114 protein-coding genes, 3 tRNA genes and 1 riboswitch (2 of these 118 cut by a window edge) are annotated in these 109,853 nt (G+C 62.1%); of the genes, 47 read left to right on the forward strand and 70 right to left on the reverse strand.

Annotated elements, in window-relative coordinates:
• The 13 genes from ACZ5RT_RS08735 to flgB form a co-directional block, all read right to left on the reverse strand.
• Positions 1-165, reverse strand: the start of a protein-coding gene (locus ACZ5RT_RS08735; RefSeq protein ID WP_464452199.1) for a flagellar protein FlaG. The gene continues 204 nt to the left of window position 1, outside the view; 165 of the gene's 369 nt are visible here — the first part of the coding sequence; its start codon is at positions 163-165; its stop codon lies off the left edge, out of view.
• Between the two features lie 195 nt (positions 166-360).
• On the reverse strand, positions 361-1,779 hold the full coding sequence (fliD, locus tag ACZ5RT_RS08740; RefSeq protein WP_464452200.1) for a flagellar filament capping protein FliD: 1,419 nt from the start codon (positions 1,777-1,779) through the stop codon (positions 361-363).
• Positions 1,780-1,867: 88 nt separating this feature from the next.
• Positions 1,868-2,782, reverse strand: a complete 915-nt coding sequence (gene flgL / locus ACZ5RT_RS08745; RefSeq protein ID WP_464452201.1) for a flagellar hook-associated protein FlgL — start codon at positions 2,780-2,782, stop codon at positions 1,868-1,870.
• A gap of 11 nt (positions 2,783-2,793) precedes the next feature.
• Positions 2,794-5,298, reverse strand: a complete 2,505-nt coding sequence (gene flgK, locus ACZ5RT_RS08750) for a flagellar hook-associated protein FlgK (RefSeq protein ID WP_464452202.1) — start codon at positions 5,296-5,298, stop codon at positions 2,794-2,796.
• Positions 5,295-5,774: a rod-binding protein gene (locus tag ACZ5RT_RS08755; protein ID WP_464452203.1), complete on the reverse strand. Its 480-nt coding sequence runs from the start codon at positions 5,772-5,774 to the stop codon at positions 5,295-5,297. Before ACZ5RT_RS08755 ends, flgK begins: the two co-directional genes overlap by 4 nt.
• An 11-nt stretch (positions 5,775-5,785) precedes the next feature.
• Entirely contained in the window at positions 5,786-6,910 is a 1,125-nt protein-coding gene (locus tag ACZ5RT_RS08760) for a flagellar basal body P-ring protein FlgI (protein WP_291924109.1), read from the reverse strand.
• Positions 6,911-6,933: 23 nt separating this feature from the next.
• A complete protein-coding gene (locus ACZ5RT_RS08765; RefSeq protein ID WP_464452204.1) occupies positions 6,934-7,674 on the reverse strand; it encodes a flagellar basal body L-ring protein FlgH in 741 nt (246 codons plus the stop codon).
• 10 nt (positions 7,675-7,684) lie between these two features.
• On the reverse strand, positions 7,685-8,470 hold the full coding sequence (gene flgG, locus ACZ5RT_RS08770; RefSeq protein WP_464452205.1) for a flagellar basal-body rod protein FlgG: 786 nt from the start codon (positions 8,468-8,470) through the stop codon (positions 7,685-7,687).
• A gap of 19 nt (positions 8,471-8,489) precedes the next feature.
• On the reverse strand, positions 8,490-9,251 hold the full coding sequence (locus ACZ5RT_RS08775) for a flagellar basal body rod protein FlgF (protein ID WP_422169773.1): 762 nt from the start codon (positions 9,249-9,251) through the stop codon (positions 8,490-8,492).
• Between the two features lie 41 nt (positions 9,252-9,292).
• Positions 9,293-11,692 carry a flagellar hook-basal body complex protein gene (locus ACZ5RT_RS08780; RefSeq protein ID WP_464452206.1) on the reverse strand — a complete coding sequence of 800 codons (2,400 nt, stop codon included), beginning with the start codon at positions 11,690-11,692 and terminating at the stop codon, positions 9,293-9,295.
• 48 nt (positions 11,693-11,740) lie between these two features.
• Positions 11,741-12,433, reverse strand: coding sequence for a flagellar hook assembly protein FlgD (locus ACZ5RT_RS08785; protein WP_464452207.1), 693 nt, complete (start codon positions 12,431-12,433; stop codon positions 11,741-11,743).
• Positions 12,434-12,447: 14 nt separating this feature from the next.
• Positions 12,448-12,873, reverse strand: a complete 426-nt coding sequence (flgC, locus tag ACZ5RT_RS08790) for a flagellar basal body rod protein FlgC (RefSeq protein WP_464452208.1) — start codon at positions 12,871-12,873, stop codon at positions 12,448-12,450.
• 2 nt (positions 12,874-12,875) lie between these two features.
• Positions 12,876-13,265 (reverse strand): flagellar basal body rod protein FlgB, encoded by a 390-nt coding sequence (gene flgB, locus ACZ5RT_RS08795; protein WP_464452209.1) that lies wholly within the window; start codon positions 13,263-13,265, stop codon positions 12,876-12,878.
• A gap of 297 nt (positions 13,266-13,562) precedes the next feature.
• Between flgB and flgA the strand changes: the two genes are divergently transcribed.
• From flgA to ACZ5RT_RS08810, 3 genes are all read left to right on the forward strand, one after another.
• Positions 13,563-14,360 (forward strand): flagellar basal body P-ring formation chaperone FlgA, encoded by a 798-nt coding sequence (gene flgA / locus ACZ5RT_RS08800; RefSeq protein WP_464452210.1) that lies wholly within the window; start codon positions 13,563-13,565, stop codon positions 14,358-14,360.
• A gap of 136 nt (positions 14,361-14,496) precedes the next feature.
• Positions 14,497-14,799, forward strand: a complete 303-nt coding sequence (gene flgM, locus ACZ5RT_RS08805; protein ID WP_464452211.1) for a flagellar biosynthesis anti-sigma factor FlgM — start codon at positions 14,497-14,499, stop codon at positions 14,797-14,799.
• A gap of 7 nt (positions 14,800-14,806) precedes the next feature.
• On the forward strand, positions 14,807-15,238 hold the full coding sequence (locus ACZ5RT_RS08810) for a flagellar protein FlgN (RefSeq protein ID WP_464452212.1): 432 nt from the start codon (positions 14,807-14,809) through the stop codon (positions 15,236-15,238).
• A gap of 71 nt (positions 15,239-15,309) precedes the next feature.
• On the opposite strand, the gene ACZ5RT_RS08815 is transcribed toward ACZ5RT_RS08810, so the two are convergent.
• The 5 genes from ACZ5RT_RS08815 to ACZ5RT_RS08835 are packed head-to-tail and all read right to left on the reverse strand — an operon-like array spanning position 15,310 to position 19,104.
• Positions 15,310-15,591 (reverse strand): EscU/YscU/HrcU family type III secretion system export apparatus switch protein, encoded by a 282-nt coding sequence (locus tag ACZ5RT_RS08815; RefSeq protein ID WP_108426081.1) that lies wholly within the window; start codon positions 15,589-15,591, stop codon positions 15,310-15,312.
• Complete coding sequence (fliK, locus tag ACZ5RT_RS08820) at positions 15,588-16,709, reverse strand: flagellar hook-length control protein FliK (RefSeq protein WP_464452213.1); 1,122 nt, start codon at positions 16,707-16,709, stop codon at positions 15,588-15,590. The genes ACZ5RT_RS08815 and fliK overlap by 4 nt, the downstream gene beginning before the upstream one ends.
• Before the next feature lie 22 nt (positions 16,710-16,731).
• Positions 16,732-17,325 carry a hypothetical protein gene (locus tag ACZ5RT_RS08825; RefSeq protein WP_464452214.1) on the reverse strand — a complete coding sequence of 198 codons (594 nt, stop codon included), beginning with the start codon at positions 17,323-17,325 and terminating at the stop codon, positions 16,732-16,734.
• 17 nt (positions 17,326-17,342) lie between these two features.
• The gene (locus ACZ5RT_RS08830; RefSeq protein WP_464452215.1) at positions 17,343-18,617 is read right to left on the reverse strand and encodes a hypothetical protein; all 1,275 of its coding nucleotides are present in this window, start codon (positions 18,615-18,617) and stop codon (positions 17,343-17,345) included.
• A gap of 4 nt (positions 18,618-18,621) precedes the next feature.
• Positions 18,622-19,104 carry an LPP20 family lipoprotein gene (locus ACZ5RT_RS08835; protein WP_291924138.1) on the reverse strand — a complete coding sequence of 161 codons (483 nt, stop codon included), beginning with the start codon at positions 19,102-19,104 and terminating at the stop codon, positions 18,622-18,624.
• 332 nt (positions 19,105-19,436) lie between these two features.
• On the opposite strand from ACZ5RT_RS08835, the gene ACZ5RT_RS08840 reads away from it, so the two are divergent.
• Positions 19,437-20,678, forward strand: coding sequence for a sigma-54 interaction domain-containing protein (locus ACZ5RT_RS08840; RefSeq protein WP_422169565.1), 1,242 nt, complete (start codon positions 19,437-19,439; stop codon positions 20,676-20,678).
• A 55-nt stretch (positions 20,679-20,733) separates the two neighbouring features.
• Here the strand turns inward: ACZ5RT_RS08840 and ACZ5RT_RS08845 are convergent, their stop codons facing one another.
• The 4 genes from ACZ5RT_RS08845 to ACZ5RT_RS08860 all read right to left on the reverse strand — a co-directional run bounded on the left by ACZ5RT_RS08845 (position 20,734) and on the right by ACZ5RT_RS08860 (position 23,401).
• Entirely contained in the window at positions 20,734-21,231 is a 498-nt protein-coding gene (locus tag ACZ5RT_RS08845; RefSeq protein ID WP_291924142.1) for a hypothetical protein, read from the reverse strand.
• 83 nt (positions 21,232-21,314) lie between these two features.
• Positions 21,315-22,334 carry a flagellar motor protein MotB gene (locus ACZ5RT_RS08850; protein WP_422169564.1) on the reverse strand — a complete coding sequence of 340 codons (1,020 nt, stop codon included), beginning with the start codon at positions 22,332-22,334 and terminating at the stop codon, positions 21,315-21,317.
• Positions 22,334-23,197 (reverse strand): flagellar motor stator protein MotA, encoded by an 864-nt coding sequence (motA, locus tag ACZ5RT_RS08855; protein ID WP_291924145.1) that lies wholly within the window; start codon positions 23,195-23,197, stop codon positions 22,334-22,336. Before motA ends, ACZ5RT_RS08850 begins: the two co-directional genes overlap by 1 nt.
• 15 nt (positions 23,198-23,212) lie before the next feature.
• Positions 23,213-23,401, reverse strand: coding sequence for a hypothetical protein (locus ACZ5RT_RS08860; RefSeq protein WP_464452216.1), 189 nt, complete (start codon positions 23,399-23,401; stop codon positions 23,213-23,215).
• An 80-nt stretch (positions 23,402-23,481) separates the two neighbouring features.
• Here ACZ5RT_RS08860 and ACZ5RT_RS08865 point away from each other — a divergent pair, with 80 nt between their 5' ends.
• Positions 23,482-24,408, forward strand: coding sequence for a GNAT family N-acetyltransferase (locus ACZ5RT_RS08865; protein ID WP_464452217.1), 927 nt, complete (start codon positions 23,482-23,484; stop codon positions 24,406-24,408).
• 29 nt (positions 24,409-24,437) lie between these two features.
• Positions 24,438-24,827, forward strand: coding sequence for a surface-adhesin E family protein (locus tag ACZ5RT_RS08870; protein ID WP_464452218.1), 390 nt, complete (start codon positions 24,438-24,440; stop codon positions 24,825-24,827).
• Positions 24,828-24,860: 33 nt separating this feature from the next.
• Here ACZ5RT_RS08870 and ACZ5RT_RS08875 read toward each other — a convergent pair whose 3' ends face one another.
• Genes ACZ5RT_RS08875 through ACZ5RT_RS08930 form a run of 12 tightly spaced genes read right to left on the reverse strand, consistent with a single transcriptional unit; the run spans position 24,861 to position 34,415 of the window.
• Complete coding sequence (locus ACZ5RT_RS08875) at positions 24,861-25,868, reverse strand: hypothetical protein (protein ID WP_464452219.1); 1,008 nt, start codon at positions 25,866-25,868, stop codon at positions 24,861-24,863.
• On the reverse strand, positions 25,865-26,317 hold the full coding sequence (locus ACZ5RT_RS08880) for a hypothetical protein (RefSeq protein ID WP_464452220.1): 453 nt from the start codon (positions 26,315-26,317) through the stop codon (positions 25,865-25,867). Before ACZ5RT_RS08880 ends, ACZ5RT_RS08875 begins: the two co-directional genes overlap by 4 nt.
• A gap of 17 nt (positions 26,318-26,334) precedes the next feature.
• The gene (locus tag ACZ5RT_RS08885) at positions 26,335-27,675 is read right to left on the reverse strand and encodes a hypothetical protein (protein WP_464452221.1); all 1,341 of its coding nucleotides are present in this window, start codon (positions 27,673-27,675) and stop codon (positions 26,335-26,337) included.
• Positions 27,672-28,835, reverse strand: coding sequence for a flagellar biosynthesis protein FlhB (gene flhB / locus ACZ5RT_RS08890; protein WP_464452222.1), 1,164 nt, complete (start codon positions 28,833-28,835; stop codon positions 27,672-27,674). Before flhB ends, ACZ5RT_RS08885 begins: the two co-directional genes overlap by 4 nt.
• Entirely contained in the window at positions 28,828-29,604 is a 777-nt protein-coding gene (gene fliR / locus ACZ5RT_RS08895) for a flagellar biosynthetic protein FliR (protein WP_291929997.1), read from the reverse strand. The genes flhB and fliR overlap by 8 nt, the downstream gene beginning before the upstream one ends.
• A gap of 17 nt (positions 29,605-29,621) precedes the next feature.
• A complete protein-coding gene (gene fliQ, locus ACZ5RT_RS08900; RefSeq protein WP_422171395.1) occupies positions 29,622-29,891 on the reverse strand; it encodes a flagellar biosynthesis protein FliQ in 270 nt (89 codons plus the stop codon).
• Between the two features lie 11 nt (positions 29,892-29,902).
• Positions 29,903-30,655, reverse strand: coding sequence for a flagellar type III secretion system pore protein FliP (gene fliP / locus ACZ5RT_RS08905; RefSeq protein WP_108426098.1), 753 nt, complete (start codon positions 30,653-30,655; stop codon positions 29,903-29,905).
• The gene (fliO, locus tag ACZ5RT_RS08910; protein ID WP_291930003.1) at positions 30,652-30,966 is read right to left on the reverse strand and encodes a flagellar biosynthetic protein FliO; all 315 of its coding nucleotides are present in this window, start codon (positions 30,964-30,966) and stop codon (positions 30,652-30,654) included. Before fliO ends, fliP begins: the two co-directional genes overlap by 4 nt.
• A 17-nt stretch (positions 30,967-30,983) precedes the next feature.
• Complete coding sequence (gene fliN, locus ACZ5RT_RS08915; protein ID WP_108426100.1) at positions 30,984-31,295, reverse strand: flagellar motor switch protein FliN; 312 nt, start codon at positions 31,293-31,295, stop codon at positions 30,984-30,986.
• Between the two features lie 20 nt (positions 31,296-31,315).
• Positions 31,316-32,314 carry a flagellar motor switch protein FliM gene (gene fliM / locus ACZ5RT_RS08920; RefSeq protein WP_291927414.1) on the reverse strand — a complete coding sequence of 333 codons (999 nt, stop codon included), beginning with the start codon at positions 32,312-32,314 and terminating at the stop codon, positions 31,316-31,318.
• Between the two features lie 31 nt (positions 32,315-32,345).
• Positions 32,346-32,924, reverse strand: a complete 579-nt coding sequence (locus ACZ5RT_RS08925) for a flagellar basal body-associated FliL family protein (protein ID WP_422171398.1) — start codon at positions 32,922-32,924, stop codon at positions 32,346-32,348.
• A gap of 24 nt (positions 32,925-32,948) precedes the next feature.
• Positions 32,949-34,415: a flagellar hook-length control protein FliK gene (locus ACZ5RT_RS08930; RefSeq protein WP_464452223.1), complete on the reverse strand. Its 1,467-nt coding sequence runs from the start codon at positions 34,413-34,415 to the stop codon at positions 32,949-32,951.
• A 233-nt stretch (positions 34,416-34,648) separates the two neighbouring features.
• Here ACZ5RT_RS08930 and flhA point away from each other — a divergent pair, with 233 nt between their 5' ends.
• From flhA to fliS, 7 genes are all read left to right on the forward strand, one after another.
• Positions 34,649-36,766, forward strand: coding sequence for a flagellar biosynthesis protein FlhA (gene flhA, locus ACZ5RT_RS08935; RefSeq protein ID WP_422171402.1), 2,118 nt, complete (start codon positions 34,649-34,651; stop codon positions 36,764-36,766).
• Positions 36,767-36,772: 6 nt separating this feature from the next.
• On the forward strand, positions 36,773-38,251 hold the full coding sequence (locus ACZ5RT_RS08940) for a hypothetical protein (RefSeq protein WP_464452224.1): 1,479 nt from the start codon (positions 36,773-36,775) through the stop codon (positions 38,249-38,251).
• Positions 38,244-39,068: a MinD/ParA family protein gene (locus ACZ5RT_RS08945; protein WP_291929673.1), complete on the forward strand. Its 825-nt coding sequence runs from the start codon at positions 38,244-38,246 to the stop codon at positions 39,066-39,068. The genes ACZ5RT_RS08940 and ACZ5RT_RS08945 overlap by 8 nt, the downstream gene beginning before the upstream one ends.
• Positions 39,069-39,073: 5 nt before the next feature.
• Positions 39,074-39,784: an RNA polymerase sigma factor FliA gene (fliA, locus tag ACZ5RT_RS08950; protein WP_464452225.1), complete on the forward strand. Its 711-nt coding sequence runs from the start codon at positions 39,074-39,076 to the stop codon at positions 39,782-39,784.
• Positions 39,785-39,801: 17 nt separating this feature from the next.
• Positions 39,802-40,374 (forward strand): hypothetical protein, encoded by a 573-nt coding sequence (locus tag ACZ5RT_RS08955; RefSeq protein ID WP_464452226.1) that lies wholly within the window; start codon positions 39,802-39,804, stop codon positions 40,372-40,374.
• Positions 40,375-40,379: 5 nt separating this feature from the next.
• On the forward strand, positions 40,380-41,030 hold the full coding sequence (locus ACZ5RT_RS08960) for a hypothetical protein (RefSeq protein WP_464452227.1): 651 nt from the start codon (positions 40,380-40,382) through the stop codon (positions 41,028-41,030).
• Positions 41,031-41,121: 91 nt separating this feature from the next.
• Positions 41,122-41,544, forward strand: coding sequence for a flagellar export chaperone FliS (fliS, locus tag ACZ5RT_RS08965; protein ID WP_464452228.1), 423 nt, complete (start codon positions 41,122-41,124; stop codon positions 41,542-41,544).
• 26 nt (positions 41,545-41,570) lie between these two features.
• On the opposite strand, the gene ACZ5RT_RS08970 is transcribed toward fliS, so the two are convergent.
• The 10 genes from ACZ5RT_RS08970 to lexA form a co-directional block, all read right to left on the reverse strand.
• Positions 41,571-41,647 (reverse strand) — tRNA-Arg (locus ACZ5RT_RS08970).
• Between the two features lie 105 nt (positions 41,648-41,752).
• A tRNA-Pro gene (locus ACZ5RT_RS08975) sits at positions 41,753-41,829 on the reverse strand.
• Between the two features lie 189 nt (positions 41,830-42,018).
• Positions 42,019-43,278, reverse strand: coding sequence for an acyl-CoA dehydrogenase family protein (locus ACZ5RT_RS08980; protein WP_416560921.1), 1,260 nt, complete (start codon positions 43,276-43,278; stop codon positions 42,019-42,021).
• Between the two features lie 42 nt (positions 43,279-43,320).
• Positions 43,321-44,406, reverse strand: coding sequence for a phosphotransferase (locus ACZ5RT_RS08985; protein ID WP_416560922.1), 1,086 nt, complete (start codon positions 44,404-44,406; stop codon positions 43,321-43,323).
• Between the two features lie 64 nt (positions 44,407-44,470).
• A complete protein-coding gene (locus ACZ5RT_RS08990; protein ID WP_108426112.1) occupies positions 44,471-45,190 on the reverse strand; it encodes a Crp/Fnr family transcriptional regulator in 720 nt (239 codons plus the stop codon).
• A 57-nt stretch (positions 45,191-45,247) separates the two neighbouring features.
• Positions 45,248-46,027 carry an oxepin-CoA hydrolase, alternative type gene (locus ACZ5RT_RS08995; protein WP_464452229.1) on the reverse strand — a complete coding sequence of 260 codons (780 nt, stop codon included), beginning with the start codon at positions 46,025-46,027 and terminating at the stop codon, positions 45,248-45,250.
• Positions 46,028-46,051: 24 nt separating this feature from the next.
• Positions 46,052-47,572 carry a 3-hydroxyacyl-CoA dehydrogenase gene (locus ACZ5RT_RS09000; RefSeq protein ID WP_464452230.1) on the reverse strand — a complete coding sequence of 507 codons (1,521 nt, stop codon included), beginning with the start codon at positions 47,570-47,572 and terminating at the stop codon, positions 46,052-46,054.
• 137 nt (positions 47,573-47,709) lie between these two features.
• Positions 47,710-48,717: a D-2-hydroxyacid dehydrogenase family protein gene (locus ACZ5RT_RS09005; RefSeq protein ID WP_464452231.1), complete on the reverse strand. Its 1,008-nt coding sequence runs from the start codon at positions 48,715-48,717 to the stop codon at positions 47,710-47,712.
• Between the two features lie 57 nt (positions 48,718-48,774).
• Complete coding sequence (locus ACZ5RT_RS09010; RefSeq protein WP_464452232.1) at positions 48,775-49,113, reverse strand: hypothetical protein; 339 nt, start codon at positions 49,111-49,113, stop codon at positions 48,775-48,777.
• Between the two features lie 120 nt (positions 49,114-49,233).
• Positions 49,234-49,905 (reverse strand): transcriptional repressor LexA, encoded by a 672-nt coding sequence (gene lexA, locus ACZ5RT_RS09015; protein ID WP_108426116.1) that lies wholly within the window; start codon positions 49,903-49,905, stop codon positions 49,234-49,236.
• A gap of 75 nt (positions 49,906-49,980) precedes the next feature.
• Between lexA and ACZ5RT_RS09020 the strand changes: the two genes are divergently transcribed.
• Positions 49,981-50,949, forward strand: a complete 969-nt coding sequence (locus ACZ5RT_RS09020; protein WP_422171412.1) for an asparaginase — start codon at positions 49,981-49,983, stop codon at positions 50,947-50,949.
• A 63-nt stretch (positions 50,950-51,012) separates the two neighbouring features.
• Here ACZ5RT_RS09020 and adk read toward each other — a convergent pair whose 3' ends face one another.
• The 6 genes from adk to ACZ5RT_RS09050 form a co-directional block, all read right to left on the reverse strand.
• The gene (gene adk / locus ACZ5RT_RS09025) at positions 51,013-51,669 is read right to left on the reverse strand and encodes an adenylate kinase (RefSeq protein WP_416560929.1); all 657 of its coding nucleotides are present in this window, start codon (positions 51,667-51,669) and stop codon (positions 51,013-51,015) included.
• Positions 51,670-51,792: 123 nt separating this feature from the next.
• Positions 51,793-52,569: a 3-deoxy-manno-octulosonate cytidylyltransferase gene (gene kdsB / locus ACZ5RT_RS09030; RefSeq protein ID WP_464452233.1), complete on the reverse strand. Its 777-nt coding sequence runs from the start codon at positions 52,567-52,569 to the stop codon at positions 51,793-51,795.
• A gap of 9 nt (positions 52,570-52,578) precedes the next feature.
• Positions 52,579-52,785, reverse strand: coding sequence for a Trm112 family protein (locus ACZ5RT_RS09035; protein ID WP_108426120.1), 207 nt, complete (start codon positions 52,783-52,785; stop codon positions 52,579-52,581).
• Positions 52,786-52,837: 52 nt separating this feature from the next.
• Entirely contained in the window at positions 52,838-53,851 is a 1,014-nt protein-coding gene (gene lpxK, locus ACZ5RT_RS09040) for a tetraacyldisaccharide 4'-kinase (RefSeq protein ID WP_464452234.1), read from the reverse strand.
• Between the two features lie 5 nt (positions 53,852-53,856).
• Positions 53,857-54,279 carry an ExbD/TolR family protein gene (locus tag ACZ5RT_RS09045; RefSeq protein WP_464452235.1) on the reverse strand — a complete coding sequence of 141 codons (423 nt, stop codon included), beginning with the start codon at positions 54,277-54,279 and terminating at the stop codon, positions 53,857-53,859.
• 9 nt (positions 54,280-54,288) lie between these two features.
• Positions 54,289-54,906, reverse strand: coding sequence for a MotA/TolQ/ExbB proton channel family protein (locus tag ACZ5RT_RS09050; RefSeq protein ID WP_464452236.1), 618 nt, complete (start codon positions 54,904-54,906; stop codon positions 54,289-54,291).
• Between the two features lie 344 nt (positions 54,907-55,250).
• On the opposite strand from ACZ5RT_RS09050, the gene xseA reads away from it, so the two are divergent.
• Positions 55,251-56,606: an exodeoxyribonuclease VII large subunit gene (gene xseA, locus ACZ5RT_RS09055; protein ID WP_464452237.1), complete on the forward strand. Its 1,356-nt coding sequence runs from the start codon at positions 55,251-55,253 to the stop codon at positions 56,604-56,606.
• Between the two features lie 317 nt (positions 56,607-56,923).
• Positions 56,924-57,505, forward strand: a complete 582-nt coding sequence (locus ACZ5RT_RS09060) for a superoxide dismutase (RefSeq protein WP_464452238.1) — start codon at positions 56,924-56,926, stop codon at positions 57,503-57,505.
• A 74-nt stretch (positions 57,506-57,579) separates the two neighbouring features.
• Here ACZ5RT_RS09060 and ACZ5RT_RS09065 read toward each other — a convergent pair whose 3' ends face one another.
• The 3 genes from ACZ5RT_RS09065 to ACZ5RT_RS09075 form a co-directional block, all read right to left on the reverse strand.
• Entirely contained in the window at positions 57,580-60,186 is a 2,607-nt protein-coding gene (locus ACZ5RT_RS09065; RefSeq protein ID WP_464452239.1) for a TonB-dependent receptor plug domain-containing protein, read from the reverse strand.
• Positions 60,187-60,215: 29 nt separating this feature from the next.
• Positions 60,216-60,443, reverse strand: a complete 228-nt coding sequence (locus ACZ5RT_RS09070; RefSeq protein WP_464452240.1) for a hypothetical protein — start codon at positions 60,441-60,443, stop codon at positions 60,216-60,218.
• 77 nt (positions 60,444-60,520) lie between these two features.
• The gene (locus ACZ5RT_RS09075) at positions 60,521-61,282 is read right to left on the reverse strand and encodes an SDR family NAD(P)-dependent oxidoreductase (RefSeq protein ID WP_464452241.1); all 762 of its coding nucleotides are present in this window, start codon (positions 61,280-61,282) and stop codon (positions 60,521-60,523) included.
• 113 nt (positions 61,283-61,395) lie between these two features.
• On the opposite strand from ACZ5RT_RS09075, the gene ACZ5RT_RS09080 reads away from it, so the two are divergent.
• The 4 genes from ACZ5RT_RS09080 (at position 61,396) to ACZ5RT_RS09095 (ending at position 64,024) form a co-directional block, all read left to right on the forward strand.
• A complete protein-coding gene (locus ACZ5RT_RS09080; RefSeq protein ID WP_464452242.1) occupies positions 61,396-62,505 on the forward strand; it encodes an NAD(P)/FAD-dependent oxidoreductase in 1,110 nt (369 codons plus the stop codon).
• Between the two features lie 48 nt (positions 62,506-62,553).
• On the forward strand, positions 62,554-63,372 hold the full coding sequence (locus ACZ5RT_RS09085; protein ID WP_464452243.1) for an acyl-CoA thioesterase: 819 nt from the start codon (positions 62,554-62,556) through the stop codon (positions 63,370-63,372).
• A 72-nt stretch (positions 63,373-63,444) separates the two neighbouring features.
• Positions 63,445-63,744: a BrnT family toxin gene (locus ACZ5RT_RS09090; RefSeq protein WP_291929654.1), complete on the forward strand. Its 300-nt coding sequence runs from the start codon at positions 63,445-63,447 to the stop codon at positions 63,742-63,744.
• A complete protein-coding gene (locus tag ACZ5RT_RS09095) occupies positions 63,734-64,024 on the forward strand; it encodes a BrnA antitoxin family protein (RefSeq protein ID WP_291929653.1) in 291 nt (96 codons plus the stop codon). The genes ACZ5RT_RS09090 and ACZ5RT_RS09095 overlap by 11 nt, the downstream gene beginning before the upstream one ends.
• Positions 64,025-64,048: 24 nt before the next feature.
• Here the strand turns inward: ACZ5RT_RS09095 and ACZ5RT_RS09100 are convergent, their stop codons facing one another.
• A complete protein-coding gene (locus ACZ5RT_RS09100) occupies positions 64,049-65,092 on the reverse strand; it encodes a quinone-dependent dihydroorotate dehydrogenase (protein WP_464452244.1) in 1,044 nt (347 codons plus the stop codon).
• A gap of 105 nt (positions 65,093-65,197) precedes the next feature.
• On the opposite strand from ACZ5RT_RS09100, the gene rpiA reads away from it, so the two are divergent.
• On the forward strand, positions 65,198-65,869 hold the full coding sequence (gene rpiA, locus ACZ5RT_RS09105; protein WP_464452245.1) for a ribose-5-phosphate isomerase RpiA: 672 nt from the start codon (positions 65,198-65,200) through the stop codon (positions 65,867-65,869).
• 113 nt (positions 65,870-65,982) lie between these two features.
• On the opposite strand, the gene ribD is transcribed toward rpiA, so the two are convergent.
• The 5 genes from ribD to ACZ5RT_RS09130 all read right to left on the reverse strand — a co-directional run bounded on the left by ribD (position 65,983) and on the right by ACZ5RT_RS09130 (position 69,896).
• The gene (ribD, locus tag ACZ5RT_RS09110) at positions 65,983-67,098 is read right to left on the reverse strand and encodes a bifunctional diaminohydroxyphosphoribosylaminopyrimidine deaminase/5-amino-6-(5-phosphoribosylamino)uracil reductase RibD (RefSeq protein ID WP_464452246.1); all 1,116 of its coding nucleotides are present in this window, start codon (positions 67,096-67,098) and stop codon (positions 65,983-65,985) included.
• Between the two features lie 78 nt (positions 67,099-67,176).
• A complete protein-coding gene (locus ACZ5RT_RS09115; protein WP_464452247.1) occupies positions 67,177-67,578 on the reverse strand; it encodes a type IV pilus modification PilV family protein in 402 nt (133 codons plus the stop codon).
• Complete coding sequence (locus tag ACZ5RT_RS09120; RefSeq protein WP_464452248.1) at positions 67,575-68,786, reverse strand: hypothetical protein; 1,212 nt, start codon at positions 68,784-68,786, stop codon at positions 67,575-67,577. Before ACZ5RT_RS09120 ends, ACZ5RT_RS09115 begins: the two co-directional genes overlap by 4 nt.
• Positions 68,783-69,421, reverse strand: coding sequence for a PilW family protein (locus ACZ5RT_RS09125; RefSeq protein WP_464452249.1), 639 nt, complete (start codon positions 69,419-69,421; stop codon positions 68,783-68,785). The genes ACZ5RT_RS09120 and ACZ5RT_RS09125 overlap by 4 nt, the downstream gene beginning before the upstream one ends.
• Before the next feature lie 4 nt (positions 69,422-69,425).
• The gene (locus tag ACZ5RT_RS09130) at positions 69,426-69,896 is read right to left on the reverse strand and encodes a type IV pilin protein (RefSeq protein ID WP_464452250.1); all 471 of its coding nucleotides are present in this window, start codon (positions 69,894-69,896) and stop codon (positions 69,426-69,428) included.
• A gap of 78 nt (positions 69,897-69,974) precedes the next feature.
• Here ACZ5RT_RS09130 and ACZ5RT_RS09135 point away from each other — a divergent pair, with 78 nt between their 5' ends.
• Positions 69,975-70,550: a GspH/FimT family pseudopilin gene (locus ACZ5RT_RS09135; protein ID WP_464452251.1), complete on the forward strand. Its 576-nt coding sequence runs from the start codon at positions 69,975-69,977 to the stop codon at positions 70,548-70,550.
• Positions 70,551-70,582: 32 nt separating this feature from the next.
• Here the strand turns inward: ACZ5RT_RS09135 and nrdR are convergent, their stop codons facing one another.
• From nrdR to ACZ5RT_RS09150, 3 genes are all read right to left on the reverse strand, one after another.
• The gene (gene nrdR, locus ACZ5RT_RS09140) at positions 70,583-71,032 is read right to left on the reverse strand and encodes a transcriptional regulator NrdR (protein WP_108426135.1); all 450 of its coding nucleotides are present in this window, start codon (positions 71,030-71,032) and stop codon (positions 70,583-70,585) included.
• Between the two features lie 12 nt (positions 71,033-71,044).
• Complete coding sequence (glyA, locus tag ACZ5RT_RS09145) at positions 71,045-72,289, reverse strand: serine hydroxymethyltransferase (RefSeq protein ID WP_291929644.1); 1,245 nt, start codon at positions 72,287-72,289, stop codon at positions 71,045-71,047.
• A 54-nt stretch (positions 72,290-72,343) separates the two neighbouring features.
• Positions 72,344-72,517: riboswitch (ZMP/ZTP riboswitch) on the reverse strand.
• Between the two features lie 45 nt (positions 72,518-72,562).
• Positions 72,563-73,312, reverse strand: a complete 750-nt coding sequence (locus ACZ5RT_RS09150; RefSeq protein WP_464452252.1) for a transglycosylase SLT domain-containing protein — start codon at positions 73,310-73,312, stop codon at positions 72,563-72,565.
• Between the two features lie 417 nt (positions 73,313-73,729).
• Here ACZ5RT_RS09150 and ACZ5RT_RS09155 point away from each other — a divergent pair, with 417 nt between their 5' ends.
• Positions 73,730-76,486: a DUF349 domain-containing protein gene (locus tag ACZ5RT_RS09155; protein WP_464452253.1), complete on the forward strand. Its 2,757-nt coding sequence runs from the start codon at positions 73,730-73,732 to the stop codon at positions 76,484-76,486.
• Positions 76,487-76,566: 80 nt separating this feature from the next.
• On the opposite strand, the gene ACZ5RT_RS09160 is transcribed toward ACZ5RT_RS09155, so the two are convergent.
• The 4 genes from ACZ5RT_RS09160 to ACZ5RT_RS09175 form a co-directional block, all read right to left on the reverse strand.
• Entirely contained in the window at positions 76,567-77,346 is a 780-nt protein-coding gene (locus tag ACZ5RT_RS09160) for a UDP-2,3-diacylglucosamine diphosphatase (RefSeq protein ID WP_464452254.1), read from the reverse strand.
• 11 nt (positions 77,347-77,357) lie between these two features.
• The gene (locus tag ACZ5RT_RS09165; RefSeq protein WP_108426140.1) at positions 77,358-77,864 is read right to left on the reverse strand and encodes a peptidylprolyl isomerase; all 507 of its coding nucleotides are present in this window, start codon (positions 77,862-77,864) and stop codon (positions 77,358-77,360) included.
• A 4-nt stretch (positions 77,865-77,868) separates the two neighbouring features.
• Positions 77,869-78,546, reverse strand: coding sequence for a peptidylprolyl isomerase (locus ACZ5RT_RS09170; RefSeq protein WP_464452255.1), 678 nt, complete (start codon positions 78,544-78,546; stop codon positions 77,869-77,871).
• A 67-nt stretch (positions 78,547-78,613) separates the two neighbouring features.
• Entirely contained in the window at positions 78,614-79,126 is a 513-nt protein-coding gene (locus tag ACZ5RT_RS09175; protein WP_291925180.1) for a tetratricopeptide repeat protein, read from the reverse strand.
• 252 nt (positions 79,127-79,378) lie between these two features.
• Between ACZ5RT_RS09175 and cysS the strand changes: the two genes are divergently transcribed.
• The 17 genes from cysS (at position 79,379) to ACZ5RT_RS09260 (ending at position 97,180) form a co-directional block, all read left to right on the forward strand.
• Complete coding sequence (cysS, locus tag ACZ5RT_RS09180; protein WP_464452256.1) at positions 79,379-80,755, forward strand: cysteine--tRNA ligase; 1,377 nt, start codon at positions 79,379-79,381, stop codon at positions 80,753-80,755.
• Positions 80,752-81,399: a DNA-3-methyladenine glycosylase family protein gene (locus tag ACZ5RT_RS09185; RefSeq protein ID WP_291925176.1), complete on the forward strand. Its 648-nt coding sequence runs from the start codon at positions 80,752-80,754 to the stop codon at positions 81,397-81,399. Before cysS ends, ACZ5RT_RS09185 begins: the two co-directional genes overlap by 4 nt.
• 47 nt (positions 81,400-81,446) lie before the next feature.
• The gene (locus ACZ5RT_RS09190; protein ID WP_291925174.1) at positions 81,447-82,421 is read left to right on the forward strand and encodes an acetyl-CoA carboxylase carboxyltransferase subunit alpha; all 975 of its coding nucleotides are present in this window, start codon (positions 81,447-81,449) and stop codon (positions 82,419-82,421) included.
• 29 nt (positions 82,422-82,450) lie between these two features.
• Positions 82,451-83,392 (forward strand): tRNA lysidine(34) synthetase TilS, encoded by a 942-nt coding sequence (gene tilS / locus ACZ5RT_RS09195; protein ID WP_464452257.1) that lies wholly within the window; start codon positions 82,451-82,453, stop codon positions 83,390-83,392.
• 278 nt (positions 83,393-83,670) lie between these two features.
• Complete coding sequence (locus tag ACZ5RT_RS09200) at positions 83,671-84,933, forward strand: aspartate kinase (RefSeq protein ID WP_422171497.1); 1,263 nt, start codon at positions 83,671-83,673, stop codon at positions 84,931-84,933.
• An 18-nt stretch (positions 84,934-84,951) separates the two neighbouring features.
• A tRNA-Ser gene (locus tag ACZ5RT_RS09205) sits at positions 84,952-85,044 on the forward strand.
• 233 nt (positions 85,045-85,277) lie between these two features.
• Positions 85,278-87,887, forward strand: coding sequence for a YDG domain-containing protein (locus tag ACZ5RT_RS09210; protein WP_464452258.1), 2,610 nt, complete (start codon positions 85,278-85,280; stop codon positions 87,885-87,887).
• A gap of 75 nt (positions 87,888-87,962) precedes the next feature.
• Positions 87,963-88,295, forward strand: coding sequence for a hypothetical protein (locus ACZ5RT_RS09215; protein ID WP_422172522.1), 333 nt, complete (start codon positions 87,963-87,965; stop codon positions 88,293-88,295).
• Positions 88,292-88,690 carry a hypothetical protein gene (locus ACZ5RT_RS09220; protein WP_464452259.1) on the forward strand — a complete coding sequence of 133 codons (399 nt, stop codon included), beginning with the start codon at positions 88,292-88,294 and terminating at the stop codon, positions 88,688-88,690. Before ACZ5RT_RS09215 ends, ACZ5RT_RS09220 begins: the two co-directional genes overlap by 4 nt.
• A gap of 64 nt (positions 88,691-88,754) precedes the next feature.
• Positions 88,755-89,513 carry a substrate-binding periplasmic protein gene (locus tag ACZ5RT_RS09225; protein ID WP_464452260.1) on the forward strand — a complete coding sequence of 253 codons (759 nt, stop codon included), beginning with the start codon at positions 88,755-88,757 and terminating at the stop codon, positions 89,511-89,513.
• Positions 89,514-89,693: 180 nt separating this feature from the next.
• Positions 89,694-91,193 (forward strand): sigma-54 interaction domain-containing protein, encoded by a 1,500-nt coding sequence (locus ACZ5RT_RS09230; protein WP_464452261.1) that lies wholly within the window; start codon positions 89,694-89,696, stop codon positions 91,191-91,193.
• A 204-nt stretch (positions 91,194-91,397) separates the two neighbouring features.
• Positions 91,398-92,585 carry a substrate-binding domain-containing protein gene (locus ACZ5RT_RS09235; protein WP_108426164.1) on the forward strand — a complete coding sequence of 396 codons (1,188 nt, stop codon included), beginning with the start codon at positions 91,398-91,400 and terminating at the stop codon, positions 92,583-92,585.
• 136 nt (positions 92,586-92,721) lie between these two features.
• Positions 92,722-93,486, forward strand: coding sequence for an ABC transporter ATP-binding protein (locus ACZ5RT_RS09240; protein ID WP_464452262.1), 765 nt, complete (start codon positions 92,722-92,724; stop codon positions 93,484-93,486).
• Positions 93,483-94,223 carry an ABC transporter ATP-binding protein gene (locus ACZ5RT_RS09245; protein ID WP_464452263.1) on the forward strand — a complete coding sequence of 247 codons (741 nt, stop codon included), beginning with the start codon at positions 93,483-93,485 and terminating at the stop codon, positions 94,221-94,223. Before ACZ5RT_RS09240 ends, ACZ5RT_RS09245 begins: the two co-directional genes overlap by 4 nt.
• Positions 94,220-95,206 (forward strand): branched-chain amino acid ABC transporter permease, encoded by a 987-nt coding sequence (locus ACZ5RT_RS09250; protein ID WP_464452264.1) that lies wholly within the window; start codon positions 94,220-94,222, stop codon positions 95,204-95,206. The genes ACZ5RT_RS09245 and ACZ5RT_RS09250 overlap by 4 nt, the downstream gene beginning before the upstream one ends.
• A gap of 10 nt (positions 95,207-95,216) precedes the next feature.
• Positions 95,217-96,317 (forward strand): branched-chain amino acid ABC transporter permease, encoded by a 1,101-nt coding sequence (locus tag ACZ5RT_RS09255; protein ID WP_464452265.1) that lies wholly within the window; start codon positions 95,217-95,219, stop codon positions 96,315-96,317.
• Positions 96,314-97,180 carry an alpha/beta fold hydrolase gene (locus ACZ5RT_RS09260; protein WP_291926922.1) on the forward strand — a complete coding sequence of 289 codons (867 nt, stop codon included), beginning with the start codon at positions 96,314-96,316 and terminating at the stop codon, positions 97,178-97,180. Before ACZ5RT_RS09255 ends, ACZ5RT_RS09260 begins: the two co-directional genes overlap by 4 nt.
• A gap of 153 nt (positions 97,181-97,333) precedes the next feature.
• On the opposite strand, the gene hemH is transcribed toward ACZ5RT_RS09260, so the two are convergent.
• On the reverse strand, positions 97,334-98,422 hold the full coding sequence (gene hemH / locus ACZ5RT_RS09265; protein ID WP_464452266.1) for a ferrochelatase: 1,089 nt from the start codon (positions 98,420-98,422) through the stop codon (positions 97,334-97,336).
• Positions 98,423-98,441: 19 nt separating this feature from the next.
• Between hemH and ACZ5RT_RS09270 the strand changes: the two genes are divergently transcribed.
• Positions 98,442-99,149, forward strand: coding sequence for an HAD family hydrolase (locus ACZ5RT_RS09270; protein WP_464452267.1), 708 nt, complete (start codon positions 98,442-98,444; stop codon positions 99,147-99,149).
• Between the two features lie 57 nt (positions 99,150-99,206).
• Positions 99,207-99,857 (forward strand): glutathione S-transferase family protein, encoded by a 651-nt coding sequence (locus ACZ5RT_RS09275; protein WP_464452268.1) that lies wholly within the window; start codon positions 99,207-99,209, stop codon positions 99,855-99,857.
• A gap of 44 nt (positions 99,858-99,901) precedes the next feature.
• On the opposite strand, the gene fdxA is transcribed toward ACZ5RT_RS09275, so the two are convergent.
• From fdxA to ytfE, 3 genes are read right to left on the reverse strand one after another with little or no spacing between them, the layout of a single operon-like run.
• On the reverse strand, positions 99,902-100,225 hold the full coding sequence (gene fdxA, locus ACZ5RT_RS09280; RefSeq protein ID WP_422172514.1) for a ferredoxin FdxA: 324 nt from the start codon (positions 100,223-100,225) through the stop codon (positions 99,902-99,904).
• 12 nt (positions 100,226-100,237) lie between these two features.
• A complete protein-coding gene (locus tag ACZ5RT_RS09285; RefSeq protein ID WP_422172513.1) occupies positions 100,238-101,458 on the reverse strand; it encodes an NAD(P)H-dependent flavin oxidoreductase in 1,221 nt (406 codons plus the stop codon).
• Between the two features lie 3 nt (positions 101,459-101,461).
• Positions 101,462-102,160 carry an iron-sulfur cluster repair protein YtfE gene (gene ytfE, locus ACZ5RT_RS09290; protein ID WP_422172512.1) on the reverse strand — a complete coding sequence of 233 codons (699 nt, stop codon included), beginning with the start codon at positions 102,158-102,160 and terminating at the stop codon, positions 101,462-101,464.
• 165 nt (positions 102,161-102,325) lie between these two features.
• Between ytfE and ACZ5RT_RS09295 the strand changes: the two genes are divergently transcribed.
• From ACZ5RT_RS09295 to ACZ5RT_RS09315, 5 genes are all read left to right on the forward strand, one after another.
• Positions 102,326-103,636 carry an acyl-CoA dehydrogenase family protein gene (locus tag ACZ5RT_RS09295; protein ID WP_464452269.1) on the forward strand — a complete coding sequence of 437 codons (1,311 nt, stop codon included), beginning with the start codon at positions 102,326-102,328 and terminating at the stop codon, positions 103,634-103,636.
• Between the two features lie 149 nt (positions 103,637-103,785).
• Positions 103,786-107,361, forward strand: coding sequence for an LAGLIDADG family homing endonuclease (locus ACZ5RT_RS09300; RefSeq protein ID WP_464452270.1), 3,576 nt, complete (start codon positions 103,786-103,788; stop codon positions 107,359-107,361).
• 91 nt (positions 107,362-107,452) lie between these two features.
• A complete protein-coding gene (locus ACZ5RT_RS09305) occupies positions 107,453-107,938 on the forward strand; it encodes an RrF2 family transcriptional regulator (protein WP_464452271.1) in 486 nt (161 codons plus the stop codon).
• A complete protein-coding gene (locus ACZ5RT_RS09310) occupies positions 107,935-109,845 on the forward strand; it encodes a type IV pili methyl-accepting chemotaxis transducer N-terminal domain-containing protein (protein WP_464452272.1) in 1,911 nt (636 codons plus the stop codon). The genes ACZ5RT_RS09305 and ACZ5RT_RS09310 overlap by 4 nt, the downstream gene beginning before the upstream one ends.
• Positions 109,842-109,853: the beginning of a response regulator gene (locus ACZ5RT_RS09315; protein ID WP_464452273.1), read on the forward strand. It continues 669 nt past the right edge of the window; 12 of the gene's 681 nt are visible here — the first part of the coding sequence; its start codon is at positions 109,842-109,844; the stop codon falls past the right edge of the window. Before ACZ5RT_RS09310 ends, ACZ5RT_RS09315 begins: the two co-directional genes overlap by 4 nt.

Genomic DNA, 109,853 nt, shown 5'->3' on the forward strand with positions numbered 1-109,853 from the left:
CTCCAAGGTGCGCCGCGCCTCCCTAGGGTCAGGTTTGGTGTCGACTACGGGTTTGATCTCCACAGGAGGCTGTGATCGGGCCTGTACTTCAGCCGTGTGCGCAGCGGGAGTGGCCACGGGTGTGGCCGGCACGCGTGCTGCGTTGGTTTGAATGTCATTGCTCATGGCTTTGTCCTTGGTCTAGTCCCCGCTGGCAGAACTGGCGCATGGTCAACCGCCTGAGCGGTTCACCAATTGGGGATGTCGTGACTAGGATTCGGCCGCTCTGGACAGAACTTGAGCGGTTTTTTGCAAAAAGCGGCAAAAAATGGCCGGTTTCTGGAATTTGGCCCCGAAGAATGGGGCTGGTCAGGCCAGCGCTTAGCCGGTGTAGGCCTTCATCATGCCTTCAAAGGTGCCTTTCAGGCTGGTACGCAGGCTGTTGCTGTTGCCCACGATGCTTTCCATGACGCTGAACTGGTTCATGTAGCGGGTCATGAGTTTTTCCATGCGCTCTTCCAGCACGGTCAACTCTTCTTTGTATTTGGCAATCTGCGTGGTGGCGTTTTTGCTTTGGGTTTCGACCAGTCCAGTCGATAGCAGCATTTTTTCAATGCTGTTGATGGCCCCGCCGGCCAAGCCTGCAGGGGCGGTGCTGTAGATGCTTTGGTTGTTGGTGTCCGCGCTGAACATGGTGGACACCTCGGCAAAGTTGTTTTGCAGTGCGGTGTCGAGCTTGGCTTCGTCGAGAGTGAGTTTGCCAAAACGGTCGATGCTCAGGCCCACGTCGCGAGCGGCTTGGATGGTGGTGCCTGGCGTGCTGGAGGTGTTGGTGATGAAGCCCCGCACTTGGTTGCGCACCGATTGCAGCAGGCTCTCGCCTGCCAGCACGCCGCCGAATTCTTCGACCTCGCTTTTGCTGTCACCCAGAATTTTCAGGGTTTCCTCAAACTCGTTGTACGCCGTGACCAGCCCCTTGACGTTCTCTTTGATGCCCGCGGTGTCGCGGTTCAGGTCCAGGCGGGCGGCCCCTGTGGTGTTGGTGTACAGGTCAAGGGTCACGCCATCGATGACGTCGCTGACGGTGTTGCTGCTGCGGGTGACTTCGAGGCCGTTGACCTTGAAGCGGGCGTCGGTGGCGGTTTGCAGGTTGGTTGCAAAGCTCACGCCCGGCACTGGCACTTTGGGGGCGGTGCCGGTGGCGGTGCCGTCATCACTGGTCAGGCTGAAGTTTTTCGCAGCACCGGTTTCCCCGGTAATGACCACGTTGTAGCCGCTGCCGGTGTTGATGAGCTGGGCGGTCACACCCAGTTTGGCCCCATTGATAGCGCTGACCATGCCGGCCGGGGTGGCGTTGGTGACGTTGATGTCGCCTTTGGCCGCACCGCCCACGGTCAGGTTGAGCTTGAATGCAGCACCGCCATTGAGGACCGTGTCACGCGCAGCAAAGTTGCTGCTGGCCGTGCGCTGGGCCAGCGCGGTTTGCAGCACTTCGATGCTGTAGCTGCCTGCCTCGGCGGTGGTACTGGCGGTGACGCCAAAAGCGCTGGGCTGGGTGTTGCTGGGCTGGATCGAGCTGAAGTCGCTGGCGTCGTTGAGTTTGCCGAAGGCGGTTTTGAGGGTCGACAGGGCGTATTTGATGGCACCGTAGCCGGTGATCTTGGCTTCGGACTTGGCGATCTTGGCGTCAATGCGCTCTTTTTTGGGGGTTTTTTCGGCGTCCACCAGACTTTGGGCCAGCGCTTTGACGTCGATGCCGGAGCCGGCGCCGAGGGTGTTGACAATGCTGCTGGTGGCCATGGGGTCGGTTCGCTGGTGGGGTGTGGACGTTGAAGGTCAGTTCTTGGATTCGGCACGGCGGCTGGAAACTTGAGCCACGGTGTGGACTTCAACCCCGGATGTAATCAAAAAGTGACATGCCTGAGATTTTGGAGAAGCTGCCCATGGCGGCTTCCAGGGCCATCATTTCCTTGTTCATGCGGGTCACGGCCTCGGCATAGTCCAGGTCTTCGATCTCGGAGAGCGTCGATTTGATGCGCAGGGTGGTTTCGTCCAGCACGTCGAGCTGCGATTGGAGAACCGACTGGTCCGAGCCGTTTTGGGCTTGGGCCAGCGTGAGGTTGTTGTGCATCTGGGTGAGGTCGGCCACGCCTTGGTGGATTTTGACCGTTTGGCTGTTGTTCACGCCTTCGATCATTTGGTCCAGGGCGTCAAAAAACACCACGGCCTGTCCGTCGTCTCGCACCACGCGGCTGAACACGTCGGTGCCTGCGCGGGTGAATTGCACGGTGCGTTCCACACCCGCCGGAATGCGGGTCTGGGTTTGGTCGCCCTGGTAGATGACTTTGCCGCTGGCGTCTTCGGCAAATGCGGGCGTGTTCACCCGGGTGCCCGAAAACAGATAGTTGCCGCTGTCATCGCGCGTGTTGCCCAAGCTCAGCAGTTGGTCGCGCAGGGCTTTCATTTCCATGCCGATGGCTTTGCGGTCGTCAGGGGCCAGGGTGTCGTTGGCTGCTTGCAAGCCCAGCTCTTTCATCCGGATCAGGATGTCGTTGGACGAGGAGAGGGCCGTTTCTTCGGCCGTGTAGCGGCGCATGGCCACCTCCAGGGTCCGCGTGTGGCTGTCCTGGCGCTGCACCTCGCCCTTGAGTCGCTGGATGGCGGCGGCCTGGTCGGGCGCGGCACTGGGCGAGAGGATTTGCTTGCCCACGGCCATTTGCGCTTGGGTGGTGGCCAGTTTGTTCTGGATGGTGCTCATGCGCTCGGTGGCGCGGTCAAACAGGAATGAGGTGGAGATTTTCATGAGGGCTCCGTTCAGCGCACTTGCAAGATGGTGTCGAACAAGGCCATGGCGGTTTGCATGACTTTGGCGTTGGCCTGGTAGGCCTGCTGAAAACGCACCAAGGCCGAGGCCTCTTCGTCCAGGCTCACGCCCGAGATGCTGTCGCGGGCCTCTTGGGCCTGCTGGTAGACCACTTGCAGGGCCTGATCGGCAATAGCGGCTTGCCGTGCGACGTTGCCCACCTGGTTTACACGTTCGATGTAGGCCTCGGTGATGGTCAAGCCGCCGGGCATCAGGCGCTCGTCTTCGAGTGCCACCAGGCGCAGCATGGTTTCGTTGTTGCCAATGCCGTCGCGGTTGCCGTCGATGGTGAATTGGTCGCCCGATTTGGGGGCAGTGGAAAATTCCAGCTTCAGGCCCCGGTAGCTCAGGCTGGGGGTGGCCGACAGCGGGTCAGGGATGAGGCTGCGCTCGGCCAGCACGGTTTGGGTGCGGCTGTCGATGATTTTGTAATCGCTGTCGCTGGTGAACTCGACTTGCAAAGTGGAGGCCCGCAAGGTTTGTTTCATGTCGCCCTGAATGCCTTCGAACTGGGCCGTGATCTGGACGCTGCTGGGGGCATCGCCTGGCACCAGGCTGGTGTCGGTCACAAACAGCAGCAAATCGTCGGGTGTGCCCCCCTCAATGCTCAATTGCGTGTCAAAGCCCAGGCGCCGCAGATCGGCCGGGGTGCCCGTGCCCATGCCCAGGCGAATGTCGTCGCTGGTGTTGGCGGCAGGGCGACTGAGCACCAGTTTGCCGTCTTGCACCGAGGCCGTGATGCGGCTGCTGGCGGGGTCGGAGGCAGTGGCTGTGTTGAGCCAGTCCACCACTTTGCTCAGCGTCAGGGGGCCTGCCAGCGCGGGCAGGTCTTTGCCGTTGAGGGTCAGGGTGCCAGCGGCCAGGCTGCCGGCAGATTCGACAAAGGTCTGACCGGTCAATCGGGCCGCGGTTTTGAGGGACGGCAGGGCTTCGCCCGTGGTGGAGTCAAATTGTTGCTCCAGTCCGATGTCGGCCTTGGCTCCGAGAAACAAATCCATGCCCAGATACGTCGCGGGCACTTGGGCATTGAGCGTCTGGGCGCTGTAAGTGGCACCGTTTTCCATGCCATTGGCGGCCTTCACCAGCTGGGTTTGCTGGGTTTCGCTCAGGGCGCTGCCCAGCAGGTGCCGGCCATCGCGGGTGAGCACTTGCAGCGTTTGGCCTGGGGCGGGCGCTTGCAGGGTGAGCGACAGGTTTTGGGTGCCCAGCGGGATCAGGCCCAGGCTGGCGTAGCCCTGGCTGGACTCGATGTTGACCGGGATGCTGGCGATTCGGGGGGCTTGGGCCAGAGCCAAGTCGCCACGCAGCTGGTTGGGGCCCAGAAAGTCGGGGGCGTTGTAGGCGATGCGGGCTTGAGCGCTGCCGCTGTTGAGCGGGTCATCGATGACGCGGAACTGGCCCGCTGCTGCGATGCGGTTGGCATCCTGAACCAGCAAGTTCATGCCGGCCGCTTTGCCGTTGGGGCTGGGCGAGAAGCCAAACAAGTCACCCCCCAATTGACCTTCGGCATCCAGGCCATCGCGGTGCACCGCGTTGATTTCGTCCACCAAGGTGCTGGCCAGGTCATTGAGGCTGTAGGCGGCTGGGCTGAGCACTTGCTCGCGAAAGCTCATGACGCCACCGATCTTGCCGCTGGTGATGCCGGGCAGGGTTTCGGGCGAACCGTAGGCGTCGAGGATGAATTCCAGTTTGCCCGGTTCGATGGTGGACTCGCTCACGCTGATGGCGCGGGCCGTGGTCTTGCTGACCAGGATGCCCTGGTCCAGCGTGTCGCCCACGCTGACGGTGACCGCGCCGTTGGGCTCGAAGCGGGTTTTGGTGGCCACCAGGCCAGACAACTCGCGCAGCAGCAGGTCGCGCTGGTCCAGCAGCTCCGAGGGTTGCTTGTCGGCGGTGGGGTGCTTGGCCAGCTGTTTGTTCATCAGGGCCAGTTGGCTGGTCAGGGCGTTGACTTGCCCGACATCGGTTTCCACCGATTGCCGGGTTTCGTTGCCCATGATCTCGAATTGTCCGGCCAGTTGCCGAAAGCGTGCGGCCAGGCCGTCGGCATCACGCAGGAAAATGCTGCGCGAGACCACCGAAGCCGGGTCGCTCGAGAGGTCGCGGGCGGACTCGAAGAAGCGGTTCATCGCCGTGGTCAGGCCGATGCTTTCATCGCCCATCACGTCGATCAGGCGGTTCACATACGACAGCATGGGCTTTTGGCTTTGCAGGTCGCTGTTGCTGTTGCGCAAGTTGGACTCGACAAACGCGTCGTACTGGCGTTGCACCGCATCAAAGCGGGCTCCGGTGCCCAGGTAGCTGCCGCCCATCTGGCGTGGCTGGTTGGACGCCAGGGAAACATCCTGGCGGGTGTAACCGTCGGTGTTGACGTTGGCGATGTTGTTGGAGACGGTGGCCAGCGCACGTTGGTACGCGTTGACGCCCGAGCTGCCAATGCTGAGCAAGTCACTCATGGCTTAGCCTCCGGGGTGACGCGGTCGAGTTTGTAGCCCGTTGCGCGTTCGAGTTCGTAGGCCTTGATGGCTTCCGGTTTGAGGGACATGGCTTCACGCGGTGGATTCAGCGGCATGGCCCGGGCTTCGGTTGGGCGCAGTTGCAGGGCATCCTGTGTGCTCAGGCCCTGGGCTTGCGTCATCTGGCGCTCCATCATGTCGGCCAGGCCCATGCCGCCGCGCTTGACCATCTGCAGCGAGACTTCCTTGTCCATCAGGTCCTGGTACATGTCCATGTTGCCGCCGTCGACCAGATCGCTTTTTTCGATCGATTCGCGCATGGTTTTCATCATCTGCTGGATGAAATAGGCTTCGAACTGCTCAGAGGTCTGGCGGATGGCTTTGGACGGGTCTTGCGCCGCCTCACCCTTCAAACGCGTGAGGGCGTTGAAGTCCAGGTAGGTGCTGGAAGAGGTGTTGGTGGACAAGTCGCTCATGGGGAGGCTCTTTAGATCACGATCAGTTCGGCACGCAAGCTGCCCGAACTTTTGAGGGCTTCGAGGATGGCGATCAGTGCCGAGGGCGTAGCACCCACCTGGTTCACCGCATCGACCACTTGGCGCAAGTCCACACCCGGCTGGAACAGGAACATCGGGTTTTTGGGCTCGGACACGGCGATGTCGGCGTTTTGTACCGCGGCGGTTTGGCCGCGCGAGAGGGCATTGGGCTGAGAGATTTCGTTGGTGGCAGCAATCGCCACCGAGATCGTGCCATGCGCCACAGCAGCGGCTGTGACACGCACATTGCGGCTGATGACCACGGTGCCGGTGCGCGAATTGACAACCACGCGGGCAGGCGGTTCGCCAGGCACCACGTCGAGGTTCTCCACCATGCTCATGAAGGCCACGCGCTGCGACATGTCGCTGGGGGCCTTGATGGCGAAGGACATGCCGTCCAGTGCCTGCGCGGTGCCTTGACCGAAGTTTTTGTTGATGGCGTTGACGATGGCGGTGGTGGTGGTGAAGTCTGATTCGCGCACGTTCATGACCACATGGTCGGCTCTGTCAAACGGGGTGTCGACGATGCGCTCGACCGTGGCACCCCCGGGTATGCGGGCAGAGGTGGGCACGCCAATGCTGACCTTGGAGCCGGCTGCGCTGGTTTCCACGCCAGTGGCTGTCAAGGCGCCTTGGGCCAGGCTGTAGATCTCGCCGTCAACACCGCGCAGGCTGGTGAGCAGCAGGTTGCCGCCGCGCAGGCTGGTGGCTTTGCCGATGGCGGACACGTTCACGTCGATTTTTTGACCCGGCTTGGCAAAGCCGGGCAGCTCGGCTGTGACCATCACGGCGGCCACGTTTTTGATGTCGATCTTGCCGCTGGTGGCGTTTTGTTCAAAGTCAGACAGCGGGCCATCGATGCCCACGCCCAAGCGGGCCAACATGGCCTTCATGCTTTGGGCGGTGAAGGAGACATCGGCACCGTCGCCTGTGCCTTGCAAGCCGACCACCAGGCCGTAGCCAATGAGCTGGTTGGTCCGACCGGCTGCGACCGAGGCCAGATCCTTGACGCGGTCTGCCCAGGCCGAGCCGGAGAGACCGAGCCATAAGATGAGGGCGAAGAGGGTGGATTTCATGGGTTTTCCCGCGTGCCTGTGGTTTAGAAAGGCCAGAACTTCATCAGGGCGTTGGTGCCCCATCCGGCTTTGGCGGCGTTGGCCATGTCACCCGTGCCTCGGTAGGCGATCTGGGCATTGGCCAGGCGGCGCGACTGCACGGTGTTGTTGGGCGAGATGTCTTCGGGGCGGATGATGCCGCTGACCTGGATGATCTCCGCGCCTTCGGTCAGGGCCAGTTGTTTTTCGCCACGCACCATCAGGTTGCCGTTGGCCAATACTTCGACCACGGTCACCGACACGTCGCCGATCAGGCTGGCTTGCTGGTCGGCTTCACCACCACCTACGCTTTCGATGTTGGCGCGGCTCAAGTCCACGCCACCCATGATGCCCTGCAGCCGTGTACCCAGAACCTTGGTCGGCAGGCGCATGCCTTGGACGCGTGCATTCAACCCATCGGGGGCACTGGCCACCGAGGGGATGATGTCGTTCTTGGCGGCACGTTTGACGCTGCCGCTCTGGGTACGGCCAGCCTGGGTCGATTCATTGAGCAGCACGGTGATGACATCGCCCACGTTGTAGGCGCGAACCCGGCCAAACCAGTTGTCGCTTTGACGGCCGTTGTAAATGGCGCCTGTGGCCATTTTGGGTTTTTCGACAGCGACCGGCAGCACCGGGGCGAATTGGGGGGAATGGGCCATGGGCGCATTGGGCGAAGCGCAGCCGCTCAAGCCGAGCACCAGGATGATGCCAAAGGCGCAAGAAAGTGACAGTGTTTTCTTCATGGTGTGCGGCTTACATGTTGTTGTTCAGGAAGCGCAACATGCCGTCCACGGCAGAGATGGCTTTGGAATTGATTTCGTAGGCGCGTTGGGTCTCGATCATGTTGACCATTTCTTCCACCACGTTCACGTTGGAGGCCTCCAGGGCCCCTTGCATGAGTTGACCGGCACCGGCCACGCCGGGCTGGCCCACTTGGGGGGCACCGCTGGCAGTGGTTTCTTTCATCAGGTTTTGGCCAATTGACTGCAGGCCGGCCGGGTTGGCAAAGCGGGCGATCTGGATTTGGCCGATCACCTGGCTGCCACCGCCGGCTGCCGCCTCGACCGACACCGTGCCGTCCTGGCCCACGGTGATGCTGGCCACGTTCGGGGGAATGGTGATGGCGGGCTGCAGGGGTGCGCCGTTGGCCGTGACCAATTGGCCGGTGGCCGAGAGTTTGAAGCCACCGTCACGGGTGTAGGCCGTGGTGCCATCGGACTGGGCAATCTGGAAAAAACCTTCACCTTGAACGGCCAGATCCAGTGCGTTTTTGGTGGTGACCAAGCTGCCTTGGCTGTGGGTTTTCTCGGTCGACACAATGCGCACACCGGTGCCCAGCATCAGGCCCGTGGGGGCCTGCGCATCGGCGCCGACCTGAGCCCCGGGTTGACGCAGGTTTTGGTAGAGCATGTCTTCGAACGAGGCCCGGTCGCGTTTGAAACCGGTGGTGTTGACGTTGGCCAGGTTGTTGGAGATGACCGACATGCGCGTTTGTTGCGCGTCCAGGCCGGTTTTGGCAATCCACATTGATGCATCCATGGGGGGCTCCTGTCAGTGGTTAGGCGGTTTTCATCATGGAAGCACCCGACTCGTCGAGCGTTTTGGTTTCCTTGATGATGCGAATTTGGGTTTCGAAGCTGCGCGATTGGTCGATCAGCCGGGTCATGGCCTCGATGGCGCTGACGTTGCTGCCTTCCAGGGCTTGGGGAATCACGCGGGGCGGGGTGTTGCCGGCGGGGATGTCGGCGCCGTCGGCTTGGCCGTCCAGTTTGAACAAACCGTCTTGGCGGCGTCCCAGCTTCACGTCGCTGGCATCGCGCAGGCGCAACTGGTCGATGAAGACCGAAGGTGCCGCACCGGCTTGTGTCGGGTCTTTGGCGTAAACGGAGCCATCGGGGTTGATGGACACCATCATGCCCGGGGGCACAGCGATGGGGCCGCCCTCACCGAGCACCAGATGGCCGGAACCGTTTTCCAGCTGGCCCTGGGCGTTGACTTTCAGATCGCCCCGGCGCGTGAAGGCCAGGTCGCCGTTGGAGGCTTGAACTGCCAGCACGGCTTTGTCGGCCAAGGCAATGTCCATCGGGCGGCCGGTGGCCATGATGGCACCGGGTTCGAGGCGGATCAAATCGCGTGCCACGGCCTGGGCCTGGAAGCGCGAGTCAAAACCCGGGCCTTCCACTTTGACCGACTGCAAGGCCACGTCGTAGCTGCTTTTGAAGCCCACTGTGGACACGTTGGCCAGTTCATTGACCAGCACCTGGCGGGCTGTGGCCTGCTCCTTGATGGTGGCGTTGGATGTGAAGACAAGGCGGTCCATGGTGGTTTTCTCAGAGGTTCAGACGTGCGGGGTTCAGGGCATCAAGAACGGATGTTGATGATGGCGCTGGTCATGGTGCTGCTGGTCTCGATCGCTTTGGCGTTGGCCTGGAAGTTCCGCTGGGCGGTGATCAGGTCCACCAGCTCTTGTGTCAAGTCCACGTTGGCACGTTCGGTAGCACCGGCACGGATCGAGCCGAAACCGGCCGAACCGGCTTCACCGACCTTGGCAATGCCCGAGGTGGCCGAGGCCAGGTAACTGGCGTCACCCACCTGGCGCAGACCCGAAGGGCTGGAGAAGTTGGCCAGCACGATCTTGCCCAGCGAGTTCTGCGAACCGTTGGAATAAGTGGCGTTGACCAGACCGTCCACGCCGATGTCCAGACCCATGAGCTCACCCTCGGGGGCACCGTCTTGCGCTTGCGACAGCACCGCAAACGAGCTGGAGTATTGGGTGGACTGTGTGAAGTCGATCGACATGGTCAGCGCACCCTTGCCGCCTTGCAAGAACGCGGTCTCAAAGCCCATGGGTTTGATGGGGGAGATCGGCTTGCCGGTCAGGTCAAAGGTGAGCTCGCCGCGGTCCAGGAACACGGGCCACCAGTCGTTTTTGGTGTTCAGGTCCGAGATGTCTTCGGTTTGCTTGCCGTTGCGCACGTATTGCAGGGCACCGTTGTCGGCGTATTGGGCCAATTTGATCCACTGGGTGGTCTGGCCAAAACGCATTTCGGTGTTGGCCAGGCCCCAGTCGGGGTGACCGGTCACCTGAATGGAGGCGGCATCGCCCGTGGTGCCGGTGGTGAACACCAGTTGCTTGGCTTTGGCGTCCCATTTGACGTCCACACCCGCCACTTCGCGCTTGCTCACCGGGTCCACGATGGAGTTGATTTTTTCCTTCAGCTTGGCGGCCAAAGTGTCCATGGAATAGTTGCCGGTGTCCACATTGATTTTGGCGGTGATGCCGTCCACCGATACAGTGAAATCGTTGTTGGCTTCCACCACCGCGACGTTGCCAGAGGTGTTGATGGTCAAGGTCTCGCCCGCCAGGGTAGCCGGGTAGCTGGGTTTACCGCGCTGCGCAGTCTCCAGCGAACTGGGGGTTTGCAAGACGCCGAGGCCCGAGGCGTCGGGGGTGACCCCCAACAAGTTGTTGGACAGTCGCTCGGACGCGGTGGCGGTGGCCACGGAGCTGGTGGTTTCCAGGCGGATGTTGGAGGCGTCGCCCGTGGTGCCCGAGTTGAAGGTGAAGCGGCCAGAGTCGGGATTGAAGTCCACGGTGATGCCGAAACGCGCATTGACTTTGGGGTCAACTTCGGCCGTGTTGGTGTCGTCCGGGGTATCGGGCAGCTTGCCCATGACGTTGTTGATCTTGATTTGCAGGTTGCGCGCCAGTGTTGTCGGGTCCTGGTCGGCCTCGGTCAGGGTGTAGCTGATGGCGGTCACAGGTGAGTCGTCTACCGACAACTTGAATGCCATGCTGTTGCCGACCTTGAAGTCGGTCGATGTGGCTGTGGGGCTGGTTTTGTAAAAACCTGAGGCGATGTCGAAATAAGTGCTGTTGATGGCGTCACCGACCGCAGGTGCGGGCGTCGAGTTGCGCACGTCGGTCAGCTGGTCCAGCGTGTACATGGCCACTGTGCCGCTGGGCGGGGTGACCGAAGGATCTGATTTGGGGCGGATGTCGCCGTACTTGTTCACGAACAGCTCCGAGCCCACGGCATTGGAGGCCTGTTGCAGCGCGGGCTTGACCTGGGTGTCACCCACAAAGAACTCGGTTTGCCACTTCGAGAAGGGGCTGCCAGGGCTGGCGTTTTGCGTCTTGGTGTAATAAACCGTGGCCAGGTAACCGTTACCGCCGCTGTCGTACACGGTCAAGGCGGTGCTTTTGTTGTAAGTGGCAGGGTTGCTGCGGTCAAAGTCGGCCAGGATCACGGGAGAGTCGGCCGGCAGGTTCAGGCCCAGCTGGATCTTGGTGGTTTCACGGGCTTCGCCCGAGGTTTTAGGAGGGATCACCAGGGGGGCCAGACGTTCAAGGTCGGCCTTGCCGGACGAGTCCACCGAGGCGGCCAGCAGGCGTTGGCCTGTGGAGTTGACCACGTTGTTCTGGTCGTTCAGGGTGAAGGAGCCGTTGCGGGTGTAGATGTCCTGCAGGCCGTCGGGCGTTTTGAGCGGGAAGAAACCGTCACCCGTGATGGCCAGGTCCAGCGAGTTGCCCGAAGTGGAGATGTTGCCCTGGCTGAATTCCTGGCTCACTTGCTTGAGCGAGACGCCCTGACCGATGTTGCTGGATGACTTTTGCAGGGGCGAGGTCGAGAAAATGTCGCCAAAGTCAGCCCGCGAGCGCTTGAAGCCCGAGGTGCCCACGTTGGCGATGTTGTTGGAGGTGACGGCCAGCTGCGCGGTGGCAGAGTTCAGTCCGGTGAGCGAGGTGTAGAACGACATGCTGAAAGGCTCCTGAAATTCGTGTGTGTGGGGGTGTGTTCGGGTGGTTTACAGGCCAACGCGCTTGACGTCGCTGAGCAGCAAGGTCTTGCCGCCATCGACTTCGACACTGACGCTGCCGTCGCCGGGATTGGTCGAGATGGCGCGAACGGTCGACAGGGTGCTCACCGAGACGGGGGTGGTCTGGCCATTGACCACGGCCACGGCACTCAGGCGGTACAAGCCGGTCGGCACGGGGTTGTCGGCGGCGTCTTTGCCGTTCCAGGTCACGGGGGTGGTGCCCGGCAATTGAGGGCCGGCGATCAGCTCTTGCACCAGACGGCCTTGGCTGTCGTGCACGTTGATCTGCACGCCGCTGGCCCCCATGGGCAGGTCGATGTTGGCGTCCAGAGAGTTGCCCGACGTCAGCAAAGTCGCGGCGTCGCTGACGGCCACTTTTTTGCCGATGAGCGAGGCGCTGTTGAGCATGCGCTCACCCGACATGGAGGTCACGAAACTGTCCAGTGAGCCTTGCATATTGGTCAGGGCTTCGAGCTGGGAAAACTGCGCCAGTTGTGCAACGAAGGCCTCGTTCTTGACGGGCTCGAGCGGGTTCTGGTTTTGCAGCTGAGCGGTGAACAGGGTCAGGAAGTCCTGTTTGCCCATGTCTTCGCTGGTTTTGGATTTTTTCTGGTCTTTCACGTCTTCGTAGCGCGTGACGTTCTTGAGCAGGCTGGAGGAGCTGACGGTATCGGTGGCCATGGGGTGCTTTCGGATCAGGCTTTGGTGATGTCCAGCGTGCGCATCATCAGTTGACGCGCCGTGTTGATCACTTCCACGTTGTTTTGGTAAGAGCGGGCAGCGGCCATCATTTCCACCATTTCGGTGACTTCGCTCACGTTGGACTGGTAGACATAACCGTCTTTGTCGGCCAAAGGGTTTTTGGGGTCAGACACGCGCCGAGGCGGGGCGGTGTCATCGGCCATGCGGTCGATCTTCACGCCGCCCACATAGGCGGCACCGGCGTTGGTCATTTGTTCGTCAACCAATGCCTTGAAGACGGGGCGCTTGGCGCGAAAGGCGTCTTTTTCGGCGCTGGCCACAGTGCCCGCGTTGGCCAGGTTGGAGGCGGTGGCGTTCATGCGGGTCAGCTGCGCGTTCAGCGCGGTGCCGGCGATGCCAAAAATGTTGTCCATGCTCATGCTCAATCTCCTCGCAGGGCTTTGCGCACGCTGCTGACCCGGTTTTCCAAAAATTGCAGGGTGGCCTGGTACTCGGCAGCAGCTTTGCCGTACTGGGCCTGTTCGACGCTCATTTCGACCGTGTTGCCGTCGAACGAGGTGTTGAAAGGGGTGCGGTAGCGCATGCCATCGTGGCCCATGTCTTCGCCGGCACCAAAGTGCCCGGCATTGGTGGCCACCATGGCCGTGTCGCGTTGTTGGGCCGCACTCATCACGGCCTTGAAATCGATGTCGCGGGCCTTGTAGTTCGGGGTGTCGGCGTTGGCAATGTTTTGCGCCAACACTTCGAGGCGACGGCTTTTGACTTGCAAAGCCTGTTCATGCACGCCCAGTGCTTGGTTCAACAAATTCATTTCGACTCCTGTGCTACGAAAGGGTGGCGATGATCTCGGTCCGTCGGTCTTTTGACGTTGTCCGCTCAAGTTGAGCGGGTTCGTGTCGAGTGCTGCAAAACTTGTGCCAAGTTTTTCTGTCACCTTTTGGGGGGGCTGCTCAAGGCAAAGCACGGCCTTTATCCAAGGGGGGCGGCAAAGTTTGGTCTGGGGCGGCAAGGGTTTGCCGGTGGGCTGGTTTTGACCGATGGCCCAGGTTGGTCCTGTTTTTGCTTGGTTTCATGCAACTCACCCCACTGTCAAAACTTCTACACCGATATGAAACACGCTTTGCAAATGCTGTGCCGCCTGCTGGATCTGCTGATCGCCCGGGGTCTTTTGCTGGGTTTGGTGGTGTGGCTCTTCAGTGCGCCATCTTTCGCAGCCAACCCGGGCAAGCCTGCCGGCCCTTCGGCTTCGCCCCAGGAGGTCTTGCAGTCGTCGGTGAAAAACTGGGTGGCCCAGTCGCGAAAAGTGTCTGCCGATCAGGTGTCATTGGCCCCGATGGATGCCCGCGTCAAAGTGCGTGCCTGTGACAAGCCCCTGAACATGGATTTGCCATTTGCCAGCGCCGAGACGGTTCGTGTGCGCTGTGAGCGGCCGGTTTGGCAGCAGTTTGTTCGTGTCAGCGTGGTGGGCAAAGCGCCCGAATTTCAGGCGCAAGCCAAGCCAGAAACCCCCACCGAGCCTGCCAAGCGCTGGGTTTTGGTGGCCAGCATGCCCCTGCAGCGCGGCATGATGCTCAACGAGACTCATGTTCGGCGTGCTCAGGTCGATGCTTCAGTGATGCCAGTGAATGTGCTGGAGCAACCCTCCGAAGTGCTGCACGCCGAAGTGGTGCGGGATGTGAGGCCGGGAATGCCCTTGCGCAGTCACGACATTCGGCCAACGGTCCTGGTCAAAAGGGGCCAGATGGTCCTGATGTCGGTGGGGCAGCCCCAGGGTTTTCAAATCTCCGCCCGGGTGGAGGCTTTGCAGGATGGGCGTTTTGGTGAGCAGATCAAGCTCAAGAATCGCGATTCCGGCCGTGAACTGAGCGGTCGTGTGCAAGGTCCCAACCAGGTGGTGGGCTTGTGAAACCTGTTGACCCGAGGTTTTGTAGGGTGAAATTCGAAAAATCTAATTTTCCGGCTCAAGTTCTAGAATCTCATGCCGATTCAGTATTCGAGCAGGGTCTCAGCTCCATGTCCAGAGACCAGAAAAGAGAAACACCATGACCGATCCCATCTCTCATTTCGGCCGCAAGGCCCAAATAGAATCTGCCAACCGCCAGTCGGTTGCCAAGGGTGAGCCGAGGGCTTTTACGCCAGCTTCCGAGGAAGTCGGGCGATTGGCTGCCCCTGCCACGGACGAACTGCGACTGAGCAAAGTCGCCCAACAAGCCATGCAAGAGCCCGAATTTGACCGCGCCAAGGTGGACGCCATCAAGACCGCCATCCAGCAAGGGCAGTACCCGCTGGATTCACGTCGGATCGCCGAGAACTTCATCGCGATCGAAAAAATGATCAAAGGCTGATGGCCCCATGACCGAGATGACCCGATCGGATGATCCGCACGACGCCATGCAGGCAGCCTTGTTGGCTGCGCCGCAGGACGCGGCGCGTCTGGCGGAGATTTTGGCTCTGGAGTTTGAAGCCCTGAAAATTCGGGATCTGTCCGCTTTTGAGGGCATTCAGGAAGACAAAACCCTGTTGTTGCAGCGCCTGGCGAATGTGGCCGCTTGGGCGTCCACTCAGGATCCGGTGCCAGCCCTGTGGCAAGAGATTCAGGCCAGTTTGCAGCAGAGCAAGCAAGACCATCTGCGCAATATTCAGCTTTTGCAGCGCCAGCTGCAGGCGGTCAAAGGCACTTTGCAGGCCTTGCAGGGCGAATCAGCAGCCCCCACCGTCGATTTGTACGACCGCATGGGTCAAATCGCCCGCCGTCCGGGTGCTTGGGGCGTTCAGCTGGCTTAAAGGCCCAAGCGGGCTGGCTTGCCAGCTGTATTTCAGGGCGGGCAGCTCGCCCATTTGTGCGTCCAGCCCATTCACCGGGGCTTTTTCTCATCGCCAGGGCGCATGCCCTTGAGCCAATACACCCACGACAAAATGACCGCCACCGCCGTGTACATCTCGGGCGGTATTTCGGCGTCCAGGTCCACCCGGCTGAGCAAAGCCAGCAATTGCGGGTCTTGGGCCACATAAACCCCGTGTTTCAAAGCCTCTTCGATGATCTTTTGGGCCAGATCGTCTTGCCCCTTGGCGCTGATGACCGGGGTTTTGCGGGCCCCGTATTCCAGCGCGAGGGCTTCCTTGAGTGGGGCTTTCATGTTTGCACGTCCAGCAGGCTGCCCGTGTCCGGCGGGGCATAGGGCATGGGCGCTTGCGGGCCCTGGCCGTGGATGATCTGCAGCCGTGTCATGTGCAGCCCCGCGCTGTCGAGTTCTTGCTCCAGGTTCGCCGCCATGGCCTGGGCCTTTTGTGCCACGTCTTCGCGTTCGGCCCACATGACCATGTCCACCTCGGTTTGCTCGCTGATGCGGGTTTGAAGCCAGACTTCGCCCAGATCGCGGTTGCGGGTGTGCAGGTGGATGACCAAAGGCGGTTTGTCCTGTCCGGGCTGACGCCTGCCGCGCACCAGCCGCAGAGCCACGGGATCGGCGTCGGCAAAAGGCAGCATCATCGAGAACACCCATTCGCGCCCGTTCAGGCTCTCACTGGCGAGCAATTGACGCGACTCGATGTCGTCGAGGCTGTCGCTCAACAAGCTGTCCTTGTCAGTGGCACCGCTGCGCAGCAGCTGGCGCAACACGCTTTTCAAGTCCATCAGCCCGCCGCCCAAGCCCTGCGTGAGCAGGTTTTCCGTCATGAAGCCGCTGCGGTGCATCGCTTGCTGGAGCTTTTCGGGGGTGAGTTGGGCCATGCTGGGGCGCAATTTGAGCCATTGCTGCAAAGCGCCCAGCTCGGGTGCCGAGGCGCTCAGGCCTTGCAGCAGACTGTCGAGCACGCCCGGGCGCAGCAATTGCGCCAAGGCTTGCATGTCAGGGGGTCTGAAGCCCAGCTGCTCCGTTCGGCCAGGCAGGCTGGCTTGGGCGGCAGGAGAGGGCGCAGCCGCAGCTTGCGCTGGCGCTGCTTGCAGGGGGCGCAGCAAGATGCTGCCATTGGCCAGCACCTGCACCCTGAACAAGGCGGTGTCACCCGCCGCCAGCCGCAGTCCGGCCGGCAGGTCTTTGGGCAGGTCAATGGCGGCCCCGGCTTGCCCGGGTTGCGGGCCTTGCAGCATCAGGCGCAGCGCGCCGATTTTGGATTCGAGGGTGCCTTGCACCACTTGGCCATCCCGCAAACCCAGCTCGGCAGCGGTTTTTTCGATGACCAGCGGCAGTTTGCCCTCCAAGTAAATGGTGGGCGTTTTGGGGCTGAGGTGGGCGGTTTCAGCCCCCGTGATCATGCGAACCCCAGCCTGCTGGCGGTCAAGGAAAGCGCACCCAGCGGCGCTTGTCGGGGCCGGAGGTTGGTGCGGGCTCGGCAGGCTCGGTCGATGTCTGAAACAGGGCCGCCGTTTGCGGGTACTGCAACAGGATTTGCTGGCGCAGGGCCTCAGGCGAGGGCAGCATCAGCACCGTCCCAGGCCGCACGGGGTAGGTGCGGCCCCTCGGGAAAATCCGCGGGTTGGCTTTGGCCAGTGCTTGGCGCATGAACTCGTCGTTCAGGATCAGCCCCGGCAAGCCGCGCCGGATGACGGCGTCGATGCTCTCGCCTTTTTGCACCGTGATGCTGGCCCCAGCGCTTGTGCCGTCGTGGGCCGGGGTGGCCTGTCCCGATGGGCTGGCTGGGCTTGCAGCGTCGCTCAGCGGTGTGGTCAAAACCTTGAGGGCCGAGGCCGCAGCCGCCGAGGTTTCGGCGGCTTGGACCGCAGAGGCGCCGAAGGCGGCGACAGCGCCGCACAGCAGCCAGGTCGCCAACTGCAGGGCGGCCTGGTGCCGTTTGGCGGGGGTGTCGGGCAGGGCGGTCATGGTCAGTGCTGGCATGGGGTGGTGGCGCATCGCGTCAGATCGAAGGTTCAAGGTCAGGCAGGGCCAGTTTAAAGCGGCAGGGCCATCCAGTGCCCTTGTGCGGACAAAGCCGGGCCGGCCAGCTGCTGCAGCTCGGTGCGCTCGGCGCCGACTTTGACCACTTGGGCCAGCGCGAGGTGCTGGGTGGCACCGGGCTCCAGCATCTGGCTGGGGATGTGGCTGGGGTTCACCAGCAGAACACGGTCGCCCGCCCGAAGCCCGCTTTCAAAGCCGGCTTGCAGTAGCAGCCCTTCCTGGCCGCTGCGGCGCACATGGAATTGCACCGGTTCGCATTCGGAGCGCTTGTCCAGTTGTTTGACCCAGACTTGCATCTGCTGCTGCACTTGTTCTTTGAGGCGGTGGAGCCAGGCGCTGGGGTTTTGGCCGGCGGCCTGGGGGTCGATCGTGATGACTTGTTCGATCTGCCATCGCGGCTCGATCGGCCCCTGGCTGGTGTGGCGTTCACCCAAGGTGAAGCTCAGGGTCCAGCGCCAGTCGTGCTCGTCCTGGTTCAGGGCGTGCCATGCCTGGCGCATGCTCAAGCCTGCCGCAGCCGCATGGGGCTTGAGCACCAGCTCGGCGGTCCAGCCGGTCGGGCTTTCACTGGGGCCCGTCAGGGCCCGCATGTAGGCGTTCTCGGGTGGCGTGGCCTTGTGCTGGGCACGCCAGCGCTGCGAGGCCTGCATCTGTCGCGTCCACGATTGGCTGGCGATGTGCATCAAGGATTGGCTGGCGAATTGTTGTGCGCCCGCAAAGCCCTGTTCCACCCGGGTTTGGAGCACCAAGGGCAAGCGCCAAGGGCGTGGCGGGGCCTTGCATTCGGTGGCCTGGGTCCGGGCTTCACGCCAGCCCCAAGGCAGCACTTCGGCGCTGACCTGTGGGGCGGCATCCTGCTCGTCTTGCAGATAGGACAGCACGCGCACACCCCGCACCTGGGCCTCCGATTGGAAGTGGGCGCTTTCGTGGAGTGCGCCTTTGTCGTCGATCCAGGCTGTGCTGAGCACGCGCGTGGGGCGATCGATGGTGGCTTGCAAAATCGCCTGGCGGATCGCTTCGAGCTGGGCTTCGTGCTGCTTGGCTGAGGGCGAGCGGGCAGTCCGGCTGGCCATGGGGACCTGGGGCTTGTCCAGCTGGCGCGCCTCGGAGGGGTTGGTTGCAGCGCTTTGCGCTTGCGCCCCGAGCGCTGCAGCGCACAAAAGCCCCGCGGCCAGCCCTTGGCCCAGGCGCATGACTTTGGCCGCAGGGCGGACGATGTGCTGCATGGACGCGCGCATGGACTTTGAGAGGGCCGGTGAGGTGAGCATGGTGTCAGCGGCGGCGTGCGGCCAATTGGCTCAGGTACAAGGTGCGCAGATCACGCACCACATGCTGGTCGAGCGACAGGGTGGTTTCATAGGTGTCTTCGCCCACGGGCGCGATGCTGACCAGCACCGCACCGTAGATCACGCCTTCGACCTTGGCGCGGAACGTGTCGCTCATGACGGTCATGTCGGCCACGGTGGTGGTCGCATCGAGTTGCTGGCCATAGACCTGCTCGGTGAGTGAGCGGTAGGCGTCCAGCTTGGACGCACGAATGGCCAACAGGCGTTGTTGGGCGGGGTTCTTGTGGTTCTGCACGCTGATCACCGCATAGCCTGTGGCGACCAGGGTTTCGCGCTTTTCAACCATGGGCGTGATCATGGAAGCGGGCGCGGCAGCCCCCGGTGTCTGGGCGTGCAGTGGGACCGTTTCACAGCCGGTCAAAGCCACCAGAGTGAGCAGCGCGAACGCCAAGGGTCGGTTGAAGGTCATCTTAAAACTCCAGAGGCAAGCCCGGCGCGTCCCGAAGTGGTTGGCCCGGCTGATTTGTCTTGACTGGAGTATCGGCAGCACCCGGGAAGTCTTGAGCGCAGAACGCCTGTTGCACGGGCCGGTGGGCACGGCTAGGACGTGTCAAAAATCAGACGATATTGTTAAATTTGTCTGTTTGTTCTCTAAAGTTATCATTTTTTCTTGCCAAAAGTGTCATAAGTGATTTATAAACTCAACATTGACATTAAAAACGAATTGACAGGGTTGGTGCTCGCACTCACAGCGGGTTTCAAGCCCGCCAACATCACCCACCATCACCTGGTCATTTGCGGATGAAACCCCACTCCAAACCCCTCATCATCGGTGACAGCCAGGCCACTTTGTTCCTGCGTGAGTTGATCAAAACGCTGTCGGCCTCGTCCTCGACGGCGCTGATCACCGGGGAAAGCGGCACCGGCAAGGAGCTGGTGGCGCAAGCCTTGCACATGCAAGGGCCACGTGCTGCCGGGCCTTTTGTGCCGATCAACTGCGGTGCGATTCCCCGCGAATTGATCGAAAGCGAGTTGTTCGGTCACCGCAAAGGCAGTTTCACCGGAGCGGTTTCGGACCGCCTGGGGCGCTTCGAGTTGGCCCATGGCGGCACGCTGTTTCTGGACGAAATCGGCGATCTGCCCATGGACATGCAGGTCAAGTTGCTGCGCGTCTTGCAAGAGCGCTGCATCCTGCCCGTGGGCGCATCCAAAGAGGTGCCGATCGATGTGCGCGTGGTAGCCGCCACCCACAAAAAGCTGGAAGCCGAGGTCGAGGCCGGGCGCTTCAGGGAAGACTTGTACTACCGCATCAATGTGTTGCCGGTCGTCACCACACCGCTGCGCGAGCGCCCCGCCGACGTGGCCGCCTTGTTGAATTTTTATGCCGACAAGCACGCTTTGCCCAACGCCAAGGCGGTGCGCTTTTCACCCGAGATGATGCAGCTGCTGCAGGCCTATGCCTGGCCTGGCAATGTGCGCGAGTTGTCCAACCTGGTGGACCGTTTCTCCACTTTGTACCCAGCGCAGTTGTTGCAAGTTCAGACCGTGCCCGCTTGCATGATGCCGCTGGGCCTGGCGGCTCTGCAGGCCGAGTGGCTGGCTCAGAACGGCCTGACGGCCGCCAACGCCTTCCCGCCTTCGCTCAGCGCATCGACAGGTGTGTCCCAGGTGGTGCCTGCGGCACCGCAGGCGCAAGCCAGCTCGCCTTTTGAGGACGAGAACGATCCAATGGCCCATTTGTTGGCGGGCTCTGGCTCTTCTGTGGGGCTGCCTGCCAAGGTCTTCAATCCTGCGCCCCTGTCGGCCTCCAACGACGAAATCAACGAGGTGGAACAAGCCATCTTGCTGGCCCAAGGCATTCAGACCTTGCCGCCAGAGGGCATGTCGCTCAAGCAGCATTTGGTCGAAGTCGAGCGCAGCTTGATCGAGCAGGCGCTGGCCCGGACCCAAGGCAATGTGTCACAAACGGCCAAGTTGCTGCAACTGCAAAGAACCACGCTGATCGAGAAGATCAACAAGTACGAGTTGCGCGGCGTCGCTTGAAGGGCTGAGGCGGCGCGGTCTCAGGTCAGGCACCTGGGGCAGCAGGGCGTGGCGTTCAGAAAGGTGGCTTGATCACTTTGGCGCAGGTGCCCTTGATCAGCTTGACGGTGCGGCCGTCTTGCAGACTCAGGGATTGCACAAAACTGCCTGTTTTGCGGTCCACCACAAACTCTTCGCCTGTGATCATCACGCCAAAGCGCTGGAACATGGCTGGCCGATAAATTTTCAGACGCGTGCCCATCAAGCTGAGTGTGCCCGCACGGCTCTCGGAGATGGCAATCTTGCCTTGGTACCAGCCCGAATTTTTCTCGAAGTCCACCTGGGCCATGGTGATTCTGGAGGGCTCGTTTTCCTTGATGCCGAGGGCCAGTTGCCCGTCCAGATCCAGCTCCAGTTCGCAAATCAGATCGATCACGCCCTTGTTGCCACCGGGCATGCTCTCGCTGGTCAACTCGGGCGGCGCGGTGGTGTCGCCCATGAGGTGCACCAGCCCCCAGATGCCGCCCATCACCAGAAGGCCGATGACAATGCCGATGGCGATATTTTTCAACATGGATGAACCTCTTGCAGGGGGTGATACGGGCTAAGGTGATCCGTCATCATAGGTGAAGTGGTGCAGCGTCAGTCCAGCGCCCATCACTGGTTGAGCACGGTGATGCTGACACGGCGGTTCCTGGGGTCGGCCGGGTTGCCGGGCACCTTGGGGTTGGTGTCGGCCACACCCTCAATGCGTGAGAACCGGTCGGCACTGATGCCCTGTGATTGCATGAACTGGCGCGTGGCATCGGCCCGCTCGGTCGACAAGGACCAGTTGTTGCGCATGCTCTCAGGCGGGAAGCCGGTGCTGTCGGTGTGTCCGCGAATGGCCAGTTTGTTGGGCAGGGGCTTGAGGGATTTGGTCACCTCGGTCATCAAGGCCGCAGCTTTGGCGCCCATCTCCGAGCCGCCTGAGCCGTACATGGCGAAGTCGGCCTTGTCGATCACCTCGATGCGCAAGCCTTCCTTGTCGCGGGTGATGCTGACCTGGTCCTTGATTTTTTCGAACTGTTTGCTTTCCGACAGCTTTTGCTTGATCTCTTTTTCCAGCTTGTCGAAGTTTTCCTTGTCTTGCTTCTGGCCAGGCGAGCCGGTGCCGCCGCCTTGACCCGGCGAGCCGGAACCACTGTCTTTGCCGGGGTCTTGCTCGGAGGGGCCGTCCTTGTTGTTTTCTTCCTTGGACGAGCCAAAACTCTCAGCCGGGCCGCCTTGGGCCTGCGGCGTCAAGCGCTCGAGCATGGCGGTTTGTTTGGCGGTGAAAGGAAAACCGTCGGTGTCGATGATGGATTTGCCCCCGAACAAACCGTTGGAGCCCGCCAACTCGCCAAACACGATCTGGCTGTGAGAGGCCGGCCGGAAATAGTCGGCCACACTCTTGCGTTTGTCTTCGTTGCTGGCGCCCAGGAGCCACATCAGCAAGAAGAAGGCCATCATGGCCGTCATCATGTCGGCCAGGGCGATTTTCCAGGCACCACCGTGCGCACCCGCATGACCATCTTCGACGATGATCTTGCGAATGATGGGGCGCATCGCCTCCGCAGCAGCGGCCGCTGCTGCAGCTTCGGCCGCAGCTGCCGCCTCGTCGGGCGCTGCAGGGGCTGCTTTGTCTGCCTCGGCCATCAGGAGCCTCGCATGCCGTCAAAGACTTCGGAGAAGCTCGGTTGGCTGTGGTGCGCAATGCAGGCGCGTGCCGACTCGATGACCAGCGGCTGGGGGTAGCCCTTGAGGTTGGCCACGATCATTTCGCGGATCACGTCGAAGGCTTGTGCGTCTTCGTTGATGATTTGGGTGAGGCGCCCGGCAAAGGGCTCGAACATGCCGTAAGCCAAGAACACGCCCATCAGCGTGCCCACCAGCGCCGCACCGATCAGCGCACCCAGCACAGGTGGTGGTTGGTCGATCGCACCCATGGTTTTCACCACACCCAACACGCAGGCCACGATACCCAGAGCGGGCAAACCACCGGCAATACCGGCCAGGGCGGCAGGTGCCAGCAAGGCTTCGTGGTGGTGCACCTTGATGGCTTTTTTCATCAGGTCGTCCAAGGCGTCGGCATCGAGGTTGCCCTGCGAGATCACCATCAAGCGCAGCGGATCACAAATCATCTGGACGATCGAGTGGTCTTTGGCCAGCTTGGGGAATTCGCCAAAAATCGGGCTGGAGTCGGGGTTCTCCACGTGGGATTCGAGGGCCACCACGCCTTCTTTTTTCATCACGGTTTGCAGTTTGCCAATCAGCAGCATCAGGGCCAGGTAGTCGGCCTGGTGCCACTTGGGGCCCTTGATGCATTGGCCGATGCCACCCATCGCGGCCTTGAACACAGGAAAACTGTTGGCCACCAAAGAAGCGCCGATGGCCGAGCCCCCGATGATGATGAATTCGAAAGGTGCGGCCTTGATGATGGGGGCCATCTTGCCGCCTGCGAGGATGTACCCGCCAAACACCGCACCAAACACAACCGCTAAACCGACAAAGAAAAACATGGTGGCCCTTTAAAGCTAGACAATGCACCAAACGCCGATGCACCAACCCAGTGTCCATTGAAATATGAAGTCCATCAGATTGCCCAGCAAGAGGACGGGCAAACCCAGATACAGCGCCCCCCAGGCCCAACCCGAAGCCGTCAGCCGGGCTTTGGGGATGTCATGGCCCAGGATGGTGTGGTCTTTGGGGGATGGCGCGCTCATTTTTTCCATAGACACCTGTGTGCATCGGACACAAATGGGGTATCTTGAGTGAATTTAAAAATTTTGCCTATTATGACGATATGGATGTGAAGTGGGAGCTTTTGCCAAAGGCCGAATGGGAAGCCTTCCATTCGGCGCAGCAGGGGGCTTTGCAGCAAGCTTGGGGCTATGGCGAGGCCTTGACGGCATTGGATGTGGGCATGCAGCGGGCCATGGTCTGGGAAGAGGGCCGACTGTTGGCCATTGCCCAGTTCATGTGCAAGCGCGTGCTGGGCTACATCTCTTTGGCTTCGTGCACGCGGGGCCCTGTTTTTCTGCCAGATGTCACGCCCGCTCAACGGGCGCAGATCTACAAGCGCTTGCGCCAAACTTTGCCGTTGCCGCGCTTGAAAGTGGCTTTGTTTTCGCCCGACCGCACAGCGGCTCAGGTGGACCCGGCAGAGACGCGGGGCATGTCGCGTGTGATGACCGGTTACGCCACCGTGCTGCTGGATTTGACGCTGCCGCTGGCCACCCTGAAAGCCCAGCTGGACGGCAAATGGCGCAACCGATTGAACAAGGTGCTCTTGAATGACAAGCTCCGGGTTCATGTGCAAGCGAGCCGCAAGCGCTGCGAATGGCTGCTGGCGCAGGAGCAGGCCCAGCGGGAGGCGAAAAAGTTCCATGGCCTGCCCACCGATTTTGTGCAGGCTTACATCGCTGCTGCAGCAGACCCCCGTCAGGCCTTTGTGGTGGCCTATGCCGAGCTGGGCAAGAACACCGTGGCGGGCATGTTGTTTTTGATCCATGGCCGGGTGGCCAGTTACCATATGGGCTGGGCTGACGAAGAAGGCCGGCAGCTCAATGCCCACAACGCCTTGTTGTGGCAGGCCATGGCTTATTTGCAAGGCCAGGGCGTGGCGGTGCTCGATCTGGGGGGCGTCAACACCCACGATTTGCCCGGCATCTCGCGCTTCAAATTGGGCACAGGCGGCCGCGCCGTGACCCTTGCGGGGACTTATTTTTGAGAACGAACATGACTTTGCCAGGGTTTTCAATGCGTGCTTTTCTTCGCTGTGGTGTGTGCTGTGTGGGCTTGCTGGGCGGCTTGGCCCCGGTGTCGGCTTGGGCCTGGACCCGCATCGGTGAAACCCCTGAAGTGACGCTGTACGTCAACCGCAATTCCATCGAACGGGCGGACACCATTCGCCGGGTTTGGGAAATGCAGGACCTCAAGGCCCCTGACGCCGAAGGCGTGCGTTCCAGACGCTACCTGAACGAGTACGACTGCAACTACAAAATGCACCGCATGGGACAGATGACCAGTTTTGCCGGTCCCAAGATGACGGGCGAGAAAGTCGCCGTCGTCAACGAGATGGGGTACTGGCGAAAAATACCGCCCAATGGCGTTTTCGTGCTGACCTACATTGCGGTGTGCATCGAGTGAGCGCAAGCTGAAATCCTGTTGTCCAGGGGCCGTTCAGGGCTTGGTGGCCGTTGTGGCGGGGCCGCCGGACGCCGCATTCGGGCTGCTCTCTCCAGGCTTGGGCGCGGTGTAACGCGGGAACTGCACCGCCCGCTCGCGTGAGGCGCTGGCGTTGTTCTTTTGCACCGTCTCGAGGTAACGCTCTTTTTGCAAGGTCACCAAGGCTTCGACATCGCGCTTGAGGCCGTCGACATTGCCCACGGCCGATTTGAGCGACTTGACTTCGTTGCCCAAGGACTGGACCGCATTGGCCTGGGTTTGCAGTTTCGCGTTGATCCCCTGCACCTGGCGCATCACCGAGTCGCTGGTGGCCGCGACTTGTTTGGCGGTTTCGCTGGGCACTTTTTGGACCAGGCTTTCCGATTGCTTGAGCGAGGCGTCAATGCGGCCCTCGATCTGCCCTTGTGATTTGGTCAGGGCCATTTGCTGGGCGGCCAGCTCTTTCACGCTCTGGTTGACCCCTTCCAGGGACTCCATGCCCGCGTTGAGTTCGACCACGCGTTTGCCTACGGCGGTGAGCATGGCATCGAGCTGGTTGATGCGGCTGACCAGGCGCACGCCCATGATCAGGAAGAAGATCAGGCTGATGACCAGCACGCCCCCGGTGATGGCCAGCAACAGGCGGGCTTTCTTGTGACCGTCCTCGGTGAGCGCTTTGAAGTCGGCCGTGGTTTGTCGCAGTTGGCTGCTGACGTTGGCGGCCGCCTCGGCCGATTGGGTGGCCAGGTCTGCCGAATCCAGGACCACTTTCGCCAGGGACTGGTATTGCTGGTAGGCCCGCTGGTCCAAGGTGATGCCCGCATGCTGGGGCGGGATGGGCAGGCTGTGGGCGGCCGCAGGTGCCGCGGCTGGTGCAGCAGCTGGTGCAGCGACCGGTTCGGTCACAGGGGGCTGTGGCTCGGACGGGCTCGGGGGTGTGGCGCTGAGCGCCGCCGCTTCAGTGGCTGGTGCAGAGGCAGTTTCCTGCGGTTCGGCGGCGGGCGTGAAAGTGTTCTCGCTCATGGTTTCTTTCCTCGGGCTGGAAGGGGTGACTTCAGTCTTTGAAGTTGCTCACTCAAAAGTGCGTTGCGTGTTTTGAGCTGTGCCAGGCGGGTTTTCACCGGGCTGTCTTGTTCCCACAAGGCGGCTTCGTCCAGCACAGGGGGGCTGGGCACGGCTGGTGGGTCTTCGGGTGGGCGGCTGCTTTGCCGAGCGGCAGGGGCGCTCGTCTGGGCGGGCGACTTCAGCCGGGCTTTGGCGCGGGGCTTGGCAGGGGTGCGTGGGGCGGTTTTGGCTGCAGCGGGGGGGGCTTCGACCACTGGCGGGCTGACTGTTGGGCTGTCCACCTTGGTTTTGGCCGCAGGCTCTTTGACACCCGCCACCTTGCGGCTTTTGTGCTCAGCCACATTGGAGCCCGCCTGCATCTTGACGGCGTGGGGTGATTCGTTGCGCAGGACTGTGTTCTTTTTCATCGGTGTGCTTCCATGGCTCAGGTCGGGCTCTTGAGCAACTCTTGCAAGCCGCGCGTGGGGCGTACCCAGCTTCTGGGGATGCCAGGGCGCTTGGAGGCCTCGTAGCCTTGGTTCAATTCGCTGAAGGGGCCCGAGACGATGACGAAATGGGCCAGCTTTTCACCGGGACGGTAGGCCGCGATGATCTGGGCGTCCTTCAAGGCGGGGTGTTTGCGTTGGATGTCCAGGACCTTTTCGTAGCTGCTCGCCGTGCCGTGCTGCAGCAGGAAGCTGCTGGGGTCCAGTTGTTTGAGCCAGGCCTGGCCTGACGCGGTGGCTTCCGGCGGCTCGATGGCGGGCGCGGGTGGCGTCACGGCCATGGGGGCTGGCGGGGTGGGGGCCTCGGATGGCGTGGCGGTCAGGGCGGCAGCGAGGAGGGCGGCCGCCAATTGCGGGCTGGTCAGCGGCGCTGCCGCGACGGGCTTGGTCGATTTCAAGCCAAAGGCTTCGGGTTGAATCCACAGCATCATCAGTGTGGACATGACCAGCGCAAAGGCGATGCCCAGCGCCAGCTTGCTGTTGTGCCGCAGCCATTGGGGCGCATGGCGCAGGCGCTGCCCGGCTTGTTGCCATGAGCGGACGGCGGCGGCACCACGTTGCTGAAAAGTGTTGATCTGGTTTCGCAGGGAAGACGTGCTTGGCTTGTCCGCTTCCGTGCTGGGCAGACCGGCGCTCAGGACCGGGGCCTGAAAGGGCACGTCCAGCTCGGGCGGGCGCTGCTGGCGCTGGATGCGCTGCACCAATTGCTGCACGGCATGGAAGTGCCCCTCGTGGCGTGCCAAGTCGAGTGCGGCCTGGGCCTGGTCTTCGGTGGGCGCTTCGATGTCCCAGCGCAGGATTTTTCGGCCAAAGGCCGACAACGGTGATTTTTGGGCATTGGCGTGGCCCGACATCAGCAAGATGGCCCGGATGTTCGCGCCCGGGAAGTTCTGGATCAGGCGGGCGAGCAATTGGATTTCGCTCTCGGGCAGGGTTTGCGCGTCGTGCACCAGCCAGATTTGGGCCTGGTGGGTGGTGGACGGGGCCTTGACCGCCTGGTTGAGCGATTGGCTGGCCAGCACCTCGTTGAAGCGGCCCAGCAAGGAGTCGGTATTGGCCGGGAAGTAGACCTCGATGCGGTGGTCCGGGGCTTGTTGGCGCAAGCGTGCCAGCAGCAGGTTCACATAGTGGTCGAGCAAGGCCTCAAACGGGCAGTAGAGCGCCAGGCTCAGGCCTTCGTGGGCCACGGCGTTGGCGCAGCCGTCGATCCGCATGCGGTCGGCCGCGCGGAAGACGCAGTGGTTCAAGGCAGCGTTGTCGGGATGGATCTGGATGTTCATGCGCGGGCTCCCGCTTTTTCAAGTCGGCTGCCGTCCGGATTGAACAGCATGCTGGGCGGGACTTTGACTCGGGGTTTGGCTTGCGGTGGGTTCATGGGCGATGCCGCCTCCAGGCTGAAGACGTAGGCAATCACCTGGGCCACGGCGTGGTAGAGGTCTTCGGGGACTTGTTGGTCGACTTCGGTGGTGAAGTAAATGGCACGGGCCAGTGGCGCGGCTTCGAACAGGTGCACGCCATGGGCCTTGGCTTCTTCGCGGATGAGGGCCGCCATGTGGTCCGAGCCCTTGGCCACCATGATGGGCGCGCCGTCGCCCGTGGGGTCGTACTCGAGCGCCACCGCAAAGTGTTCCGGGTTGGTGATCACCACGTCGGCGTCTTTGATGCGGGCCATCATGCGCGAGTTCGCCATCTCGCGCTGGCGGCGGCGAATCTGCGCCTTGACCTCGGGGCTGCCTTCCATTTGCTTGTATTCGTCCTTGACCTCTTGCTTGGTCATGCGCATGCGCTTGTTGAACGAATATTTCTGGTACGGGACATCGATCAGGGCGATGACGGCCAGGCTCAAGGCCACCCACAAGGCCGACTTCATGAGCATCACACCCGCCGCAGCGAGGGCGGGTTCGAGGCCCATCTGGCCCATGCGGATCAGGTCGTCCATGTTGGACATGAGCGACCACCACAGCACGGCCGAGACGAGCGTGAACTTGAGGATGGCTTTGCCCAGTTCGACCGCGGCGTGGGTGCCAAATATGCGTTGGAGTCCGCTGATCAGGCTGAGTTTGGAGCCCTTGGGGGCCACGGCCTTGAGCGAAAACAGATACCCCCCGGTCACGCCCGAGGCCACGATGGCCGCAATCACGGTGAAGACCATGATGGGCATGACGGTGACAAAGGACGAGAGCATTTGATCGCCAAAGTGCGCGGGCAGCAGCAGAGGCTTGTTGATGGTGGTGCGGTCAAACACAAAACCGTTGGCAAACACGGTGGCCATGCGGGAGATCAGCCAACCACCGGTCATCAGCAGCAACATGAGTGCCCCGATCACGATGACGGCAGCGGGCAATTCGGTGGAGCGGGCCACCTGGCCGTCTTCCCGCGCCTTGCTCAGTTTTCTGGCCGTCGGTTCTTCGGTTTTGTCCTGTCCTGTGGCTTCAGACATGGGGCACCCCCAACACGTCGCGCACCACGGTGAAGCCCTGGACCCACAACCATTCGATGCGGGCGCCAATGCTCTCCATGGAGATGATCAAGATCAAAAAGCCCGCAATGATCATGGCGGGGAAGCCCACGGCAAAAATGTTCAGACTGGGCGCGGCGCGCGTCACCACGCCCAAACCGATGTTGATGAACAGCAGCGAGACCATCACCGGCAAAGCCATCAGGACCGCGCCGAGGAACACCATGGAGCTCCACTGCAAAACACGGCCGTAGACGTTCTGATTGAGGATGGAAGTGCCAATTGGCAAGGTGTTGAAAGACTCCGAGATCAGGCCCAGCATGATGGCGTGGCCACCAAAGCCAACGAAGATCAGGGTCGACATGACGATCATCAGCTGGGAGATCACGGGCACGTTGCCCATGTTGGGGTCCATCATGTTGGCCATGGACAGGCCCATGGCCGCCGCGATGCTTTGACCGCCCACGACCATGGCGGCCACCACCACCTGGAGGATGAGGCCCATGACCGAGCCGATCATGATCTGGTTGAACACCTCCACCAAACCGGGGGCGGTGGACGGGTCGATGACTGGCCAGCTGTGCAAGGGGTAGACCAGCCAGGCCAAAACCAGGGCCATGAGGATGCGCAAGCGCAGGTTGAAGGCGTTGACCGAAAAAATCGGGGCCGTGATCATCAAGGCCGAGATGCGCAGCATCGGCCACAGAAAGGTGTAGAACCTTTCGACGATGTCTGCTGCGAGGAAATTCATGGCCGTTGTGTCCGGTTTCAGGAGAACAAGGCGGGGATGCGCTGGAAGATGGCGCGCGTGAAGTCGATCAGGGTGACCAATTGCCAGCTGCCGAAAATCAGCAAGGCCAGGGCCAGCGCGATCAGCTTGGGAATGAAGCTCAGCGTCATCTCGTTGATCGAGGTGGCCGCCTGGATGATGCCGATCACCAAACCCACGGCCAGGGCCACGCCCAGCAAGGGGGCGCAAACCAGCACGGCTGTCCACAGGGCATGGCGCCCCAACTCAATGACCATTGCGGTGTCCATGGTGTGCTCCTTTAGGGCATGGCAAAGCTGGCAGCCAGCGAGCCCATGATCAGGCTCCAGCCGTCAACCAGCACAAACAACATCAGCTTGAAGGGCATCGAAATCATCATGGGCGAGAGCATCATCATGCCCATGGACATCAAGACGCTGGCCACGATCAAGTCGATGACAACGAAGGGGATGTAAATCAGGAAACCGATGGTGAACGCGCTTTTCAGCTCGGAGGTGAGGAAGGCCGGCACCAGCGTCATGAAGGGCACATCCTGCGAGCTGGCCACGCCTTTGTTGCGGGCGATCTCCATGAACATGGCGATGTCGTCTTCACGGGTTTGCAAGAGCATGAAGGCGCGGATCGGTTTTTCGGCTGCGGCCAGGGCTTTGTCGAACGACATCCCCTGGTTCATGTAGGGCAGCAGGGCGTTTTGGTAGACGTCGTTCAGCACGGGCGACATCACAAACAGGGTCAGGAAAAGCGACAAGCCGACGATGACCATGTTGGGTGGGGTCTGGCCAGTGCCCAAGGCCTGGCGCAGGATGGACATGACGATCACGATGCGCACGAAAGCGGTCATCATGAGCAGCAGCGACGGCAGCACCGACAGGGTGGTCATCAAGGCCAGCAACTGCAGCGTGATGCTGTACTGCGTGCCTTTGCCCGTGTTGGTGCTGGTGATGGCCGGCATGTCGGGGGCGGCCTGCGCCAAGATGGGCAGCAGCCCCAACAAAACCGTGAGGATCAGGCCAATGTGGAAAGAGCGCTTCATGGTCGGGGTGTTTCAGAGGCGGTGGCCAGCGAAGCGTCAGAAGCGTCAGGCCATGGGGTCAATACGGTCATTTGTTGGGCGGTCACGCCCACGAGGATTTCACGGTTGTCGACCCGGATCAGCATGATTTTTTGACGCGTGCCGACCGACAGGGTTTCCAGGGTTTGCAGGCGCTGTGTGCTTTTGCGCAGCAGTGAAGAGCCGTTTTGCAGTTTGCGCAGCGTCCACAAAAGCGTCAGCAGCAAACCGATGACGAAAATGAAGCTGAACAGGTATTGCAGCCAGTCTCCCAATGTCCATACCGAGTTCATGCCCAGGCCGCTCCGGGTCAGAGGTTGTCGAGTCGTTCGGAGGCGGGCACCACGCGCGTCAGGCGGATGCCATAGCGGTCGTTGACCAACACCACTTCGCCTTGGGCCACCACGGTGTTGTTCACCAGCAGGTTCAGGGGTTCGCCTGCGATGCGGTCGAGCTCGACCACGCTGCCCTGGGTCAGGCGCATCAAGTCGCGGATTTTGATCACGGCACGGCCCACCTCGATGGACAGGGTGACGGGGATGTTTTGCAGCACATCGCCGTGGATTTGGCCTTTGTCGGCAGCTTCTGTGCTGGATTCGGCGGTGGGGGTCAGTTCGCTCATGGGCGCTCCTCGATAGGGGGTCAGGCTTGGGTGTTGGGGCTGATGGCTTGGACGATCTTGACCGCCACCTGGCTGCCCAGGGCACCTACTTCAACATCGTAGACCGGCATGTCCTGAATCAGCGCTCTGGCCGATTCGGGCTTTTTGAATGGCAAAACATCGCCAGCTTGCATGGACTGCAGTTGCTGGAGCGACAGCTGGAGCTTGCCCAGCAGGATCTGGATTTCCAGGTCCGCGTCCTTCACGGCATCGGCCAGCTGGCTGCGCCAGACTTTGTCGGATTCTTCGTTGCCGTCCCCGGTTTGCACGCGGCTGCGCAGCAAGTCGCGCACGGGCTTGAGCGCCACATAGGGGATCACCATGTCAATGAAACCGGCCCCTTGGGCGGTGGCATCGGACTCAAAGCGGCTGAGCACGACCAGGTCGTTCTCATCGGCAATCTGGGCGAATTGGGGGTTGATTTCGGAGCTCACATGCTCGAAATCGATGGCCGCCACGGGCGACCAGGCCTCTTTGAAGGACCGAAAGAAGACCTGCAAAATGATTTTGATGATGCGGGTTTCGGTCGGTGTGAACAGCCGACCCGGGGGCAGCTGGCCCACGCCGCGGCCAAAACCGCCAAAGAAACTGTCCAGCGAGCTGAAGACCACGGTCGGCTCGATCACCACCATGGCATAGCCACGCAAAGGCGCCATGCGGATGATGTTCACCGACAAGGGCGCTTTCAGGTCCTTGATGTAGTCGCTGAAGCGAACGATCTGGGCGCGGCTGGGGTTGATGCGGGGGCTGGTGCGCAGCACTTCGAGCATGCCCAAGCGGAACATGCGGATGAAGCGCTCGTTGATCATGTCCAGCGAGGAGACGTTCACCCCCAGGCTGCTGTCTTCTGCCGCCAGATCGTGCTTGCGCACCTGGGCGTCCAGGTTGTAGCCCGTGTCGACGTCCAGACTGCCGTCGCTGATGCTGGCCGACAGAGCGGCCAGTTCATCCGGGGACAACAAGGGTTGGTTTTCAGCCATGGTCAGGGTTTCTTTTCAAGGGCTCGCGGGTTCACTGCACCACAAAGCTGGTGAAGAACACCTCTTCGATGCCACCGAAATCTTCGTATTTTTGCAAGACCCCGTTCATTTCTTCGCGGATCTTGGCGGCCAGTTCCTTACGGAACTCGGGCTTGGCCAAGTCGGCCTCGGTCATCTGGCGCATCACATCCAGGGCGACCGAGCGCAGGGCGAATTCATGTTTCTTGGCGTTCTTGAAGACCCGTTCGTCGTAGTGCGTCATGATGGCCAGGTTCAACTGGATCACTTTGCGGGTGTTGGTCAGGTTGGAGACCAGGGGCTTTTCCAGCTCCATGTAGCTGTTTTCAAAGCGCTGCAGTTCAGGCGATTCCTTGGCCACTTTTTGGGGTGCGGCCTCGCTCGCTGCCGCTTTGCTGTCGGCAGCACCGGCTTCCATGTTTTTCAGGGCCTGTTCGGCAGCGGCGGTGTCTTTCTTGTCGAAGAAGCCTGTGACGAACATCGTGCCCACGGCCGTGCCGACCAACAGCAAGATGGCCACCAGGGCGATCACCACAATTTTGATCAGAGGCGATTTTTTCTTGCCTTCAACTTCAATTTCTTCGTCTGCCATGTTGATTCCTTGATTGATTGCGTGTCAAACCAGTACATCCCAGCCGTCTTGTCCCATTTTCATGCGCGGGGCGTTGACGGCAGAGGTGGTCGTGGATTCTGAAGCGTTGACGCCGGTATTTGTCGATTTTGACATTTGTCCGGGTGTCGACTCTCCGCCACGTTGTCGGGTTTGCCCATCACCTACCTGCATGGAAGCAACATCCATGCCCATTTGATTGAGCGTCTCTTTGAGTTTGGCCATGCCGTCTTGCAGCAGTTCTCGCGTCATGGCTTGCGGGGCTGTGAAAACCGCATCCAGCTCACCACTGCGCATGCGCATCTCGACCTCGATGTGGCCCAAGGTGGCGGGCCGAAGCGAGAGTTTGAGGTGCCATTGCCCTTTTTCGATCTCGGACAGGATGCGCTGGCCCACCGCCTGGCCCATTTTTTCGGCCAGGTTCTGTACGTTTTCGCTGCGTTGTGCCAAGGCGGCGTCGGGTGCGGAGGCGCTGGCGTCGGCATTCTGGGCCTCCTGGCGGGCTGCAGCCGCCGGGTCCAGGCGGTGTGAGCCATGGCCAGACAAAGGTGTGGGGGCGGCGCCTGCAGTGGCCGAGCCACCGCCTTCAGCCATGCTCTGGCTCAGGCTTTCCAGCAGCTCGGGGCTGGCCACCTCGCTCAGGTCCAGTTCGCTCAAAGCCACAGCACCGGGGGTGCTCACGTTGTCCTTGGGCTGGGTGGGGGCGAGGCCATGGCGCAGCATCCAGATGGCTGCCGGAGGGGGTGGGGGCATCATCTGGAGCGTCACTTTCGTGGCATCGGGGGCCGCTTCAGTGCTTGGGCTGGTGATGCGGGCTTTTTCGGTGGCTTGGCTCATGACCCACAGGGCAGCGCTGTTCAAGCCGCTGACCAATGCGGGCGTGTCGGGCTTGAGCGTTGCACCTGTTTTCATGGGTTCACCGGGTAAGCTGGCGGCAGCATCTGTCGCAAGAGTCTTGGATGATACGTCCAAAGTATTCATTAATGAGGCTTGTGGCAAGCCTGTCCCCAGGCCTTTGATGCCTTCGATGCCCTCGATCCCCATGGGGCCGCCTGAGGCCCCCAGGCCGTTGACTGGCTCAGGTCGCGCCAGTGGGGGCGTGACAGGCGCTGTGCCCATGAGCCATTGCACTGCGGTTTCGTCCAGACCTTGCGACCTTGCAAAGGCTTCGAGGCTTTGCTCGTCGGGGGCGGTGGTGTCTGCGGTGATCACATTCAAGTGGGGGCCCAGATGAACGGCTTTGAGCGCGTCCCCCCCGAAAGTGGTGCCGAAGCCGGGCAGCATGGCTGTGCCATCGGCCAAGGTTTGCCCGGAAGGGGGCACAGGCGTCTCTTTCAGCGGGCCCATGACGTCCGACATCACCTGGCCGAATTCGGTGCTGTCCCGGGGTGCGGCAGACTCGTTCTTGGGTCCGAAATCGTTCGGGGCACTGCTGGAGGCGCGGCTGGCGGTGTCTGTCAGGGCGAAGGTCATGGGCGTGGCGTCTGGTCAGGGGTTTCACGGGTGGATGTGGCGCAGACGCAGCGGCCATTTTTTGCCGTTTGCGCCTGTGATCACCTGATTGAGCAAGTTGCGCACCAGCTTTGCAGGTGAACGCAGCCGGAGTCGGGGGCGGGGTGTCGGTTGGTGTGGCATGCACCTTGCTTCATGGTGTTGAAACTTTTACACCCCGACCCTCTGTTCACTCTGTCAGCGCCCATTTTCAAATGACCACATTGACCCTGTCAGCCATCCGACAGAACTTTGCCCGCTTCGATCTGGCGGGTTTGGGTTTGCCCGCATTGGTCCTGTTGATCATGGCCATGTTGGTGGTGCCGCTGCCCCCCTTGCTGCTCGACATCCTTTTTACGTTCAACATCATGATCGGCCTGGTGGTGATCATGATCGCGATCGGCACCCGCAAGCCGCTGGAGTTTTCGTCTTTCCCCTCGGTTTTGCTGTTTGCCACCATGCTGCGTCTGGCCTTGAACGTGGCCTCGACCCGTGTGGTGCTGGTCAACGGTCACGAAGGCCCGGAAGCGGCCGGCAAGGTGATCGCGGCGTTCGGCGAGTTCGTGATCGGCGGCAACTATGTGGTGGGTTTCATCATCTTCGTGATCTTGATGATCGTGAACTTCTTTGTGGTGACCAAGGGTGCCGGCCGTGTCTCAGAGGTCAATGCCCGTTTCACCCTGGACGCGATGCCCGGCAAACAAATGTCGATCGACGCCGACCTGAACGCCGGGGTGATCGACCAGGAAACCGCCAAAAAACGCCGCGAGGAGCTGGCGCAGGAGTCGGACTTCTTCGGCTCCATGGACGGTGCCTCCAAGTTCGTCAGCGGCGACGCCATGGCGGGCCTCTTGATTTTGATCATCAACATCGTGGGTGGTCTGGCGATTGGCATCGGACAGCACAACCTGTCGGTGGGCGATGCCAGCCGCATTTATGTGCTGCTGACCATTGGCGATGGTCTGGTCGCACAAATCCCTTCTTTGTTCTTGTCGCTGGCCACCGCCATCATCGTGACCCGGGTGACCACCTCCGAGTCGATGACCGAGCAGGCCACCACGCAGCTGTCGAACGTGCCGGCCCTGTTCATTGCGGCCGGTATCTTGACCATTTTGGGCTTGGTGCCGGGCATGCCGCACCTGGTCTTTTTGACCCTGGCGGCCGCTACGGCCGGGGTGGCTTTCATGGTCATGCGCAAACAAATGCTGCTGGAGCAAAGCTCGGCCGCTCCGGCTTTGCCCGTGAACGAAGCCCCCAAAGAGCTGGACTGGGACGATGTGGAGCAGGTGGATTTGATCGGTCTGGAGATCGGTTATGGCCTGATTCCGCTGGTCAACGTCGAGTCGGGTGGTCAGCTGATGACCCGCGTCAAGGGCGTGCGCAAGAAACTCTCGGCTGAGTTGGGCTTTCTGGTGCAACCGGTGCGCATCCGCGATGCGCTCAATCTGGAGCCCGACGCCTACCACATTGTTTTGAATGGTGTGGTGCGCGGCCGTGGCGAAGTCAAGGTCGGCCGCGAGTTGGCCATCAACCCGGGCAAGGTGTACGGCAAAGTCGAAGGGCAGGCGACCAAAGAGCCCGCCTTCGGTCTGGAGGCTGTCTGGATCGAGCCCGCCTGGCGCGACCAGGCCCGGGCGCTGGGCTACACCGTGGTGGACCCCAGCACCGCCATTGCGACCCACATGAACAAGGTCTTGCGCGACAACGCCTCCGAACTGATGAGCCACGACGAAGCCCAGAAGCTGCTGGACAAACTGGCCGCCAAATCCCCCAAGCTGGTGGAAGAGCTGGTGCCTGCCAAACTGTCCTTGGGCGTGGTCACACGCACCTTGCAAAACCTGCTGCAGGAATCGGTGCCAATCCGCGACATGCGCACCGTCGTCGAGGCCCTGACCGAAGTCTGCGGCCGAACGCAAGACCCCGACCAATTGACCCAGTTGGTCCGCCCCAAGCTGGGCCGCATGATCGTGCAAAGCCTGACCGAGAACCGCGACACCTTGTCGGTCCTGACGCTGGACCCTCAGCTGGAGCAGCTGCTGCACAACGTATTGCAGCAAAACACCAACTCGGCCGGCATGGTGCTGGAGCCAGGTTTGGCCGAAAGCCTGTTTACCGCGTTGCGCGAGAGCGCCCGGGCCACCGAAGAGCAGGGGCTGCCCGCGGTGCTCGTGGTCTCGCCCGCCATCCGGCCCTGGATGTCCCGTGCCGTGCGTTACCGCGTGAACGACCTCACGGTGCTGTCCTACAGCGAAATTCCGGACGATCAGGCCGTCAAGGTGATCAACACCGTGCAAGCCGATCCGCGCAGCAACCCTTCTGTTACCCAAGCCTGATAAATCATGGAACTCAAACGCATCATCGCCCGTGACAGCCGCTCAGCCAACGAGAAAGCCATTCAGATGTATGGCCCCGATGTGCTGATCATTTCAAGCCAAAGGGTCGACCAGCAGACCGAACTGATCGTGGCGGTCGACGTGGCCAGCGAAGCGGTGCAGCCCCCAGCCAACGCGTCGTCTGCGCTCACATCCCCGGCGCAGGACGTGTCCTTCCAGGCGGACAAAGACGCGTCTTTGCCTTTTGCCGAGGTGTTTCAAAACGCAAATTCACAGGCCGCCACAGACCTTGCGCAAGAGAACATGGCGCAAGAAGCCGCCGACCTGGATTTGCAGACGGCGCAGGAAGCTTTTCGTGCACGCAGCCTGCCTGCCCAGCCTCAGGCTGTGGTCACGCCGGCCCCGGCGCCGGGCGAGGCCGCCCTGCACCCAGCGGCCATCCAGGCGGCGCGTTATGAACAGCAACGCAGCCAGGAAATCGTCGAAATGCTGCGCCAGGAAATGTCGGCTTTGCGCAAAGAGTTTGCCTTATCGCGCCAAATGCAACCTTGGCAAGCCGCACAGGGCTTGTCGCCCGATATCCAGAAGTTGACCCTGGCCATGCACGAAGTGGGCATGCCGGTGGCGCTGCGCAGTTTGCTGACCGACAGCATCCAGGGCCTGGAAACCCTGGGGGAGGCCTGGCCTGTGGTCGAAGGCCTCTTGACCGACGCCATCAGCCGCCCGGCCATGAAGGTGCCCGATGTGGGCGTGCATGCCTTGTGCGGGCCTTCGGGCGCGGGCAAAACCTCGATGCTGGGCCGATTGGCCTACGCCGCAGCCCAAGCGCACGGCGCTGAAAAGCAGGTCATGATCAGTTATGGCGACCAGCGCCCCGGTGCCTGGTCGCAAATCCAGTTGTTGGCTTCGCAAGCGGGCGCCGCGTGCTATCGCGCCGCTGACCTGGCCATGCTGCAGACCTTGCTCGACGAGCTGCAAGGCAAAACCATCTGGATCGACACGCCCGGCACCGATTTTGCAGTCCACGCCCAGCAGTTGAAACAGTCTTTTTCGGCCCTGGGCATCCATGCGGTCTTGCCTGTTGATGCTACAGTGACCAGTGTGCAAAAAATCCTCCAGAATTCAGACATGCGCTGGGCTTCCCTGATGCTCACCAAAGTGGACGAAGCGGCCTACCCATGGCCTTTGATCAAGGGTCTTTGCGACCAGCCCTTGGCCGTCTCCTGCATGGCCGAAGACAGCAAAATCAACGTGCCACCCCTGCGCTTTGGCGCCGAGCGTCTGGTTGGTCTGGCCATGACGCCCTTGCAGGCCTTGTTGCCCGAGATCGTGCATGTGCAAGCCGCTGCCCAGCCTGCCAAGGCCGCGCGCAAACCCCGTGTCAAAAAAGAGGTGGCCTTGGCCCCTGAAGTTCAACCCAAGACCCGTGCCGTCAGGCCACGGGCTGTGACGGCCAAGTCGTCTGCCAAAGCTGTTCATGGATAAAAAAAGTTTCCCCCAAGTCATCGGTGTCGCCAGCGGCAAAGGGGGGGCCGGTAAAACCACCGTGTCGATCAATTTGGCTGTGGCTTTGGCCATGCGCGGCCACAAGGTGATGCTGCTGGACGCCGACCTGGGCATGGCCAATGCGCAGATCGCGCTGGGAGCGCATGCGCCTTTCAACATCAGCCATGTGCTCAACGGCAGCAAAACCTTGCAAGAGGTGCTGATCACGACCGCGCAGGGCGTGCGGCTGGTCCCCGGTGCTTCCGGTTTGCGCGACATTGCCGCGCTCGATTCGGCGCAAATTGCCACCATGATCCATGCGTTTGACACCTTGGACGAACCCGTCGATTACCTGGTCGTGGATGTCGCAGCGGGCATTGCGCCTGCCGTGTTGGAGTTCATGGCCGCTTGTCAGCGCCGCTTTGTGGTGGTGTGCGACCAGCCGTCCTCGATCGCCGACGCTTATGGTTTGATCAAGGTCATGGCCACCGAGCAGTCCCTGGACGAGATTTACCTGATTCCCAACATGGTCGGCAGTGCCCATGAAGGACGCCAGCTGTACAGGCGCCTGAACGATGTGTGTACCCGTTTTCTGGGGGTGTCCATCCGTTACTTGAACGCCATCGAGGGCGATGAGTTGGTGCTGCAGGCCTTGCGCAAATACCAGTCGGTGCTCGATTACGCGCCCGGCAGTGCCGCTGCGCGGGATTTCCGTGCGCTGGCCGAAGCGGTGACCCAATTGCCACCGATCCAGTCGGCATCCGGGCGGATGCAGTTTTTCATGGAGCGCATGCTCCGTGTTCCAGTGGGTGGGTGAGGCGCATGAGCAGCAACGTCTCCTTGTACGAAGAGGTCGGTAACCGGCACGAATCGCTGATCCTGGCACACATGCCCATGGTCAAGCGGGTGGCTGTGCACCTGAAGGCCCGTTTGCCGCCATTCATGGAGCTGGATGAGCTGGTTCAGGTGGGCATGGTCGGTCTGATCGAGGCCGCCCGGTCTTTTGACCCCACCAAGGGTTTTGAATTCGAGCATTTCGCACTCAGCCGGGTGCGCGGGGCCATCCTGGACGAAGTGCGCAGGCAATCTTTTCTGCCGCGCTCGGCCGTGGCGTTCAATAAAAACGAGAACGAAGCCGTGCACGTTTTGGCCGCCGAGCTCGGGCGTGCCCCCACCCAGGCCGAATTGGCCTTGTACATGGGCAAGGACATCGAGGAATTCCACAAAGAGCGGGGGCAGGCCAAGCGTTTTGAGACCTTCTCGATGGAAGTGGTCAACGACGAGGTCATGAGCATGCCCGGCGACAGCGCCATGCAGCCCGAGGTCATGGTGGAGGAGGCCGAGTTCATGGAGGCCGTGGTCCAGGCCATTGACCAGTTGCCTGAGCGCGAGCGCATGGTCATGTCGCTTTATTACGTCGAAGAACTCAATCTCAAGGAAATTGGCGAGGTTTTGGGGGTCAGCGAGTCCAGGGTGAGTCAAATTCTTTCTGCAGTGGTGAAGAAATTGCGGCAAAATCTGCAAATATCATAAATTCACCAAAAACCTTGATGCTCAGCATTTTCAACCGCAGCAACCCCGCAGACGAAATGAAGCGTGCAGTCGCCGCCTTTGAAAAGGTGACTTCACTGGCATCCGATTCCCGCGAGGCGCGCAGCCTGCGCATGCGCATGGGCATGATCTGTCGAGCTCACCTGGACAAAACATTTGTGGCCGGGGCCGAACAAACATCGGCTTGGCAAGAGCTGGCCCGGCTGGCGCTGGTGGCCGGCAAGCCTGTGCCTGAGCCCCCGACGCCCTCCAAATTTCAAAAAATACGCGCGGGTGAGTCGGACATTTATGCTTATTTGCCTGAAGAGTACGTGACCGAAGCCTTCGCTTTGGGCGCACGCTACCAGAAGATGGACCTGTCGGCGCCCAAAGCCATCGAGGCCATGCAGGCCCTGGCCAACCAGATCAGTTACTACGAGCTGAGACTGGAAGAGCCGTTTCAGGTTCTGAGCTTCCTGCGCGACGAGCTGGCGGCGCAAGCGGCGTTGGAGGAGGCCGAGCAGGGTTTGACCCCAAACCCGGCGTCAGCTGATAATCCCTTACCCCCCCCAGGCAGCCCTTCTGCCCTTTGAACCCCATGGAAGCCTTGGTCAACGCCCTGATGGCGATCGGCTTGCTGCTGATCCTGATACTGGTCATCTACCTGATTGATCGGGTCAATGCCATTGAAAAAGAGACCCGCAAGGTGATGACGTCCATCAACGAGAAGTCGGCGCGTGCAGCGACCCCGTTCATGGGCTTGTCCTCCAAAAAGCTGTGGGATGCCATGACCGGCAGAACCACCGAGGGGCTCGATGCCGAAGCCATTGCCGAGTTGCGAAGCCAGTACCAGGTGGTGCTGTCCAAGCACATCGAAGCCCTGTACCAAGAGGGCTTCAAGGATGGGCAGCGTGGCTTGTCGGGCGAGCCCAAGAACACCAAGCAGATTTCCACCTCCAAGGGGCTCGTCGAGTCGTGGATGCCATCGGCCCAAGCCAACGCTTTGTACCAATGTGGTTTGAACGCATCACAAACGCCCGAAGCAGAGTGGGGCCCCATTCGGGCTTCCATGGATGAAGCCGGCCAGTTCTTGATGAGCAAAACCCTGTTGGACACCAGCAGCCCGCTGTCTGACTGGCTCATGCCAGCCCTCCAGCCCGTGGTGGCCGCTGGTGCCGCACAGAGCCCACAGCCTGTGTTGTCTGCAAGCGGTGAGCCGATGGCTCAGCCGGGCGCCATGACGGTTTGAAAGAAAGTGTGCAGATCGTGCGGACCGGACTCAAGTTTTCCGGGATCCCGCCGATTCCTCTGTTACTGAAGTAGTAAAGGGGTTTCTTTCCATGCGTGCCTATTCCAAATTTGCTGAGAGTTATGGTTCTGTCCAAGTCACCACCGGTGTGGCCACGGCGGACAACATTCAGCTGATCCAGATGTTGTTTGATGGCTTGCTGGAGAGTCTGGCGACGGCGACCGGCCACATTCAGAACAATGCCATTGAGGATAAATCCAAGGCTTTGGCGCGTGCAGGCCGCATTGTGGTGGGTTTGCAAGGTGCGCTGGATTTCGAGCGCGGCGGCGAGTTGGCTCAAAACCTGAACGAGTTGTACGCCTACATCACACGTCGACTGTTCCACATCAACGCACACAACGACTTGGCAGCGCTTGAAGAGGTCAAAACCCTGATCAGGGACATCTCGCAAGCTTGGCAGACTTTGCCCAGTTTGTTGGCAGACACTGGCCGCAAGACGCATTACGCCAACTGATGGCACCAGGCTCGGGCATGGCCGATTGGTCTGCCCGACAGGGATCGAACCTGTGACCCACAGCTTAGAAGGCTGTTGCTCTATCCAACTGAGCTACGGGCAGAAGTGTCAAACAATCCAGAAACACAAAAGGCCCTGACGGGCCTTTTTTTGTGAGTTTGTCTGAAAACAGACTTTGGAATCTTCTTGTGGCTGAGCCATCAAGAAATGGTCGGAGCGGCGGGATTCGAACTCGCGACCCTCTGCTCCCAAAGCAGATGCGCTACCAGGCTGCGCTACGCTCCGACTGCGCATATTCTAACCCCCAAATGGCCTGTTTCAGGCCATGGCATTCAAAAAAGTCCGCTGGTCATGCGCAAGAGCCATCGCCAGCGCACTGACAGGGAACGGCCTTGAGCGTGAGGCACTGGAACGATGCCAATCCAGTGAAAACGGCCTGCAGAGCAGGCCGTTTTTCCGGGGGCTGATGGGTGTTCAGCTGCCGCGTGTCACGGGCATGTTGACATCGCCGGGCAAGCTCAACTGCTTGGCCAATTCCAGCTTGGCCAGCGAGTTGCGATGCACCTCGTCTGGACCGTCGGCCAGGCGCAGGGTGCGCTGGTGGGCGTAGGCATAGGCCAGCGGGAAGTCTTGTGACACCCCACCACCGCCGTGCGCTTGAATGGCCCAGTCGATGATCTGGCAGGCCATGTTGGGGGCCACGATCTTGATCATGGCGATCTCGGCCTTGGCCACCTTGTTGCCCACGGTGTCCATCATGTGGGCCGCCTTGAGCGTGAGCAGTCGGGCTTGCTCGATCATGCAGCGCGACTCGGCGATGCGCTCTTGCCACACGGTCTGACGGGCCACTTCGCGGCCAAAAGCGACACGCTCATTCAGGCGTTTGCACATCAGCTCGAGGGCCCGCTCGGCAATGCCAATCGAGCGCATGCAGTGGTGAATGCGGCCAGGTCCGAGGCGACCTTGGGCGATTTCGAAGCCACGGCCTTCGCCCAGCAAGATGTTCTCGGCCGGCACACGCACGTTTTTGAGCACAACTTCCATGTGGCCGTGCGGGGCGTCGTCGTAGCCAAACACCGAGAGGGCACGCACCACGGTGATGCCCGGCGCGTTGGCGGGCACCACGATCATGGATTGCTGCTCGTGACGGCCTGCGTCGGGGTTGGTCTTGCCCATCACGATGTAGACCGCGCAGCGTGGGTCACCCGCGCCGGACGACCACCACTTGCGGCCGTTGATCACGTACTCGTTGCCTTCGCGGCGGATTTCGCACTCGATGTTGGTGGCGTCGGACGAAGCCACATCGGGCTCGGTCATCAAAAAGGCCGAGCGGATCTCGCCGCGCAGCAAGGGTTCCAGCCACTGGTCCTTGAGTTCTTCGCTGGCGTAACGCTCCAGGGTTTCCATGTTGCCCGTATCCGGTGCCGAGCAATTGAAGACCTCGGCGGCAAAAGGCACACGCCCCATGATTTCGCACATGGGCGCGTATTCCAGGTTGGACAGGCCTTGTGGTGCCCGCTTGGACTTGGGTAAAAACAGGTTCCACAGGCCGGCGGCTTGGGCCTTGGGCTTGAGTTCCTCGACGATTTTGGTCGGCACCCAGGCGTTGCCTTTGGCGCGGTTTTCGGCGATCTCTGCAAAGAACCTCGCCTCGTTGGGGTAGATGTGCTCGTCCATGAAGGCGAGCAAGCGGGCCTGCATATCTTTGACCTTGGGGGTGTATTCAAAATCCATGGTCTCTCTCCTAGGGTTGGGATTCGGTTCTTAAAAATGGGGTCACGCTTGGCGGGCAAAGCGCCAGGCCAACTCGGCCATGGGGCGGGCCCCTGCGCCTGAAGTTTTGGCTTGTTCGCTGGACGCAGTACCGTCTTCGACGCGTTTGGCAATGCCTTGCAAGATGGCCGCGATGCGGAACATGTTGTAGGCCAGGTAAAAATTCCAGTCTTTGGCCAAAGCCTCGGGCGTGGTGAAACCGGTGCGCTCGCAATAGCGGCGGATGTATTCGGCTTCAGAGGGAATGCCCAGCGCGGCCAGATCGAGCCCGCCAATGCCGCGGAAGGTACCCGGGCTGATGTGCCAGGCCATGCAGTGGTAGCTGAAGTCGGCCAGCGGGTGGCCCAGGGTGGACAGCTCCCAGTCGAGTACCGCCAGCACGCGGGCTTCGGTGGGGTGGAACATCAGGTTGTCGAGGCGGTAGTCGCCATGCACGATGCCGACCAAAGACTCGTCCTTGGCGCTGTCCGGGATGTTTTTAGGCAGCCATTCGATCAGCTGGTCCATCTCGGGGATGGGCTGGGTGATGGAGGCGGCGTATTGTTTGCTCCAGCGGCCAATCTGGCGCTCGATGTAGTTGCCGGGTTTGCCGTAGCTGGCCAGGCCTTGCTTGGCAAAGTCGACTTTGTGCAACGCCGCCAGCACACGGTTCATCTCGTCGTAAATTTCTCCGCGCTCAGCTGGGGTCATGCCCGGCAGAGACTGGTCCCACAGCACGCGGCCTTGCACGAACTCCATGACATAAAACGCACGGCCAATCACCGACTCGTCGTCGCACAGCACATGCATCTGGGCCACGGGCACGTCGGTGCCGTGCAAGCCTTGCATCACGGCGAACTCGCGTTCGATGGCATGGGCCGAGGGTAGCAGCTTGGCCACTGGGCCGGGTTTGGCCCGCATCACGTATTGGCGTGAAGGGGTGATCAGCTTGTAGGTGGGGTTCGATTGGCCGCCCTTGAACATTTCCACGCTCAAGGGGCCTGCAAAGCCGGGCAGCTTGGCCGTGAGCCAGCTTTCCAAGGCCGGGATGTCGAATGTGTGGGTGCCGGTGACAGGCCGGGTCCCCACGAAATGATCAAAAGCACTCATGGGGTGACCCGTCGAAAATCAAGGGCCGCTGCAGTCAGCGGTGAGATGGAAAAACTGTGGCGCGTCAGTGGTCCGCGTTCACGATCAGCAGCAATGCGTCGCGATCGAGCACAACCAAGCCACCGGGCTCGATGCGGATGATCTGCTCGCGTTCCATTTGCTTGAGTTCCTGGTTGACGCGCTGGCGCGACGCACCCAGCAGCTGGGCCAGTTCTTCCTGCGCCAGTTGCAGGCTGATGCGGATCGCCTTGGCGTCCGACAGACTGGGCACGCCGTAGCTGCGCAGCAAGTGGTTGAGCTGTTTGGCCAGCCGGGCCCGCAAGGGCAGGGTGTTGAGGTCTTCCACCAAGCCATAAAGCTGGCGAATGCGGCGCGACTGCAGGCGCAGCATGGCTTCGTAAAATTCGACGTGCTGCGACAGGATTTTCTTGAAGTCGGCCTTGGCCACGTTGAGCGTGGTCGTGTCGCCGTGTGCATAACAATCGTGCGTGCGGCGGTCCCCGTCGAAGATCGACACATCGCCAAACCAGATGCCCGGCTCCACATAGGTCAAGGTGATCTGCTTGCCCGACACCGAGGTCGAGCTCACGCGGACTGCGCCCTTGGCACAGGCAATCCATTGCTCGGGCGGGTCTCCCCGTGCCGCGAGCATGTCGCCGTCCTTGAAACGTTTGACGTAAGCGCATCGAAGTATGTCGTGACGAAGTGAAGGTGAAAGGGTTGAGAACCAGCGACCACCATTGATCGCCTCTCTTTCCTCCATTGTCAGAATCGGTTCGTCCATGCTCTGTCCTTTGAGTGACTGGGAATCGTTTTTTTGTCGCCTGGGGGACCAGTCGCTTTATTCGTATTCGGGTTTTTGCTTGTTCAGGAATGCAGAAATGCCGATGCCCGCATTGGCGTGGTGCAGGTTTTTCACAAAGTGGTCGCGCTCACGCGCCAGTTGCGCATTGAGGTTGCTGCCGTCGGCATCGCCCAGCAATTCCTTGATGCTGGCCAGCGCATTGGGAGCGCGGGCGTTGAGCTGTTCGCTCAGTTGCAAAGCCTGCTGCAGGGCTTGTCCGGCATCCACCAGTCGATTCACCACGCCCAGCTGCTGCAAACGTTCTGCGCCGATGCGCTCGCCGCACATCAGCAGCTCGGTGGCCAGTTGGCGCGGCACAGCGCGCGACAGACTCCAGCTGCCCCCGCCATCGGGCGACAAGGCAATCGAGCTGTAGGCCATCACGAACACGCTGTTGCGGGCGGCCACGATCATGTCGCAAGCCAATGCCAGCGAAAAACCGGCGCCGGCCGCAGGACCTTCCACCGCCGCAATCACCGGTTTGGGGAAGGTCCGGATGGCTTCGATCCAGTTGTGCAGGCCTTCGATGCTTTGCGCTTGGTGTTCGGGTGGCAACTGGCGGTTGTTTTGCAGGCGCTGCAAATTGCCACCTGCGCTGAAGATGCCGTTGGCCCCGGTGATCACCACGCTGCGCACATCGGCGCTGGATTCGGCCACGCTCAAGGCTTCGACGCCTGCGGCGTACATCTCGGGGCCGAGGGCGTTGCGAAACTCCGGGTTGCTGAGGGTCAAAACCAGGGTCTGGCCTTCGCTGGTGCTGAGCAATTGGGCGGTCATGGGCGTCCTTGGTGTGGGGGCGGGTCAGTCTTCGGTGTGCATCAACGACAGGCCAATAGCCCCACGGCGGCGCAACCAGGGGCTGGGGCGATAGCGTGGGTCACCATAGACCGTTTGCAGGTTGAACAGCACTTCCAGCACATTGGTCGGGCCATAACGGTTGCCCATGGCCAAAGGTCCCAAGGGGTAAGCCAAGCCCAACGTGACAGCCGTTTCCAGGTCTTGCGGGGTGCAGATGCGCTGCTGGCAAATGTCGGAGGCGATGTTCACGATGGTGGCCACCACGCGCTGGGTGACAAAACCGCCGCTGTCGCGGATCACCGATACGGCCTTGCCGTCGCGGGCAAACAGGGCGTGCGCAGCATCGCGCATGTCGGCGCGGGTGGCAGGGTTGGTGGCCAGCACGCGGCGTTTGGTGGCGGCGTCGTCGATCAGCATGTCGATGCCCACCGTGCGGGCTGGGTCCAGGCGTTCGACCACGGCCACCGTGGTGATGTCAAAACCCAAGGGCGCCACCAGGGTCAGCGCCTCAGGCGATGGGGAGGCACCGGTTTCGATTTTGGCACCCAGGTCCTTGAGCAGCTGCAGCAGCTCCATGCGGCGTGCCGCGCGGGGCGAGACCCAAACGGGCGGGATGTTGTCGACCACAGGCACAGGCGGCTCGGCAGGCACTTGGGCCACACCGTCGACGTATTTGTAGAAACCATCGCCGACCTTTTTGCCGACCACACCACCGGCCAGGCGCTGGGCCGTGATCACATTGGGGCGGTAGCGTGGCTCTTCGTAATACTGGTGGTAGATCGCTTCGATCACATGGTGCGAAACATCGAGCGCTGTCAAGTCAAACAACTCGAACGGGCCGAGTTTGAAACCCACCTGGTCGCGCAGGATGCGGTCGATGGTGGCGAAATCGGCAATGCCCTCGCTCACGATGCGCAGCGCTTCGGTGCTGTAGCCACGGCCCGCGTGGTTGACGATGAAGCCGGGGGTGTCTTGTGCTTGCACGGGCGTGTGGCCCATCTGACGCGCAAAGTCGGACAGGCGCTGGCACACGGCCGGATCGGTTTTGAGACCTGCAATGACCTCGACCACTTTCATGAGCGGCACGGGGTTGAAGAAGTGGTAACCGGCAAACTGGCCAGGGCGCTGCAAGGCGGCGGCAATGGCCGTGACCGAGAGCGATGAGGTGTTGGTCACCAGCACGGCGCTGGGGGCCAGCACTTTTTCCAGATCACTGAACAGGCTTTTCTTGATCTCGAGCTTTTCCACAATGGCCTCGACCACCAGCTCGCAGCCCGCCAGGTCTTGCAGCGTGGCAGCGCCCAGCAGGCGGCTTTTGTGGCCAGCCACAGCTTCGGCCGTCAGGCGGCCTTTTTCCTGCAGCTTGTCCCACTGCTGAAACACCGCGTCGCGGGCTTTGGCGATGGCTTCGGCCTGCGTGTCGTACAGCCAGACCTGGCTGCCTGCTTGTGCGGCGATTTGGGCGATGCCCCGGCCCATGGCGCCGGCGCCGATGATGGCCACTTTGGAGAATGCAAGGGTCATAAAAAAGAAGTCTTAAAGGGATTCAATATGGCATCTAACAATTGCCGCCAGCGGTTTGCAGATTCCGGCTTGTACAGCAGAAGAACACCCAAGATTATGGCCTGAGTTCACCCACCAAAAGGTGTGGGCGTACAGGCTCAGCGACGCACTTGCAGGGCGCCGGGATTGACGATGTTGGTGGGGGTGCCTTTGATGAAATTCACCACGTTGTCGAACGCGGCACCGAAATACAGTTCGTAATTGTTCTTTTCGACATAACCGATGTGCGGTGTGCAAATGCAGTTTTCCAGGCGGAGCAGGGCCGAGCCTTGCAAAATGGGCTCGGATTCGAAGACGTCGATGGCTGCCAAGCCGGGGCGACCGCGGTTCAAGGCACCGATCAGTGCGTTGGGTTCGATCAATTCGGCGCGCGAGGTGTTCACGAACAAGGCAGTAGGCTTCATTCGACCCAGGTCATCGCTTTTGACCAGGCCCTGGGTGGCTTCGTTGAAGCGCAAATGCAGCGACAACACATCGGATTCTTCAAAAAAGGCAACGCGACTGCTGGCGGCCCTGTGGCCATGCTGGACGGCCCGCGTGCGAGACTCGTCGCTGCCCCAAACCATGACATCCATGCCAAAGGCCTTGCCGTATCCGGCCACCAGCTGACCAATCTGGCCGTATCCCCAAATGCCCAGCGTTTTGCCGCGCAGCACGGTGCCCAGTCCGAAATTGGCGGGCATGGAGCCGGCCTTCAGGCCCGATTGCTGCCAGGCGCCGTGTTTCAGGTTGCCGATGTACTGAGGCAGTCGACGGGCCGCGGCCATGATCAAGGCCCAGGTCAGCTCGGCGGGCGCGACCGGAGAGCCGACACCTTCGGCCACGGCCACGCCGCGTTCTGTGCAGGCGGCCAGATCGATGTGCCCACCCACCCGGCCTGTCTGGGCAATCAGCTTCAAGCGCGGCAGTTTTTCGATCAGGGCCCGCGTGAGCTGGGTGCGTTCGCGGATCAGCACGATGATGTCTGCGTCTTTCAAACGCACAGACAGCTGCCCGATGCCCTTGACGGTGTTGGTGTAGACCTTGGCCGGGAAGTTCTCGAGTTTGACTGCGCAGTCGAGTTTGCGCACTGCATCTTGGTAGTCGTCAAGGATCACAATGTTCATCCCTCCATTGTGCCTTGACGAGGCGACCCCTTCAGGTCAGCCGGACGGCATTGGAGGTCAAATGCGGGCCTGTGCGGCTTCCAGTGCGGCCAGGCGGTCCAGTTCGGCGCAGACATCGGCCATGCGCCCTGAAATCACCATGCGACCGGCACCTTTGACCCGTTGATCGCTGTCGGTCACCCGCACAACGCGCAGGGCGGGTGTGGCCACAGCTGGGGTGCGTTGCGGCTGGGGCGCGTTTCGCGCTGCCAGAGGCCCGCACGCTGGCTGGCGTGTGGCCCAGACCGGCCGCAAATAGGCCTTGCTGCGTTGCGGTTTGACCGCAACAGGTGATGCACGGTGGAGACTGGAGAGGCCTTGAAAAAGACCCGAAAAAGCAAGCAGAGCGATTCCCATGTGAAACCTTTCAAAAGCATGGAGGTTGGACACAGGCAGGATTGCTGAAGAAGCCTGTTGCATCAGGGCTGGCAGAACCATGCTGCCAGCGCCCGCCACCTGATGCAACAAGCAGGTGCTTTACATCAGGAGGGTGTTGCGGATCAGGCCCACGGCCAAGCCTTCGATGTCGAAGGGCTCTTCGGGGTTGACCACGATCGTGGGGTAGTCGGGGTTTTCGGGCAAAAGCTCGATGCCGCCGCTGGTCTTGCGAAGCCGCTTGACGGTGACTTCATCGCCCAGCCGTGCCACCACAATTTGCCCGTTGCGGACTTCTTTGGTGGATTTCACGGCCAGCAGGTCGCCGTCCATGATGCCTGCGTCCCGCATGGACATGCCGCGAACGCGCAGCAAGTAATCGGGTGGCTCGGCAAACAAGCTGCTTTCAATTTGATAGGTCCGGTCCACATGCTCTTGCGCCAAAATGGGAGAACCGGCTGCAACACGGCCGACCAGCGGCAAACTCAATTGACCCAAGCCGGGCAGGGTGAGGCTGAACAAGTCGGACGGTGCCCGCAAAGCGCTGCGGTTGCTGCCTTTGAGGCGGATGCCGCGCGATGTGCCGCTGACCAGCTCGATGGCGCCTTTGCGGGCCAAGGCCTTGAGGTGTTCTTCAGCCGCGTTCGCCGACTTGAAGCCCAGCACGCTGGCGATTTCGGCACGCGTGGGTGGGGCACCGGTGTTGGCGATGGTGTTCTGGATCAGTTCCAGAATTTCCTGCTGCCGGGCGGTGAGTTTGGGGCTGTCGGACATGGCGGTCTCCTTGTAGGAAATGGATGAAGCTGTTGTTTCATCCAGTGACTGTATTTTTAACCAGTTTTTAGGGCTGTGCAAGTGGTAGACGCAAAAAAAATTCAAAAAATCGTGGTTTTGGGCACAGGGGGCACCATTGCCGGCACGGCCGCGAGCGCCGCAGACCACACGGCGTACACCGCCGGACAGCTGGGGGTGCAGCAGCTGCTGGACGCAGTGCCGGGCCTGGGTGATGCCCTGCAAGGCGATCAGCTGGTGTGCGAGCAAGTGGCGCAGCTCGACAGCAAGGACATGGACCACGCCACCTGGCAGGTCTTGGCGCAACGTGGTGTCCACTGGCTCGCGCAGGCGGACGTGGGGGGCATCGTCATCACACACGGCACCGACACGCTGGAAGAAACCGCCTGGTTCTTGCAAATGCTGCTGCGCACCCACAAACCGGTGGTGCTGACCTGCGCGATGCGCCCGGCCACGGCGCTCTCGCCCGATGGGCCACAAAATGTGATCGACGCCATCGCTGTGGTACGCGACCCGATGGCTCGGGGGGTGTTGGCCGTTTGTGCGGGGCGCATCCACAGCGCCCGTGACGTGCAAAAAGTCCATCCTTACCGCTTGGACGCTTTCAGCTCGGGCGAGGCAGGACCGCGCGGCTGGGTGGAGCAAGGCGTTGTGCGTTGGACAGACCCGGGCGCTTGGCCAGTGGCGCATGCTCATGCCCAGCTGGCGCTTGGGCAGCCTGCTGCCGATTGGCCTTGGGTCGAGGTCGTGCCCAGCCATGCCGGTGCCGACGCCAGGCAAGTGGATGCCTTGGTGGCTGCAGGTGTGAAGGGGCTGGTGGTGGCGGGCACTGGCAACGGCACGGTGCACCAGGCCCTGTGGGTGGCGCTCGCCCGAGCGCAGGACCAAGGTGTGGCCGTGCGCGTGGCCACCCGCTGCGCCGAAGGCCAGATCGTGGGGCAACCCGCTTTGCAGACAGCCCCACGAGGTCTGAACGCCTACAAGGCGCGGGTGAGCTTGATGCTGGATTTGATGGGCCAGGTCTGACCTCGCCCTGAAAACACAAAGCCCCGCAGGGCGGGGCTTTGTGGGGGTGGCTGAGCTGAAGAATCAGCTCGCCAGCGCCTCGAAAGCACGGGCGGTGATGTCTTCCACGCTGCCTGTGCCTTGAATGGCGCGGTATTTGGGGGCGGCGGCGGGGTCTTGTTTGGCCCAGCCAGAGTAGTAGTCCACCAGTGGGCGTGTCTGGGCGCTGTAAACATCCAGACGCTTCTTCACGGTTTCTTCCTGGTCGTCGGCACGTTGCACCAAGGGCTCGCCAGTCAGGTCGTCGACACCAGCCACCTTGGGCGGGTTGAATTTGACATGGTAGGTGCGGCCAGAGGCGGGGTGGGAGCGGCGGCCGCTCATGCGTTCGATGATGGCATCAAAGGGCACGTCGATTTCGAGCACGTAGTCGAGTTTGACGCCTGCGGCCTTCATGGCATCGGCTTGGGGGATGGTGCGGGGGAAACCGTCAAACAGGAAGCCATTGGCGCAGTCGGCCTGGGCGATGCGTTCCTTGACCAGGTTGATGATCAGGTCGTCGCTGACCAGGCCACCGGACTCCATGACGGCTTTGGCTTGCAGGCCCAGGGGGGTGCCGGCCTTGACGGCAGCGCGCAGCATGTCGCCTGTGGAGATTTGGGGGATGTTGTATTTCTGGCAGATGAAAGTGGCTTGCGTGCCTTTGCCGGCGCCGGGTGCGCCCAACAGAATCAGTCTCATGGGAAGGTCCTTATCGTTAGAAATGGTGTCGGCGGGGCGGGCTCCATGACCGCTGCCGGATTGTTTTTGAGAATATCACGCCAGGCTCAAAGTTGGCTTACGACGCCTACCCTGGTTTTCAATTCAGCCGATCAGGCTGCGCACACGCGCCAGGTCTTGTGGCGTGTCGACGCCGGGGCCGGGGGCTTCGGGCGTCACATGCACCGCGATCCGGTGGCCATGCCACAGGGCGCGCAGTTGCTCGAGCGACTCCATGGTTTCAATCGGGGCGGGCGGCAAGGTGGGAAACAGCGCCAGAAAACCGGCCCGGTAAGCGTAAATGCCAATGTGGCGCAGCGGCGCTGGGCTGGGCAAGGCCTTGAACCCCGAGTCCGCCTGACCCTCGCGCCACCAGGGAATGGGGGCCCGGCTGAAATACAGCGCCATCTGGCGGGCATCCATGACCACTTTGACCACATTGGGGTTGGTGAATTCTTCGACCGAGCCGATCGCGTGAGCGGCCGTGCTCATGCTGGCATCGGGCCGCTCGCTCAGCACGCGGGCCACCTCGTTGATGAGCGCGGGGGGTATCAGGGGTTCGTCGCCCTGCACATTGACCACCACCGCGTCATCGGGCAGGCCCAGCAGCTGGCAGGCTTCGGCCAAGCGGTCGCTGCCGCTCAGGTGGTCTTGACGGGTCAACAGGGCCTGCACGCCGTGGGTCGTACAGGCGGCCACGATCCGTTCGTCGTCTGCAGCCACCACCACTTGGCTGGCCTCAGACTGCAGGGCCCGTTGCGCCACGCGCACCACCATGGGCAATCCGCCGATATCGGCCAAGGGTTTGTCGGGCAGGCGGCTGGACGCCATGCGGGCAGGAATCACCACGGTGAAGCCGCGTGGTGCTGGGGCATCTGTCATGGTCAATTGTCAGAGCGCTGGACGCAGTGCGGCCAGTCGGTCAATTTCTTCGTCACTCAGGGTGCGGGCTTCGTTTTCCAGCAGGATCGGGATGCCCTTGCGCACCGGGTAGGCCAAGCGGGCGCTGCGCGAGAGCAGTTCCTGGCGTTCACGGTCGAAGTTGAGTGGGCCTTTGGTGACCGGGCAAACCAGCAGTTCAAGCAATTTGGTGTCCATGCCGCCAATGATAACGGGACCATGGTCCGCTGTGGGGCGGTACAGGGGGGCGTCAGTGCTGCAAAAGCGCGTCCAGGCGCGCATCCAGGGCTGCCCAAAAATCATTTTCGGGTGTGACCACCAAGGGCACGGCCAGCGCACCGGGTTCATGAGGCCAGAGTTTGGCTGCGTCCTTCTCGGTGCACAGCCAGGTGCGGTCGGGTCGGGCTTGCCAGTCCTGGTAGTCGTGGTGGTCGGGCAGGGCGGTGGTGGTGGCGAGGCTCAGGCCCGATTGGCGCAGCATCTGGAAAAAAGCCTCTGGCCGAGCCAGTCCGGCCACGGCATGCAAGGGGCGCTTGCTCAGTTCGCTCAGCGCCATGCGCTGGCCCGTCGCGGTGATGGCGTGGTCTGCCAGCTGGCGTGTGGCTTGGTATTGGGTGGGCTGGTCCTTATCTGACGCATGAGCCGAACGGGTCGGCCCCGTGTGCAGCACCCAATCGACCCGGCGCGGCCAGGCTTCGCGCAGGGGCCCTGCCGGCAGTAACCAGCCGTTGCCCGTGCCGCGTTCGTCCATCACGCATATTTCGAGGTCGCGGGCCAAGGCCAGGTGCTGCAAGCCATCGTCGCAAATCAGCACTTGCACCCCCGGGTGTGCTTGCAACAAGCCCAGTGCCGCATCGGCCCGGGCCCGCGCCACCCAAACGGGCACGCCCGTGGCTTGGTGGATCAGCAAGGGTTCGTCCCCCACGTCCAGTGGGTGGCTGTCGTGCGTCACGGCCCGCGCGTCATGCGTTCGGCGTCCATGCCCGCGTGAGATCACCCCGACCTGCAATCCCCTGGAGTGCAAGTGCTTGGCCAAGGCGATGGTCACAGGCGTTTTACCTGCACCGCCCGCCACCACATTGCCCACCACGATGACCAGAGCGGGGACGCGCCGGCTTTTGAACAGGCCCCAGGCGTAGGCCATGCGCCGCAGCCCCATGAGTGCGCCATACAAGGCCGCCAGCGGGCGCAAGGCCCAGGCGAGTGGACCTCGCCGCAACCAGATGCGGGGCAAAAGTTGGTGGAGGTAGGCGGACAGGCCCATGCCGATCAGGAGCCCGGCACTTCGGCCGACTGGGCAGCAAAGGTGATTTTGGACAAACCGCTGCGGCGTGCCGCCTCCATGGCGTGGATGACGCTTTGGTGCGAGGCAGCAGCGTCGGCGCTGATCACCAGCATCGCGTCTCTGTCGGCCAGCGGGGTCAACACCGCCACCAAAGCGCCCACCGAGCTGGCGCCTACGGGCGATTTGTTGATGGCGTACTGTCCTTGCGCGCTGATGGTCAGCACAATCTGGCGAGGCCGCTGGCTGGACGCGCTGGCATCGGCCACGGGCAGGTTCAGCTGGATCTCGGTCAGCCTCGACCAGGTGGTGGTGAGCATCAAAAAGATCAGCACCACCAAGAGCACGTCAATGAACGGGATCAGGTTGATCTCGGGCTCGGGGGAGGGGCGTGAGGTCTTGAAGTTCACAGCCAGCCTTCAGGTGCGCGCACGGCTCAGGTAACGGGCAAAGTGCTCGGCGGCCACTTCCATGGCCAGCACATGGCGGTCCACCACCGCGCGAAAGTAGCGCCAGAACATCAGCGCCGGAATGGCCACGATCAAGCCAAAAGCGGTGTTGTAAAGCGCCACCGAAATGCCGTGGGCCAACAAGGCGGGCTGGTTGTTGGCCGCGGTGTGCGCGCCAAAAATCTCGATCATGCCGACCACGGTGCCCAGCAAGCCCAGCAAAGGGGCCGCCGAGGCGATGGTGGCCAGCGCAGGCAGGTAGCGCTCCAGCCCTTGGGCAGCCAGACGGCCCGCCATTTGCATCTGGGCCTGGATGTCTTCGCTGGTCGCTTGCGGGTTGGCTTGCAGGCATCGCAGTCCGCTGGCCAGCACCTGCCCCATGGCTCCGGCTTTGTCCAGGGCCTGGATCATTTCGGGCAAGGGCACACCGCGTTGTGAGGCCTCTATGGTTTGCGTCAGGATGTTGGGGGGCATGATCTTGGCAGCTTGCAATTGCAAGGAGCGCTCCAGGATCAAGGCCAAGGCCACAATGGAACACAAAATCAGGGGCCAGATGGGCCAACCGGCGGCTTGTATGATGGACAGCAAGAAAAAACCTTCCCGTTGATGGCGTCGCGAACGGGCTGATTATCGGCCAATGCCCGCGCTGCCCTGCAAACAGGGGCCGGATGTTGGGATTTCTGTGGATAACTTTGTGAAGAACTTGGCCTGTCGCGCTGTTCAGCATACTCAGGTATATATTAATTCTCAAAAATTCGTCCGGCTATTTTTAAAATACTCAACAAAATCAATGGCTTACGATGGCCTAACTGTTGCACTTGCACCGCACGCGTCAAAAGCTGCATCGGGCTTGGCTTGTGGAGTACTTGGGCTGAACAGATCAGGGTTTGCCGCCTGAAATGCCCGTGAAACGCTGATAAAACCTCAATCCCATGCCCTTGAACGACGATCTGAAGCCGCGTGCGTGGACAGTTTCCGCGCTGTGCCGCGCCATCGCTGACACGCTGGACGCCCAGTTCAACCCGGTCACTGTGCGCGGCGAGATTTCGGGTTTTTCGCGGGCCGCCAGCGGGCATTGTTATTTTTCGCTCAAGGATGACACGGGCCAGATCCGCTGCGCCATGTTCCGGCGTGCCGCCAGTTTGATGGACTTTGCCCCGCGTGACGGCGAATTGGTCGAGGTACGGGGCCGTTTGGGCGTGTACGAAGCCCGGGGTGATCTGCAGCTGATCGTTGAATCCATGGAGCGCGCAGGGCAAGGCGCCTTGTTTGAGCAGTTTTTGCGTCTGAAGGCCAAGCTCGAAGCCGAAGGCCTGTTCGATCCCGCGCACAAACGCGCACTGCCCGCCCAGCCCCGCGCCATTGGGGTGGTCACGTCATTGGGCGCAGCCGCCTGGCACGACGTGGTGACCGCTTTGCAGCGGCGCGTGCCGCACATCCCGGTGCTGATGGCCCCGGCCCTGGTGCAAGGCGCAGGCGCGGCCGCCACGCTGGTGCAGGCCTTGCAAAACATCTACGCCCTGACGGCCGAAGACAACCCGCTGTGCCCGCCCGTGGACGTGATTTTGCTGGTGCGCGGCGGCGGCTCGATGGAGGACCTGTGGTCGTTCAACGACGAAAACCTGGCCAGATTGATCGCCCAAAGCCCGGTGCCGCTCATTTGCGGTGTGGGCCACGAGACGGATTTCACCATCGCCGACTTTGTGGCCGATGTGCGTGCCCCCACGCCCACGGCCGCAGCCGAGATGGCCGCGACCGACCGGGGCGTGGGTCTGGAAGCCCTGTCGGTGCTGGAGCAGCGCCTCGGCCGGGGGCTGCTGCGACAGCAGGACCGCCAAGCGCAACGTTTGGATGCGGTGGCGGCACGCCTGGGGGTGGGTTTGGTCCGTCAGCAAGAACGGCAGAGTCAGCGCCTGAACGCGATTGCCACCCGTTTGGGTCGCCCGCAAGCCCTGCTGGGCCAGCACCGCCAGTGGCTGGACCGCTTGGCGCACCGTTTGCAAGCGGGCGTGCAAAGCCCATTGACGGACCGAGCGCACCAGTTGGAGCGCTTGAATGACCGACTGCGCTTTAATTTGGGCCAGCAAGTGCCGCAACGCGCCCAGCGGCTGGAGCGTGCCGCTTTGCGTCTGTCATCGGTGGACCCGCGTCAGGTGCTCGAGCGGGGTTACGCCTGGCTGAGCGATGCGCATGGTCAGGCCCTGACCCACGCCGCCCAGTTTCAGCCAGGCCAGGCGGTTCGGGCGACGCTGGCTGACGGCGAAGTGCCCTTGAAAGTACAGGGCTGAGCGGTTCTTTTTGTAGGAGGTCGCCCCTGCGGCCGAATGCTTGCATGGGTTGAGGCTGATTTGGCGGATGCGGGTAAGCCGTCATGGGCCGGGGCCTGGGCACCTCATGAGGGAGTACCCAAAATCGGCGCCCAGGCCCCGGCCCATGACGGCGATGGGCAGCGTGAGCTCTTCGAAATCGGTTTCTGGGTATCAGCCCACGACGGCAATAGCCGGGTTGACACTGTTTTCAGTGACCTGCCGCTCCAAAGGGCGATCAGGCAACCCCTAAAATGCATGGGTCTACCTTCAACCTGCAACAACAAAAGGACACCTTCATGGAACACACCTTGCCCGCACTGCCTTATGCGATCGACGCTTTGGCCCCTCACTACAGCCAGGAAACTCTGGAGTTCCACCACGGCAAGCACCACAACGCTTATGTCGTGAACCTGAACAACCTGCAAAAAGGCACTGAATTCGAGAGCATGTCCCTCGAAGAGATCATCAAGAAGTCCAGCGGCGGCATCTATAACAACTCGGCCCAGATCTGGAACCACAGCTTCTTCTGGAACTGCATGAAGCCCAACGGCGGCGGTGAGCCCACAGGCCCATTGGCAGCCGCCATCAACGCCAAGTTCGGCAGCTACGCCGCTTTCAAAGAAGCTTTCGTCAAGAGCGCTGTAGGCAACTTCGGCTCCGGCTGGACATGGCTGGTCAAGAAAGCCGACGGTTCGGTGGACATCGTCAACATGGGCGCCGCGGGCACACCCCTGACCACGGGCGACACCGCCTTGTTGACCGTGGACGTGTGGGAACACGCCTACTACATCGACTACCGCAACATGCGCCCCAAGTTCGTCGAGACCTTCCTCGACAAGCTGGTCAACTGGTCTTTCGCTGAGAAGAACTTCGGCTGATCGAAGTTTTCTCCAAGTCAAAAAGCCCGCTGATGCGGGCTTTTTGCTGGGTGCAGATCTCGTGAGGGACGGGCTCAGAACTTGTAGTGGATTCGCAGTTTCAGGCTGCGTCCTGTGTAGTCGGCATATCGGGTGTCCACGCCGCTGAGTCCACTGCTGTTGATGAGGGCCATGCGAAGAGGGGGCTGTTTGTCCAGCGCATTGCTCAAGAGCGCTTGCCATGTCCAATGGGGGCCCTGTCGCCATTGAGCGCCCAAGCCCAGAGTCCAAAATCCAGGCACTTTCCGGGTCAGGGTCTGATAGGTGTCAGTGCTGAAATCGTAGGCATCAAAGGTTTCCCGGTTGCCAGACAGGTGGTCCACAAACCCACTCAGGGACAAGCCGTTGGCCATGTCGTAGCCCAGCATGATGCGGGTTTTGAAACGTGGAACCGCCTGACCTGTTTTGGTGTTGAGTTCGCCCAATTCATTGTTCCAGGCACCCTCGGGACTGTCTTGGTGGCGTGCTTTCAAATATTGGGTGATTTGAATTTGGCTCCGCAGAATGCCTTGATCCAGCGGGTGCCGAGACGTCAAGTGCCAGTCGATGCCTTGCAGTTGCTTGCGGCCCAAATTGAGGTTTTCTTGTGTGATTCGCCTGCTGCCGTCTTCTTGCGTTCGGATGTAGCGGGCACGCCATTCCGGATTTTCCTGGATGCTTCGCGCAGACAGGATGCCGAAACTGTTGCTCACATCCAGTCGCCACCAGTCGGCCCCCAAAATCCACTGGGCCGAGGGCTGCCACTGCACACCCCATTGGTGCAGCCGCGACTTTTCTGGTTGAAGCAGTGGATTACCTCGTGCAAATGTGCCTAGGGAAGCGCCACCATTGATGTCGGGTTCATAGCCGACGAAAGCCTCCGAGTCACTGATTTGGGCCAAAGATGGCGCTCTGAAGCCATTGCCTGTGGAGGCGCGCAAAAGCCAAGACTCGGTGATTTGCCATTTCGCCCCCAGCTTGCCCGTGGTGGCCCTGCCGAAATCGGAATAGCGGTCTTGGCGCAGGGATGCGGTGGCCTCGATGGTTTCAGCCAACGGCACCTGCAACTCCACATGGGCCGCTTGCACCTGGCGGCTGCCCGACATGTCAGGCGACCAGTTGGTGTCCCAAAAACGCTGTGCAAAAGATTCCCGCCGCCAGTTGAGCCCGGTGCCCAGCATCCATGGGCCGTGGCGGCCTTCAAAAATTTCTGTGGATGCCAGCCACTCCAGACTTTGTTGGCGCGTCCAGCCTGTTTCCACCCATCTTGAGCTGCCGTCCCACAAAGAATTCAGACGGGCTCGGGTTTCTGGGCTGTATTGACTGGGATCGGTCTGCAGTTCTTGTTTGCTCAGCCCCAGGCTTGCGAAATCAGTGTCAGTGAGCCAGCCGTTGCCAGACATGCGGCGGTCGACCCGGTGCTGACCGGTGGATGCCGAGAGCACGTAGTCCCAGTCATGCCATTGGCCTTTGAGCCCCAAAGAAAGCCGGTGGCTTTGGTTCAGATCTTGTGAGGTGATGGGGCCTAAGGTGTCTGCACTGAACAATGCGCTTTCGTCGTTGGGCAATGCAATGTCGGCCAAAGCTGGTGGCCTATAGCCGTAATTCAATGTTTGTCGCGTCAGTTGAACTTCGCCCCAAATCGCGTGCTGTGGGTTCAGGGCCCACTGCGCCTGTGCCAGCAGCTGGTGACGATCGGTCTGCGGATAAAGGCTTAGCCAGCGCTGCCTATTGCTCCAGCATTCAGCTCCGCTGGACCAAGGCAGGTTGTAAAAATGGGGGGCACAAGTGCCGGGGCCTTGTCCGGGGTGGGGTTGAGTTTGGCCTTGGGCATCGACGATGTTGGCCGGAGCCCCATAAGCGCTTGCATATTCAGCACCCACCCACAGTTCTCGCCCACCGTCGAGAATGCGGCGTGCAGCCTGTGCGCTGGCGGGCCTGCTGCCTGCGCTGATGGCGTCTTGCCTGGAACTTTGCCAGTTGAGTTGAAAGCTGTAGCCGTCGCGATCAAACTGGCCTTGGCCCCAAGCCAGGTCCAATTGCCTGGATTGGCCGCCTGGATGCTGCGGTTTACTTGCTTCCACGCTCAGGTGGCTTTGCGGGCGTTCTGAGCGGGTCACCACATTGATGACGCCCGCCAATGCGTCTGAACCATAGCGGCTGGATGCACCGGAGGCCATCACCTCGATCCGCTCCACGGCACTGAGGGGCACAAAGCCCAAATCAACCGCAGCGCGTTCGCCCCAAAGCGTTTGCAAGCCATAACTGGGCAGTCTGCGGCCATTGAGCAAGACCAGAGTCCCGTGGGGCAAACCATGCAAAGCGGCTGTATTGGGTCCACCCAGTACTGTGTTGGCCAGTTGGCCATGGTTCTGGACGTTGAGCTGATCGGCCATGCTCTGAATGGCCTCGTCAAGGCTGCTCAGGCCACGCCGACTGATGTCCTGGCGGGTCAGGATGCGCAGCGGCATGCTGGCCTTGGACTCCCGTTGCAGGATGGCAGAACCGATGATTTCCACCTTCTCAAACTGACGGTACTCCTTGGGTGGGGCAGTGGTCTCCTGCTCTGCCTGTGCCAGCGCGGTCACCGACCAAGCGAGCATGGTGCAGGCCATGCCCAAGGCGCAGACACCTTGGGCACCCATGTGTGCAGGGTGTTGCACGGCTCAAGACCTTGTGAAGATGGTCCAGCTCATTTGCAATTTTTATCGTTAGGAACCTTGCAGGGCACGACTCTTAAAGAAGCAGCAGGTGCTGGTGCAGGCACAGATGCGGCAACAGGTTCAGATGTAACGGTTGCTTCCGTGGTGACTTTTTTGTCGTCTTTGGCTTGTGTTTCGGTGGTTTTGCTGGGGACAGTGCAAGCAGACAAAGCGAACAAGCCCACCAGGCAGGCGAGGCAAAGGGAAGGTGCTTTCATGAATATCTCCTGTTTGGGAGATTGAATACTATTACTTAAATATTCATAAATCAATAAGATTGTTAGGTAGCAATAATTTATCGGATCATCATCCCGCCATCTGCCACGATGGTCTGCCCCGTCACATACTGCCCGGCCGGGCTGGCCAGGAACACTGCCACACCGCCAATGTCGTCGGGCTCGCCCATGCGGCGCAGGGGCGTTTCGCCGTTGTACTTGGCGCTCAGAACCGGGTCTTCGTGCAGCGCCTTGGCAAAGTCGGTCTTGATCAGGCCCGGGGCAATGCAGTTCACGCGGATGTTGTCCGGGCCCCATTCCACCGCCAGGTTGCGCGCCAGCTGCATGTCGGCCGCCTTGGAAATGTTGTAGGCCCCGATGATGGCCGAGCCGTGCAGGCCGCCAATCGACGAGACGATCACGATGGCGCCGTCCTTCTTGGCCTTCATGTCCGGGTAGACCATGTTGCACAGCCAGGTGTTGGACAGCACGTTGTTGCGCATGACCTTGTCGAAGACCTCGTCGCTCATGCCCGTGGTGGGGCCGTAGTAGGGGTTGGTGGCCGCGTTGCACACCAGGATATCGATCGGGCCCCAAGCCGCGCGGGTCTGGGCGATCAGGTTTTGCAGTTGTTCTTTGCTGGAGATGCTGGCGGCAATCGCCATGGCTTCGCCGCCTGCGGCCTGGATTTCCTTGACCACCACTTCGCAGGCGTCCTGCTTGCGGCTGGATACCACCACCCTGGCGCCTTGCCGGGCCAGTTGGTGCGCGATGGATCGGCCAATGCCCCGGCTGGAGCCAGTGACGATGGCGACTTTGCCTTTCAGGTTGAACAACGACATGAAACGGTCTCCTTGTTGAATGCTGGGCAGTCTGCCCGGTTGAGGTGTCCGTGTCTGTCCTTCGGGTGTCACCCGAACAGGAAATGCGCCCCGCTTGCGACACAATGGGGCCCATGGAACAAGTTGATGCTGTCGTGATCGGGGCTGGCGTGGTCGGCCTTGCTGTGGGGCGGGCGCTGGCGTTGTCAGGCCGCGAGGTGATGGTGCTCGAATCAGAGAACGCCATTGGCACGGGCACCAGCTCGCGCAACAGCGAGGTCATCCACGCGGGCATTTACTACCCGGCAGGCTCGCTCAAGGCACGGTTGTGCGTGCAGGGCAAGCACATGCTGTATGCCTATTGCACCGAGCGCGGTGTGGCGCACCAGCGCCTGGGCAAGCTGATCGTGGCCACCAGCCCCGAGCAAGTGCTGGCGCTCGACGGCATCATGGCCAAGGCCGCCGCCAACGGCGTGCACGACCTGCAAAAACTCAGCGCCGCCGAGGCCCAGGCACTGGAGCCCGCGCTGGCCTGCGAAGCCGCGCTGCTCTCGCCCAGCACGGGTGTCATAGACAGCCACGGCCTGATGCTCGCCCTGCAAGGCGACATGGAAAACGCGGGTGGCCTGCTGGCGCTGGTCTCGCCCGTACAGCACATCGGTCTCAAGCATGGCACCGCCACGCACCCGATCCGTGTGACCACGCAGGACGGCACCGAGCTGGCTTGCCAAGTGCTGGTCAACGCCGCAGGCCTGAACGCTGTGGCGCTGGCGCGGGGTATGGACGGGCTGGACCCCAGCTTGCTGCCGCAGGCCCATTACGCCAAAGGCAATTACTTCACGCTGGCGGGCAAGGCACCGTTTTCGCGGCTGATCTATCCCGTGCCCGAAGCGGCGGGCTTGGGCGTGCACCTCACGCTCGATCTTGGGGGGCAGGCCAAGTTCGGGCCTGACGTGCAGTGGGTGGATGACCCGGCCGATCTGCAAGTCGACCCGCGCCGGGGCGACGCTTTTTATGCCGAGGTGCGCAAATACTGGCCCGCCTTGCAAGACGGTGCCTTGCAGCCGGGTTATGCGGGCATGCGTCCCAAGATCAATGCTCCGCACGAAGCAGCGGCCGACTTCATGATCCAGGGCCCGGCCGAGCACGGCATGCCCGGTCTGGTGAACCTGCTGGGCATCGAGTCGCCGGGTTTGACCAGCTCTTTGGCCATCGCTGAAGAGGTCTGCGCACGCCTGGCTTGATGCTTTTGGGACAGCGTGGCGTGCCAGGGCGCGCCTATCATCGAGCGCATGCATCCATTCGACGAAGCCATTGACCTGCGCGCCTCTGCCCTTGCGGACGCACCCCACGAATTCACAGGCGCGACCCATCCCGCCTATGCCAACATGGTCGGGCCCTTTGGGGGCACCACCGCTGCGCAGCTGTTGCAGTCGGCCATGCTGCACCCCGATCGCCTGGGTGAGCCTGTGGCCTTGACCGTCAATTTCGCCGCCCCGGTGGCCGATGGCGACATCCGTTTTGTGGCGCGGCCCGTGCGCACCAACCGCTCGACCCAGCACTGGATCATCGAAGCCCACCAGGCCGAAGGCGTGGTGGCCACCGCCACCGCCGTGTTTGCCGTGCGGCGCGAGACCTGGTCGGATGTCGAGGCGGTGATGCCCGCCAACGTGCCCGCGCCCGATGCCGTGCCCCGCATGCCTGTGAAAGGCATGCCCGCCTGGCCGCAGCGCTACGACATGCGCTTTGTCGAAGGCGCTTTCCCCTCGGCCTTTGACGAACAGGAGCAAACCCACTCGCGCTCCACCCTGTGGGTGCGCGATGAGCCTGAGCGGGCCATGGACTTTGCCTCGCTGGCGGCCATCAGCGACAGCTTTTTCCCGCGCATCTACATCCGTCGCCGCCGCCGGGCCATGATCGGGACGGTGTCCCTCACCACCTATTTCCACGCCGACAGCGCCTTGCTGGCGCAGGTGGGCACGCGCCATGTGCTGGGCGTGGCCAAGGCGCTGAATTACCGCCACGGATATTTTGACCAGACGGGCGAGCTGTGGAGCCCCCAAGGCCAGCTGCTGGCGAGCACGCACCAGCTGGTGTATTTCAAGGACTGAGCGCTCAGCCGCTGCGCCCTCTGTCGGTGCGAGGATCTTGACGGCTGGATTATTTGCATCTACATTAAATCAATGGATGCCAAGCTGAGTTGGGACGAAACCAAGAGGCAAATCAACCTGCGCAAGCATGGACTGGACTTTGCCTTGGCAGGGGTTGTTCTGGATTCCCGTTACAGGTTGGATATCCCGGTGGTCCGAGGCGCAGAGCCGCGGATCTTGTCCATCTCCTATGCGATGGGTTTTCTTGCGGTTCTGACGGTGGTCCATGTGGCGCGTGATGGGCTTTGCCGAGTCATCAGTTTCCGCCGTGCCAGCCGTGAAGAAAGAGAGGCGTACCTTGTCTGGATCGAAAACGAATGCGATGAGCCGTAAAGACGTGATCAAGGCTTTGAAAGTCAGCGAGCGCGAGGCCCCTTATGTGTGGGATGGCCAGGATGAGGACGACCGCCCTGCAACACCTGAAGAATTGGCGCAGGGTCTGGCGTTGGCTCGCAAGCGCGGCAGGCCAGCGGGCAGCGGCGTCAAGGAGCAGGTGGCCATTCGTCTGGACAAAGACATCCTGGAGGCCTTTCGCGCCCAAGGGCAGGGTTGGCAAACGCGCATCAACCAGGCCTTGAGGCGCTATCTGGCGGAACACCCGGTGCAACCGTGAGGCCCGCCATGGCCCTCATGGATTTCAGCGTTTCATCTGCTGCAGCGCACTCGCCACCTCGGTGACCAGAGCCGGGCCTTTGTAGATCAGCCCGGTGTAGATCTGCACCACGTCGGCCCCGGCCTCGATTTTGGAGATCGCATCGTGCCCGCTCAGGATGCCGCCCACGCCGATGATGGGGAAGTCTTTGCCCAAGGCGGCGCGCAGGCCTCGGATCACGCGGTTGCTGCCTTCCAGCACGGGTGAGCCGGACAAGCCGCCCATTTCTTCGGCATGGGGCAGGCCACTCACGGCGTCGCGCGCCAGCGTGGTGTTGGTGGCGATCACGCCGTCCATGCCGTGTTTTTGCAGCGTGGCGGCGATCACGCCGACCTGGGTTTCGTCCAGATCGGGCGCGATTTTGAGGAACATGGGCACGCGGCGACCGTGCTCGGCGGCCAACGCTTCCCGCCGCGCCACCAGAGCGCCCAGCAGGCCATCCAGCGCTTCGTCACTTTGCAGGGCGCGCAGGTTCTTGGTGTTGGGGCTGGAGATGTTCACCGTCACATAGTCGGCATGCGGGTACACGCCCGCCAGGGCGATGAGGTAATCATCGGTGGCGTTTTCAATGGGCGTGACGGCGTTTTTGCCGATGTTCAGCCCCAGCAATCGACCTTGCTGGCGGAATTTGGAGCGCTTGACGTTGGCGATGAAGGCGTCCAGCCCGTCGTTGTTGAAGCCCAGTCGGTTGATGAGCGCTTGCGCTTCGGGCAGGCGGAACATGCGGGGCTTGGCGTTGCCTGGCTGTGCTTTGGGCGTGACGGTGCCGACTTCGACAAAGCCAAAACCCATGGCGCCCAGGCCATCGATGCAGCGGGCGTTTTTGTCCAGGCCTGCCGCCAGGCCCACGCGGTTGGGAAATTGCAAGCCAGCCAGTGTGATGGGCTGGGCCACAAAGGGCTGGCGGTAAACCCGGTCGAGTGGGGTATTTTGCGTGCGGGCCAGGCCCTCGATGGTCAGTTCGTGCGCCTCTTCGGGGTCCATCTTGAACAAAAACGAGCGGGCGAGGGCGTAAGGGATCAGGGACATTGGATAATTCCGGGCTGGCGCAGAGGTCTGCGGCGTTTGAATCGGTTGCCCTGATTGTCGCAAACCCCGGCCTGTCTTTTTTCACCCCCAAACCGAGCCCCTTTCATGACCCAAGACGAACTCAAAGCCCTGGTGGGCCAAGCCGCCCTGAAATACGTTGTCCCTGGCGAGATCGTCGGCGTGGGCACGGGCTCGACGGTGAACAAATTCATCGACGCCTTGGCTTCCATGAAAGACCAGATCAAGGGCGCGGTGTCCAGCTCCGAAGCCTCCACCGTGCGCCTGAAGGCCTTGGGCATTCCGGTGTTTGACAGCAACGAGGTCGAGAGCCTGTCGGTTTACATCGACGGCGCTGACGAGATCGACCACCAGGGCCACATGGTCAAGGGCGGCGGCGCAGCGCTCACCCGCGAAAAAATTGTGGCGGCGCAGTCCAAACAGTTTGTCTGTATTGCCGACGAAAGCAAGCTGGTCGATGTGCTGGGTGCCTTCCCTTTGCCCGTGGAAGTGATTCCGATGGCCACGGCCCGCGTGAAGCGCCAGTTCGCAGCCATGGGCGGCACCGCCGCCTTGCGCCTGAAAGATGGCCAGCCGCTCGTGACCGACAATGGCCAGCACATCGTGGACGTGAAGGGTCTGAAGATCACCGACCCGGTGGTGTTTGAAAACACCGTCAGCCAGTGGCCGGGTGTGGTGACGGTCGGCGTGTTTGCGCAGCAAAAAGCGCAGGTGTGTTTACTGGGCACGTCGACGGGTGTGAAGACGCTGACATTTTGAGTCCCGGCGTCCCAAGCTGAACGCGGCACCGCGATTCGGCCGCAGGGACAGCCTCCCACAAAATGAAGAAGTTTGTGGGGGAGAGCCCCTGCTCGCGAATGCCTGTCAGCGTCTCAGGCCCGCCGCAGCAGCAGGCGCAGATCGGAGCCGATGCGGTCCACCGCATGAAATGCGAGCTGGACCGAATCGCTCAGCGCCGCGAGCGCTGGCAAATTGGCCATGCCCTGGCCAGGGCCCAGCAGCTGGGGGGCCAGGTAGACCAAATACTCGTCCACCAGACCTTCGCGGATGAAGGAGCCGTTGAGCTTGTGGCCGGCTTCGACATGCAGCTCGTTGATCTCGCGCCGGGCCAGATCGCGCAGCATGGCGGCCAGATCCACCTTGCCGCCGGGGCCGGGCATGTCGATCACCCGGGCACCGCGTGCTGTCAGTGCCGCGCGTTTGAGCGCGTGCTCTGCGTTGGCAGGGTCGACCGCCGTGTAAATCCAGATCTGCCGCGCCTGATCGCCTGCGCCTTGTGTGTCCAGCAGTTGGGCGTTCAGCGGCATGTCGAGGCGGCTGTCCACCACCACCAGGTGTGGCTGGCGCGGGGTGTCCAGGCCGCGCACGTTCAGCTGCGGATCGTCTTCGAGCACGGTGCCGATACCGGTCAGGATGGCGCAGGCACGCGCTCGCCAGGCATGGCCGTCGGCACGGGCCTCGGGACCTGTGATCCATTGGCTTTGGCCGTTTTGCAGGGCGGTTTGGCCGTCCAGTGAGGCCGCTACTTTCATGCGCACCCAGGGCAGGCCCCGCTCCATGCGGCTGAAAAAGCCGATGTTCAGTTCACGGGCCTGCACGGCGATGTCGTCCTGCACGTCCAGGATCTCGGTCTGCACGCCCGCTGCCGCCAAACGTGCCATGCCTTGGCCCGCCACTTGGGGGTTGGGGTCGGTCAGCGCTGAAACCACGCGGCCGATGCCCGCTGCGGCCAGCGCGTCGCAGCAAGGCCCGGTGCGACCCTGGTGCGCGCAAGGCTCCAGCGTCACCCAGGCGGTGGCACCTTGCACGCTGTGCCCGCGCTCGGCCGCATCGCGCAGGGCCATGATTTCGGCGTGCGGGCCGCCTGCCCGCTGGGTGTGGCCTTGGCCCAGCACCGTGCCGTCGGCGGCGGTGATGACACAGCCCACGCGCGGGTTGGGCGAAGTCAGCCACAGGGCCTGGCGGGCCAACGCAAGGGCTTGGAGCATGGGGGATGGATCGGTCAAGAGCGGCACAACAGACAACAGTTCAGGGGTTCAGAAGGTGCAAGGCAAAGCGTACACGGACTAGGGGGAGGATACGCCAAGCCAGCCAGGCACAGCCGAGACGCTGCTGTGCCAGTCGATGAAATTGTCTGCGGCGGCCCATTGCACCCGCACGTGCAGGTCGAGCAGCGCCCCATCGCCACGGGGTGTGCTGCGTGCTTCACGCTGGTAGCGCACGCCCTGCACCTGCACGCTGGTCTGTGGCGCGCACCCAGCGATGCCTGTCCTGGCTTGGGCGTGCAGGCAATCCATGGCCTCTTGTGCCAGGTGTTGGGCCACCGTGTGCTGGCGGCTTTCGCTGGCGGTGTTCAGGGTCTTGAGGGTGAGCTGCGTGGCCCCCACCAGGCCAATGCCCAGAACCGCAGAGGCGATCAGGGCCTCGATCAGCGCCATGCCTTGCTGGGTTGGCCTTGTGCGGGTCACGGCGCGCCCTCACTCCAGCTGCCGTGGATGCGCTGCAGGCGTGTGGCATCGATGCCCAGCGGCCAGTTGAGGATGTAGGCATTGCGCCCATCGGCTTGCGCCAGCACCGTGCCCGATCGCCATTCGGGCAAGCCGGACTCCACGACCAGCTGGCCTTCGATGGTGCCAGCTTGCCAGCCCCGCATCTTGTCGTCGTTGCAGCCCGAATCGATCAAGACGCTGCCATGAATGCGCACGCCAGCGCCGATGCGCGGGCAGCGCTGGGCGCAGGCCTTGGCTGAAAACACCAGCAGGGCCGGATGATCCGTGCTGCCCACGTTGCCCTGCCAGTCGGCGGGGCTGTCGATCCAGTAAATCGTGCGCGGTGGGGTGCTTTGCGCGGTCAGGCCGTTGCGCTCTTGGGCGCTCGACCAAGCTTGCAGCTGTGCGTCGGTGATGTCGCCCAACACACTTCGCCATGCAGCCCGTGTGCACGGACTGCGCACGCTGGCCGAGCTGGGGCCGGTTTTGCTGCCCCCACCGGGCAAGCTGCTGGCGCTCAGGGCCAGGCAGGCATTTTTCTCCGCAGTGGAAATGCTGCCGTTGCGGTTGGTGTCCGCCACCCAATGCGTGAGCACTGCAGGGCCTTTGGCGCTGCTGGCGCAGCTTGGGCCTTGGCTGGTCAGCGGGCAAACCCGCAGATGGGCCGCCGCGGCTTCACTGACGCAGCCATTGAGCACGAGTGCAGCGGGCGCTGCCAGACTGGGTGCCGGGGCCACGGTGGGGGCGAACACGCTTTCCCGCACCAGCGCCTGGCTCTGTTGCCCGCTGTGGCGGGCGCTGGCGTGCAGCGTGATCACATGTGGCGACAGGAGCAGGTCGCGCACAGCGATGGCGCTCAGCTGCGCTTGGGGCAGAGCCGGGTGCGGCGCCAGCGCCAAGGGGCTGCATTGCCACTGCCGGCCGCTCAAACCCACAGGGCAGTGGGTGGGGCTGTGCATCAGGTCCTGCGTGGGGGTGGCACTGAGCACGGCCTGCGCGCTGGCCAAAGCCGCTTCGGCCGCCAGCAGTGATTGCTTGGCTCGGGCATGGTTTTGGCTGGCCATTTGGTCCATCAACACGCTGCGCGCGCTGTAAAAACTGGTCAGGCTGGCCAGGATCACCAGACCGATGGCCACCAGCAGCGTGATGGCGCCGCGCTGTGGGTGCAAGTCGCGATGGCGGTTCATGGGCAAAACAGCGCTTGGTGGCTGGCCGGCACGTCGTTGCGCAAATGCACGGTGTGCGACAGACTGACCTGCCGCGAGGCGTCGGTGGGCCATTGCGCGGTCAAGGCCATCTCAACGCGGCGGCGCAGCCAGCCTTGGTGCTGCTCGCAGTGCAGCTGCCAGCGCAACTCGGTGATCTGCAGGTTGGCGCTGTCGGTGATGGCCAGCCAGTCGCCGCTGGCGCTGCACGATCTTTTGGCATGCAGCGCTTGGCCCGTCAGACGAAAACCCATGCATTCGTTCTTGTCCTGCTCGCCGTTGTGGTTGCGGTCGTGGCTGAACTCGATCCTGTGGCCTTCGATGCTGAAGTCTTCCGGGCCATCGCAAAACGCGTCTTCGCACACTGTGGGTGAGCGGGTTTCCCAGGCGCTGGCGCTGTATTGGGCTTTGCGCAGTTCCCGCGCCATCCAGTCCATGGCCGAGCGCAGGTCGTGGTGCAAATGGCTGTCTTGCAAGGCCATGCGGTGGCCGCGCAGGTGGTTGGCCAGCAAGGCGCTGCCTGCGGCCAGCACGACCAAACCGACCGACAAGCCCACCAGCAGGCCCATCAGGGTTTCGCCGCGCTCGCCTCTGCAGCCCATGTGTTCAGCGGTCATGGCGTCAACGGCGCCAGCAGCGATGGGGGTCGCTGTCCAGGTGTTCACCTGCGCCGAACACGGCGGTGGCGCTGGCTTGCCAACGCAGGTGCAAAGGTGTGCAGTCACGGTCTGCGGCTTGCTTGTTCAAGGCGATGGCTTGCGCTGAATAGCCGTCAGGGGTGGCCTCGATCAGGCGTATCTGGTAATGCCCTTGAGGTGAACGGTCACTGGCCCAGCCCAGCGCGCTCAAGTTGTCGGCGTGGCTGTCGTGGCTGCTGCGCCAGCGGGCCTGGTCGATTTGAAGCTGAAGCAGCGCCGCTTGTCCGTCGCTGCGGCGGGCCTGTCGCTGTTGTTGCTGGTAAGTGGGCACGGCCAAGGCGGCGAGCAGGCCCATCAGGGCCACCACGATCAACAGCTCGGCCAAGGTCCAGCCGCTGCTGTGCTTGCTTGGGCGCCGTTTTGGCGGGCAGGTGCCCCTGGCGGCTGTGGGCATGTGTGCTCTCCTGTTGTTGGGTTTTATTGTGGTCTTATGTATTCATCTTGTACAGTGCATTCACCCGTGCGCCCAACCATGTGCCATCCATCTCCAAGCCCAGCTCAGACTCAGCCCAGCGTTCAAGCGCGGGGCTTTACCTTGCTGGAGGCTTTGGTGGTGTTGGCTTTGCTGGGCATTTTGGTGGGGATGGCCGCGCCCGCCATGTCGGCGCTGCGGGCCCGGCACCAGCTGCAGGCCATGGCAGAAGGCTTTCTGGACAGCCTGGTGCTGGCGCGCTCGGAGGCCTTGCGCCGACAGCAACGCATCAGCCTGTGTGCCCAAGCCCCCGGGGGTGGCTGTGACGCCGAGGGCCAATGGCAGCAAGGCTGGCTGGTGTTTGTGGATGGGAACGACAACGGCCTGCAGGATACCGGCGAGGCATTGATCGAGTCGCATGAAGCCCTGCCTGCAGGGACGAGTCTGGACGTGACCAGTACCGTGAAAACTTACTTCTCGTATGGGCCCGAAGGTCGCAGCATGGGCACCAACGGGGCTTTCATGGCCGGGACGTGGCGCTTTTGCCGGGCCGGATTGCCCCAAGGTTGGCAGGTGGTGAGCAACGCTTTGGGCAAGCCCCGCATTGAAAAATACACACCGCAGCCCTGCCCATGAGCCTGGCGGCCCGGGCGAGGGCGCTGGCGGGATCAGCTTTGGACTTCGTCCACCAGGGTCTTGAAATCGTCGATGTCTTCGAAGTTGCGGTACACGCTGGCAAAGCGCACATAAGCCACTTTGTCGAGTTTTTTCAGCTCGCGCATGACCAGCTCGCCAATGCGGTGCGAAGCGACTTCGCGGATGCCCAGGTTCAGCAGTTTTTCTTCGATGCGCTCAATCGCGCCGTCGACCTGCTCGGTGCTCACGGGGCGTTTGCGCAGGGCCAGGTTCAGGCTGGCGCGCAGTTTCTCGCGTTGGTAGTCGATGCGTCGGCCGTCTTTTTTGACGATGGCCGGAAAGTTGACTTCCGGCTTTTCGTAGGTGGTGAAGCGCTTTTCACACGCCCCACATTGACGGCGACGCCGGATGAAATCCCCGTCCTCGGCCAGACGGGTCTCGACCACCTGGGTTTCGAGGTGAGCGCAAAACGGGCATTTCATCGCGCGGGCCGATCAGCCGTAGACCGGGAAGCGGCTGGTCAGCGCATGCACCTTGGCCCGCACCGCAGCCAGGTTGGCTTCGTCCAGCGGGTTGTCCAGCACGTCCGCAATCAGGTGGGCGGTGGCACGGGCTTCTTCGTCCTTGAAGCCGCGGGTGGTCATGGCCGGGGTGCCGATGCGCACGCCGCTGGTCACGAACGGCTTTTCGGGGTCGTTCGGGATGGCGTTTTTGTTGATCGTCATGTGGGCGCTGCCCAAAGCGGCTTCGGCCACTTTGCCGGTGATGCCCTTGGCCCGCAGGTCCACCAGCATGACGTGGCTCTGGGTGCCGCCGCTCACGATGCGCAAGCCGCGCTCGGTCAGGGTTTGGGCAATGATCTGCGCGTTTTTGACCACTTGGGCCTGGTAGGCCTTGAACTCAGGCGCCAGCGCTTCCTTGAAAGCCACGGCCTTGGCTGCGATCACGTGCATCAGCGGGCCGCCTTGCAGGCCGGGGAAGATGGCGCTGTTGATGGCTTTTTCGTGCTCGGCCTTCATCAAGATGATGCCCCCGCGCGGGCCGCGCAGACTCTTGTGGGTGGTGGAGGTGACCACGTCGGCGTGGGGCACAGGGTTGGGGTACTGGCCAGCGGCAATGAGGCCTGCGTAGTGGGCCATGTCGACCATGAAGATCGCACCCACTTCCTTGGCCACTTTGGCAAAGCGGGCCCAGTCGATGTGCAGGCTGTAAGCCGAGGCGCCAGCGATGATCAGTTTGGGTTTGGTTTCGCGGGCTTTGGCTTCCATCGCGTCGTAGTCGATGGCTTCGTTCTTGTCGAGGCCATAGCTCACCACGTTGAACCACTTGCCCGACATGTTCAGCGGCATGCCGTGGGTCAGGTGACCGCCTTCGGCCAGGCTCATGCCCATGATGGTGTCGCCGGGTTTCAGGAAAGCCAAAAACACCGCTTCGTTGGCCGACGCGCCGCAGTGCGGCTGCACGTTGGCGGCTTCGGCGCCAAAAATTTGCTTGATGCGGTCGATGGCCAGTTGCTCGGCCACGTCCACGTGCTCGCAGCCACCGTAGTAGCGCTTGCCGGGGTAGCCTTCGGCGTATTTGTTGGTCAGCTGGCTGCCTTGGGCGGCCATGACGGCGGGCGAGGCGTAGTTTTCGCTGGCGATCAGCTCGATGTGATGTTCCTGGCGGGCGGTCTCGGCCTGGATCGCGGCAAAGATCTCGGGGTCGGTTTGTTCAATCAGTGTGTTGCGGTGGTACATGGCAGTCCTTCAGATGATGGAACCTTGGCAGGCAACTTGTGACAAGTTCCCGACAAGGGCTGCCCAGGCGAACGGCGGATAACCCGTGTCTGGGTTCGATGGCCAGTTCCGGGCTGTGCGCTTCCCAGTGGTTCTGGGGTGGCCCCACGGCCACCGCGCTCCACGTCAGAGTGTTCCCGCCTGTTCTTTGAAAAGAGGGGGCTCCTATCGCCAGTCGCGCACCTCGGTAGTGTAGCCGAGCGCTATAGCCTTTCGGCCCGGGTCAGGCCCTGCTCACAGCCGTGCCGCAGGGGTCTTGGCCACCAGAGCGGCGGTGTTTTGTTTTTCGGTGACTTTTTCCAGCTGCTTTTGCTCGGCCAGGACGCGGTCAACGTACTGGCTTTCCATGGCCTGGCCGGAAGACGCGCCGTAAAGCGCCAGGGCTTCCTCCAGGCTGCTGGTTTGCTGCAGCAGGCTTTGCAAATGCCGAACGCCCACACGCACATTGGTCAGCGGGTCAAAAGCCGACAAGGGGCCGCCGAATTGGCCCAGGGCCTCGGCGTGGGTCTTGATTTCCAGCTGCATCAAGCCGACATTGCCCTGGCTGCCCGAGGCAAAAGGGTTGAAGCGGGACTCGATCGCCATGATGGCCAGGATCAGGCTGGGGGGCAGCTGGCTGCGCTCGCCCAAGCTCCAGGCCTCGGCCACCATGGCCCCCAAAGGCTCACTCGAGACGCGGTACTTGCGGCTGAGCCAACGGGTCACGGCCGCTTGGTCGGGCGTCAGGTCGTTCAGGCTTTGCGTGGTCGAGCGGGTCGCTGCGTTGCTGGCCACAGGGGCTTCCACCGCCTCGGTTTGGCGGATTTGCAGCCAGCCCAGCAACATTTCGCTGGCCGCTGTTTGCAGACTGGGACGGGCCAAAAAGCCCAGGCTCACGATCACGACCACCAGGCCAAACAGGGCCAGGCTGTGGCGGGTGATTTCGATAAAACCTTCTCGGACATCGGTGGCCCAGGTCTGCAGACACAGACCGAGGCGAGACATGTTCAATGACGCTGTCATAGCACTTCCTCTCGTAGCCAACGCGGGTGACGGATGTCAGCCTGCGCGGGTGGGTGGTGTGGGGGACGGGGCCTGCAGCGCACCGGGGTGCACCAGCAGAACCGGCCAAAGGTGGCAGCGGTATCGGGTTATCCCTAATCTTGGGATGGGCGAATTCTAGGAATATTTAATATCAAGTCAACACTATCAAAAATTAAATTCATTTCATTTGATTATATAGAGCTGCTTGTGCGGCCGAAATCACAGGAGATTGCCGTGGATTGCGCTCAGAGGGCCGGGGCGGCCCAAATACCGGCGAAAATACGGGGTTGTCGTCCGGCCCGCTGCCCACTTTGTGGGCAGCGCCCGGCCCGATGCTGATGCCGTATTTGGCATGGACCGTGTTTTAAAGTTTTTACCGTGACTTCATCTTCAAAGCCTCTTGACCTCGCCGCGCTGGACTCCTTGACCGGGGGGGCTTTCCATGCCGCCACTTCAGGCGAGCGCAGCGCCCGTCTGCGCGAATGGCTCTCGACCGAACCCGCTGCCGACGCCCTGGCCGAGGTCTACCGCGAGATGGCCTCGCGCGACAAAGGCGCGGCCAAGCTCCTGAAGGAAAAGCTCGACGAGCTCAAGCGCCAGCATGGTCAGGACGCCTTGGCCAGCGACTGGGCGCAAAAAGCAGAGCAGATGCTGCAAGCCCCGCGCCTGAACATTGGCGACGCCATGGCCTGGCAGCGCGACGCTGCCAAAGCGGGCGCACCCCTCTCGCGCGAGCCCTTGGCCAGTTTGAAGCTGCGTTTGGCCGAAGTGGTCAAAGGCGTGGAAGACCTGCAGCACCAGGTGATGGTGCAGCGCGAAGCCGCCGTCTTGCTGGCGCAGCGCATCGAAGTGCTCTCGACCAAGCCCATGGCCGAGGCCCAAGCCGGTTTGACGGGGGTGCAGGCCGATGTCGCCCAGTGGCAAGCCCAAGCTGGGCAGCTCAGCACCAACCCCGTCTGGCCCAGCGTGGATTTGAAGTTCCCGGCCCAGCTCGATGCCGCGCAGAGCCAGCTGCAGGCCGTCTGGCAAGGTTTTTCTGCCGCCTTGGCGCTGGCCCAGCAAGCCCAGGCCGATGCCACCGCCGCCTTGCCCTCGGTGCCCGTGTGGGCCGATGAAATCCGCCGTTTGCGCGGCGAGGTCGTGGCGGACGTTCAGTCCCCCGCCGCAATGCCTGCGCCTGGCGATGCCGCCAAAGAGCCCAAGCCTGCCAAACCCAAAATGGACGCGGCCCAGCGCCAGGCCCTGCGCGAGCAGGCCCTCAAGGCCGTGACCGACGTGCTGGAAGCGCTTGAAAAACAGATCACCGAGAGCGAGGGCGCCCCCTTGCCCGAGGGGGTCAACGCTTTGCGTGCGGCCCTCAAAACCCACGGCAGGAACCTGGACACCACCTTGGACGAGCGGGTGCACAAGGCCTTGACCGCAGCGGGTGACGCCGAAGGCTGGCAGCGCTGGCTGGCCGACCAGGTGCGCCAGACCCTGGTGGCCCAGGCTGAAGGCCTGCTCGACGCCGACAAGGCCCCCACCGTGGGCGGCCGCAAAATGCAGGACAAGCTGCGCCAATTGCGCGACAGCTGGAAGCAAACCGACCAAGGCGGCTTGCCCAACCATGCGCTGTGGAAGCGTTTCGATGCCGCTTGCAACGAAGCCTACAAAACCGTGCTGGCTTGGCTCGAGCAAATGAAAAAAGAGTCTGCCGACCACCGCGCCCAACGCGTGGCCCTGATGGACGAAGTCAAAGCCTGGACGGCGGCCAACGCCGATAGCGAAGACTGGCGTGCCCAGTTGCGTGCCCTGCACCAGTTCGCCGACCGCTGGCGCAATGCGGGCCACCTGAGTGAAAAAGCCTTTGGCGAAATGCAGTCGCAGTGGAAGGCGATTTTCAAAGCCGCTGCCGCCCGCCTCGAAGCCGCCCAGAAAGCCAGCGTCGAACGCCGCCAGGCCCTGATCAACGAAGCCCGCGAGCTGGGCGCTGCGCCCGCTTTGCGTGTGGACGCCGTCAAGGCCTTGCAGCAGCGCTGGCAAGTCGAAGCCCAATCGGTCCCGTTGGACCGAAAGACCGAACAAAAACTCTGGGAAGTGTTCCGTGCGCCGCTGGACGAAGCTTTCCAGCGCAAAGGCACCGAGCGCCACGCCTCGGCCGCCCCCTTGACCGCCCGTGACCGCGCCGTGATCGACGCATCCAAAGCCCTGGACGAAGCCAATGCCGGTGGCGATGCCAGCAAGATCCGCGCGGCCATGGCTGCGCTCGATGCCGCCTTGCGTGGCCAGGCGCAGGAAGCACAGGCTGCCAAAGCTGCGGCAACCAGCGCAGCACCCGCAGTGGACCCAGCCTCTTCGCCCGCGCCTGCTGCTGCAGGCCTGCCCGCTGATGAAGCCGCATCGGCTGCTGAGCCGGGCGAGAGCGCGGCTGTTGCCGAGGGTGAAGCCCCTGCTGCGCCCGTCGCCCCGCCCAAACCCGCCAAGCCTGTTGTGGCGGTGCGGGGCGATGACCGCCCCGGCCAAAAGAAAACAGAAGCCGTTGCAGGTCGCGACGGACGCCGCGATGGCCGACCCGGCGAGCGCGGTGCGCGTTCCGGGGCTGACCGAGGCGCTGGTCGCCCAGGTGAGCGTGGCGGTGAGCGCTTTGGCGACCGCGGTGGTCGTGGCGAAAGCCGTGATGTCCGCGAGGACCGCGGTCCGCGTCTGGGCGATGCCGCTTTCCGTGCTCAGCGCGAAGCCATGGAGCGCGCCGAAATGTCGCTGCGCAAACTGGCCGCGCAAGCGCACGGCGAAACCCTGACCCGCTTGATGAGCGCCTGGCAAGAGCGCCAGGCCGATGCATTGCCCAGCGCACAGGAATTGGGCCGCGCCATCAACGCCGCGACCCGTCAGACATGGGCGCAAGCCGTCAGCGCACCCGCCAAGGTGCCCGCTGCCACGGCTTTGTTGCGTCTGGAAATGGCAGCCGAAGTGCCCACCCCGGCCGACAGCTTGAACGAGCGCCGCGCTTTGCAATTGCAGCTGTTGACCCAGCGCAACCAGCCCGGCCCCCGCGAAACCTGGGCTCAGGATGTGGCGCAGGTGCTGTCCGGCCCGCACGAAGAGGCCACGGCACGCCGCCTGCAAAACGTCTTGAAGAACCTGCTGCGCGGCTGATCAGTCCGCTTCATGCAAAACAGCCGCTCTCGAGCGGCTGTTTTTTTGATCGGTACGGGTCTCTTGAAAAGAAAGCTGTTTTAAAGCCAATCGATGCGCTGTGAGGCGCCATCGCGCTGCAGCCTGAACACCTGCGCCCGCACAGGGGCGTGGTCCAGCGACCAGTCGCTCAGCACATGCCGTTGGGCGGTGCCCAGCACATGGTCAGCAGGGCGGTGGGTGTGGCCGTGAATCAGTCGATCCGCTTGGGCCTGGACAAGCCAGAACAGGCTCATCTCCGGGTCTGCGTCGGCAAAGGTCATGCCCTCGTGCTTTTGCGACTCGCTGAGCGCACGCAAACTGCGGGCAAACGCCTGACGCTCTTCCAAAGGCTTGGCCAAAAACGCCTGCTGCCATTCGGGGCTGCGCGCCTGCAGTCGGAAGGCTTGGTAAGGTTTGTCGTCCAGGCACAGCGCGTCGCCGTGGGTGAGCAACATGCATTGGGTGCCCAGAGCGAGTAAAGTCGGGTCGGTCAGGGGCTGAACGCCACAACGGCCCAGGTAATCCGGGCCCACCAAAAAGTCGCGGTTGCCGGGCATGAAGGCGACATGGGCGCGCTGCGCGGTTTGGCGCAACACCTGGGCACATGCTTGCAAAAAGGGGTCGAGCGCAGCGGCATCGTCGCCCACCCAGACTTCAAACAAGTCCCCCAGAATCAGCACCGCATCGGCAGGCGTGCGGGCCATGTAGTCACGCCAGGCTTCAAAAGTGGCGGTCTCGGAGGCCTGCAAATGCAGGTCCGAGATCAGGTCCACGGTTTGCCATGTCGCTGGCGCGGTCAGCAAGCCGATGTTCGGCCGGGTGGTGCGCGGGTCCGACACGGCTCAGCCCATCACAGTGCGACGGCTTTTTCGATCACGACGTCCTCTTTGGGCACGTCACCGTGGCCGCCGCGGTTGCCGGTTTTCACGCCTTTGATCTGGTCGACCACTTCGGTGCCCTTGACCACTTTGCCGAACACGGCATAGCCCCAGCCTTGCATGGAGGGGGCGGTGTGGTTCAGGAAGTCGTTTTTGGCGACGTTGATGAAGAACTGCGCTGTGGCCGAGTGGGGCGCCGAAGTGCGGGCCATGGCCACGGTGTACTCGTCGTTTTTCAGGCCGTTGTTGGCTTCGTTCTCGATGGCCGCGTCGGTGGGTTTTTGGCTCATGCCGGGCTCGAAGCCGCCGCCCTGGATCATGAAGCCGGGGATCACGCGGTGAAAAATCGTGTTGTTGTAGTGGCCCTTGTTCACATAGGCCAGAAAGTTTTCGGTCGATTTGGGGGCTTTTTCAGCGTCCAGTTCGAGGGTGATGACGCCGTAGCCGGTGATGTGCAGTTCGACTTGTGGGTTGCTCATGGTGTTACTTCAACAAAGTGATGGATTGGATGACGACTGGCGTGCGGGGCACATCGGTCGGGAAGGGGCCGCCAGCGCCCGTGGGCGTGTTGCGGATTTTTTGGACCACGTCCATGCCGGACGTGACTTTGCCAAAAACGGTGTAGCCGAACAGCTGAGGGGCGTTCAGCAGTTGGGCGCGGGCCACGTTCTCGTAAACGCGGCCCTGGTATTGAAATTTGGCCACCGGGTCACCGTCGGGGATCGGGGTCGGGTCCAGAAAAGCGTTGTCCACCACGTTGATGAAAAACTGCGCGGTGGCCGATTGCGGGTCGTTGGTGCGGGCCATGGCCAGCGTGCCGGTGGTGTTTTTCAGGCCAGCGGCCAGGGCCTGTCGGCCTTCGTGCGGCACGGGTGCGCGGGTTTTCTTCTCTTTGTATTGCGCGTCATAGCCGCCGCCTTGCACCATGAAGCCCGCAATCACCCGGTGAAAAATCGTGCCGTCGTAGTGCTTGTCGTTCACATACTGCAAAAAGTTGGCCACGGTTTTGGGGGCTTTGTCGGCGTAGAGCTCGGCTTCGATGTCACCCATGGAGGTGCTGATGCGCACCTTGGTCACGCCGGATGTCTGGGCCTGGCTGGCCATGGGCAATGCCAAAGCCAGTGTCAGGGCCAACGAGGTCAAAAAGCGGGAGCGTCGCATGGTGTTCTTCCAACGGGAGCAAGGTGAGGCGGCAGGTGGCGTGCGGGACGGCGCGTCGGTGGCGGCCTCAAGGCGCCGACGACTTGAGCAGTTGTTCGGCCGCCTGGCGTTTGCTGGTCACGCGCGGCTGCGGGGCCGGTGCCCGGCTGGCTTTTTGGTAAGCCTCAATGGCCAGCGCAATGTAGACATCGCCCAGATTTTCCAGGGCCGTGCCGTAATCGGGTCGTGCGCGCACAGCGTCTTGCAACTGGGCCAGCGCCTCGGCATAGCGGTTTTGGCGGGCCAGCAGGGCGGCCAGGTTGTTGTGCGGTTCGGGCAGTTCGGGGAAGGACTGGGTCAAGGCCTGCAGGGTTTCCATCGCCTCGGCGGTCTGGCCCTGACCGTCTTGAATGCGGCTGAGCAAGAGGCGCATTTGCGGGTCGGTGGGGCGGGTCTTGAGGTATTCCTGCGCTTGCGCCTGGGCTTTGGACCATTCGGCCGCCCCGATCAGTCGGTTCACATCCTGGTAAACGTCCGCTTGGGCGCTCACGCTGGACAGCAGCAAAAGACTGGTCAATACGAACGAAAGTAGAGCTTGCATGCGCGCCAAAAGTGTTGAATTCGGGCTGCCAGGAACTGGGAGCAGGGCCCCCGTCGGGGATATACTGAAGGGTCATTGTAGCGGAGGGCACGCGGTCATCAGGCCGTTGGCGGGGGCTGTTGCCCAGCCGGGAAGCGGGGCTTTGGGCCTTGTTTCTTTGTGTTGAGTTTCCTGAATTTCCCTGAGCCGATCAGATGCCGATGCCGGACACTGTCGTGTGGGTGGTTGTAATAAAAAAATCTTTGATCTGACATGAGTCTGCGCATCTTCAACACGCTGAGCCGTGCTGTCTCCGAGTTTTCTCCGGCCGAGCCCGGCCATGTGCGCATGTATGTCTGCGGCATGACGGTGTACGACCTGTGCCATCTGGGCCACGCCCGCTCGATGATCGCGTTCGATGTGGTGCAGCGTTGGCTCAAGGCCAGTGGCTACCGGGTCACGTATGTCCGCAACGTCACCGACATCGACGACAAAATCATCAAACGTGCCCTGGAAAACGGCGAAACCATCCGCGGTTTGACCGACCGCATGATCGAGGCGCTGCACCAGGACGCCGACGCCCTGGGCATCGAACGCCCTCAGCACGAGCCCCGCGCCACCGACTACGTGCCGCAGATGCTCAGCATGATCGGCACGCTGGAGCAAAAAGGCCTGGCTTACCGCGCAGGCAATGGCGACGTGAATTATTCGGTGCGCAAGTTTGCGGGTTACGGCAAGTTGTCCGGCAAGTCACTCGATGAGCTGAACGCTGGCGAGCGCGTGGCGGTGGAGACGGACAAGCAAGACCCGCTGGACTTTGTGCTCTGGAAGAGCGCCAAACCCACCGAGCCCGAAGACGTTAAATGGGCCAGCCCCTTTGGCACGGGCCGCCCCGGCTGGCACATCGAGTGCTCGGCCATGGCCTGCGAACTTTTGGGCCAGACTTTTGACATCCACGGCGGCGGTGCGGACCTGCAGTTTCCGCACCACGAAAACGAGATCGCCCAAAGCGAAGGCGCCAACGGCCAGCCCCTGGCGCGTTATTGGATGCACAACGGCTTCATCAATGTGGACAACGAAAAGATGTCCAAGAGCCTGGGCAATTTCTTCACCATCCGCGATGTGCTCAAAGAGTTTGATGCCGAGACGGTGCGGTTTTTCATCGTGCGCAGCCATTACCGCAGTTCGCTCAATTACAGCGACGTGCACCTGAACGACGCCAAAGGCGCTTTGAAGCGCCTGTACACCGCGCTGCAGGCTGTGCCGCCAGCCGACGTGCAAATCGACTGGGCCGACCCCTTGGCCGCTCGCTTCAAAGCCGCCATGGACGAAGACTTTGGTACGCCCGAGGCGGTGGCTGTGCTGTTTGAGCTGGCGGGTGAAGTCAACCGCAGCGGCTCGGCCGAGCGTGCTGGCTTGCTCAAAGCCTTGGGCGGCTTGCTCGGTTTGCTGCAAACCGACCCCACGGTTTACCTGCAGGCGGGTGCAGGGCTGGATGAAGCGGCCATTCAGGCGCAGATCCAGGCCCGGGCCGACGCCAAAAAAGCCAAAAACTTTGCCGAAGCCGACCGCATCCGCAACGATTTGCTGGCGCAAGGCATTGTGCTCAAGGATTCTGCGGCTGGCACCACCTGGGAGGCGGCTCAGTGAGCGCAGCCACACCCGCGGTGACACCCGTCACCCCCGCTTATTGGGCCGAGGCCTGTGCGCACCTGGCCAAAAAAGACCGGGTCATGAAAAAACTCATCCCCCAGTTTGGCAACGCCATTCTGGAGACGCGGGGCGATGCTTTTGTCACTTTGGCGCGGTCCATCGTGGGCCAGCAAATCTCCGTGAAGGCGGCACAGTCGGTTTGGGACCGCTTTTCGGTGCTCCCCAAACGGCTCACCCCGGCTGCTGTGCTCAAACTCAAGGTCGACGACATGCGGGCAGCCGGTTTGTCGGCCCGCAAGGTCGAATACCTGGTCGATTTGGCCATGCATTTCAGCTCGGGCACGGTGCACGTCAAAGCCTGGCAAGAGATGGACGACGAGGCCATCATCGACGAGTTGGTGGCGATTCGGGGCATTGGCCGCTGGACGGCCGAGATGTTCCTGATCTTCCACCTCATGCGGCCCAATGTGCTGCCGCTCGACGATGTGGGCTTGATCAACGGCATCAGCCGCAACTACTTTTCGGGCGAGCCGGTCAGCCGCAGCGATGCCCGTGAAGTGGCCCAGGCCTGGAGCCCCTTCGCCACGGTGGCGACTTGGTATATTTGGCGCTCGCTGGACCCCGTGCCCGTGGCGTATTGAAGGGCTGGACAGCGCGTCCAGCCGGAAACAGAACAGAGGAGCCCAACTTGGCCAAAAAGACATTTCTCGACTTTGAGCAACCCGTTGCCGAACTCGAAGCCAAGATCGAAGAGTTGCGTTACGTGCAGACCGAGTCGGCGGTGGACATCACCCTCGAAATCGACCAGCTGAGCAAGAAAAGCCAGCAACTGACCAAAGACATCTACAGCGATCTGACCCCCTGGCAGATCACCAAAATCGCCCGCCACCCCGAGCGCCCCTACACGCTGGACTACATCCACGGCATCTTCACCGACTTTGTCGAGATGCACGGCGACCGCCACTTTGCCGACGATTTGTCGATCGTGGGCGGCTTGGCCCGTTTCAACGGCCAGGCCTGCATGGTGCTCGGCCAGCAAAAAGGGCGCGACACGAAAGAGCGCACGCTGCGCAACTTTGGCATGAGCAAGCCCGAGGGCTACCGCAAAGCGCTGCGCCTCATGAAAACGGCCGAAAAGTTCAAGCTGCCCGTCTTCACCTTTGTGGACACGCCCGGCGCCTACCCCGGCATCGACGCCGAAGAGCGCGGCCAGTCCGAAGCCATTGGCCGCAACATTTTCGAGATGGCCCAGCTCGAAGTCCCGATCATCACCACCATCATTGGCGAAGGCGGCTCCGGCGGCGCATTGGCCATTTCGGTGGCCGATCAGGTGCTGATGCTGCAGTATTCGGTGTACTCGGTCATCAGCCCTGAAGGCTGCGCCTCGATTTTGTGGAAAACCAGCGACAAGGCCGAAGTGGCTGCCGATGCCCTGGGCATCACGGCGCATCGCCTCAAGGCCTTGAACCTGGTCGACAAAATCGTCAACGAACCCGTGGGCGGTGCCCACCGGGACCCCGAGCAAATGGTGTCCTTCCTCAAGCGCGCCTTGGGCGACGCCTGGCGTCAGGTGGCCGACCTCAAGCCCAAAGAGTTGCTGGAGCGCCGCTACGAGCGCCTGAACAGCTACGGCCGCTTCACCGACACCAAAGCGGGCAAATAAAACCGCAGGTGAGCCGTCAGGCTTCACACATGGCGCACACCTTTGAACAGGCCCTGGCTGATTTCAGCCCGGGCCTTCCTTTTGCCGTGGCGCTCAGCGGTGGCGCCGACTCGACCGCATTGCTTGTGGCCTGTGCACGGCGCTGGCCCGGGCAGGTGAGGGCGGTGCACATTCACCACGGCTTGCAAGCTGCTGCTGATGGCTTTGAGGCGCATTGCCGTGCGCTGTGTCTGGCGCTTGGGGTGCCACTGGCGGTGCGGCGCGTGCAAGCGGGCCATGCACCCGGCCAAAGCCCCGAAGATGCCGCCCGCCAAGCCCGTTATGCCGCGCTGGCCGAAGCGGTGCACAGCGAGTGGCCCGGGGTGCGCGATGTGGCCCTGGCCCAGCACGCCGACGACCAGGTGGAAACCTTGCTGATCGCGTTGTCGCGCGGCGCAGGCCTGCCCGGTTTGGCCAGCATGCCCGCGCATTGGCAGCGGCAGGGCCTGAACTGGCACCGCCCCTGCTTGGCTGTGCCGGGCGCCGCAATGCGCGAATGGCTGCACAGCCAGGGGCAAAGCTGGGTCGACGACCCCAGCAACACCGACGAGAAGTTCACCCGCAACCGCATCCGCGCCCGCGTCTTGCCCGCGCTGGCCGAGGCCTTGCCCGCTTTTCGTGAAACCTTCGCCCGCAGCGCCGCCCATGCCGCGCAGGCGCAAGAGGTGTTGAACGAAGTGGCGGCGCAAGACCTGGCGCAAGTGGGTGTGCCGCCGCGCATCCAGGCGCTGCAACAGCTCAGCCGCGCCCGCCAAGCGCTGGTGCTGCGCCACTGGCTGCGTCAACACCACGCCACCACGCCCAGTACCGCGCAGCTGCATGAACTGCTGGACCAGGTGGCAGCCTGCACCACCCGTGGACACCGCTTGCACCTGAAAGTGGGGCAGGGCTTTGTGCTACGGGCTGGGGCTTGTTTGTCTTATTTGGCTTGATGTGGCGTGCCTTCGGCGGGCATGGATACCCGCGTGCGCGGGTATGACCGATTTGCTTTGTCGCCCCCGACTCGATCGGAGGCCCATGCCTTCGGCTGCAAAGGTTACCCGCGTCGTGGGCATGAGCAGGGCGGTTTGTCGGGTCATGGAGGCGTCAGCCCGGTTGGTACAATCGACAGGCTTTGCTGGGGCCTCAACCCCTTTTGACGTGGGCAGTGCTGTCGTTACTTCATTTCCTGAAACCAGCGCCTGCTTTCTCCTTCTTTTCAGAACTACACATGGCTTTGATCGTTCACAAATACGGCGGCACCTCGATGGGCTCGACCGAGCGCATCCGCAACGTCGCCAAGCGCGTGGCCAAATGGACGCGTGCTGGCCACCAGATTGTGGTGGTCCCCAGCGCCATGAGCGGCGAAACCAACCGCCTGCTCGGCCTGGCCAAAGAGTTGGCCCCTGCCAAACCCGGCACGGACTACCACCGCGAACTCGACATGCTGGCCTCCACGGGCGAGCAGGCTTCGTCGGCCTTGTTGGCCATTGCGCTACAAGCCGAAGGCCAGCCTTCGGTCAGCTACGCAGGCTGGCAAGTGCCCATCAAGACCAACAGCGCCTTCACCAAAGCCCGCATCGAATCGATCGATGACGTGCGCGTGCGTGGCGACCTGAACGCAGGCAAGGTCGTGATCATCACCGGCTTTCAGGGCGTGGACGAGAACGGCAACATCACCACCTTGGGCCGTGGCGGCTCGGACACCTCGGCCGTGGCTGTGGCTGCAGCCCTCAAGGCCGACGAATGCCTGATCTACACCGATGTGGACGGCGTCTACACCACCGACCCCCGCGTGGTGCCCGAAGCCCGGCGTCTGCACACCGTGAGTTTTGAAGAGATGCTCGAGATGGCATCGCTCGGCTCCAAGGTTTTGCAAATCCGCTCGGTCGAATTTGCAGGCAAATACAAAGTGCCCATGCGTGTGCTGTCGAGCTTCACGCCCTGGGACATCGACATCAACGAAGAAGCCGCATCTGGCACCCTGATCACTTTTGAGGAAGACGAACAAATGGAACAAGCCGTCGTTTCCGGCATCGCATTCAACCGCGACGAAGCCAAAATCTCCGTGTTGGGCGTGCCCGACAAACCCGGCATTGCCTACCAAATCCTGGGCGCTGTGGCCGATGCCAACATCGAAGTCGACGTGATCATCCAGAACCTGAGCAAAGACGGCAAGACCGACTTCAGCTTCACCGTTCACCGCAACGACTACGCCAAGACCATCGACCTGCTCAAGGAAAAAGTGCTGCCCGCACTGGGCGCGGCAGAAGTTGCGGGCGACGCCAAGATCTGCAAAGTGTCCATCGTCGGCATCGGCATGCGCAGCCATGTGGGCGTGGCCAGCAAGATGTTCCGCAGCCTGAGCGAAGAGGGCATCAACATCCAGATGATCTCCACATCCGAAATCAAGACCTCGGTCGTGATCGATGAAAAATACATGGAATTGGCCGTGCGCGCACTGCACAAAGCCTTCGATCTGGATCAAGCCTAAGTTATAATTTGACCCACTGGAAACGTGACCGAGTGGCCGAAGGTGCTCCCCTGCTAAGGGAGTATGGGGTGTAGAGCCTCATCGAGGGTTCGAATCCCTCCGTTTCCGCCAAACAGCAAACCCCGCATCAGAGCAATCCGATGCGGGGTTTTGTTTTTGGCAATTTGATCATCAGTTTTGCAGTGCTCACCACCCGCTTTTCAGAGCGAATGGGCAGCAAATGGGTCAAGGTTTCATTTCTTTAAAACTAATTAAGAAACCAGAATCGAAACCTAAGAACATTTAAGACAGTTCTTGTCTGGCATGCGAGAAAATTGAGGCAATAAGTTTAAAAATTGCCAAAAATGAAATTCGCAAACAGTCGTTCTGAACGCTTTCGCCGTCTTCTCCAAGCCACGCACAAAGCCTCTCAATGGACCGTTTGGCTGGCTGTGCTCATCGCAGTACAGGGCGCTCAGGCGCAAACGGCGGGTGCCGGGCAAAAGCCGCTGCGCTTTGTTGACCTGACCCAGGCCGATGTGCTGGCCTTGCCCGCTTTTGAAATTGGCGATGCCGATGCCAGCGCCACCACACCGCCAGTCACTGGCACGGCCTTGTCCGAGTTCATCGAAAAAGCGCTCGAGATCAGCCCCCAGCTGCAGCAAGTGCGCGCACAACTGGCCACGGCCGAAGCGGGTCGCAAAGTGGCGCGGGCCGACTTGTTGCCCAGCTTGTCGCTGCGCCGCGCCACGGGCCCCGAAAAATCGCGCAACGTGGGCGAAGCCGCAGACAAACACACCTACAGCCAAAACGCGATCCGCCTGACGCAGCCGCTGATCAACGCCACCTTGTTCAACGAGTTCCAAGGCAGCCGCCAGGCCGAAGCTTCGGCCCAATACCGTTTGCAGGCGGCCTACGACAACGTGGTCATGTCGGTTTTGCGTGCCACGGTCGACGTGGCCACTGCCCGCTTGGTGCTGGACTTTTCCAACATCCAGCTCGCGCAGCTGCAAAACATCCTGACCTACCTCGAAACCCGTGTCAGTGTGGGTGCGGCCAGCCCCTCTGACCTGGAGCGTGCCCGCACCCGCGTCTTGAACGCCCGCCAGACTCGCATCGAGCAGCAGGCCAATTACCGCAACGCCACCCTGGAGTTGACGCGCCTGACCAGCCTCACACCGCAGGCCATTCGCTTGCCCGACACCGCGCGTTTCCCGGCCATCCCTGAGAGCTCGGCGCAGCTGCAAGCCTTGGCCATGGCCCAAAACCCCGAAATCCTGGCCCTCAAAAGCGATGTCGAAGCGCAGCAATCGCGCATCAAGGCCGAGATGTCCCGATACATGCCGGTGGTCGGCTCGCTGACCACCACCGCTGACATCAGCAAGAAGGACGTCACCCTCACCAGCATCACTGCGGCCAACAAGGTTTACGACGGCTACACCACCGCCAGCATCACCTCGGGGGCCATCACCACCGGAGTCGGCACCGAGACGCTGAGCGTCACTGGTTCGGGCACCTTCAGTGACCAGAACGCCGCCACTGGCAAAACCGTCACGGTGTCCGATGTCACAACACTCACCAAGGCCGATGGCACGGGCAGTTGGTCCAACTACAACCTGACCACCACCGGTTCGCTGACCACCACCGCTGACATCAGCAAGAAGGATGTCACCCTCACCAGCATCACTGCGGCCAACAAGGTTTACGACGGCTACACCACCGCCAGCATCACCTCGGGGGCCATCACCACCGGAGTCGGCACCGAGACGCTGAGCGTCACTGGTTCGGGCACCTTCAGCGACAAGAACGCCGCCACCAGTAAAACCGTCACGGTCTCCGATGTCACGGCGCTGACCAAGGCCGATGGCACGGGCAGCTGGAACAACTACAACCTGACCACAACCGGTCAGATGACCACCACCGCCGACATCACCAAAAAAGCGTTGACGGCCACTGCAACTGTGGCAGATAAGGTGTACGACGCTGGTGTGGCCGCGACCGTGAGCAGTACATCGAGCGTCGACATCATTTATGGTGACTCAGTCAGCATCAACCCGACTTTGGCCCTTTTCGTGGACAAGAATGTGGCGCGGGATTCTGACGGAAACGTCATGAACAAGACCGTCACTGTGTCGGGCCTTAGCTTGAATGGATCAGATGCGGGCAACTACAGCTTGCAAAACACCACGTTCACAGGTGTGGCCAAAATCACCCCCAAACCACTTTCCGCCTCTGGCGCAGTCGCCGACAAGATTTACGATGGCACCCTGCAAGCTTATCTGGGTGATTTGGGGGGCTCGGGTGTGGTGCCGGGCGATGGGGTCGTCTTCAAGGCAGCCAGTGCGCTGTTTGCGGATAAAAATGTAGCCCGCGATGGCAGCGGTCTGGTGCAGTCCAAAGCAGTCACGGTCAGTGGCTTGTCTTTGGCGGGGGCCGATGCCGGCAATTACCAGTTGTCTGCCAACAGTTTCACGACGCAAGCCAAAATTTTGCCCAAGACCTTGACGGCGCCGCTGTCGGTGCAGAACAAGACTTACGATGGCAACACCTCGGCCAGCGTGTCGATGGGTGCTTTGTCGGGTTTGGTGGGGGCAGAGTCGATCCAGGCAACCGCTTGGGGTTTGTTCGATACTGCGACTGCCGGCAGCAACAAGCCTGTTGTTGTGCGTTACCGCTGGTCGGATGGGGCCAATGGCGGTCTGGCGGGCAACTATGAGTTGCCGAGCCAAACCCTCACCGCCAGCATTTTGAGTCCCTCGGGCGGCAACCCGGTTCAACCGATGGTGGTGCCTACACCTTCTGCCGCCGGGGGGCTGAGCGTCATGTTCGGCGCTGCATCCGGGGTGGTTGAGCTGCCAATTCAGACGGCTTCGTCGGGCAATCGCCAGGGCTGCGGGGGCTCCAGCGGTCGTCAGGCCAGCATGTCGTGCCAACAATTTTTGTTGCCAACTCTTCGCAACCTGACGCCAGATTGACGGATTGCTCTTTGGGCTGGCTTGTTGGTGTTTTATTTAGAGGCATAAAATACGCATTTTTATGGCATTGATCGCATGAAACGCTTGGCGTGTCTGGTGTTGGGCTTGGCATCCACATGGGGGTGGGCTCAGTCGCGCGACGCGCTGCTTGATTTTTCGCTTGTGGCGCCGCCAGCCATCGACCGTCACAAAATCGTGCAGCCGGTGGTTCAGTGGGTGGTCAAGCCGGAGGCCGCTGACCATTGCGCACAAATCCAGGAGCACGATGGTTTTGCCGTCTGGCAAGAGGGGTGTGTGTATTGGTCTCGCGCCCAGTCCACATGCACCATCGTGACCACGGGGCGCACCACCCATTCTCAAGTGGGGCGATTGTTCCTGTTGTGTCTGAGTGGCGGAGAGCCAGCATGATCGGTGGGTTCCAGACATGGATTGTGGGTCTGATGGCTGTGCTGGTCGCCAGTCCAATGGCGCAAGCTCAGTCGGTCGATGTCAACGACATGCCCGATGCTGCTTTCGTCAAGCGTTTTCGCCCGCCCCTGGTGGACCGCATGCGGTTTGAGCCTTTGCCGCCAGATCAACGCATGCTCAACGAGCCCAAGGTCAAACTCCTGGCCCGCAAGGATGGGTATGAGTTCTGTTCGCGCATCACGGGGGTCCCGATCAGCCTGACTTCGCGCCCGATGGCTTGTGCATACTGGAACATCAAGCGCCGCGAGTGCACCGTGGTCACGCCGGAGGTGACGGGCTTCAACTACGTGGGGCATGAACTGCGTCACTGTTTTGAGGGGGCTTTTCATGATTGAAAATCGCACTCGTCAGTTGAATGGGGTTCAGGCAGAGGGACGCAGGGCGTGTTTGCAATGGGCCTTGTCTGCGCTTGTGGCTGGCGCCGTGCCTGCAGCACTGGCACAAGACAGCAAGCCCCGCATGAAGGTGGGCTTCATTGCCCGCTATCAGCCTTACAGTTTTGTTCAGGCCGATGGCCGCTTGACCGGTTTTGATGTGGAAGTGGTCAAAGCCTTGCTGGAGGTGGCAGGCTACGAGCTTGAACCGGTGATGGACACCTTGACGCATCTGCGCACCAAGCTGCAAAACGGTGAGATCGCTTTCATCGGTAACCAGCTGCTGGTCACGCCAGAGAATCGCCGTTATTTTGATTTTGTGCGGTCTTACGCCACGATCCAGTTGGTCAGCGTCTTGCATGAAGACGACGACCGGGATTTTCTGAGCCTGGACGACTTTGTGGGCAAAAAATTGGGTGTTTTGGCCAATACCGGTATTGAAGACCAGGCCCGTGGGGCTTTGGGTAAGGCGGTGCATGCGTTCGAGCGGATCGAAGACGCCTTCAAGGCCCTGGCCGATCGCAAAATCGATGCGGTGTTGGAAGAGAACCTGATTGCCGAGTATTTCATCGACCGCGATGGTCTGCCTCTGAAAGTGGGGGTGCCTTTTGCATCGCCCATTCGCGTAGGGCTTGCGGTGCCCAAAGGCCACAAAGAGATGGAGAGCCGTTTGACCCAGGCGGTGCAAAGTCTTGTGAAAGACAAAAACTTCAAAACCATCTCGAACCGCTGGTTCGGCTACGACGTCAGCCGCCCCCGGGTCTCGCACGCGGCCAGCACCTGAAGCCCCGCCCGTTTGTCAGTTCTGTGGGAGGCTGCCTCATGACAGAACAGTGGTGTTTGTGGGAGGCTGCCCCTGCGGCCGAATGGTGGTGCGGCACAAACGCCCGAGCCAGACCACACATTCGCGAGCAGGGGCTCGCTCCCACGAAGACCTGCTCCTGCGCCTCGTTAAGATCGTGGGATGCCTTTATCTGTAGATTCTGATTTGACGGGTTTGCCCAGAGATGCCCAGAGCATTTTGAACTTGGCGGCCAAATCATTGTTCGATGTTTTTGCCCATGCCAGCGAGGGCATGCTGCTGGTGGACCGCTCGGGCTGTGTGGTCTGGATCAACGACCAGTACCGCCGTTATCTGCCCGCCTTGGGCTTTGCCAGCGAGCAGGACTTTGTGGGCCAGCCGGTGGGCGAGGTGATTCAAAACACGCAGATGCAGCGTGTGTTGGAGACCGGAAAACCCATTCTGATCGACCTGCTGACCAACAAGGCGGGGACCTTTGTGGTCAGCCGATTTCCGCTGCGTGACGATGCCGGTCAGGTGATTGGGGCTTTGGGTGTGGTGTTGTTTGACCAGGCGCAGTCAAATTTGCAGCCGTTCTTGGCCAAGTTTTCCTTGATGCAGCGCGAATTGGACGAAGCCCGCGACGCCTTGGCGGTTCAGCGGCGTGCGGGATTGGGTTTGCGCCAGGCGCGGCACAGTTTTGCCAGCTTCATTGGTGCCAGTGCGCCCGTGGTGGCGCTCAAGCGCCAAGCCAGAAGGGCGGCTCAGTCCAGCAGCCCGGTGTTGCTGTTGGGCGAAACGGGCACAGGCAAGGAGTTGCTGGCCCACGCGATCCATGCCGCATCGCCGCGTGCCAAAGGCCCCTTGGTGAGCGTGAACATTGCCGCTGTGCCAGAGACTTTGCTCGAAGCCGAGTTTTTTGGTGTGGCCCCTGGCGCTTACACCGGGGCTGACCGCAAGGGGCGGGATGGCAAATTCAGGCTGGCAGATGGGGGCACCTTGTTTCTCGATGAGATTGGGGACATGCCCTTGGCTTTGCAGGCCAAGCTCTTGCGTGCCTTGCAAGAGGGTGAAATCGAACCTTTGGGTTCCAACCGCCTGGTGCCTTTTGATGCCCGTGTGATTGCGGCCACCTCGCGCGATTTGCCCAAGCTGGTGCAGGCTGGCCAGTTTCGGGAAGACTTGTTTTACCGCTTGAATGTGTTGCCTTTGCGGGTGCCGCCTTTGCGTGAGCGCGCCAACGACATTCCTGCTTTGCTGGAGGTCTTGGCCGAAGATCTGGCTTTGCGCAGCGACTTGCCGCACCCGGAATTCAGTGCACAGGCGGTGGCCTTGTTGTCGGCCCAGCATTGGCGCGGCAATGTGCGCGAGTTGCGCAACGTGATCGAACAGCTTTTGCTGCGCAGCGAAACCGGCGTCATGGATGTCGCCGAGGTCGAGTGGGTGCTGCGTGAATCGGGGCTCAGCCAGATATCACCTGTGCCTGCCGATGTGGGCATGCGTTCACTGAAGGGCGAGATCGTGGAGGCCGACGACACACCGCTGCAGCCTTTGTCGGAACAGGTGCAGGCTTTGGAGCGTTCGGCTGTGGCCAAGGCCCTGGCCTTGACCGGCGGCAACAAAGTGGCAGCGGCCAAAATGTTGGGCGTGTCCCGTGCCAAGCTGTACCAGCGCCTTGCTTGATTTGTCTGAATTCCAGGCAATTGTATTTTTATTGGTCATCTGAACTGTCTTTTAAAAATACACTCCATCTCGACCAATCGGGTACTCATGAAAAGTTCAATGCCGACAAGGACTTGGCGTGTGCCTGATAGCGGTGCGTGCTTGGCATAAGTTGTGCAAAGGCACAGGTTGACAACCGTCAGTCCATTCCAACAGGAGACCTCCATGTTCCGTCGACACCTCATTTCTCTGGCCGCATTGGCCGTGTCCAGTGCCTTGATGCCCGCCGCCATGGCGCAGGGCAAAGACATCAAGATCGCCCACATTTACAGCAAAACCGGCCCGCTGGAAGCCTATGGCAAGCAAACCCAGACCGGGCTCATGATGGGCTTGAGCTATGCCACGGGCGGCACCATGGAGGTTGCAGGGCGCAAGCTGGTGGTCATTGAAAAGGACGACCAAGGCAAGCCCGACTTGGGCAAGAACCTGCTGGCCGCCGCTTATGGCGACGACAAGGTGGACCTGGCCGTGGGTCCGACCGCCTCGCCTGTTGCGCTGGCCATGCTGCCCGTGGCCGAAGAGTACAAAAAGATTTTGCTGGTCGAACCGGCTGTGGCCGACTCGATCACGGGCGAGAAATGGAACAAATACATCTTCCGCACCGGCCGCAACAGCAGCCAGGACGCGATTGCCAACGCCGTAGCGGTAGACAAGGAAGGCGTGAGCATCGTCACCATGGCGCAGGATTCAGCCTTTGGCCGTGACGGTGTCAAGGCCTACAAGGACGCGATCAAGAAGGCCAAGATCGTGCACGAGGAGTACTTGCCGCCCGCCACCACCGACTTCACCGCGGGTGCGCAGCGCATGATCGACAAGCTGAAGGGCCAACCCGGCCGCAAGATCATCTTCATTATCTGGGCCGGCGGCAACCCGTTCAAGATCGCCGACATGGACTTGAAGCGCTACGGCATCGAGATCGCCACGGGCGGCAACATCCTGCCCGCCATGGTGGCCTACAAGCAGTTTCCCGGCATGGAGGGCGCGGCTTACTATTACTTCGGCATGCCCAAGAACCCTGTGAACGACGCCATGGTGGCCTCGCACTACCAGCAGTTCAAGTCGCCACCTGACTTCTTCACCGCAGGTGGCTTCTCGGCTGCGATGGCTTTGGTGACGGCGCTGAAAAAGACCAACGGCGACACCAACACCAACAAGCTCATCAGCACCATGGAAGGCATGAGCTTTGACACGCCCAAGGGCAAGATGACCTTCCGCAAGGAAGACCACCAGGCCATGCAGAGCATGTACCACTTCAAGATCAAGGTTGATCCCGCGTTCGCTTGGGGCGTGCCCGAGCTGATCCGCGAGATCAAGCCCGAAGAAATGAACGTGCCCATCCGCAACAAACGCTGATCGGGTGTCCTGTAGGTCGGTGGCTTTAGCCCCGACATGGTGCCCAAGCGAAGGCGCTTGTCGGGGCTGAAGCCGCCGACCTACAAAAATCACTTTCATTCGCACTGGCGGGTTCGCCCATTTTTGAATTGATCACATGCTTGAAACCCAAAACCTGACCGTGCGGTTTGGCGGTCATGTGGCGGTCAATGCGGTCTCGTGCCGCTTTGAACCCGGCACGCTGACCGCCATCGTCGGCCCCAACGGGGCAGGCAAAACCACCTATTTCAACCTGATCTCGGGGCAGTTGCCTGCGACCGATGGCAAGGTGCACTTGAACGGGCGCGAGCTGACCGGCTTGCCCGCTTCGGCACGCACCCGTGCTGGCCTGGGCCGGGCGTTTCAGCTGACCAATTTGTTTCCGAACCTGTCGGTGCTGGAGAACGTGCGCCTGGCCGTGCAGGCCACGAAAGAGGGTGCCCACCGCCGCGGTTTGAACCTGTGGAGCATCTGGAGCGACCACGCGGCGTTGACCAACCGTGCTTTGGACATTCTGCAATCCGTGTCGATGACCGCGCAGCAGGATGCCCCGGTGTCCAGCTTGCCGCACGGCGACCAGCGCAAGCTGGAAGTGGCGCTTTTGATGGCACTGGAGCCTTCGGTCTACATGTTCGACGAGCCCACGGCGGGCATGAGCCACGACGAAGCGCCGGTGATCCTGGACCTGATCCGCCAGCTCAAAAAAGACAAGACCAAAACCATCTTGCTGGTCGAGCACAAGATGGACGTGGTGCGCGAGCTGGCCGACCGCATCATCGTGTTGCACAACGGCGCTTTGGTGGCTGATGGCGAGCCGAACGAGGTGATCGCTTCACCCATCGTGCAAGAGGCTTATCTGGGTAAAGCCAGGGAGGCCGCATGAGCCAACCAGACATGAACACGAATTTGTTGACCCTCGAAGGCGTGCACACGCACATCGGGGCTTACCACATCCTGCACGGCGTGGACTTGGTCGTGCCGCGTGGCGAGCTGACCATGCTCTTGGGGCGCAATGGCGCAGGCAAGACCACCACGCTGCGCTCCATCATGGGTCTGTGGCAGGCCTCACAGGGGCGCATCAGCTTTGGCGGTGAAGACATCACGGCGCTGAACACGCCCGCGATTGCGCAAAAGAACATCGCCTATGTGCCTGAAAACATGGGCATCTTTTCCGATCTGACGGTCAAGGAGAACATGCTGCTGGCCGCCCGCAGCGCCAAGCACGCGGCGCAGATGGACGAAGCGCGGCTGCAGTGGATTTTCAAACTCTTCCCGGCAGTCGAAAAGTTCTGGAACCACCCGGCGGGCAAATTGTCTGGCGGACAAAAGCAGATGCTGGCCGTGTCGCGGGCCATTGTGGAGCCGCGCGATCTGCTGATCATCGACGAGCCCAGCAAGGGCCTGGCCCCGGCCATCATCCAGAACATGATCGACGCTTTTCAGCAACTCAAGGCCAGTGGCGTGACGATTTTGCTGGTGGAGCAAAACATCCACTTTGCGAAGCAACTGGGCGACTCCGTGGCCGTGATGGACAACGGCCGCGTGGTGCACGCAGGCCGCATGCAGGCGCTGGCCGAAGACGCGGCTTTGCAGCAATCCTTGTTGGGGCTGGCTTTATGAAGTTATTTCAAGATGTGGACATGCGTCCTTTGCTGCTGGTGCCGGTGCTGGCCTTGTTGGCCTTTCCCTTGATCGGCTCGGGCTCCACCTGGCTCACGCTGACCGTGGCCGGTCTGGCCATGGGCATGATCATTTTCATCATGGCCTCGGGCTTGACGCTGGTGTTTGGCCTGATGGACGTGCTGAACTTCGGCCACGGCCTGTTCATCGCGCTGGGCGCTTTTGTGGCCACCAGCGTGCTGGGCGCCATGGGCGACTGGACGGGCTCGGGCGAGTGGTGGCGCAACATGGTGGCGGTGCTGCCCGCCATGTTCATCGCCATGGCCGTGGCCGCTGCCGTGGGCTTGGCGTTTGAGCGCTTCATCGTGCGGCCTGTGTATGGCCAGCACCTCAAGCAGATCCTGATCACCATGGGCGGCATGATCATCGGCGAAGAACTCATCAAGGTCATCTGGGGGCCGCTGCAGATTGCTTTGCCTTTGCCTGAAGCCATGCGTGGCTCGGTGCTGTGGGGCGATGCGGCCATTGAAAAGTACCGCCTGCTGGCCGTGGCCGTGGGCCTGGCGGTGTTTGCCGCGCAAATGTGGGTGCTGGGCAGCACCAAGATCGGGCTGCTCATTCGCGCGGGCGTGCAAGACCGCGAGATGGTCGAGTCGCTCGGCTACCGCATCCGCCGCCTGTTTGTGGGCGTGTTCGTGGTGGGCAGTGCGCTGGCGGGTTTGGGCGGCGTCATGTGGGGCCTGTACCAGCAAAACGTGGTGCCGCAGATGGGCGCGCAGGTCAACGTGCTGATCTTCATCGTCATCATCATCGGCGGGCTGGGTTCCACGGGTGGGGCGCTGATCGGTGCCTTGCTGGTGGGCCTGATGGCCAACTACACCGGTTTTTTGGCCCCCAAGGTGGCGCTGTTTTCGAACATTGCGCTGATGGCAGCGATTTTGTTGTGGCGTCCGCAGGGGGTCTACCCCGTGGCCAACCGCTGAAGGGCTGGACATGTTGAACCGTTTGATTTCCAACGACCAGCCGCGCAGCCGTTTACTCGCAGCGGTGCTGGTTTTGATTTTGCTGGGCCTGGCCTTTGCTCCGTTTTTTTTTCCTGGCGTCAAAGCCTTGTCGGTCGCAGCCAAGGTGCTGATTTTTGTGGTGCTGGTGGTCGGCTTTGATTTGCTGCTGGGCTACACCGGCATCGTGAGTTTTGCCCACACCATGTTCTTTGGCATCGGGGCTTATGGCATCGCCATCTCGTCCAACACCTGGGGGCCGACCTGGGGTGCCATCGGTTTGGGCTTTGCGCTCTCGCTGGGCCTGACGCTCGCGCTATCGCTGGCCATTGGCCTGTTTTCGCTGCGGGTGCGGGCCATCTTTTTCGCCATGATCACGCTGGCGGTGGCGGCAGCCTTCCAGACGCTGGCCTCGCAGCTGTCCGACTTCACTGGCGGCGAGGACGGCCTGAGCTTCAAGCTGCCTGAGGTCTTGTTGCCCAGCACCGAGTTCAGCGAGGAGCCATTTTTAGGCGTGTCCCTTGACGGGCGTTTGCTGTGCTATTACCTGCTCTTCGTGCTGGCTTTGGGCATGCTGCTGGCCATGCTGCGCATCGTCAACTCGCCGTTTGGCCGGGTGCTGCAGGCTATCCGCGAAAACGAGTTCCGTGCGGAGGCCATTGGCTACCGCGTGGTGGTGTACCGCACGCTGTCGAGCGTGCTGTCGGCCTTGTTTGCCTGTGTGGCCGGGGCCATGCTGGCACTTTGGCTGCGTTACAACGGGCCGGACACCTCGCTGAGCTTTGAAATCATGATGGATGTGCTGTTGATCGTGGTGATCGGCGGCATGGGCACGGTCTACGGCGCGGCGATTGGCTCGGTGCTGTTCTTGCTGGCGCAAAGCTATTTGCAAGACCTGTTGCGTCTGGCCAGCGAGGCGGCTGCGGCCTGGCCTTTGTTGTCGGCTTTGTTATCGCCTGACCGCTGGCTGCTGTGGCTGGGCTTGTTGTTCGTGCTGTCGGTGTATTACTTCCCGACCGGGGTGGTGGGGCGCTTGCGCGTGCGCGCGGCCCTCAAGCAGCGCGGCAAGCCAGACGTTCAGGAGGCCGCATGAGTTTCACTTCCAACTACATCCGCTGCGCCGGGCTGGAAATCCATTACACCGACTGGGGCAAGGCCGACAAAGGCACGGTGATCGCCTGGCATGGCCTGGCCCGCACGGGCCGCGACATGGACGAGCTGGCCGCGCACCTGAGCCAGCGTGGCTGGCGCGTGATTTGTCCGGACACCGTGGGACGCGGTTTGTCGCAATGGAGCGCTGACCCGAAAAACGAGTACTGCCTGGCCTTTTACGCCCGCCTGGCGCGTGAGTTGATGGACGGCTTGCAATTGCGTGCCGTGCATTGGGTGGGCACCTCCATGGGGGGGGCGATCGGCACCGTGTGCGCGGGCGGCCTGGTGGAGCCCACGCTCAAACACCGCATCTTGAGCCTGACCCTGAACGACAACGCGCCGCAATTGGCGCAAGCGGCCATTGACCGCATCAAAGCCTATGCGGGCAGCCCGCCCAGCTTTGCGACGGTGACCGAACTGGAGGCTTTTTTGCGCCAGGTCTACAAGCCCTTTGGCTGGCTCAGCGATGCGCAATGGCGTCGGTTGACCGAGACTTCGGTGCGCCGCCTGCCGGATGGCCGCATCACGCCGCATTACGACCCGGCCATGGCGATGCAGCTGACGGCGCACACCAACGATTACCTGATTTGGGCGCACTACGACGCACTCAAACTGCCTGTGCTGCTGTTGCGCGGGGTGGAGTCGGATTTGGTGCTGCCCGAGACAGTGACCGAAATGCGCGTTCGCGGGCCGGGTGCGCTGGGCCTGCTGCGGCACATCGAGGTACCCGGCTGCGGTCATGCTCCGGCCTTGAATGTGCTGCAACAACTCGAGTGGGTGACGGAGTTCATTGAATCAGCTTGAGTGCCCATTCGCGAGCAGGGGCTCGCTCCCACCAAGACAAATCCCTGGTGCCGTGTGGGAGGCTGCCCCTGCGGCCGAATGGTGGTGCGGCACAAATGCCCGAGCCAGACCACACATTCGCGAGCAGGGGCTCGCTCACACGACACGCAGGAATCAGGCTTTAGCGCCGTGCGCCAAAGCCCGTGCACGGCTGGCGGTCAAGGCTTTCTCGTCTGGCGCTGACAGGTCCCAGCCCTGCATGTGGCCCAAGCTGATGTCGGCCAGAGCCTCGATCCACTGGGCGTGGTTGTTCAGGCAGGGGATGTAGCTGAAGCTTTCGCCGCCTGCGTGCAAAAACGCCTCTTGGGCTTCTTGCTGAATTTCTTCCAGTGTCTCCAGGCAGTCGCTGGTGAAGCCAGGGCAGATCACGTCGACTTTTTTCACGCCTTGCTGCGCCATGGCGATCAGCGTGGGCTCGGTGTAGGGCTCCAGCCACTTGGCCTTGCCAAAGCGTGACTGGAAGGTGAGTTTGTACTGGTCTTTGGACAGGCCCAGTGCTTCGGCCAGCAAGCGGCCGGTTTTCATGCATTCGCAGTGGTAGGGGTCACCCAGTTGAAGGGTGCGCTCGGGCACGCCGTGAAAGCTCATGACCAGTTGCTCGGCCTGGCCGTGGGCGGCCCAATGTGCCCGCACCGTTTGCGCCAGCGCGGCAATGTACCGTGGGTCGTCGTGGTAGCGGTTGACAAAGCGCAGCTCGGGGATGAGCCGGGTTTTCAGGCCCCAGCGGTAAACCGCGTCGAACACGCTGGCCGTGGTGGTGCCACTGTATTGCGGGTAGGCGGGCACGATCAGCACGCGCTGCACGCCTTCGGCCTTCAAGGCGCTCAGTTGCTCGGGGATGGACGGCTGGCCGTAGCGCATGGCGTAACGCACGGTGACGTGGTGACCACGCTCTTGCAAGGCAGTGCCCAGCGACTGGGCCTGTTGTTCGGTGAAGGCTTTCAGAGGCGAGCCCTGCTCGGTCCAGATGCTGGCGTATTTGGCCGCCGATTTGGCCGGGCGCACGCGCAAGATGATGCCGTGCAGGATCAACCACCAGATGGGTTTGGGGATCTCGACCACGCGGCTGTCGCCCAGAAACTCGGCCAGGTACTTGCGCAGGGCTGGGGCGGTGGGTGCGCTGGGCGTGCCCAGATTGCAATACAGCACCGCGGTGCGGGCGGCCTGACCATGCTGGAAGGAGGGTTCTTGTTGAAATGCCATGCGGTATTCTCCCACCACCATGATTGACATTTCCCGAATCAAAGCCATTACCCTCGATCTGGACGACACTTTGTGGCCCGTTTGGCCCACGATTGGCCGGGCCGAGGTGGTTTTACAGACCTGGCTGAGCGCTCATGCCCCCGGTGCGGCAGCACTGTCGGCCGATGCCGAACTCAAAAAAGCCATCCGCGCCGAAATCAACGCCCGCCACGCCGACCGCGCGCATGATTTGTCGTTTCTCCGTCGGGAGTCGATCCGTGCCATGCTGCAGCAAGCCGGGGAGCCCGTGCACCTGGCCGAGGCGGCTTTTGAGGTGTTTTTTGCCGAGCGCCAGAGGGTCGATTTGTTTGATGATGCGCTGCCCGCGCTGGCATTCTGGAGCCAGCGCATGCCGGTGGTGGCGCTGTCGAATGGCAATGCCGATGTGCACCGCGTGGGCATTGGCCAGCACTTTCACGCCAGCGTGAGTGCCCAGTCGCTGGGCGTGGCCAAGCCGGACCTGCGTATTTTTGTGGCGGGTGCCGCAGCGGCGGGTGTGCAGCCGCATGAGGTGCTGCACATCGGCGACGACGCGCACGCTGACTGCGTGGGGGCTTTGGCCGCAGGCATGCAGGTCGCCTGGCTCAATCGCGAAGGCCACGACTGGACCCATGGCGACACCCGCCCGCACCTGGAAGTGCGAGACTTGCACGCGCTGTGCGCCAGCTGGCCTGACTACACCTTGTAGGTCGGCGGCTTCAGCCCCGACATGGGACCTATGCGATTGAAATGTCAGGAGACGGACATGACTTTGAAAATTTACGGCATCAGTGCATCCCGCGCCGCGCGGCCCTTGTGGGCCGCATTGGAACTGGGCGTGCCCTTTGAGCACATCGCCATGACTTACAAAGCGGGTGCGACACGCACGCCCGAATTTTTGGCGCTCAACCCCAATGGCCACGTTCCGGTGGTGGTGGACGAGCGCCCCGAAGGCGCGGTCACGGTGTGGGAGAGCATGGCGTGTGTGCTGTACATCGCCCGCGTGCATGGCCGTGCCGATGGCCAGTCGATCACACCGGCCAACGCCCGCGAGGAAGCCGAAGCCTTGCGCTGGAGTTTCTGGGCGGTGACCGAGCTGGAAAATGACGCGCTCACTGTGTTGATGCACCGCATGGCCATGCCCACAGAGCAGCGCAAACCGGAATTGGCCGCGCAGGCCGAAAACCGGTTGAAGGTGCCGCTGGCCGTGCTGGAATCACACCTGCAGGCGCAACACGCACAAGGCGAAGCCTACCTGGCGGCCAACCGCTTCACGGTGGCCGATGTGTGCGTGGCCAGTGTGGCCAACTGGATTCGCCCTGCCGCTGCGCTGCTGGCGCAATACCCGGCGGTGTCCAGCTGGTTGCATGCCTGCGTGGAGCGGCCTGCCCAAAAGCAGGCCCGGGCGATGAAGTGATCCGGGGCCGTGCAGCACAGGCCAGGGCGCCGCTTCCAGGTCAGTCAAAGCCCGACTTCTGAGCGCTTGTGGCGCACGGTGGCCCAGGCATCGGCATCGGGCAAGGCGGGTTTGGCTCGCGAAATCGTTGGCAGCAGCCGGGCCTGCTTGGCATTGAAGGCGGTAAAAACCTGCTGCTCTGGCGGCACGTCTTCTTCGGCGAAGATGGCTTCGACCGGGCATTCAGGCACACAGACCGCGCAGTCGATGCAGTCGTCCGGGTCGATGACCAAGAAGGTACCGCCTTCGCGGAAGGCGTCGACTGGGCACACGGCCACACAGTCGGTGTATTTGCAGCGGATGCAGGCTTCGGTGACAACAAAGGTCATGGTCTTCTGCGCTCAGGCTGCGCCGAGCGGGGCAGGCGTGAGCAGGTGCCGCACCAGATCGGCCACGCCGCGGATCTGCTCGCCAAAGGGCAGGCGCCCGGTGCCGCGGAAGAACAGGCCGCGGTCGGCGTCGCCATCCATGGCGTGGCCGAGTTGCTGGTCGATGCAGAACTGACCGATGCCCGAAAGCCCGTCGCGCAGCCCGCAGGTTTGCAGGCAGTCGAACGACATATTGCATCGGGCCTTGCGGTGGGCGCGCTCCTGCAGGATGGGCAGGATGCGCAGGTACTTGTCCAGCCAGGGCGTGCGCACCGCACGTGCCGGCAGACCGGCCACGCTGGTGAATTCCACAATGTCCTGCGGCCGCGCCTGCGCCAGGATGCGCTTGAAGACTTCGGAGGCGTCGCATTCCTCGGTCACGGCAAAGGCGGTGCCCAGCTGCACGCCGGCCGCGCCCAGGCCCTGCAGCCGGGCGATGTCGGCGTGGCTGTTGATGCCGCCGGCGGCGATCAGCGGGATGTCGCGCTCGTAGCCCGCCTGCTTGAAAAACTCGCGCACCTGCGGGATGACCACCTCGAAGTCAAAACGGCCGTCGTTCAGGTCGGCCACCTGGGCTGCGCCGAGGTGGCCACCGGCCAAGCGCGGGTGCTCGATCACGATGGCGTCGGGCAGGCGGCCTTTCTTTTCCCATTTGCGCACCAGCAGCTGCACGCCGCGCGCGTCCGACAGGATCGGGATCAGTGCCACATGCGGGTGTTCGCGCGCGAGCTCGGGCAGGTCCAGAGGCAGGCCTGCGCCCACCACCAGCGCATCGGCACCGCTTTGCAGCGCCTGCTGCACATAGGCTGCGTAAGCGCTGAGCGCCTTCATCACGTTCACCGCGATCCAGCCTTGGCCCCTCGCGGCTTGGCGGGCTGTGCGGATTTCGCGGTCAAGTGCGTGCAGGTTGGCCGCGTTGATGCGTTCGCGCGCATCGGGCTCTTTGTCCAGATGTGCGGTTTGTGCCATCAGGTCGGTGTGGCGGCGGCGCAGGTCCACCGACGAAATCGTGCCCATGCCGCCCAGCCGCGCCACGGCCGAGGCCAGGCCCGAGGCCGACACACCAACGCCCATGCCGCCCTGCACGATGGGCAGCAGGGTTTTGCCGCAGATGCGCAGCGGGCGCAGTCCGGCGGATTCGGTCATGTTCAGCCACTGCCGGGCTGAGGCCCTGCGGTCCAAGGGGGCGTTCATGGCTCAGTGCTGGGCCTGGCCTTCAAAGGCCGGGAACAGCAGGTTGTTTTCTGTGTGGATGTGCTCGATCAGGTCTTCGGTCAGACGGGCGGTGCCTGCGTACAGCGCTTGCCAGGTGTTGCAGGCGCCTGCAGGCGGTTGGTGCTGTGTGGTGAGTTCGGCCAGGCGTTCGATCTGTGCGCCGTGGCTCACATGCTCGTGGCGCATCATGCCAATCGGGTGCACCACCATCGGGTGGCCGCCTTGCTGGAGCAGGGGAAACAAAATCTGTTCTTCCTTGGCCATGTGGTCCAGCAACTCTTGCGCCATGGTCTCCAGGTGGTCGGCCAGGCCGCGTGGCACTTCGGGGTGGTCTCGGTGCACGGCTTCCACACGGCGGGCCATGCGGACCAACTCGGGCAACTGCTGGCGGTGCACCTCGTGGTAGCGCTGCAGGATGTGGTCGATCAGCTCGCTGGCCGTGGGGGTTGGGGGCAGGGTGGCCGTGTGTTGCAGCGCGTTCAGGGTCTGCAAGACCTGCTCGGTGTCCAGGCCTTTGTCGGCGCAGGCTTGGGCCAGGGGCTGTTGTCCGCCGCAGCAAAAGTCCAGCTTGAGCTTGCGAAAGATGGCAGTCGCCCCGGGAATCTGCACGGCGATGGCGCCGATGCTTTGCTGGGCTTGCACGTCCCTGGGTGTGAGCATCTGTGTGGTGGCGGAAGTCATGTGGGGTCCTTTAAACATTCATTGAAGGTGAATCTATTATCAGATAAGATTCATTCGATGTGAATATTTTCCCTACAGCTTTTCAGGTATTCGGCCTCCTTCCAATGCACGATGGTGGTGGGACGATTGTTCAGGCACGCTATGGGGACTGTCAGGAGAAGAGACATGGATTTTTCGCCATCCCCTCAAGCGCGTCAGTGGCACGAACGCCTGCAGGCCTTCATGGCGCGTTATCTGCTGCCGTACAACCCGGCATGGCATCAATCGGTGAAAGACGGCGTGTTTCCGCCGCCGTTCGTGGCCGATCTGAAATCGCTGGCGCAGGAAGAAGGTTTGTGGAACCTGTTCTTGCCGGGCTTGCCAGCGGGTGAGCCGGGCAATGGCCTGAGCCACCTGGATTACGCCCCGCTGGCCGAAACCATGGGACGACTGCCTTGGGCGGCCGAGGTTTTCAATTGCAACGCACCCGACAGTGGCAACATGGAACTGTTGCACCGCTTTGCCAACCCAGCGCAGCGGGTGCAGTGGCTCGGGCCTTTGCTGCATGGCCAGATCCGTTCGGCCTTTGCCATGTCCGAGCCCGATGTGGCCTCGTCCGACCCGACCAACCTGCAAACCACGCTGCAGCCCGATGGGCAGGACTGGGTCTTGAATGGACGCAAATGGTTCATCACCGGGGCCGCACACCCGCATTGTCAACTGCTGATCGTGATGTGCCGCCATGCCGACCCAGCGGGGCATGCGGGTGACAACGCTGCCAACCCCGCGGCACACCAGCAACACAGCATGGTGCTGGTGCCTGTCCACACCCCGGGGGTCGAGGTGGTGCGCAACATCCCGGTGGTGCACCACCTGGCACCCGAAGGGCATTGCGAAATCGTGTTTCGCCAGGTGCGCATTCCCAAAGACCATTTGCTCGGGGCCTGGGGACAGGGTTTTGCCATGGCGCAGGCGCGCCTGGGGCCTGGGCGGGTGCACCACTGCATGCGCACCATCGGTCAGTGCGAACTGGCGCTGGAGATGGCCACCGAGCGTGCACTTGAACGCACCGCGTTTGGCAAGCATTTGTCTGACCAGTCCAACGTGCAGGACTGGCTGGCCGAGTCCCGGCTGGAGATCGATCAGGCGCGGCTTTTGGTGCTCAAGACCGCCTGGATGCTGGACCGTGGTGATGCGCCTGCAGCCGAGCTGCGGGCCCAGGTCTCGGGCATCAAGGTCGTGGCGGCCAGGCTGCAAACCCGGGTGGTGGACCGTGCGATGCAGGTCTTTGGGGCCATGGGCCTCTCGCCCGACACGCCGCTGGCGTATTTCTGGACCTGGGGCCGCGCCATGCACCTGATGGACGGCCCGGACGAGGTGCACCTGCGCACTGTGGCGCGCCACGAAATTGCCCGCGCCCGCGAGCGGCTGGGCGCCTCGGCGGCCTGGTTCACCACTCCCGAACAGATGCGGGCCGAACCGCATTTGAGGGCCTGAACGGGCCCCTTTTTACCTCAAAAATCGTGGTTGCGGGGAGCGATTTTCGGTCCACAATCCACCCCCTTCAGCGAACGCCAGACCCCCAAAGCATATTCGAATTTCACATCATGAACAGTCCACTCGACCACCCCCAAATTGCCCCAACCATGACCCCACTTCCAGCCCAGCCCATCAGCACCGATGTGCTGCGCGAGAAGTACCTCAAGCACGGTGAAACCACGGTCGAAGCGTTGTACGACCGCGTGGCCCGTGCCCTGGCCAGCGTGGAAAAACCCGAGCTGCGTGCCGAATTCGAAGCCAAATTCCGCCGCAACCTCGACGCCGGTGCCATCGGCGCGGGCCGCATCATGAGCGCGGCGGGCTCCGGCATTCAGGCCACGCTGATCAACTGCTTTGTGCAGCCCGTGGGCGACTGCATCCAGGGCGTGGACGACGACGGCTACCCCGGCATCTACGAAGCCCTGCGCGAAGCGGCCGAGACCATGCGCCGCGGCGGTGGCGTGGGCTACGACTTCTCGCGCATCCGTCCCAAGGGCGCGCGCGTCAAGGGCACGGCGTCGACCGCGTCCGGCCCCTGCAGCTACATCAATGTGTTCGACCAGTCGTGTGCCACGGTCGAGAGCGCGGGCGCCCGTCGCGGCGCGCAGATGGGCGTGCTGCGCATCGACCACCCGGATGTGCTCGAATTCATCACCGCCAAGCGCACGCCCGGCCGCTGGAACAACTTCAACGTCTCGGTGGGCGTGACCGATGCCTTCATCGAGGCGGTGCAACAGGGCCAAACCTGGGACCTGGTCCACCCGGCCGAGCCCGGTGCTGATCAGATCGAGCAAGGTGCCCACCAGCGCGCCGACGGCCAGTGGGTGTACCGCACGTTGCCCGCGCAGGAGCTCTGGGACACCATCATGCAGTCAGCCTACGACTTCGCCGAACCCGGCATTTTGTTTTTGGACCGCATCCAGACCGACAACAACCTGCGCGCGCTGGAGTCGATCAACGCGACCAACCCCTGCGTGACGGCCGACACCTGGATCATGACCGATGCCGGCGCCCGCCAGGTGCACGAGCTGATCGGCCAGCCCTTCAACGCGCTGGTCAATGGACAGGCCTATCCGGTGGAAAGCACCGGCTTTTTTGCCACCGGCACCAAGCCGGTGTTCGAGCTGCAGACCCGCGAAGGCCAGCGCCTGCGCCTGACGGCCGACCACCGCGTGCGCCGCGTGGCGCATCAAACGCGGTACACCCAGACGCTGGACTGGACGCCCGCCGAGCGCCTGCAGCCGGGCGACCAGATCGTGCTGAACGACCACCGCGCTGCCTTCGGCTGGGCCGGCCCGGGCACCGAAGCGCAGGGCTACCTGATGGGCCTGTTGATCGTTGACGGCACGCTCAAGGCCGACAAGGCCGTGATCTCCGTCTGGGCGCCCGAGCTGCGCGCCGTGGGGCAGGGCGCGGCCGTGGTGGCCCGCAGCGGCGCAGACGGCGTGATCGAAGCGGCCGAAGCCGCCATGGCCAGTCTGCCGCACCGCGCTGACTTTGCCGGCTTTCAGCGCCCGGTGGCCGGCCGCGGCGAGCGCCGCATGGCCAGTGCCAGCCTGCGCGACCTGGCCCTGAGCCTGGGCCTGCAGCCCGGTGCCAAGACCCTCACGCCCGAGATCGAGCGCCAGTCGTCCGACTTTTATGCCGGCCTGCTGCGCGGTCTGTTTGACGCCGACGGCAGCGTGCAGGGCAGCCAGAGCAAGGGCGTGAGCGTGCGCCTGTCGCAAAGCGACGAAGCCCTGCTGCGCAGCGCCCAGCGCATGCTGCAGCGCCTGGGCATTGTGTCGACGCTCTACACCGAGCGTCGCCCCGCCGGTCTGCGCCTGTTGCCTGACGGCCAAGGCGACCAGCAGGCCTACGCAACGCAAGCCCAGCACGAACTCGTCATCAGCGGCGAAAACCTGCGCACCTTTGCCGAGCGCGTGGGCTTTGCCGACACCGACAAGGCCGAGCGCCTGCAGGCCGCCCTGGCCGGCTACAAGCGGGACCTCAACCGCGAGCGCTTTACTGTCACCGTCTCGGCCCTGGTGCCCTGCGGCGAGGAGCCGGTGTACGACGTGACCGTGAGCGATGTGCACGCCTTTGACGCCAACGGCCTGGTGGTGCACAACTGCGGCGAGCAACCCCTGCCCCCCTACGGTTGCTGCGACCTCGGCCCCATCATCCTGCCCAAATTTGTGCGCAACGCCTTTGGTCATGGCGGCGAAGCGCGATTTGACTTCGAGGCCTTTGCCCAGAGCGTGGCCTTGCAGGTTCGCGCGCTGGACAACGTGCTCGAACTCACCCATTGGCCGCTGCCGCAGCAAGAGCGCGAGGCGCAAGCCAAGCGCCGCATCGGTGTGGGCTTTACCGGCCTGGGCGACACCTTGGTCATGCTGGGCCTGCCCTACAACGCGCCGCAAGGCCGTGAGATGGCGCGCCGCATTGCCGAATGCATGCGCAACGCCGCCTACCTCGCCTCGGTCGAACTGGCGGTAGAAAAAGGCCCGTTCCCGCTGTTTGACGCCAAGACCTACCTGGCCGAAGGCACCTTTGCCAGCCGCCTGCCCGACGAGATCAAGAAGCAGATCAAGAAGCACGGCCTGCGCAACAGCCACCTGCTGTCGATTGCGCCCACCGGCACCGTGAGCCTGGCCTTTGCCGACAACGCCTCCAACGGCATCGAGCCGGCCTTCAGCTGGACCTACACCCGCAAGAAGCGCGAGGCCGACGGCTCGCGCAGCGAGTACGAGGTGCAGGACCACGCCTGGCGCCTCTACCAGTCGCTGGGCGGCGACACGACCCGATTGCCGCCTGCTTTTGTGGGCGCGCTGGAGATGAGCGCCGAAGACCACATCGCCATGATGCAGGCGGTGCAGCCCTACATCGACACCTCGATTTCCAAGACGGTGAACGTGGCGGCCGACTACCCGTATGAGGACTTCAAGCAGCTGTACCTGCAGGCCTGGACGGCGCGCCTCAAGGGCCTGGCCACCTACCGGCCCAACAGCATTCTGGGCGCGGTGCTCGAAGTCAAACCGGCCGAAGCCCCGGCGGCCCCGGCCCTCACGCCCGTTGCAGAAGCAGCCCCGGAAGTGGACCCGATGCGCACGGTGATCGAAAGCCGCCCGCTGGGCGCGCTCGATGCGGTGGCCGAAAAGATCGAATACTGGACCAGCGAAGGCGCCAAGTCGCTGTACCTGATCGTGTCCTTCCTGCCCGTCTCGCGCGGCGAGGGCAAAGGCACGGTCGACCGCGCCATCGAGTTCTTCATGCCGGTGGGCCAGAGCGGTGAGTCGCAGCAGTGGATCACCGCCAGCATGCGATTGCTGTCGCTGGCCGCGCGTGGCGGCTTTCTGGAGCGGGGGCTGTCGGACATGCGCAAGGTCGCCTGGGACCGCGGCCCGGTGCGCTGTGGCCACAAGGTGCGCGAAGATGGCACCCGCGTGCCGCTGTGGCACGACTCCGAAGTGGCGGCCATCGCCTGGGCCATCCAGAACATCCTGGCGCTGCGTGCCCAGCGCCATGCAACGGCCGACCAGATGACGCTGCCGCTGCTCGATGTGCCAGAGCCTGCACCCACCGCCCCAGCCAGCAGCGTGATGGCCGGCAAGAAATGCCCGGACTGTGGCGCGCACGCCGTCATCAAGAAAGACGGCTGCGACTACTGCACGCAGTGTGGGTTTGTGGGGGCTTGTGGGTGAGAGCGAAGTCCAAGGGTGACCGAGTCGGTCATAAAATGCACTCGTCATGAATATTTGAGGCATCGTCCTCAGGAACTAGGACTTCAGAACGATGCGACTGACCCATTGGACCGACTACAGTTTACGGGTGCTGATGTATTGCGCCCAATGCGAGTCACAACAGACGGTGGCCACCATCCAGGCGATTGCAGACCAGCATGGCATTTCCAAAAGCCACCTGACCAAAATTGTCATGACGCTGGCCGCCGATGGCTATTTGGAAACCAGCCGGGGGCGCGGTGGTGGCCTTCGTCTGGGGCGACCGGCTTCACAGATCGTGCTGGGCGAGGTGGTGCGCAAGACCGAGACCGATTTCCAGATGGTGGAGTGTTTTGGCGAGGGGCTCAGCAACTGTGCCTTGTTGCCCGCCTGTCATTTGAAGAGGGTTTTGGCCCAAGCGCTGGAAGCTTTCTTTGCCAAACTCGATGGGATCACCCTGGCCGATTTGATGAACCAAACACCTGCCCCTGACATCGCGCTGCGACCCTTGACGTTCACCCCCCGTGCGTCTCGGTCACCTGCCAGAAAACGCGCATGAAAAACACGGCATCCCTGTCGGTCAAACTGGTGCGCATTGGCGCGGGCTTGCTGGTGGTCGCGCTGATCTCGATTGGCCTGACTTTGTGGGTCACCTGGAAGCTCAGTGGCGGCGCTGCGGCGTTGAATGAGGCAGGGCGCATGCGCATGCAGACTTGGCGTTTGACCAGCGAGGTGCAGGCGCAGCTGCCAGCAGCGCACATCGAGGCTTTAACCCGGGAATTTGACCGGAGCATGCAGGTACTCAAAAACGGTGACGCCTCGCGCCCGCTGTTTGTGCCCTGGGACCCGCAGGTGCGGCAGCGCTATGCCGAGGTCGAACGCTTGTGGCACAACCAGAAAACCCGTTTCATGGCCAGCCCCTCGATGGACCATGCGAGCCTGGTCCAGCACACCAACACTTTTTTGATGGCGATTGACCGTTTTGTGCTCTCGATCGAAGACCAGATGGCCGGTTTGACGGCGATCCTCAACCTGTTTCAGTTCGTGATGATGGCGCTGGCCATTGGCGGGGCGGTGGTCATGCTCTACACGGGTTATATGTACGTGATCAACCCGCTGAGCAATCTGCGTGATGGTTTGCGCAAGATTGAATCGGCTCAGTTTTCAGCCCGGGTCGATGTGGCCTCGAACGACGAGTTTGGCCAGGTGGCCTCGGGGTTCAACCGCATGGCGGCGACCTTGCAGTCGTTGTATGGCAACCTGGAAGCCCAGGTGGCCGCCAAGACCCAGCGCATCGCAGCGCAAAAAGAGCGGTTGGAAGGGTTGTACGGCGTGAGTGCTTTTCTGGCACAAAGCAACGACCTCAACGAGTTGACACAGGGCTTTGCGCAACGCGTGCGCCAGCTCATGAAAGCCGATGCAATTGCCTTGCGGTGGTCGGGCGAAGACGCCTCCAAATTGCTGTTGCTGGCGTCCGATGAATTTCCGCTGGCCATGCAGGAAGAAGAAAAGTGCCTGATGGCGGGCGCTTGCGCCTGTGGTCAGCCTCCGCCCGATGCCCGCTCACGGGTGATCCCGATTTTGAACAGCGATGTGGCCCCGTTGCAGCACTGCGCCCGCATGGGCTATGTGGGCATGGTCTCGGTGCCCGTGCGCAAGCACAACAAGGTGCTGGGTGAAATCAACCTGTTCTACAAAAGCCAGGTGAGTCTGGCGGCTGAAGAGCTGGAGCTGATGGACACCCTGGCCAGCCACCTGGCCACCGCTGTGGAGGGCATGCGGGCTGTGGCGCTGGACCGCGAGGCGGCCATTGCGGGTGAACGCTCCTTGCTGGCACGTGAGCTGCATGATTCGATCGCCCAGTCGCTGGCCTTTTTGAAGATCCAGGTGCAGCTGCTGCGTACCGCCATCTTGAAACACGACAGCGCCAAAACCGCACTGGCGCTGGACGAACTGGACCATGGCCTGAAGGAAAGCATTGCCGATGTGCGCGAGTTGCTGCTGCACTTTCGCACCCGCACCCAGGCCGACGATATTGATCGGGCTGTGCAGGAGACCTTGCAAAAATTCCAGCACCAGACGGGCTTGCAGGTCAGCCGAAAGGTCACGGGCGAGGGCTTGCCCTTGCCGCAGGATGTGCAGATCCATGTGTTGCATGTGCTGCAAGAAGCCTTGTCCAACGTGCGCAAACACGCAGGTGCCCAGGCGGTGGAGATTGAAATCCACAAAGGCGAGCCCTGGCGCTTTCTGGTGCGTGACGATGGCGTGGGCTTCAGCGAAGGCAGCCAGCGCAGCGAGTTGCAGGTGGGCCTGAAAATCATGCGCGAGCGTGCCGACCAGATTGGCGCCACCGTGGCCGTGGACTCCGCCCTGGGGCAGGGCACCACGGTGACGCTGCGGGTGCCCTCCAGCATGCCACCCAAAACCAAACAGAACCCAACAGCCGAGCTGTCTTCCGAGCCATGACTGAACCC

The sequence above is a fragment of the Limnohabitans sp. TEGF003 genome, assembly GCF_055395455.1.

Bases quoted from the DNA above. Each gene is read 5' to 3' on its own strand.
- cysS (WP_464452256.1), top strand. From the start codon at position 79,379: ATGAGTCTGCGCATCTTCAACACGCTGAGCCGTGCTGTCTCCGAGTTT.
- ACZ5RT_RS09120 (WP_464452248.1), bottom strand. From the start codon at position 68,786: ATGAACCGCCATCGCGACTTGCACCCACAGCGCGGCGCCATCACGCTG.
- ACZ5RT_RS09070 (WP_464452240.1), bottom strand. From the start codon at position 60,443: ATGAAAGCACCTTCCCTTTGCCTCGCCTGCCTGGTGGGCTTGTTCGCT.
- fliM (WP_291927414.1), bottom strand. From the start codon at position 32,314: ATGGCTGAAAACCAACCCTTGTTGTCCCCGGATGAACTGGCCGCTCTG.
- ACZ5RT_RS09095 (WP_291929653.1), top strand. From the start codon at position 63,734: ATGAGCCGTAAAGACGTGATCAAGGCTTTGAAAGTCAGCGAGCGCGAG.
- ACZ5RT_RS08865 (WP_464452217.1), top strand. From the start codon at position 23,482: ATGGATGTGAAGTGGGAGCTTTTGCCAAAGGCCGAATGGGAAGCCTTC.
- tilS (WP_464452257.1), top strand. From the start codon at position 82,451: ATGGCGCACACCTTTGAACAGGCCCTGGCTGATTTCAGCCCGGGCCTT.
- ACZ5RT_RS08760 (WP_291924109.1), bottom strand. From the start codon at position 6,910: ATGAAATCCACCCTCTTCGCCCTCATCTTATGGCTCGGTCTCTCCGGC.
- ACZ5RT_RS09285 (WP_422172513.1), bottom strand. From the start codon at position 101,458: ATGAACGCCCCCTTGGACCGCAGGGCCTCAGCCCGGCAGTGGCTGAAC.
- flgL (WP_464452201.1), bottom strand. From the start codon at position 2,782: ATGAAAATCTCCACCTCATTCCTGTTTGACCGCGCCACCGAGCGCATG.
- glyA (WP_291929644.1), bottom strand. From the start codon at position 72,289: ATGTACCACCGCAACACACTGATTGAACAAACCGACCCCGAGATCTTT.
- flgG (WP_464452205.1), bottom strand. From the start codon at position 8,470: ATGGATGCATCAATGTGGATTGCCAAAACCGGCCTGGACGCGCAACAA.
- ACZ5RT_RS09085 (WP_464452243.1), top strand. From the start codon at position 62,554: ATGCATCCATTCGACGAAGCCATTGACCTGCGCGCCTCTGCCCTTGCG.
- ACZ5RT_RS08755 (WP_464452203.1), bottom strand. From the start codon at position 5,774: ATGAGCGACTTGTCCACCAACACCTCTTCCAGCACCTACCTGGACTTC.
- fdxA (WP_422172514.1), bottom strand. From the start codon at position 100,225: ATGACCTTTGTTGTCACCGAAGCCTGCATCCGCTGCAAATACACCGAC.
- ACZ5RT_RS09175 (WP_291925180.1), bottom strand. From the start codon at position 79,126: ATGCAAGCTCTACTTTCGTTCGTATTGACCAGTCTTTTGCTGCTGTCC.
- fliD (WP_464452200.1), bottom strand. From the start codon at position 1,779: ATGGCCACCAGCAGCATTGTCAACACCCTCGGCGCCGGCTCCGGCATC.
- ACZ5RT_RS09130 (WP_464452250.1), bottom strand. From the start codon at position 69,896: ATGCCCACAGCCGCCAGGGGCACCTGCCCGCCAAAACGGCGCCCAAGC.
- ACZ5RT_RS08985 (WP_416560922.1), bottom strand. From the start codon at position 44,406: ATGAGTGCTTTTGATCATTTCGTGGGGACCCGGCCTGTCACCGGCACC.
- ACZ5RT_RS09310 (WP_464452272.1), top strand. From the start codon at position 107,935: ATGAAAAACACGGCATCCCTGTCGGTCAAACTGGTGCGCATTGGCGCG.
- ACZ5RT_RS08990 (WP_108426112.1), bottom strand. From the start codon at position 45,190: ATGGACGAACCGATTCTGACAATGGAGGAAAGAGAGGCGATCAATGGT.
- flgC (WP_464452208.1), bottom strand. From the start codon at position 12,873: ATGAGCATGGACAACATTTTTGGCATCGCCGGCACCGCGCTGAACGCG.
- ACZ5RT_RS08780 (WP_464452206.1), bottom strand. From the start codon at position 11,692: ATGTCGTTCTACACCTCGCTCACCGGACTGAACTCTGCCACCGCGCAG.
- ACZ5RT_RS09275 (WP_464452268.1), top strand. From the start codon at position 99,207: ATGACTTTGAAAATTTACGGCATCAGTGCATCCCGCGCCGCGCGGCCC.
- flgK (WP_464452202.1), bottom strand. From the start codon at position 5,298: ATGAGTGACTTGCTCAGCATTGGCAGCTCGGGCGTCAACGCGTACCAA.
- flgM (WP_464452211.1), top strand. From the start codon at position 14,497: ATGACCGATCCCATCTCTCATTTCGGCCGCAAGGCCCAAATAGAATCT.
- lexA (WP_108426116.1), bottom strand. From the start codon at position 49,905: ATGTCCGACAGCCCCAAACTCACCGCCCGGCAGCAGGAAATTCTGGAA.
- flgB (WP_464452209.1), bottom strand. From the start codon at position 13,265: ATGAATTTGTTGAACCAAGCACTGGGCGTGCATGAACAGGCTTTGCAA.
- ACZ5RT_RS08785 (WP_464452207.1), bottom strand. From the start codon at position 12,433: ATGGCCACCGATACCGTCAGCTCCTCCAGCCTGCTCAAGAACGTCACG.
- ACZ5RT_RS09165 (WP_108426140.1), bottom strand. From the start codon at position 77,864: ATGAGCAACCCACAAGTCGAACTGCACATCACCGGCTACGGCGTCATC.
- ACZ5RT_RS09220 (WP_464452259.1), top strand. From the start codon at position 88,292: ATGATCGGTGGGTTCCAGACATGGATTGTGGGTCTGATGGCTGTGCTG.
- ACZ5RT_RS08940 (WP_464452224.1), top strand. From the start codon at position 36,773: ATGGAACTCAAACGCATCATCGCCCGTGACAGCCGCTCAGCCAACGAG.
- ACZ5RT_RS09215 (WP_422172522.1), top strand. From the start codon at position 87,963: ATGAAACGCTTGGCGTGTCTGGTGTTGGGCTTGGCATCCACATGGGGG.
- ACZ5RT_RS09250 (WP_464452264.1), top strand. From the start codon at position 94,220: ATGAAGTTATTTCAAGATGTGGACATGCGTCCTTTGCTGCTGGTGCCG.
- ACZ5RT_RS09200 (WP_422171497.1), top strand. From the start codon at position 83,671: ATGGCTTTGATCGTTCACAAATACGGCGGCACCTCGATGGGCTCGACC.
- ACZ5RT_RS08860 (WP_464452216.1), bottom strand. From the start codon at position 23,401: ATGAGCGCGCCATCCCCCAAAGACCACACCATCCTGGGCCATGACATC.
- ACZ5RT_RS09150 (WP_464452252.1), bottom strand. From the start codon at position 73,312: ATGTCTCGCCTCGGTCTGTGTCTGCAGACCTGGGCCACCGATGTCCGA.
- ACZ5RT_RS08810 (WP_464452212.1), top strand. From the start codon at position 14,807: ATGACCGAGATGACCCGATCGGATGATCCGCACGACGCCATGCAGGCA.
- ACZ5RT_RS09235 (WP_108426164.1), top strand. From the start codon at position 91,398: ATGTTCCGTCGACACCTCATTTCTCTGGCCGCATTGGCCGTGTCCAGT.
- ACZ5RT_RS09005 (WP_464452231.1), bottom strand. From the start codon at position 48,717: ATGAACATTGTGATCCTTGACGACTACCAAGATGCAGTGCGCAAACTC.
- ACZ5RT_RS08875 (WP_464452219.1), bottom strand. From the start codon at position 25,868: ATGAGCGAGAACACTTTCACGCCCGCCGCCGAACCGCAGGAAACTGCC.
- ACZ5RT_RS09000 (WP_464452230.1), bottom strand. From the start codon at position 47,572: ATGACCCTTGCATTCTCCAAAGTGGCCATCATCGGCGCCGGCGCCATG.
- kdsB (WP_464452233.1), bottom strand. From the start codon at position 52,569: ATGACAGATGCCCCAGCACCACGCGGCTTCACCGTGGTGATTCCTGCC.
- adk (WP_416560929.1), bottom strand. From the start codon at position 51,669: ATGAGACTGATTCTGTTGGGCGCACCCGGCGCCGGCAAAGGCACGCAA.
- ACZ5RT_RS09300 (WP_464452270.1), top strand. From the start codon at position 103,786: ATGACCCCACTTCCAGCCCAGCCCATCAGCACCGATGTGCTGCGCGAG.
- flgA (WP_464452210.1), top strand. From the start codon at position 13,563: ATGAAACACGCTTTGCAAATGCTGTGCCGCCTGCTGGATCTGCTGATC.
- hemH (WP_464452266.1), bottom strand. From the start codon at position 98,422: ATGGCATTTCAACAAGAACCCTCCTTCCAGCATGGTCAGGCCGCCCGC.
- ACZ5RT_RS08885 (WP_464452221.1), bottom strand. From the start codon at position 27,675: ATGAACATCCAGATCCATCCCGACAACGCTGCCTTGAACCACTGCGTC.
- fliP (WP_108426098.1), bottom strand. From the start codon at position 30,655: ATGAAGCGCTCTTTCCACATTGGCCTGATCCTCACGGTTTTGTTGGGG.
- ACZ5RT_RS08945 (WP_291929673.1), top strand. From the start codon at position 38,244: ATGGATAAAAAAAGTTTCCCCCAAGTCATCGGTGTCGCCAGCGGCAAA.
- flhB (WP_464452222.1), bottom strand. From the start codon at position 28,835: ATGTCTGAAGCCACAGGACAGGACAAAACCGAAGAACCGACGGCCAGA.
- ACZ5RT_RS09135 (WP_464452251.1), top strand. From the start codon at position 69,975: ATGTGCCATCCATCTCCAAGCCCAGCTCAGACTCAGCCCAGCGTTCAA.
- ACZ5RT_RS09010 (WP_464452232.1), bottom strand. From the start codon at position 49,113: ATGGGAATCGCTCTGCTTGCTTTTTCGGGTCTTTTTCAAGGCCTCTCC.
- ACZ5RT_RS08840 (WP_422169565.1), top strand. From the start codon at position 19,437: ATGAAACCCCACTCCAAACCCCTCATCATCGGTGACAGCCAGGCCACT.
- ACZ5RT_RS08815 (WP_108426081.1), bottom strand. From the start codon at position 15,591: ATGAAAGCCCCACTCAAGGAAGCCCTCGCGCTGGAATACGGGGCCCGC.
- rpiA (WP_464452245.1), top strand. From the start codon at position 65,198: ATGACCCAAGACGAACTCAAAGCCCTGGTGGGCCAAGCCGCCCTGAAA.
- ACZ5RT_RS09270 (WP_464452267.1), top strand. From the start codon at position 98,442: ATGATTGACATTTCCCGAATCAAAGCCATTACCCTCGATCTGGACGAC.
- ACZ5RT_RS09060 (WP_464452238.1), top strand. From the start codon at position 56,924: ATGGAACACACCTTGCCCGCACTGCCTTATGCGATCGACGCTTTGGCC.
- fliQ (WP_422171395.1), bottom strand. From the start codon at position 29,891: ATGGACACCGCAATGGTCATTGAGTTGGGGCGCCATGCCCTGTGGACA.
- nrdR (WP_108426135.1), bottom strand. From the start codon at position 71,032: ATGAAATGCCCGTTTTGCGCTCACCTCGAAACCCAGGTGGTCGAGACC.
- ACZ5RT_RS09260 (WP_291926922.1), top strand. From the start codon at position 96,314: ATGAGTTTCACTTCCAACTACATCCGCTGCGCCGGGCTGGAAATCCAT.
- ACZ5RT_RS08830 (WP_464452215.1), bottom strand. From the start codon at position 18,617: ATGCTCACCTCACCGGCCCTCTCAAAGTCCATGCGCGCGTCCATGCAG.
- ACZ5RT_RS09305 (WP_464452271.1), top strand. From the start codon at position 107,453: ATGCGACTGACCCATTGGACCGACTACAGTTTACGGGTGCTGATGTAT.
- ribD (WP_464452246.1), bottom strand. From the start codon at position 67,098: ATGCTCCAAGCCCTTGCGTTGGCCCGCCAGGCCCTGTGGCTGACTTCG.
- ACZ5RT_RS09210 (WP_464452258.1), top strand. From the start codon at position 85,278: ATGAAATTCGCAAACAGTCGTTCTGAACGCTTTCGCCGTCTTCTCCAA.
- ACZ5RT_RS08980 (WP_416560921.1), bottom strand. From the start codon at position 43,278: ATGGATTTTGAATACACCCCCAAGGTCAAAGATATGCAGGCCCGCTTG.
- ACZ5RT_RS08955 (WP_464452226.1), top strand. From the start codon at position 39,802: ATGCTCAGCATTTTCAACCGCAGCAACCCCGCAGACGAAATGAAGCGT.
- ACZ5RT_RS08995 (WP_464452229.1), bottom strand. From the start codon at position 46,027: ATGACCGCCCAATTGCTCAGCACCAGCGAAGGCCAGACCCTGGTTTTG.
- ytfE (WP_422172512.1), bottom strand. From the start codon at position 102,160: ATGACTTCCGCCACCACACAGATGCTCACACCCAGGGACGTGCAAGCC.
- ACZ5RT_RS09255 (WP_464452265.1), top strand. From the start codon at position 95,217: ATGTTGAACCGTTTGATTTCCAACGACCAGCCGCGCAGCCGTTTACTC.
- ACZ5RT_RS09295 (WP_464452269.1), top strand. From the start codon at position 102,326: ATGGATTTTTCGCCATCCCCTCAAGCGCGTCAGTGGCACGAACGCCTG.
- fliS (WP_464452228.1), top strand. From the start codon at position 41,122: ATGCGTGCCTATTCCAAATTTGCTGAGAGTTATGGTTCTGTCCAAGTC.
- ACZ5RT_RS08835 (WP_291924138.1), bottom strand. From the start codon at position 19,104: ATGACCTTCAACCGACCCTTGGCGTTCGCGCTGCTCACTCTGGTGGCT.
- ACZ5RT_RS08930 (WP_464452223.1), bottom strand. From the start codon at position 34,415: ATGACCTTCGCCCTGACAGACACCGCCAGCCGCGCCTCCAGCAGTGCC.
- ACZ5RT_RS09170 (WP_464452255.1), bottom strand. From the start codon at position 78,546: ATGCGACGCTCCCGCTTTTTGACCTCGTTGGCCCTGACACTGGCTTTG.
- ACZ5RT_RS09080 (WP_464452242.1), top strand. From the start codon at position 61,396: ATGGAACAAGTTGATGCTGTCGTGATCGGGGCTGGCGTGGTCGGCCTT.
- ACZ5RT_RS08765 (WP_464452204.1), bottom strand. From the start codon at position 7,674: ATGAAGAAAACACTGTCACTTTCTTGCGCCTTTGGCATCATCCTGGTG.
- fliK (WP_464452213.1), bottom strand. From the start codon at position 16,709: ATGATCACGGGGGCTGAAACCGCCCACCTCAGCCCCAAAACGCCCACC.
- ACZ5RT_RS09100 (WP_464452244.1), bottom strand. From the start codon at position 65,092: ATGTCCCTGATCCCTTACGCCCTCGCCCGCTCGTTTTTGTTCAAGATG.
- ACZ5RT_RS08925 (WP_422171398.1), bottom strand. From the start codon at position 32,924: ATGGCAGACGAAGAAATTGAAGTTGAAGGCAAGAAAAAATCGCCTCTG.
- ACZ5RT_RS08850 (WP_422169564.1), bottom strand. From the start codon at position 22,334: ATGGCCGAGGCAGACAAAGCAGCCCCTGCAGCGCCCGACGAGGCGGCA.
- lpxK (WP_464452234.1), bottom strand. From the start codon at position 53,851: ATGGGCCTGTCCGCCTACCTCCACCAACTTTTGCCCCGCATCTGGTTG.
- ACZ5RT_RS08775 (WP_422169773.1), bottom strand. From the start codon at position 9,251: ATGGACCGCCTTGTCTTCACATCCAACGCCACCATCAAGGAGCAGGCC.
- ACZ5RT_RS08870 (WP_464452218.1), top strand. From the start codon at position 24,438: ATGCGTGCTTTTCTTCGCTGTGGTGTGTGCTGTGTGGGCTTGCTGGGC.
- ACZ5RT_RS09230 (WP_464452261.1), top strand. From the start codon at position 89,694: ATGCCTTTATCTGTAGATTCTGATTTGACGGGTTTGCCCAGAGATGCC.
- ACZ5RT_RS09240 (WP_464452262.1), top strand. From the start codon at position 92,722: ATGCTTGAAACCCAAAACCTGACCGTGCGGTTTGGCGGTCATGTGGCG.
- ACZ5RT_RS09090 (WP_291929654.1), top strand. From the start codon at position 63,445: ATGGATGCCAAGCTGAGTTGGGACGAAACCAAGAGGCAAATCAACCTG.
- ACZ5RT_RS09075 (WP_464452241.1), bottom strand. From the start codon at position 61,282: ATGTCGTTGTTCAACCTGAAAGGCAAAGTCGCCATCGTCACTGGCTCC.
- ACZ5RT_RS08880 (WP_464452220.1), bottom strand. From the start codon at position 26,317: ATGAAAAAGAACACAGTCCTGCGCAACGAATCACCCCACGCCGTCAAG.
- flhA (WP_422171402.1), top strand. From the start codon at position 34,649: ATGACCACATTGACCCTGTCAGCCATCCGACAGAACTTTGCCCGCTTC.
- fliA (WP_464452225.1), top strand. From the start codon at position 39,074: ATGAGCAGCAACGTCTCCTTGTACGAAGAGGTCGGTAACCGGCACGAA.
- ACZ5RT_RS08845 (WP_291924142.1), bottom strand. From the start codon at position 21,231: ATGTTGAAAAATATCGCCATCGGCATTGTCATCGGCCTTCTGGTGATG.
- motA (WP_291924145.1), bottom strand. From the start codon at position 23,197: ATGTTTTTCTTTGTCGGTTTAGCGGTTGTGTTTGGTGCGGTGTTTGGC.
- ACZ5RT_RS08960 (WP_464452227.1), top strand. From the start codon at position 40,380: ATGGAAGCCTTGGTCAACGCCCTGATGGCGATCGGCTTGCTGCTGATC.
- fliN (WP_108426100.1), bottom strand. From the start codon at position 31,295: ATGAGCGAACTGACCCCCACCGCCGAATCCAGCACAGAAGCTGCCGAC.
- fliO (WP_291930003.1), bottom strand. From the start codon at position 30,966: ATGAACTCGGTATGGACATTGGGAGACTGGCTGCAATACCTGTTCAGC.
- ACZ5RT_RS09125 (WP_464452249.1), bottom strand. From the start codon at position 69,421: ATGACCGCTGAACACATGGGCTGCAGAGGCGAGCGCGGCGAAACCCTG.
- ACZ5RT_RS09035 (WP_108426120.1), bottom strand. From the start codon at position 52,785: ATGGACACCAAATTGCTTGAACTGCTGGTTTGCCCGGTCACCAAAGGC.
- xseA (WP_464452237.1), top strand. From the start codon at position 55,251: ATGCCCTTGAACGACGATCTGAAGCCGCGTGCGTGGACAGTTTCCGCG.
- ACZ5RT_RS09245 (WP_464452263.1), top strand. From the start codon at position 93,483: ATGAGCCAACCAGACATGAACACGAATTTGTTGACCCTCGAAGGCGTG.
- fliR (WP_291929997.1), bottom strand. From the start codon at position 29,604: ATGAATTTCCTCGCAGCAGACATCGTCGAAAGGTTCTACACCTTTCTG.